A 113,735-nucleotide genomic window follows, 5' to 3' on the forward strand; every position below is an offset into this window, starting at 1 on the left:
TTCACCACGCCCGGCACGACGTCCATCTTCATCATGAAGTTGACGGGCCAGAAGTCGTGGATGACGTCACGCGAGGTGAGGCGGAACTGCACCGACTCGTTGACCGGCAGCCACAGCGTCGGAACCTCCTTGGGGGTTCCGACGTCGTACGCGGCGTCCTTGTTGGCCGGGTCGGGGGTCTCGGTGTTCTCGTAGTTGAACGCCCAGCTCCACTGGAAGCCCACCACGTTGACGTAGTGCTGCGGCTTCTCGGAGGTGGCCGTCAGCTTCGACTCGTCGCGGGCGACGAAGTAGAAGAGGACCGAGACGATGATGATGGGGACCGCGGTGTAGAGCGCCTCGATGGGCACGTTGTACCGGGTCTGCGGGGGGACCTCCACACCAGTGCGCTTGCGCCGGTGGAAGATCACGCTCCAGATGATCAGACCCCACATCAGTACGCCGACCACCAGCGCCGCGATCCAGGAGCCCTGCCACATCTGGAGGACCAAGGGTCCTTCCTTGGTGACGGGGCTCGGGAGGCCAAGCCTGGGGAGGTCGTTGGCCGAGCAGCCGGTGGCGGTCGCGATGACGAGGCCCAGTGCCAGCGCCTGAGGCAGCTTCCGCCGCATCGTGCGCCGCGGCGAGCGGTCGGAGCCGTTGGGACTCACGTAGCGCCTTCCCGAAGTCTCGCCCGCCTTCGCGTCGCCCCGGGGAGGAGTGTGAGCCTCCCCGGCGACCCGTCCACGGGCACGGTTTGAATGCTTATGCGGGCCAAACCCTACTCCAGCCTTATGCGCTCCTGACGGGCAGCCCCCGGTAACGCGCCGCCCGCTAGCCCGATCAGGCCCGGTGGGGGCTGCGCCGCAGGTCATCGTAGGCATTCGAGGTCCGTACGCCCGATCGGGGGATGACCTCGGGCGACACCCGTGACGGCCCGTCGGGCGCGGACGAAGCGGACATTCGGGATGATCGACTGACGGCGGGTGAGCCGCGCGACCGACCGGGGACGCGGCCGGGTGTGTCGTTAAATGTGACCGTGTACTTCGACGCGGCCTCGACGGCCCCTCTGCACCCCGTCGCCCGGCAGGCGCTGACCGCCGCCCTGGACGAGGGCTGGGCCGATCCGGCCCGGCTGTACCGCTCCGGCCGGCAGGCCCGGATGCTGCTGGACGCCGCCCGCGAGACGGTGGCCTCGGTGCTGGGCACCCGGGCGGACGAGATCTCCTTCACCGCCAGCGGCACCCAGGCCGTCCAGCTCGGCCTGCTGGGCGCGCTGGCCGGGAACCGGCGGCGCGGCGGCCACTTCGTGCACTCCGCGGTGGAGCACTCCAGCGTGCTGCACGTCGCCGAACGCCACGAGGCCGCCGGGGGCGAGGTGTCGGTGGCGCCGGTCGACCGGGGCGGCCGGGCCGACCCGGCGGCCTTCGCCGCGCTGCTGCGACCGGACACCGCGCTGGCCGCACTGCAGAGCGCCAACCACGAGGTCGGGACGGTGCAGCCGGTCGGCGAGGTCGCCGCGCTGTGCGCCGGGGCCGGCGTCCCGCTGCTGGTGGACGCGGCGCAGAGCGCCGGTCGGGCGGACGTCCCGGCGGGCTGGTCGCTGCTGACCGCGAGCGCCCACAAGTGGGGCGGTCCGCCCGGGGTCGGGGTGCTGGCGGTGCGCAAGGGCGTCCGGTACGCCTCGCCGCTGCCGGCCGACGAGCGCGAGGGCGGCCGGGTGCCCGGCTACGTCAACGTCCCGGCGATCGTGGCCGCGGCCGCCTCGCTGCGCGCCGTACGGGCCGAGGCCGAGCGGGAGAACGCCCGGCTGCACGCGCTGGTGGAGCGGATCCGCACCCGGGTGCCGCGGCTGGTGCCCGAGGTCGAGGTGGTCGGCGACCCGGTGCGGCGGCTGCCGCACATCGTCACCTTCTCCTGTCTGTACGTCGACGGGGAGGTGCTGCTGACCGAGCTGGACCGGGCGGGCTTCGCGGTCTCCTCCGGCTCCTCCTGCACCTCGTCCACGCTGACGCCCAGCCATGTGCTGGCGGCGATGGGGGTGCTCACAGAGGGGAACGTCCGGGTCTCGCTGCCGTACGGGACGGCCGAGGCGGACGTGGAGCGCTTCCTCGCGGTGCTGCCGGACCTGGTGGCCGGCGTCCGGGCGCCGCTCGGGCTGGACCTGCCGGCTCCCGGGCCGGCGCCGGCCGCGATCGGGGCTGCGCCCCGAGCCGAAGGGCGCGCCGGTGCCGAAAGCGAGGAGCGACAAGCGACCGACGGAGGAGGGAGTGCCGGAGCGAGGAGCGTCGGCGCCGGGTCAGAGCGCCCGGAGGCGAGCGGGCGGGTCACGGTGATCGACGCGCTGGGGAAGCGCTGCCCGCTGCCGGTGATCGAGCTGGCGAAGCGGATCGGCGAGGTGCCGCCGGGTGGCACGGTCGTCGTGCTGGCGGACGACGAGGCGGCCCGGCTGGACATCCCGGCCTGGTGCGGGATGCGCGGACAGGAGTACGCGGGCGAGGCCCCGGCCGCCGAGTACGGCGGCGACCGGGGCTCGGCCTACCTCGTCGTCCGGCGGACTACTTGACCAGGCGGGCGCTGATCTCGGTGGCCGCCTCGGCGCCGTAGGCCTCCTCGAAGCGCTTCAGGAAGGCGGCCGGGCGCAGCTCGTACTCCTGGGTGCCGACGGTCTCGATCACCAGGGTGGCGAGCATGCAGCCGATCTGGGCGGAGCGCTCCAGGTCGAGGTCCCAGGACAGGCCGGCCAGGAAGCCCGCGCGGAAGGCGTCGCCGACGCCGGTCGGGTCGACCTTGGCCTCCTCCTTGGCGCAGCCGACCACGATCGGCGCCTCGCCCTTGCGCTCGATCCGGACGCCCTTGCTGCCCAGGGTGGTGATCCGGGTGCCGACGCGGGTGAGCAGCTCCTCGGCGCCCCAGCCGGTCTTGGTCTCGATCAGCGCGGCCTCGTACTCGTTGGTGAAGAGGTACGCGGCGCCGTCCACGATCTCGCGGATGTCCTCGCCCTCCAGGCGGGCCAGCTGCTGGGAGGGGTCGGCGGCGAAGGCGTAGCCGCGGGTGCGGCACTCCTGGGTGTGGCGGACCATGCCCTGCGGGTCGTCGGCGCCGACCAGGACGAGGTCCAGGCCGCCGACGCGGTCGGCGATCGGCTTCAGCTCGATGTTGCGGGCCTCGGCCATGGCACCGGTGTAGAACGAGGCGATCTGGTTGTGGTCCTCGTCCGTGGTGCACATGAAGCGCGCGGTGTGCCGGGTCTCGGAGATGTGGACGGAGTCGCAGTCCACGTTGTTGCGCTCCAGCCAGCTGCGGTACTCGGCGAAGTCCGCACCGGCGGCGCCGACCAGGACCGGGCGCAGGCCGAGCACACCCATGCCGAAGGCGATGTTCGGCGCGACGCCGCCGCGGCGGATGTCCAGGGTGTCGACCAGGAAGGACAGCGACACGGTGTGCAGCTGCTCGGCGACGAGCTGGTCGGCGAACCGGCCGGGGAACGTCATCAGGTGGTCGGTGGCGATCGAGCCGGCGACGGCGATACGCACGGGGGGTCTCCTCAGGGTGGCTGCGGGGCCAGCGGGCAGGCGGGGACGAACCCGCCTACGGTACCCGGCCCCGGGGAGCGCCCGGCAAGAGTGCCGCAAGTTGCCGCCCCACGGCCATGGTGGCACCCGTCGCCCTCCTCCGTGTACTACCTCCCGGTAGCACTGGTGGGCGGCCGGGCCCCTGCCTAGGGTCGGCCGTGGGGGGCCCGTCGTGCGGGCCCCGTCGTCGACCGCGGCAGCGTGGCCGCGGCCCTGGATCGGAGCGATACCGGATGATGACCGACCACTGTGCCCTGCCCGTCCTGCGGACCGAGGACGGCGAGACGCTCGACGCCCTGCTGGACTCCTCCCGGCGGCTGCGCCGGTTCTGGCCGCAGCTCGCGGCCGGCCCGGAGCCCGTCGCCCCCGCCTCGACCGGCTTCCGGGTGTCCTCCGGGGCCCAGCGGGTGGTCGCCGGGATGGCCGAGTACGGCTTCTGAGCCCGCCGGACCGGATCAGCCGCGCGCGGAACCGCCGCGGAACCACTGTGGAACCGGATCCGACCGGAGCACGTCACATCCGCGCGGAGCGGCGAGGAGGCGGCACCGCTGAACCCTCGGGAGGATGTGCAGATGGATCTGGAGACGATGCCCCGGCGCGGTCGGCGAGCGGTGGCCCTGACGGGTCTGGTGCTGGCGGCGGTGGTGACGGTGGCCGGCTGCGGCAGCGGCGGCGGCAAGCCCGCCTCGGACGCGGCGACGAGCGGCTCGGCCGCCGCGTCCGCCTCGGCCAGTGCCTCGCCGCCGGCCCCGGCGGACTCCGCGAGCCCGTCCTCGGCGGCTCCGACCGGGAGTTCCTCCGGGGCCGCGCAGCCGGCCCAGCCGCCGACCGGCTTCACACCCAGCCCGGCCTCGCCCCCGCCCGGGCAGCCGGCCCCGGCCACTCCCCCGGGCAACGGGATCGCGGTGGGCGAGCCGAACCCGAACGGTTCGGACGCGCCCGTCCGTCCGCCGGTCGCCTACCGGGTGGACGGCACCACCAAGCTGACCGTCTACTTCTTCGGCGGGGTCTGCACCACGTACGCGCTGAAGGCGGACGAGTCGCAGCCGGGCCGGGTGGACGTGCTGGTCGTGCCGGGCCCGCCCACCGTCCAGCCGGGGCAGGTGTGCAACGCGCTGGCCAAGCGGCAGTCGGTCGCGGCCGACCTGCGCTCGCCGCTGGCCGGGCGGACGGTGGTCGACAGGACGAGCGGTCAGGAGCTGCCGCTGGAGGGCGACCCGCACATGGGGCCGGACCCGGTCACCCCGGACGTCGCCGGGCGGTAGGCGCCGCGGCGCCCGCGGGCGGAAACGGAAAGGCGGCCCCGGGGATCACCCCGGGGCCGCCTTCCGCAGCGGGCTTAGCTGAACGAGTCGCCGCAGGCGCAGGAGCCGGTGGCGTTCGGGTTGTCGATGGTGAAGCCCTGCTTCTCGATGGTGTCGACGAAGTCGACGGTGGCGCCGCCCAGGTACGGGGCGCTCATCCGGTCGGTGACGACCTTGACGCCGTCGAAGTCCTTGATCACGTCACCGTCGAGCGAGCGCTCGTCGAAGAACAGCTGGTAACGCAGGCCGGAGCAGCCACCGGGCTGGACGGCGACGCGCAGCGCGAGGTCCTCGCGGCCTTCCTGCTCCAGCAGGGCCTTGACCTTGGCCGCGGCGGCATCGGTGAGGAGGATGCCACTCTCGACGGTGGTCTCGTCCTGGACGGTCATCTGCTTTCTCCCGGTCTTGACGACGGTCTGCCGCCAGTGCCAACCAACGGCCGTCCGGTTTCATTTCCCGGGCGGCGATCGATTTCTGCGGCCTGTTCGCGGCTGGTTGTCCGTAGGCCGGGTGTGCCACCCGCGTCCCCTACGCTCCCCATGCTCGCACACCCCCGGAGGGCCGGTCACCGCCCGAGGCACGGATCCGGGTGAACGGGCCCCACGGCCGCCCGTCGGACGCCAGGATGGTCGGCATGATCCTTCGCCAGGTCAGGGACACCGCAGCGGACGCGGAGGTCGTCCGGGAACTGTCCTTCGCCGCGTTCGCCGCACCGTCCGACGACCCCGCGCGGCCACCGCGGCCGACGCCGCTGCAGCTGGCCCGGACCAGGCACCTGGCGCGCACCGATCCCGGGGGCTGCTGGCTGGCGGAGAGCGGCGGGCAGGCGGTCGGGGTGGTGCTGTCGATGCGCCGCGAGGGCCTGTGGACGCCCTCGCTGTTCGCCGTCCGGCCGTCCGCGCAGGGCCGGGGGGTGGGGCGGCTGCTGTTCGAACGGGCGATGGCGCACGCCCGGGGCTGCCTGCGCGGGATGGTCTGCGCCTCCGGCTCCCCGGCGGCGGCCCGCCGCTACCGGCTGGCCGGGTTCACCCTGCACCCGGCGATGCGGCTGACCGGGACGGTGGACCGGCAGGGGCTGATCGATCCGGGCGACATACCGGTGCACCGCGGCAACGCCACCCACCTGCACCTGCTGGACTCGGTGGACCGCCGGCTGCGCGGGTCCGCGCACGGGCCGGACCACGAGCTGATGCTCGGGCACTTCGAGGAGCTGCTGGTCGCGGACGCGCTGGCCGGCAGCGGCTACTGCTACCGGGACGGCGGCACGGTGCGGCTGCTGGCGGCCACCAGCAAGCGGATCGGGGCCCGGCTGCTGCGCGAGGCGCTGGCCCGGGTGCCGGACGGGGCCGAGGCGCGTGTGGAGTACCTGACCGCCGAACAGGAGTGGGCGCTGGACGTCGGGCTGGAGGTCGGGCTGACGCCGGAGACCGGCGGCTTCGTCGGGGTGCGCGGGATGCGGCCGCCGGCGCCGTACCTGCCGAACGGGGCGTTCCTGTAGGCGGGCACGCGTACGGCCCCCTCCGGAGCGCTCCGGAGGGGGCCGTACGGACGTCAGGAGGCTCAGACCATGGTGTCCAGGATCTCCTTGACCATCTCCATGGTGGTGCCCGGGTGCAGGAAGGCGAAGCGGGCGACCGTCTCGCCGTCCCAGCCGGTGGGGGTGACGAAGCCGATCTGGTCCGCGAGCAGCTGCTGCGACCAGCGGTAGTAGTCGTCGTTGGTCCAGCCCCTGCGCTTGAAGCAGACCGCCGAGAGCTGCGGGTCGAACAGCAGCTCCAGGTGCTCGCTCTCGCGGATCAGCTGGGCCGTCTCCCGGGCCAGGGTGAGGCCGGCCTCGATGGCGTCGGTGTAGGCCTGGACGCCGTGGACGGCCAGCGAGAACCAGAGCGGCAGGCCGCGGGCGCGCCGGGTCAGGTGGTAGGCGTAGTCGGTGGGGTTCCACTCGTCGCCCTCGGTGTGCAGGACGTCCAGGTAGGAGGCGTCCTGGGTGTGCACGGCGCGGGCGAGCTGCGGGTTGCGGTAGATCAGCGCGGCGCAGTCGAAGGGGGCGAACAGCCACTTGTGCGGGTCGACCACGAAGGAGTCGGCGTGCTCGATGCCGTTGTAGCGCTCGCGCACCGAGGGGGCGAACAGGCCGGCGCCGCCGTAGGCGCCGTCCACGTGGAACCAGAGGTCGCGCTCGCGGGCGACCTCGGCCAGGCCGGCCAGGTCGTCGACGATGCCCTCGTTGGTGGTGCCGGCGGTGCCGACGACGGCGATCACCGTCTCCGGGCTGGGGTCGGCGGCCAGGGCGGCGCGCAGCGCCTCGCCGGTGAAGCGCCGGTTGACGGTCGGGACCTTGAAGGCCTCGACGCCGATGATGTTGAAGGTGTTCTTGACCGAGGAGTGCACCTGGTCGGCGACGGCTATCCGCAGCCGGGCCTCCGGGCCGACACCGAGCTTGCGGCGGGCGGTGTCGCGGGCGACGACGAGGGCGGAGAGGTTGCCCGCCGAGCCGCCGGACACGAAGCAGCCGCCGGCCGACTGGGGCAGGCCCGCGCGGTCGGCGATCAGGCGCAGCACCTGGTTCTCGGCGGCGATCGCGCCGGCCGCCTCCAGCCAGGAGATGCCCTGGAGGGAGGCGCAGGAGACGACCATGTCGAACAGCAGCGCGGCCTTGGTCGGGGCGCACGGGATGAAGGACAGGTAGCGGGGGCTGTCGGCGGAGATGACCGCCCGGGACAGCTCGTGGTCGTAGAGCTTGAGCACGTCGACCGGGTTGTTGCCGTCCTGGTTCAGCAGGCCGGCCAGCTGGGTGCGCAGGTGCTCGCCGTCACCGGGGTGGTCGAGCGGGACGGGGTCGTACTGCAGCCGCTCCCGCATGTAGTCGAAAACCAGGTCGACCAGCTCGTTGTCGGGCCGGTGCATGCGGTCGGGTGCTGCGGACACGGCGGTCCCTCTCGGCGTGGGGGTGTCGGGGGGCGTCCGGTCGGCGGGACGCTTCACCGCGACGACCGGACGTGATCAGCGTAGGCAGCACCGGGCCCTCCCCGCGCGTCGGAACGCGGCTGGTCAGGCAGGTTTCGGGCGTCTTCGGGCGGGTCCGCGCAGGATTCCTGCGTACGGTCCGGGGGCGGCCGGCGGGCGGTCAGCCGATGAGCTGGGAGAGGACCACCGAGGAGCGGCTGCGCTGCACTCCGGGCTCGCGCCGGATGCGCTCGATGACGGCCTCCAGGTGGCGCATGTCGGCGGCCCGCAGGTGCACCAGGGCGTCCGGGTCGCCGGTGACCGTCCAGGCGGCGACCACCTCGGGGAACTGCCGCAGGCTGGCGAGGATCTCCTCGGGGGCGGTGCGCTCGCGGCAGTAGACCTCGACGAAGGCCTCGGTCTGCCAGCCCAGCACGGACGGGTCGAGCACCACGGTGAAGCCCCGCACCACGCCGCGCGCCCGCAGCCGGTCGATCCGCCGGCGCACGGCGGTGGCGGAGAGGTTCACCTGCAGCCCGATCTCGGCGTACGAGGCGCGGCCGTCGCTGCCGAGCCGGGCGAGCAGGAGCCGGTCGGTCTCGTCCAGGTCGGCCCCGACCACCTCGTGCGCTCGGCTGCTGGTCATGGGTGAGGGGCTCCACGGGTCGTACGGGGGTTCGGCGGGGCGCTCCGGCGGCGGGCTGCCACTGCCGAAACGGTTCGCCACCATTCTGGCGGATGACCTGGACGAGTTCACCGCCGTCGGATGACGGGCGGGCGGCCGTCACGGGACGAGCAGCACGATCTTCCCCCGGGTACGGCCCTCGGCGCTGAGCGCCTGGGCGGAGGCGGCCTGGGCCAGCGGGAAGGTGGAGGCGACGGTGACGGTCAGCCGGCCGTCGTCGGCGAGCGCGGCCAGCTCGGCGAGGTCGTCGGCGTCCGGGCGGACCCAGACGTACCGGCCGCCGAGCGCCTTGACCCCGTAGTCGGTGATCGAGGCGATCCGGCCCGGGTCCGCCACCAGGCCGGCCGAGAGCTGGACGGCGCCGTGGCCGACCAGGTCGAGGGCGGCGTCCACCCCGTCGGGGGCGAGCGCGCGGACCCGGTCGGCCAGGCCCTCGCCGTACACCACCGGCTCGGCGCCGAGGCCGCGCAGGAAGTCGTGGTTGCGCTCGGCCGCGGTGCCGATCACCCGGGCGCCGCGGGCCCGGGCCACCTGCACCGCCAGGTGGCCGACCCCGCCCGCGGCGGCGTGCACCAGGACGGTCTCCCCCTCGGCGAGGCGCAGCGCCCGCAGGCCCTGCAGGGCGGTGAGCCCGGCCAGCGGCAGGCCGCCGGCCTGCGCCCAGTCCAGCGCGGCCGGTTTGCGGGCCAGGGTGCGGACCGGGGCGGAGACCAGTTCGGCGTAGGTGCCGTGCTCGACGGCGTCCTTGCGGACGTAGCCGTACACCTCGTCGCCCGGGGCGAACTCGGTGATCCCGCCGCCGACCGCGCGGACCACGCCGGCCACGTCCCAGCCCATGACCAGCGGGAAGTGCGCGTCGAGGATGCCGTCCAGGGCGCCGTCCCGGACCTTCCAGTCCACCGGGTTCACCCCGGCCGCCCGGACCTCGACCAGTACGGAGTCGGGCCCGACCTTGGGGTCGGGCAGGTCGGTGTACTCGACCACCTCGGGGCCGCCGTAGCGGTTGATCGCGATTGCTTTCATGGGCTCAGCCATACCCGTCGGCTTCGAAGTATCGATTCGGCCACGCCCGGAAGCATCCGATTCGACGAGCGGTTCTCGTCACATCGACAGGATGGCCATCGTCACTCTGACGCTAAGCGGTTAGAATAGATAGCGTCAGTTAGACGAAAAGGCCCCACCGCTAGCTCGGCCGCACAGAAGGGCACCCGCCCGTGACCACCACCATCACCGAGACCCACGGCGTCGACCCCACTCCGACGCCGCTCGCTCTGCTGCTGCTCGGCCGCGAGGCCGACCCGAACAGCGAGCGCGGCGTCGAATGCCCCGGTGACCTCCCCCCGGCCTCCGACCCCCACCTCGTCGAGCGCGCCCGCGCGGCCAAGGCCGCGCTCGGCGACCGCGTCTTCATCCTCGGCCACCACTACCAGCGCGACGAGGTGATCGAGTTCGCCGACGTCACCGGCGACTCCTTCAAGCTCGCCCGCGACGCGGCCGCCCGCCCCGAAGCCGAGTACATCGTCTTCTGCGGCGTGCACTTCATGGCCGAGTCCGCGGACATCCTCACCAGCGACCGCCAGCAGGTCGTCCTGCCGGACCTCGCGGCCGGCTGCTCGATGGCCGACATGGCCACCGCCGAGCAGGTCGCCGAGTGCTGGGACGTGCTGACCGACGCCGGCATAGCCGACGTCACCGTCCCGGTCTCGTACATGAACTCCTCCGCCGACATCAAGGCCTTCACCGGCCGGCACGGCGGCCTCATCTGCACCTCCTCCAACGCCAAGCGCGCCCTGGAGTGGGCCTTCGAGCAGGGGCAGAAGGTGCTCTTCCTGCCCGACCAGCACCTCGGCCGCAACACCGCCGTACGGGACATGGGCTTCTCGCTGGACGACTGCGTCGTCTACAACCCGCACCGGCCGAACGGCGGCCTGACCGCCGAGCAGCTGCGGGACGCCAAGATGATCCTCTGGCGCGGCCACTGCTCGGTGCACGGCCGGTTCAGCCTGGACTCGGTGAACGACGTCCGCGAGCGGATCCCCGGCGTGAACGTCCTGGTGCACCCCGAGTGCAAGCACGAGGTCGTCGCGGCCGCCGACATGGTGGGCTCGACCGAGTACATCATCAAGGCGCTGGACGCCGCCGAGCCCGGCTCCAAGTGGGCCATCGGCACCGAGCTGAACCTGGTCCGCCGCCTGGCCAAGGCGCACCCGGACAAGGAGATCGTCTTCCTGGACCGGGCGGTCTGCTTCTGCTCGACCATGAACCGGATCGACCTGCCGCACCTGGTCTGGGCGCTGGAGTCGCTGGTCGAGGGCCGGGTGCCGAACGTGATCACCGTCGACCCGGAGACCGAGACGTACGCCAAGGCGGCGCTGGACCGGATGCTGGCCCTGCCGTAGCCGTCCGCGGACAACAGCCGAAGGGCGGGCCCCCTCCACCACGGAGGGGGCCCGCCCTTTCGTCTGGCAGCGGCCGCGGCCCTACTCCGGGAAGCCCGGGATCACGCCCTCGCCGTCGGCCATCAGCAGCTCGCGGACCTCGTCGATCGTCGCGTCGGCGCTCGGCAGGATCAGCTCGGACGGCTCCAGCGAATCCAGCGGCACCGGGGTGCCGTACTGCTTCACCGCCTCGATGAGCTTGCCGTAGGCCTCACGGAAGAGCGCCTCGTCCCCCGACTCCACTGCGGTGACGAGCTCGGCGTCGAGCTCGTTGAGCAGGTTCAGGTGGTCGTCGCCCACCTCGTACTGCCCCTCACCCATGACCCTCATGATCATGCCGTGCGTCTCCCTGGTTCGTGGGGTCGAGCTCAGATCACTTGTTGTAGTTGATGCGCGGGGTGTCCTGCTGCGGCTGCGGCTGGACGTCCTGCTTGCCCTGCTCGATCGCGGCGGGGCCGGCCGAGGAGGGACCGGAGAGCTCGGCCTTCATCCGGGCCAGCTCCAGCTCGACGTCGGAACCGCCGGCCACCCGCTCCAGCTCGGCCTCGATGTCGTCCTTGCGGCCGAGACCGCTCGCGTCGTCGAGCGCACCGGAGGCCAGCAGCTCGTCGATCGCGCCCGCCCGGGCCTGCATCTGGGCGGTCTTGTCCTCGGCACGCTGGATCGCCAGGCCGACGTCGCCCATCTCCTCCGAGATCCCGGAGAAGGACTCGGCGATGCGGGTCTGCGCCTGGGCGGCGGTGTACGTCGCCTTGATGGTCTCCTTCTTGGTGCGGAAGGCGTCCACCTTGGCCTGAAGTCGCTGGGAGGCGAGGGTGAGCTTCTCCTCCTCGGCCTGGAGCTGCTGGTACTGCGTCTCCAGGTCGTTGATCTGCGACTGCATGTTGGCCTTGCGGGTCAGCGCCTCGCGGGCGAGGTCCTCCCGGCCGAGCGACAGCGCCTTGCGGCCCTGGTCCTCGTACTTCGCCGACTGCTGCTGGAGCTGCGTCAGCTGGAGTTCGAGCCGCTTGCGCGAGGTCGCGACATCCGCGACACCACGCCGTACCTTCTGGAGCAGCTCAAGCTGCTTCTGGTAGGAGTAGTCAAGCGTCTCACGCGGATCCTCCGCCCGATCCAAGGCCTTGTTCGCCTTGGAGCGGAAGATCAGCCCCATACGCTTCATGATTCCGTCGCTCATGGGCCTCGGGTGCCCCCTTCTCCGGCCTGCGGTCTCTATCTCGTTACCAGACACGACGAGTGTATGTGCAGCGAGCCCTTCGCCGCAGTGCACCTGCCTGCAACAAGACTGCTACAGCGACCAGTGGCGTTTCCTCCTCCCCCGGGTGGATCCGCCCCTCATCCCCCCCATCGTCCATCCGACTGATCCCCTACGGGAAGGGCCCGGGAAACCCGCTTCGGACGGCGACCTGGCGGTATCGATATGTGTTCGGTTCCGAGGGCGCCCGTGGAAGCCGCGTCGCACCCCGTACGCTGGTGGTGTGTTCCGACGCCGTTCAGATGATGCCGCCGCCTCCGCCACCGTGCTGGAGAAGCAGGACGAGACGACCCAGGCCCGCGATCCGCAGGCCAAGAAGGGCCGCCCCACCCCCAAGCGCAGTGAGGCCGAGGCCAACCGGCGTACCCGGGTAACCGTGCCCAAGGACCGCAAGGAGGCCGCCCGCCAGGGGCGCGAGCGGATGCGTGCCGAGCGCGAGAAGCAGCGCCAGGCGCTGATGAACGGCGACGAGCGCCACCTGCCGGCCCGTGACAAGGGCCCGGTGCGCAAGTTCGCCCGCGACTACGTGGACTCCCGCTGGTCGCTGGCCGAGTTCTTCCTGCCGGCCGCCGTGGTCATCCTGGTGCTCAGCATCGTCAAGGTGCCGGCGCTCCAGCTGCTCTCCACGCTGCTGTTCCTGCTGTTCTTCGTGCTGGTGATCCTGGACTTCGTCCGCCTCGGCTTCGGCCTGCGCAAGCAGCTGGCCGAGCGCTTCGCCGACCAGAACACCCGCGGCGCCGTCGCGTACGGCATCATGCGCACCCTCCAGATGCGCCGGCTGCGCCTGCCCAAGCCGCAGGTGCGGCGCGGGGAGAAGCCCTGACCGCCGAACCGGTCGGCTCCGGCTGGGCCCCGCCCTCCTGGGAGGGGCCCGGCCTCTACGCACTCCCCGGGCAGGGCGGCGCGCTGCCGGGGCAGGGCGACGGCGGCCACGACCGCCTCGCCCAGGAGCGCCGGCTGCCCTCGCGCAGCGGCTCCTTCGCGGGCGGCACCGGCGCCTGGCTGGACCGGCTCGGCGGGCTGCGCAACTTCGTCCGCCAGGAGCTCGTCGCCCGCCAGCTCGCCGAACAGCTGGCCGGCCGCAGCGGGCAGCGCGTCCTCGACATCGGCTGCGGCCAGGGCACCCAGGCCCTGCGGCTGGCCCGGGCCGGCCACTACGTCACCGGGATCGACTCGGACCCGGTCGCGCTCGGCGTCGCCCAGGGGGCGCTCGCCGAGGAGCCGCCGGAGGTCCGCGGCCGGATGCAGCTGCTCAGCGGCGACGGCCACCAGTGCGGGCGCTGGTTCGGCCCGCGCAGCTTCGACGTGGTGCTCTGCCACGGCGTCCTGATGTACCTGCCCGACCCGGACCCGATGATCGCCTCGCTGGCCCGGCTGCTGGCGCCCGGGGGGCTGCTCTCGCTGCTGGTCCGCAACCGCGACGCGCTCGCCCTGCGGCCGGCCGCCGCCGGGGACTGGCGGGCCGCCCTGCACGCCTTCGAGAGCGACCGGTACTACAACCGGCTCGGACTGGCCGCACGGGCCGACCGGCTCGCCGACCTCACCGTCACCCTCTCCGAGGTGTCCGTCCCGCTGCGGCACTGGTACGGCGTGCGGGTCTTCACCGACAGCGCCCCGGACGACGCGGCCCCGCCGGTGGACGGGCGGCAGCTGGCCCAGCTGCTGGAAGCCGAGGACCGGGCCGGCCGCACCGACCCGTACCGGCAGGTCGCCGCGCTCCTGCACGTGATCGGGGCGAAGTAGCCGCGCCGCGGCCGCTCCACCCCGTCCGCGCTACTCCTCGCCCAGGCTCATCGAGTAGACGACCCGGTCGTCCTCCAGCAGCACCGCGGTGTCCACACCGTCCTCCGCGAGCTGCTTCCAGGTCTCCCCGATCCAGGTCTCGGCGTCCCCCTGGCCGGCGAACTCCTCCTGGCCGGCGCCCGGCGTCACCGCGCTGCCGTCCGCCTTCTCGTACCGCCACGTCCAGACCATGCCGGCTCCTCCCACTGACCACGCTGCCTGTGTTGCTGCGCACCATAGCCTGCCCGGCCCGATCTTCCGTATGCCTGCTCCGGCAGGATGGACGGCATGGCGACCCGATCCGAGCCCACCCGTCCCCCGCTGCCCCGCACCCTGCTGCTCGGCGGCGCCCGCTCCGGCAAGTCCACCCGCGCCGAGCAGCTGCTCGCCGACCGTCCGGACGTCCTGTACGTGGCCACCGGCGGCACCCGCGACGGCGACGCCGAGTGGGCCCAGCGGGTCGCGCTGCACCGGGAGCGCCGGCCGGCGAGCTGGCGCACCGCCGAGACCTGCGACCTGGAGGCCGTGCTGGCCGACCCGGCCGACCCGGCACCGGTGCTGGTCGACTGCCTCGCCCTGTGGCTGACCGCCGTGATGGACGAGTGCGGCGCCTGGGACGACGAGGTCTGGGCGGCCGGCGGCGAGGCCGCCGTGCAGCGCCGCTGCGAGGCGCTGGCGCGGGCCTGGGCGGCCACCGGACGGACCGCCGTCGCGGTGAGCAACGAGGTCGGCATGGGCGTCGTCCCGGCCACCGCCGCGGGCCGCCGCTTCCGCGACACCCTGGGCCGGCTCAACATGGCCGTGGCCGACGCCTCCGAGCGGGTCCTGCTGGTGGTGGCCGGTCAGGTGCTGACCGTCAAGCCAGCCGTTGGCTGAACACCCGCGCCGTGTAGCCTTCCGGACGATGGACACGACCGTGGATCTCGATACGTTCTCCTCGCTCGTCGAGCGCCCCGACGAGAGCGCCCGGCGGGCCGCCGAGGAGCGCTGGCAGGCGGCCGACCGGCCGCGCGGCGGGCTCGGCCGGCTCGAGGAGCTGGGCAGCTGGCTGGCCTCCGTACAGGGGCGCTCGCCGGTGCTGCCCGTCTCCGCCCCCAAGGTGCTGCTGTTCGCCGCCGACCACGGCGTGGCGGCGCTCGGGGTCTCCCGGATGCCCGCCCGGGGCGGCACCGCGGCCCGGGTGCGGGCCGTGCTCGACGGCAGCGCGCCGGTGTCCCGGCTGGCCGCGCGCTACGGCGCCCAGGTGCGGGTCGTCGACGTCGCCGTGGACGCCGACCCGACCGACTTCCCGGACGAGGTGGTCGCCCACCGGATCCGGCGCGGCTCCGGGCGGATCGACGTCGAGGACGCGCTCACCGCCCAGGAGACCGTCCGGGCGTTCCGGGCCGGCATGGCCGTCGCCGACGAGGAGGCCGACGCCGGCACCGACCTGGTGCTGCTCGGCGACCTCGGGGTCGGCGCCACCACGGTGGCCGGCGTGCTGGTCGGCGCGCTCTGCGGGACCGACGCGGCGGCGGTGACCGGGCGCGGCTCCGGGATCGACGACCGGGTGTGGATGGTCAAGTGCGCCACCATCCGGGACTCGCTGCGGCGGGCCCGGCCGGTGCTCGGCGACCAGCTGGCCCTGCTCGGCGCCACCGGCGGCGCCGACTTCGCCGCGATCACCGGCTTCCTGCTCCAGGCGGCCGTCCGACGGCTGCCGGTGGTGCTGGACGGCGTGGTCTCGGCGGCCTGCGCGCTGGTCGCGCAGCGGATCGCCTTCCGGGCGCCGGAGTGGTGGCGCGCCGGGCAGTCCAGCGGCGAGCCGGCCCAGGCGAAGGCGTACGACCGGCTGACCCTGACGCCGCTGCAGGACCAGGGCATCACCATGGGCGAGGGCGTCGGCGCGCTGCTGGCGCTGCCGCTGCTCCAGGCCGCGGGGGACGTGCTCGCGGACGAGGCGCCGAAGCCCTTCGTGCCGGCGGCGCCGGGCGCGCCGAAGGAGCAGCCGAGGCTGCCCTCGGCGGCGGACCTGCTGCGGAAGCTGTAGCGGCGGCCCCGGCCGTCCGGAGAACGCCCCTTCGCCGGGGCGTTCTTGCTTTCCCGCCCTCTCCTACTGTCCTGCTGTCTGACTGTCCTGCTGTCTGACTGTCCTGCTGTCTGACCTTCGAGAGGAACACGCACATGACGGACCGCGGCGACCGGGCCGGCTGGGCCGAGGGCCTGCGGTTCGGGTTCGGGACGCTGTCCGTGCTGCGGGTGCGGGTGGAGCGCTGGGACCGGGCCGCGGCGGCCCGGGCGATGGTGGCGGCCCCGGTGGTCGGGCTGGTGCTGGGCGCCCTGGCGGCCGCGGCCGGCGCCCTGGTGGCCTGGCGGGCGGGCGGGCCGCTCGGCGCGGTGGCCGCGGTGGGGGTGCTCGCCGGGCTGACCCGGGGTCTGCACCTGGACGGCCTGGCGGACGTCGCCGACGGGCTGGGCAGCGGGAAGCCGGCCGAGGACGCGCTGCGCATCATGAAGCAGTCCGACATCGGTCCGTTCGGCGTCCTGACCCTGGTCCTCGTCCTGCTCGCCCAGGTGGCCGCGCTGGCCGGACAGTTCGGCCACTCCCCGCTGCGCGGCGCGCTCGCGCTGCTCGCCTCGGCGACGGCCGCCCGCTGCGCGCTCGCCTGGGGCTGTCTGCGGTCGGTGCCGGCCGCCCGGCCGGGCGGGCTCGGGGCGATGGTCGCGGGCACCGTGCCGCCCGCCGGGGCCGCCGCCGCGACGGCCGCCGCCGCGCTCGCCCTGGCCGCGGCCGGACTGCTCGACGGATGGTCAGTTCTCCGCCTCCCGCTGGCCGTTGCGGTCGGCACGGGCTGCTCCTGGCTGCTGCTCCGGCGGTGCGTGCGCAGGTTCGGCGGGATCACCGGGGACGTGCTCGGCGCGATGGCCGAAACCGCCGCGACCGCCTCGCTGTTCGCCCTGGCGTTGCTCGGCTGACACCGGGCGGCGCGTGATCCCACCATGCGGACTACCATGCGTGGAGCACCGCAGCCCTGCACCGTGGCAGGTCCTGCCCGCCCGGCGCGTACCGAGGAGCCGGGGCCTCTGGTGTACGCGGCCACCCCGGCGGACGCGCGCAGCCAGGGGGCCCGGACCCGGAGGCCCGCCGGCGGACGGCCTGCGACGGCGCGGGCTGCGCCGGTGCGGCAGCCTCGCCGTGGCCGGCCGTGGACCGCGAAAGAACAGGACGCATTACGTGACTGCATTGTCTGTGAGCACCTCCTCCGCCGCCTCGCTGCGCGCGGACGCCCTGGTGGTCGGTGTCGCGAAGGGCCCGAAGGGCATCGTGCTGGCCCCCGGTGCCGAGGCCGTGAACGAGGCGTTCGAGGGCAAGCTGACCGAGGTCCTCAGCACCCTGGGCGCGACCGGCGCCGAGGGCGAGGCCGTCAAGGTCCCCTCCCCCGCCGGCCTGAAGGCCGCGCTCGTGCTCGCGGTCGGCCTGGGCGAGGCCGCCGAGGACGGTTACGCGCTGGAGACGCTGCGCCGCGCCGCCGGTGTCGCCGCCCGCACCCTGGCCGGTGCCAAGAAGGCCGCGCTGGCCCTGCCGGCCGAGTCCGCGGCGGACATCGAGGCGGTCGCGCTGGGCGGCCTGCTCGGCTCGTACGCCTTCGGCACCTACAAGGGCGACGGCAACGGCAAGGAGCCGGTCGGCGAGCTGGTCGTGCTGGCCGCCCGCAAGGGCAGCAAGGACGCCAAGGCCGCCGTGGAGCGCGCCACCGCGATCGGCGAGGAGATGAACCGGGCCCGCGACCTGGTCAACACCGCGCCGAACGACCTGAACCCGAAGAGCTTCGCCGCGCTCGCCCAGGCGGCCGGCAAGGAGCACGGCCTCAAGGTCGAGGTGCTGGACGAGAAGGCGCTGACCAAGGGCGGCTTCGGCGGCCTGATCGGCGTCGGCATCGGCTCGGCGAACCCGCCCCGCCTGGTGAAGGTGGCCTACACCCACCCGAAGGCCAAGGCCACCCTGGCGTTCGTCGGCAAGGGCATCACCTACGACTCGGGCGGCATCTCGCTGAAGCCGGCCGGCCACAACGAGACCATGAAGTGCGACATGGCCGGCGCCGCCGCCGTGTTCGCCGCCGTGGTGGCCGCCAAGCGCCTGGGCCTGGCCGTCAACGTGACCGGCTGGCTGGCGCTGGCCGAGAACATGCCGTCCGGCTCCGCCACCCGCCCGGGCGACGTGCTGCGGATGTACGGCGGCAAGACCGTCGAGGTGCTGAACACCGACGCCGAGGGCCGCCTGGTGCTGGCCGACGCGATCGTGCGGGCCGGCGAGGAGAACCCGGACGTCATCGTCGACGTGGCCACCCTGACCGGCGCCATGGTGCTGGCCCTGGGCAACCGCACCTTCGGTGTGATGTCGAACAACGACGAGCTGCGCGACGGCCTGCACGCCCTGGCCGGCGAGGTGGGCGAGCAGTCCTGGCCGATGCCGCTGCCGGCCGACCTGCGCAAGGGCATGACCGAGTCGACCATCGCCGACCTGGCCAACATGGGCGAGCGGATGGGCGGCGGCCTGGTGGCCGGCCTGTTCCTGAAGGAGTTCGTGGCCGAGGGCACCGACTGGGCGCACCTGGACATCGCCGGTCCGGCGTTCCACGAGAGCGCGCCGTACGGCTACACCCCGAAGGGCGGCACCGCGAGCGCGGTGCGCACCCTGGTCCGCTTCGCCGAGCAGCGGGCGAACGGCAAGGCCTGACCCGGACAACCCCTGACCCGGGGCGTCCCCCGGTCCAGGACCCGCTGCGACGGGGCCCGGCGCGTGTGCGCCGGGCCCCGTCGGCGTTCCGGCCCGGTTACCCGCGAGTAGGCCGGAGCGCCGCGACGCACGCCTGTTCGCTGCGGGCGAAACTTTGTTCCACAGTGCGGAAGAAGCCGTGGCGGGTGGCGCGGAAGACGCCCGTCCGGCGGCTGTCAACACCGCTCTGAGCTGCGATGATGCCCTTCCGTCGGGGGCGTTCCCGCCCCGGTGACCACTCCGCGGGACACCCCTGGGGCGGACCCGGACATCAGCCACCGTGAACAAGTGCGAAGATGTATTTCCGGCACGACTGGGCGCCCCACAAAGGCTTCCGACCCACCGGACCGCGACCGGCCCGGCGACCCACCCCATGCATGGAGGACGTGACGTGGCGAACGACGCCAGCACCGTTTTCGACGTAGTCATTCTCGGAGGCGGAAGCGGCGGTTACGCCGCGGCGCTCCGCGCCGCTCAGCTGGGCCTGAGTGTTGCCCTGGTCGAGAAGGGTGAGCTGGGCGGCACCTGCCTGCACCGCGGCTGCATCCCGACCAAGGCGCTGCTGCACGCCGCGGAGATCGCGGACGAGACGAAGGAGGCCGCCGAGTTCGGCGTCCTGGCCACCTTCCAGGGCATCGACATCAACGGCGTCCACAAGTACAAGGACGACGTGATCGCCGGCCTGTACAAGGGCCTCCAGGGCCTGGTGGCCTCCCGCAAGGTCACCTTCATCCAGGGCGAGGGCAAGCTCTCCTCGCAGACCTCGGTGGACGTCAACGGCCAGCGCATCGAAGGCCGCCACATCGTCCTGGCCACCGGCTCCGTGCCGCGCTCGATCCCGGGCCTGGAGATCGACGGCAACCGCGTGATCTCCTCGGACCACGCCCTCAAGCTCGACCGCATCCCGAAGTCGGTCGTCATCCTCGGCGGCGGCGTGATCGGCGTCGAGTTCGCCTCGGTCTGGAAGTCCTTCGGCGTCGAGGTCACCATCGTCGAGGCGCTGCCGCACCTCGTCCCGCTGGAGGACGAGAACTCCTCCAAGCTGCTGGAGCGCGCGTTCCGCAAGCGCGGCATCAAGTTCGAGCTGAAGGCCCGCTTCTCGGGCGTGGAGTACACCGAGACCGGTGTCCGCGTCTCCACCGAGAACGGCAAGCAGATCGACGCCGACCTGCTGCTCGTCGCCATCGGCCGCGGCCCCGTCTCGGCCGGCCTCGGCTACGAGGAGAACGGCGTCGCGATGGACCGCGGCTACGTTCTCGTCGACGAGTACATGCGCACCAACGTGCCCACCATCTCCGCCGTCGGCGACCTCGCCCCGACCCTCCAGCTGGCCCACGTCGGCTTCGCCGAGGGCATCCTGGTCGCCGAGCGCCTGGCCGGCCTCAAGCCGGTGCCGATCGACTACGACGGCGTTCCGCGGGTGACCTACTCCAACCCCGAGGTGGCCTCCGTCGGCATCTCCGAGGCCAAGGCCGTCGAGCTGTACGGCAAGGACAAGGTCGTCACCCTGAAGTACAACCTGGCCGGCAACGGCAAGAGCAAGATCCTGAAGACCGCCGGCGAGATCAAGCTCGTCCAGGTCAAGGACGGCGCCGTGGTCGGCGTCCACATGGTCGGCGCCCGCATGGGCGAGCAGGTCGGTGAAGCCCAGCTGATCTACAACTGGGAGGCGCTCCCGGCCGAGGTCGCGCAGCTCATCCACGCGCACCCGACCCAGTCCGAGGCCCTGGGCGAGGCGCACCTGGCGCTGGCCGGCAAGCCGCTGCACGCGCACGACTGATCACGCCCCACCCCCTTTCCCGGTACTTCCCGTACGCAAGTACTTCCCGTACGCAAGACTTGATAGGAGTCGCTGAAACCATGGCGGTCTCAGTAACACTGCCCGCGCTGGGCGAGAGCGTTTCCGAGGGCACCGTCACCCGCTGGCTGAAGGCCGAGGGTGAGCGTGTCGAGGTCGACGAGCCGCTGCTGGAGGTGTCGACCGACAAGGTCGACACCGAGATCCCGGCCCCGGCCTCCGGCATCCTGGCCTCGATCAAGGTCGCCGAGGACGAGACCGTCGAGGTGGGCGCCGAGCTGGCGATCATCGACGACGGCTCGGGCGCCCCGGTCGCCGCCGCGGCTCCGGCCGTCGAGGCCGCGCCGGCCCCGGTCGCCGCCCCCGCTCCGGTCGCTGCCCCGGCTCCGGTCGCCGCTCCGGCCCCCGTCGCCGCCCCGGCCCCGGCCGCCGCTCCGGCCGCCGACGCCACCCCGGTGCTGCTGCCCGCGCTGGGCGAGTCGGTCACCGAGGGCACCGTCACCCGCTGGCTGAAGGCCGAGGGCGACACCGTCGAGGTCGACGAGCCGCTGCTGGAGGTGTCGACCGACAAGGTCGACACCGAGATCCCGTCGCCGGTCGCCGGCACCGTGGTGAAGATCCTGGTCGCCGAGGACGAGACCGCCGAGGTCGGCGCCCAGCTCGCGCTGATCGGTGCCGCCGGTGCCGTCGCCGCCGCCCCGGCTCCGGTTGCCGCTCCGGCTCCGGTTGCCGCTCCGGCTCCGGTTGCCGCTCCGGCCCCGGCCCCGGTTGCCGCTCCGGCTCCCGTCGCTCCGGCCGCTCCGGTTGCCGCCCCGGCTCCGGTTGCCGCCCCCGCCCCGGTTGCCGCCCCGGCCCCCGTCGCCGCCCCGGCTCCGGTCGCCCCGGCCGCTCCGGTGGCCGACAGCGGTGACGCCTACGTCACCCCGCTGGTGCGCAAGCTCGCCGCCGAGCACGGCGTCGCGCTGTCCTCCGTCGCCGGCACCGGCGTCGGCGGCCGCATCCGCAAGCAGGACGTCATCGCCGCCGCGGAGGCCGCCAAGGCCGCTCCGGCCCCGGTCGCCGCCGCCGCGCCGAAGGCCGCCGCCGCGCCGTCCGCCCTGCGCGGTCAGACCGTCAAGATGACCCGCATGCGCAAGGTCATCGGCGACAACATGCTGAAGGCGCTGCACGAGCAGGCCCAGCTGACCAGCGTGGTCGAGGTGGACGTCACCAAGATCATGTCGCTGCGCGCCAAGGCGAAGGAGGGCTTCCTGGCCCGCGAGGGCGTCAAGCTCTCCCCGATGCCGTTCTTCGTCAAGGCCGCCGCCCAGGCGCTGAAGGTCCACGCGGTCGTCAACGCCCGGATCAACGACGCCGAGGGCACGGTCACCTACTTCGACACCGAGAACATCGGTATCGCGGTGGACTCCGAGAAGGGCCTGATGACCCCGGTCATCAAGGGCGCGGGCGACCTCAACATCGCCGGCATCTCGAAGAAGACCGCCGAGCTGGCCAGCAAGGTCCGCGACAGCAAGATCACCCCGGACGAGCTGTCCGGCGCCACCTTCACCATCAGCAACACCGGCTCGCGCGGTGCGCTGTTCGACACCGTGATCGTGCCGCCGAACCAGGTCGCCATCCTGGGCATCGGCGCCACCGTCAAGCGCCCGGTCGTCATCGAGGCCGACGGCGGCACCGCCATCGGCATCCGCGACATGACCTACCTGTCGCTCTCCTACGACCACCGCCTGGTGGACGGCGCCGACGCCGCCCGCTACCTGGTCGCGGTCAAGGAGATCCTGGAGGCCGGCGAGTTCGAGGTCGAGCTCGGCCTCTGACCCCACCGGGTCCCCGCGGCACCCCGCGTACGGAACCCCGCGTCGTCCCCGGACGGCGCGGGGTTCCGCCGTTCCCGGCCCCCGGGCGCACCGGGTTCCGGGACCCCGGGCACACCGGGCACGGGCCCGTGTCGAGTCGTGGCATGCGCGGAGGCGGCCGAACGGGGATGCTTGAGCGGTGATGGACGAGACGGACTTCTGGCAGATCATCGACGACACCCGGGACGCCGCCGACGGCGACCCCGACGAACAGGCCGACCTCCTGGTGGAACGGCTCCTCCAGCTGACCCCGGACGACGTGATCGACTTCGCCCGGCTGTTCCAGGCGCGGTTCCGGCGCGCCTACCGCAACGACCTGTGGGGCGCGGCCTACCTGCTGCTCGACGGCGCCTCGGACGACTCCTTCGACTACTTCCGCTTCTGGCTGATCGGCCAGGGCCGCGAGGTCTTCGAGGGCGGACTGGCCGAACCGGACGACCTGGCGGACCTGTTGCCGGAGTTCGACGAGGAGGAGGACGGCGACGCCGAGGACCTCGGCTACGCCGCCGACGAGGCGTACGAGCGGCTGACCGGGCTGCCGCTGCCCGAGGTGGGCGGGCGGCAGGCCGAGCAGCCGTCCGGGCCGGCGCTGGACTTCGACGACCCGGACGTGATGGCCAAGCGCTACCCCAAGCTCTGGGAGCGGTACGGGGATTAGGGCGTACCGGCCGGGCCGGCGGACCGGCCCTCGCGGTTTCGTCAGGTGCTGCTGCCGGAGGAGCTGTCCTGCTGGATGCCGTTGAGGATCTGGTCCAGCGCCGAGAAGTCCGGCGCGGCCGGGCTGTCGTCCACGCCGCCCTCCATGACCACGTAGCCGCCGCCCTTGGCCGGGAGGGCGGCCAGCAGGACGTAGCCCTGGGTGCCGTCCGTGGTGCGGATGTGCCAGCGGGTGGCGTAGCCGAGCACCCCGGCCACCCTGACGTACCCGGATCCCGCGTCGGTGTGCGAGCTGACCCCGGAGAAGATCTGCCCGGCGTAGACGGGGATCTGGGCGTCGGCGGCCGCCTTGGGGGTGGTGCCCTGGACGGTGTCCTTCTCGACCGAGAACTGGCCGCGGATGCAGGAGCTGCCGTCCGGGCAGCTGTAGCGGCCGGTGCCGAGGTAGACCGTCGAGTGCGGCGGGTTGGTGGACACGTCCCAGCCGTCGAAGACCGGCACGGTGATCGCGTGTTGCAGGTCGGGGACGGTGCTCTTGACCACCGGCAGGGGCTTGGGCTTGGGGGTGGGCGTGGGCACGGTGGGGCTGGGGCTCGACGTGGGGCTGCCGCTCTGGGTCACGGTGACCGTGGGGTCCGGGGTCGGGTCCGCCCTTCGGTCGCCGCCGCCGCTGAACGCGATCCCGGCGACGATCCCGCCCACGGCCAGCACGGCGACCGCAATGCCGATGACCAGGCCGGTCTGCGGCCTGGCCTTGGCCGCCGGGGGCGGCGGGTAGCCCGGGCCCGGGTAGCCGTAGCCGGGGCCCTGGCCGGGGTAGGCGCCCTGGGCCGGGTAGCCGCCCTGGGCCTGGCCCTGGGCCTGGTAGGCGTCCTGGCCCGGGTAGCCGTGGGGCGGGAGCTGGTGGGCGTCCTGGCCCGGGTAGCCGTAGGGCGCCGCGGGGCCGCCGGGGTAGCCGTAGCCGGGCCGCTGGTCGGACGGCGGCCGGGTCTGGGTGGGGGCGTCGGCGAGCCCGCCCGCGACGCCGTCCTGGAGCGGTCGGACCTCGCTGCTCCAGGCGTTGCCGTCCCACCAGCGCTCGTGACCGGGGGTGCCGTCCGCACCCGGGACCGGGTACCACCCGGGAGGCGTCGAGTTGCTCACGGGCGTACGGTACCCGGCGCGGCGGCGGTCCAGACAGCGCGGAACCGTCACGACTCGGCACCGGCCCGGAACGCCGAACATCCGCCCGCGGCAAGCCTGTTCGGATCTTCGGCGCGGGCCCGGGCGGGCTCGGCGGGGTGCCGTCCGGGGCTCAGTCGGCCAGGCGGCGGGCCATCCAGACGTCGTCCACGTACCGGCCGTCGATGAGGAACTCCTCGGCCAGCGAGCCCTCGACGACGAAGCCGCAGCTCTCGTAGAGCCGACGGGCCGGGGCGTTCCAGCCGAGCACCCGCAGGGTCAGCTTGCGGGCGCCCTCGGCCCGGGCCGCCGCGCAGGCCGCCTCGACCAGCCGGCGGCCGATGCCCCGGCCGCGGACGGTGCCGTCGACGGCCAGGCCCTGGATCTGCCGGACGTGCCGGTTGCTCGCCAGCGGGGTGGCCGGGACCTGACGGACGTAGCCGACGATCCGGCCGTCCAGGACGGCCAGCAGGTACTGCTCGGCCGGGTGCCGCTCGTCGAAGACCGGGTCCTCGACGGGCGGTCGCGGGGAGACGTCGGACAGGACGGACCAGGCGGCGTGGTTGAGGACGGCGAGTTCGCGCTCGTCCTCGCTCCGCGCCGTACGGATGATCAGATCGTCGTCAGGCATGCGCGTCATGCTAACGGGACGCATGCGAAGGTGACGGGCGGTCGGGAACACCGCGGGAGCGGGCGGGAGCTGCGAGGATGGGCGCATGCGCATCGCTGTCACGGGTTCCACGGGTTTGATCGGTTCGGCGCTCGTCCGCTCCCTGCTGGCGGACGGCCACGAGGTGGTCCGGCTGGTCCGGCACCGCTCCAAGACCGGCCCCCGGCCGGACGGCAGCACGGCGATCGGCTGGAACCCGCTGCTCGGCGAGGTCGAGCGGGACGGGCTGACCGGGGTCCAGGCCGTGGTGCACCTGGCCGGCGCCGGGGTCGGCGACCGCCGCTGGACGGACTCCTACAAGCGGGAGATCCGGGAGAGCCGGGCGTACGGCACCGAGACGCTGGCCGTCGCCCTGGCCGCGCTCAAGGAGCCGCCGCAGGTCCTGGTGAGCGCCTCCGCGGTCGGCTGGTACGGACAGACCGGCGACCGGGTGATCGACGAGGACTCCCCCGCCGGGGACGACTTCCTGGCCGAGGTCTGCCGGGAGTGGGAGGACGCCACCAGGCCGGCCGAACGGGCCGGGATCCGGGTCGTCCACCCCCGCACCGGGATGGTCCTGTCCGCGGCCGGCGGGGCGGGCGGACGGCTCTTCCCGCTGTTCAAGCTGGGCCTCGGCGGGCGGCTCGGCAACGGGCGGCAGTACTGGAGCTTCATCTCGCTGCACGACGAGGTGGCCGCGCTGCGGTTCCTGATCGACCACGACGGCCTCTCCGGCGCCTTCAACCTCACCGCGCCGAACCCGGCGACCAACGCCGAGCTGACCACCGCGCTCGGGCGGGCGCTGCGGCGGCCGACGCCGTTCCCGGTGCCGGAGGCGGTGCTCAAGGCGGTGCTGGGCGAGCTGGCGGTCGAGGTGGTCGGCAGCCACCGGGTGGTGCCGCGGCGGCTGCTGGACGCGGGCTTCCGCTTCACCCACCCGGACGTGTACTCGGCGGTGCTCGCGGCGATGTGACGGGCCGGCGTGCGTGCGGCGGTGCTCGCGGCGGTGTGACCGGTGGGCGTGCGCGCGGGGACGCGACGCCTGGGCGTGCGCACGGCGGTGTGACGGATGGGTGCGCGCGCGGGCATGTGACGCGTGGGTGTGCGCGCGGGGCGTGCGGAGCCGTGCGTACTCCGACCGCGGCATCCACCCTGGCCAGCGGCATATGCCGGGCCGGGCCCGAGGGGGCCCGAGGAGGGGGCGCACGGGAGCACATGGTGGGCGCGTCGCACGCCCCCGGTGACCGTACGCGCCCGCCGACCCCCGAACCCGGCCGCCACGGCGCACTGTCCGTGACCGCGCCCCCGCCCGGTGCCGCACAACCCTCCCCGGCCCTCGGATCCGGCCCGATGCGCTTGTCTGATGCTCGTACTGACTGGGCATCACCCTCCACGGACCGTGTCCCGGCACCCCGCTGCCTGCGTCGGCCGGAGCCCCGGGACCAGGGAGGGAGCACCCCAGTGCCCACGTACGACTTCACCCGCCGCGCCCGCCGGCCGTCCGACCCGGACGTCGTCGTGGTCGGCGCCGGACTCGCGGGCCTGGCCGCCGCCCGCGCGCTCACCGGCCACGGCCTCGACGTCCAGGTCCTGGAGACCACCGACCGGATCGGCGGCCGGATGGCCACCCGCGAACAGGACGGATTCCGGCTCGACGACGGCAGTCACCTGCTGAACACCGCCTTCCCCGAGCTGCGCCGCACGCTCGACCTCGACCGCCTCGACCTGCGCCCGCTCGCGCCCGGCGTGCTGGTGCACAGCGCCGGCCGCCGGTACCGCGCCGGGGACCCCCAGCTCGCCGTCGCCCGGCAGGCCGCCGCCCGGGCCCCGCTCGGCAGCCCGCTGGACAAGGCCCGGCTGGCCGGCCGGCTCGGCCGGCTCGCCACCACCCCGGTCGGCCGGCTCCAGGCCCGCCCGGAGACCACCGCCGCCCGCGCACTGGCCGGCCACGGCCTCGCCCAGCGCACCGTGGACGGCTTCCTGCGCCCGCTGCTCAGCGCACTGCTCTCCGATCCCGCCCTCGGCACCAGCAGCCGGATCGCCGACCTGGTGCTGCGCTCGTACGCGCGCGGGCGGCTCTGTCTGCCCGCCGGCGGGATCGCGGCGGTACCGGCCCAGCTGGCCGCCGCCCTGCCCGCCGGAACCGTCCGCACCCGGGTGCAGGTCACCTCGATCGCCGCGGACGGCGTCGAGACCCTCGCGCACGGGCGGATCGGCGCCCAGGCCGTCATCGTCGCCACCGACGCCCGCTCCGCCACCGGACTGCTGCCCGGGCTGCGGCTGCCGGACTTCCACCCCGTCACGACCTTCTACCACGCGGCCGACACCGCCCCGCTGGGCGAGGCCGTCCTGCTGCTCGACGGCGACCGGCCGAACGGGCACCCGCCACTGGTCTCGCACTCGCTGGTGCTCAGCGAGCTGCACCCGTCCTACGCCCCGGCCGGCCAGGCGCTGATCGCCACCACCGTGCTCGGGCGGCGCGCCTTCGACGTGGGCGGCCCGGCCGGGCTGGAGCCGGCCGTCCGGGCCCGGCTGACCGAGCTGTACGACGTCCCGACCTCGGGCTGGCAGTTCCTCGGCGTACGGCACGTCCCGGACGCGCTGCCCGCGATGCCGCCGCCGCACAACCCCCGCCGCCCGGTGCGGCTGCTGGCCGGGCTGTACGTCGCCGGGGACCACCGGGACACCAGCACCGTGCAGGGCGCGCTGGTCTCCGGGCGGCGGGCGGCGCAGGCGGTCCTGGGCGACCTCGGTGTCCCGGCGGACGCCCGGGAGGCGGAGGCGGCGGCCTGACGGCGGCACGGGTGGCCGTCGGGGCGGTCCGAGCGGCGGCGCGGCAGGGGCGGCCGTTGCCACCACCGGAGCGCATCGGGGCACCGGGACACACCAGCGGTCTGCCGGGGTGACAGACCGACAGCGTGCCAGGATGCCGGGGTGCCTGCTCTGACCGTTCATCGGATGGTTTCGACCGTTCGGCCGGTTGCGCGGTGAGCGCCGCCGCCCAGCCGCTGACCCTGATCCTGATCCCCGCCGCAGCCGTGGCCGCCCCGCTGCTCGCCGACCGGCTGCTGCGGTGGATCGCCGTCCCGACCGTCGTGTTCGAGATCGTGCTCGGCGTCCTGATCGGCCCGGACGTCCTGGGCTGGGCGCACGTCGACGGCCTGGTCGACGCGCTCTCCCAGTTCGGCCTGGCCATGCTGATGTTCCTGGCCGGCTACGAGATCGACTTCGCCAAGCTGCGCGGCGGCCCGCTGAAACGGGCGGGCACCGCGTGGCTGGTCTCGGTGGCCGTCGGGCTCGGCGTGGGCGCGCTGGTCAACCGGGACCCGCTGGACGGCGCCTTCGCCGGGCTGGTGCTCACCACCACGGCGCTCGGCACCATCCTGCCGATCCTCCGCGACTCCGGTGAACTGCCCACGCCCTTCGGCTCCCTGGTGATGGCCACCGGGGCGGTCGGCGAGTTCGGGCCGATCATCGCGATCGCCGCCCTGCTCAGCGGCAACTCCCCGGCCCGCACGGCGGTCATCCTCGGGGCCTTCGCGGTGATCACCGCGCTCGCCGTGTTCGGCGCGCGCCGGCCCCGCCCGGCCTGGACCACCCGGCTGATCGAACGGACCCTGCGCACCTCCGGACAGTTCGCGATCCGCGCGGTGATCCTGGTGCTGGCCGCCATGGTCGCCGCCGCGCTCTGGCTGGACCTCGACATGCTGCTCGGGGCCTTCGTCGCCGGGATCGTCTCCCGGCTGCTGCTGGCCGGCGTCCGGCAGGCCGAGGAGGAGGTGATCGAGGCCAAGCTGGAGGGCATCGGCTTCGGCTTCCTGGTGCCGGTGTTCTTCGTGGTCAGCGGGATGAACTTCGACCTGGACGCCCTGCTGGACGACCCGGGCACGCTGCTGCTGGTCCCGGTGTTCCTGCTGCTCTTCCTGGCCGTGCGGGGGCTGCCCGCCGCGCTGCTCGCCCCGGCCGGGCTCGGCCTGCGCGACCGCGCGGCGCTCGCGCTGTACGGGGCGACGGCGCTGCCGCTGGTCGTGGTGATCACCACCATCGAGGTGGACGCCGGGCACCTGCCGTCCTCCACCGCGGCGGCGCTGGTCGGCGCCGGGATGCTGTCGGTGCTGGTGTTCCCGCTGGCGGCGCAGCGGGTGCGCGGCGGCTCGCGGCCGCCGGTGGCGGCCGACGCGGATCAGCCGAGGGTCCGGGCCGAGAGCTGGTAGGCCCGGGCCTCCGTACGCCGGGTGCGTGAGGCCCGTCCCCACGCACTCCGCCGGTCAGTTCACGTCCGCGCTCAGATCACTCCCGCCTGCCGGGCCGTCTCCTCGAAGGCGCGGGCCACCGGGCTGCCGCGGTAGGGGGTGAGGCGGCGGTGGAAGTCCCGGACGTACTCCAGCGAGCGGGCCGAGCGCATCTCCCCCGCCGCCCGCAGCGCGTCGGTGGCCATGGTGCACGCCTCGTCGAGGTCCCCCATGCCGAGCCGGGCGGTGGCCAGCACCAGGCGGCAGAAGATCCGGCTGCGGGCGTAGGCGGGCGAGCGCAGCCGCAGCGACTTCTCGGCGTGCTGCGCGGCCGTCCGCCACTGCTGGAGGTCGCGGTAGCAGTGGGCGAACTCGTCGGAGAGCTGGGCCTCGTCGAAGTACCGCGCCCAGGAGGGCAGTTCGTCGCCCGTCCGGGCCGCCGCCAGGGCACGCTCGGCGCGCACCAGGGCGGTGGTGCAGGACCGGACGTCGCCCAGCAGGCCGTGCCCGCGCGCCTCGGCGGCGTGCATCAGCGACTGGACGACCGGCGGCACGGCGGTGCCCACGCCCTGCTGGGCGACCCTGGCGAGCTGGACCGCCTCCCGGCCGTGGCCGAGGTGGACGGCCTGCTGGCTCATCGTCACCAGCACGTAGCCGCCGAGCGCGCGGTCCCCGGCGGCCTGGGAGAGGCGCAGCGCCTGGACGAAGTAGCGCTGGGCGAGGCCGTGCGCGGCGATGTCGAAGGACGTCCAGCCGGCCAGCCTGGTGAGGTCGGCGACGGCGCCGAACAGGGCCCGGCCGATCTGCTCGCCGTAGCGGCCGCGCAGCATCGGCTCGGCCTCGCTCTCCAGGTAGCGGACCAGCGCCTGGCGGGCGTGGCCGCCGCCGTAGGCGTGGTCGAGCGCGCGGAAGAGGTCGCCGACGGCGCGGATGGCGGCGATGTCGCCGCGGCCGACCCGCAGGGTGGGGCGGGACTCGCGGGCCGGGTCGGTGTACGGCGGCTCGACGGCGACCGGCGGCCGGCGGCTCTGGATCGGCACCCGGCCGATGGTGGGGGCGGTGCCGGTCGTCCCGGCGGTGCTGCGCGCGGTGGGGGCCCCGGGGACGCCGGGGGCCGGGCCGCGCAACGGGCTCCCGGGGGACGCGCCGGGCGCACCCGGCGACGGGGCGCCGGTGATGGCCGCGGAGGTGGCGCTGCCGGAGGGTGGACCGGTGGCGGTGTCCGGCCGGGCCAGGGTGGAGCCGTCCCGGGCGACCCGCTCGTCGGTGCGGCCGATCAGCCAGTCCCGGCTGGGGACGACCAGGCCGGCCGGGGTGAAGGCGATCCGGCGCAGCTCGGACTGCGGGCCGTTGTCCTTGCGCCACATGCTCGCCACGATGTCCACCGCCTCCTGCGGCGTCTCGGCGAACTCCAGGCCCGCGTAGACCGGGGCGCAGGCGTCCAGGCCGAGGTCCTGGGCGGTGAGGCGGCGGCCGAGCCGGCGGGTGAAGACCTCGGCGATCAGCGCCGGGGTGGCCCCGCGCGGCTGCTGGCCGCGCAGCCAGCGGGTGACCGAGGTCTTGTCGTAGCGCAGGTCGAGGCCGTGCTCCAGGCCGAGCTGGTCGACCCGGCGGGCCAGGCCCGCGTGCGAGAAGCCGGCTTCCTCGATCAGCGCCGCGAGCTGGCCGTTCTGCGGGGCCGGGCCGGAGTGGCCGGCGCCGCGGGCCGGGGCGGGCGCGACGGGGTTCTCGTGCCGGTCGGGTGTGGCCTGCACCGGCAGCCGCAGGTCGTCGGCGTCCGGGGCGTCGGCGGTCAACGTGTCGGTGGTCGACGCGTCGGCGGTCATGGCGTCGGCCGTCAGCGTGTCGGCGGTCATGGCGTCGGCGGTCAGGGCGTCGGGGGCGTCCGGAAGGGTCCGGCCGACCGGACCTCGGTGCTGGCCGAGCGGGTCGAGCGGTCCGTACGCCGGGCTGTCGGTTGCAGGCCGTTGGGGCATGTCTGTCAACACCTCTCGGACGTCGCACCGGGCCTCACCAGCACTTCGGCGGCCTGGGGCGGCGCCCCCTGTCGGGAATCGGCGTGAATGTAGCGAGCATTCGGGCGCTATGGGTGGATCTGACCGAGCAATCCACCGAACGGGTGAAGCAACCGCGCCCATTGTGGGGAAGCGGAGCCGGGAGGGGTTTGGTCTTCCGTAGCCGAACCGTCGGTGGTTCCGGGGGCCTCTCCGAGGGCCTCTCCGAGGGTCGATCCGCCGTTCGGGCCGCGGGTCGCCGTCATGGCGGACGACGCCACAACCTGGCGGGATGCTGTGGCGGTCCGCCACATGGGAGCGGGGCCGCCGGATTCCTACCGTTCTGGGCCATGGACACCTCTACTGCCCGCCCGCTCGCCGGGCGCACGGCCATGGTCACCGGGGCCGCCTCGGGCATCGGCCGGGCCTGCGCCGAGGCCTTCGCCGGGGCCGGCGCCCGGGTCTACGTCGTCGACCTCGCGGCCGGCCCGGCCGAGGAGCTCGCCGAGCGGATCGGCGGCCGCGCGATCGTCACCGACCTCGCCGACCCCGGGGCCGTGGACGCCCTCCCGGACGACGCCGACATCGTCGTCAACAACGCGGGCCTCCAGCACGTCGCCCCCGTGCACGAGTTCCCGCCCGACCGCTTCACCCTCATCCAGCGCGTCATGGTCGAGGCCCCCTTCCGCATCCTGCGCCGCACCCTGCCGCACATGTACGAGCAGGGGTGGGGCCGGGTCGTCAACATCTCCTCCGTCCACGGCCTGCGCGCCAGCGCGTTCAAGTCCGCGTACGTCACCGCGAAGCACGCGCTGGAGGGCCTGAGCAAGACCGTCGCCCTGGAGGGCGCGCCGTACGGCGTCACCAGCAACTGCGTCAACCCGGGCTACGTCCGGACCCCCCTGGTGGAGAAGCAGATCGCCGCCCAGGCACTCGCCCACGGCATCCCCGAGGACGAGGTGGTCGAGCGGATCATGCTCGACCGCACCGCCGTGAAGCGCCTCATCGAACCCGACGAGGTCGCCCAGCTCGCCCTCTGGCTCTGCTCCCCCGCCTCCTCGTACATCACCGGCGCCAGCCTCCCCGTCGACGGCGGCTGGACGGCGCACTGAGCGGCGGGCGCTCCGCGGTCCGGCCATCCCTCTCATAGGGAGAGCGGGCACATTCGACCCCGGGACTGTGTGGGCCGCCCACATAGTCCCGGGGTCGGCCGCTTCCTACCTTGTGGCGACATCGTCTCCCCCCTGGTTCTGGAAGTGGTGGCCATGAGCACCTCCGCACGAGGTACGGCGGCGAGCAGTTCACTCCCGAGAGTGGTGGCTGCGAGCCTGATCGGCACGACGATCGAGTGGTACGACTACTTCCTGTACGGAACGGCGGCGGCCCTGGTGTTCGGGAAGCTGTTCTTCCCGCACAGCGATCCGCTGACCGGGACGCTGCTCTCCTTCCTGACCTACGCGATCGGCTTCGCGGCGCGGCCGCTCGGGGCGCTGGTGTTCGGGCACTTCGGGGACCGGGTGGGCCGGAAGAAGCTGCTGGTGGTGAGCCTGCTGCTGATGGGCGGTTCGACCACGGCGATCGGGCTGCTGCCGACCTACGACTCGATCGGGGTCGCGGCGCCGGTGCTGCTGACGGTGCTGCGGCTGGTGCAGGGCTTCGCGCTCGGCGGCGAGTGGGGCGGCGCGGTGCTGCTGGTGTCGGAGCACGGGGACCAGCGGCGGCGGGGCTTCTGGGCGTCCTGGCCGCAGGGCGGGGCGCCGGCCGGGAACCTGCTGGCGGCCGGGGTGCTGTCGCTGATGACGGCGGTGCAGTCGGACGCGGCGTTCCTGGCCTGGGGCTGGCGGGTGCCGTTCCTGCTGTCGGCGGTGCTGGTCGCGGTCGGGATGTGGATCCGGCTCGCGGTGGACGAGTCGCCGCTGTTCAAGCAGGCGCTGGCGGCGCAGCAGTCCCGGAAGGCTCCCGAACGGCCGCCGCTGGTCGAGGTGTTGCGGAACCACTGGCGGGAGGTGCTGGTGGCCATGGGCGCGCGGATGGCGGAGAACATCTCCTATTACGTGATGACGACGTTCGTGCTCGTGTACGCCGTCAACCACGCCCACTTCTCCAAGCAGACCGCGCTGAACGCCGTGCTGGTCGCCTCCGCGATCCAGTTCGCGCTGATCCCGCTGTTCGGCGCGCTGTCCGACCGGGTCGGGCGCAGGCCGGTCTACCTGGTGGGCGCGGTCGGGGTGGGCGCCTGGGCCTTCGTCTTCTTCGGCCTGGTCGACACGAGGTCCTTCGGCTCACTGCTCGCCGCCGTGACCGTCGGACTGGTCTTCCACAGCGCCATGTACGCGCCCCAGGCCGCCTTCTTCTCCGAGCTGTTCGCGACCCGGATGCGGTACTCGGGCGCCTCGATCGGGGCCCAGTTCTCCTCGGTGGCGGCCGGCGCCCCGGCGCCGCTGATCGCCACCGCGCTGCTCAAGGACTACGGCAGCGCCACCCCCATCGCGGTGTACGTCGCCATCGCGGCGGCGGTCACCGTCCTGGCGGTGCTCTGCGGCCGGGAGACCAGGGGCCTGGACCTCGCGGAGGTCGAGGGGCAGGCCGGCCAGGACGGCCCGGAGCCGGACGCCGCCGCGGCCGGAAGGCCCGCCGTCGTCTGAGGGCCGAGCCGGTACGATCGCGCTTTCTCGGAACCGACGGAACCGACGCCGATTGGCAGCACGCACCATGAACCACCCTCAGGAAAGCGCCGCGCCCGCGCTGCGGCGACTGCTCGACCTGCTCGCCTCCGGCGCCGCCACCGAGGACTTCGCCGACGTGCTGGCCGACGCCCGCCGCCGCGGGGCGCCGGCCGCCGTCCTCGCCGAGATCGACGACGCCACCTGGCAGGCCCTGCGGGTCCACCGCACCCTGCGTCAACACCGGCGCCGCGAAGCCGAGTTGACCGCCCTGTTCGACACCGCCGGGGACCTCGCCGCCTCCCGGGACCTGGACACCGTGCTCCAGGCGATCGTCCGCCGGGCCCGGATGCTGCTCGGCACCGACACCGCCTACCTGACCCTGCCGGACGAGGCCGCCGGGGACACCTACATGCGGGTCACCGACGGCTCGGTCTCCGTCCTGTTCCAGACCCTGCGGCTCAGCCTCGGCCACGGCCTGGGCGGGCTGGTCGCCCAGACCGCCCGCCCGTACGCCACCCCCGACTACCGCACCGACGAACGCTTCCACCACACCGGCACGATCGACGCGGGCGTGCTGGACGAGGGCCTGGTGGCGATCATCGGGGTGCCGCTGCTGCTCGGCGGGCAGGTCATCGGCGTCCTGTTCGCCGCCGACCGCTCGCCGCGCGCCTTCTCCCCCGACGAGGTCGCGCTGCTCTGCTCGCTGGCCGCGCACGCCGCGATCGCCCTGGACACCGCCAAGTCGCTGGCCGACACCCGGGCCGCGCTCGCCGAGCTGAACGCCGCCAACGAGCTGGTCCGGGCCCACTCCGCCGCCGTCCAGCGCGCCGAGCAGGCCCACGACCGGCTCACCGACCTGGTGCTGCGCGGCGCCGAGGTGCCGGACGTCGCCGCCGCCGTCGCCGCCCTGCTGGGCGGGGAGATAGCGGTCCTGGACGCCGAGGGCGAGCCGCTGGCCGGACGCTCCGCCCCCGCCGCCGAACTGGCCGAGGCGGTCGCCGCCTCCCGCGCCGAGGGCCGGTCCGTACGCCACCGCGAGCAGTGGGTCTGCGCGGTGCTGGCCGGGCACGACGCGCTCGGCACCATGGTGCTGCGCGGCCGCCCCGACCTCGACGACGCCGACCGGCGGCTGTTCGAGCGGGCCAGCGTGGTCACCGCCCTGCTCCTGCTGCTGCGCCGCTCCGTCGCCGAGACCGAGAACCGGATCCGCGGCGACCTGCTCACCGACCTGCTGACCGCCCCCGAGCGCGACCCGGCCGGGCTCACCGCCCGCGGCCGCCGGCTCGGCGTCGACCTCGCCCGGCCGCACCTGGTGCTGGTCGCGGAGCCGGCCGACGGGAAGACCGACGAGCGCGGACGGCTGGCCGGGGCGGCCCGGCGCTACCTGTTCGGCTCCCGGGGCGTCAGCGCCGAGCACGCCGAGACGGTGGTGCTGCTGACGCCCGTCGAGAGCGGCAGCGGCGGCAGCGGCGGCGCGGTCGGCGCCGGCGATCCCGAGGAGACCGCCCGGCAGGCCGCCGAACGGCTGGCCCGGCTGGCCGGGTTCCCGGTCACCGTCGGCGCGGGCCGCCCGGCCGCCGGGCCGTCCGCGCTGGCCGCCTCCTACGGCGAGGGCCTGCGCTGCCTCCGGGCCCTGCGGGTGCTCGGCCGGGCCGGGGAGGGCGCCTCCGCCCGGGCGCTCGGCTTCCTCGGCGTGCTGCTCGGCGACGGCCACGACGTGGACGGCTTCGTCGGCGCGACGCTCGGCCCGCTGCTGGCCTACGACGCCCGGCGCGGCACCGAGCTCGTCCGCACCCTACGCGCCTACTTCGACTGCGGCGGCAGCCTGACCAGGGCCAAGGACGAGCTGCACGTCCACGTGAACACCGTGGTCCAGCGACTGGACCGGGTCGAGGCGCTGCTCGGGCGGGACTGGAACCAGCCGGAGCGGTCGCTGGAGCTCCAGCTCGCGCTGCGGCTGCAGCTGCTCGCGGGGGGCTGAGCGGGGCGGGGCGGCTGGGCGAGCGGCTGGGCAGGGCGGCTGCTCACGCCGGGGCCGCTGCCCGCAGGCGGCTGAAGGGGTTCGGACGGGCTGGGCGTACAGTGGCGAGGTTGGTCTCGAACGCCTGGCAAGGAGCGGCAGCGGTGAGCGAGAACGTGCGTTTTGTTCGCATGGGCATAGGTGAGCGGACCGTGCCCTACCAGGAGGCCTGGGAGGAGCAGCAGCGGCTGCACGCGCTGCGGGTCGCGGACGAGATCCCCGACACCGTCCTGCTCCTGGAGCACCAGTCGGTGTACACCATGGGCAAGCGCACCAACCCCGCCGACCTGCCGCTGGACGGCACGCCGGTGGTCGAGGTCAACCGCGGCGGGGAGATCACCTGGCACGGCCCCGGCCAGCTGGTCGGCTACCCGATCGTCAAGCTGCCCGACCCGATCGACGTCATCGCCTACGTCCGCCGGCTGGAGGAGGCGCTGATCCGCACCGCCGGCGAGTTCGGCATCGACTCCACCCGGGTCGAGGGCCGCAGCGGGGTCTGGGTGCTGGGCGAGTCCATCCCGGACGCCGTGGTGGACCCGGCGCAGGTCGTGGACATCGGCAAGCTGACCCTGCGGATGGGCCTGCCGCTGGGCATCGACCCGCGCCTGGCCGGCCCCGAGTACGCGCCCTCCAACGCCGGCCAGCGCGGGGACGACCGCAAGCTCGCCGCGATCGGCGTGCGGGTCGCCCGCGGGGTCACCATGCACGGCTTCGCGCTCAACTGCGACCCGGACATGACCTGGTTCGACAAGATCGTGCCGTGCGGCATCCGGGACGCGGGCGTCGCCTCGCTCACCGGCGAGCTGCGGCGCGGACTGTCCGCCGCCGAGGCGGCCCCGGTGGTCGAGCGGCACCTGGCGGCCGTCCTCGCCGAGCTGCCGGAGCCGGCGCTCAGCCGCTGAGCCCCGCCGCCCGGCTCCGGCGCACCGCCGGACACCCAACCTGATGTGCCCTGACGGCCGTCCGCCCCGACGGCCGTCCGCCCCGCTGTCCTGACGGCCGTCGGAAATCCCGGCGGCCGCTGGGAATCTACCGACCGGTAGCCATGTTGCCCTGCGATTGCAGGGCAACAGGCCCGACGAAGGCCGTACAACCACAGGCGTACCCTGGGGGTACCCCGTCTAGTTCTAGGAGTCGCACGTGTCCGCTGTCGCGCCCGACGGCAGGAAGCTGCTCCGCCTGGAGGTCCGCAACAGCGAGACCCCCATCGAGCGGAAGCCCGAGTGGATCAAGACCCGCGCGAAGATGGGCCCGGAGTACAACGCCCTCCAGTCGCTGGTGAAGAAGGAGGGGCTGCACACGGTCTGCCAGGAGGCCGGATGCCCCAACATCTTCGAGTGCTGGGAGGACCGCGAGGCGACCTTCCTCATCGGCGGTGACCAGTGCACCCGCCGCTGCGACTTCTGTCAGATCGACACCGGCAAGCCCGCCGAGTTCGACCGCGACGAGCCGCGCCGGGTCGCCGAGTCCATCGTCACCATGGACCTCAACTACGCCACCATCACCGGCGTCGCCCGCGACGACCTGGAGGACGGCGGCGCCTGGCTGTACGCCGAGACCGTGCGCCAGGTGCACGCGATGACCGCTGACCGCGCGGCCGGCCGCACCGGCGTCGAGCTGCTCATCCCCGACTTCAACGCGGTGCCCGAGCAGCTGGCCGAGGTCTTCTCCTCCCGCCCCGAGGTGCTCGCGCACAACGTCGAGACGGTGCCGCGGATCTTCAAGCGGATCCGCCCGGCCTTCCGCTACGAGCGCTCGCTGGACGTCATCACCCAGGCCCGCGCGGCCGGGCTGGTGACCAAGTCCAACCTGATCCTCGGCATGGGCGAGACCCGCGAGGAGGTCAGCCAGGCACTGGCCGACCTGGTCGGCGCCGGCTGCGAGCTGATCACCATCACCCAGTACCTGCGCCCCTCGCTGCGCCACCACCCGGTGGAGCGCTGGGTGAAGCCGCAGGAGTTCGTCGAGCTCCAGCAGGAGGCCGAGGAGCTGGGCTTCGCGGGCGTCATGTCGGGCCCGCTGGTGCGGTCCTCGTACCGGGCCGGCCGGCTGTACCGGCAGGCGCTGGAGCGGCGCGAGCAGGCCGCGGTCTGACGGTCTCCTGACCGGTACGGTCCGATCGGACCGGTCGGACCGTTCGGTCCGTTCGGGCCGGCCGTGCTGTTCAAGCCAGGGAAAGGGCGGAGCTTCGGCTCCGCCCTTTCGGTTTCACCACGCTTTGACGGCCTGGTCACGGGCTGGTAACACGGGGTGGGGACGCTGGACGCCTGGTGAGCGTTCGATTCTTCTCGGCCACCACGGCCACCACGGCCACCACGGCCGGCTCGGTCACCACGGCCACCACGGCCGTCTCACCCGGCTCGGCCGGCTCGGCCCCATCAGCCCGGAGAGGAGCTGTTCGGCATGCGGATGCGGATCCGATCGGTCGGAGTGGCACTGCGGTACGCCGAGAGCGTCCTGCTGGCCCCCGGCCAGCAGCACGCGCGCCGCAACGCGTGGGCGGCGGTGTGCGAGAACCGCCGGTACGCGGCGGACCGCCGGCACGACGACGCGGAGGCCGCCCGGACCACGCCGCAGCCCCTCTCCACGCCCCCGGGCCGTCCCGCGCCACGGACCCGTTCCACGCCACGGAAGTGAGCCCCCGGCGTCGCTGTGCGCGACGGCGCACCGGCGCACGGGTCACGGTTGGGGCGAACGGGTACCCGGGCTTGGATATCCCGTACCCGCGCCACGTACCATGAGCGTTATGGCGAGGGAAACATCCGAGAACCCCGGACGGCTGAAGCAGATCCGTCTGGCGTACACCATGACCAAGAAGGTCGACACCAAGATCGGCCTGATCATCGCCGGCGTCGGCCTGCTGACCTTCGGCGTGTTCCTCGCCATCGGCTTCGCGATCGAGCATCCCGTCTACCTGGGCATCCTGGGCTTCATCGTGGCCGTGCTGGCCATGGCGATCGTCTTCGGGCGCCGGGCCGAGCGCGCCGCGTTCGGGCAGATGGAGGGGCAGCCGGGCGCCGTCGCGGCGGTGCTGAACAACATCCGGCGCGGCTGGAGCTCCAACAGCACCCCGGTCGCGGTCACCCGTAGCCAGGACGCGGTCTACCGCGCCGTGGGCCGGGCCGGCATCGCGCTGATCGGCGAGGGCAACCCGAACCGGGTCCGCCAGCTGCTGGCCTCCGAGAAGAAGAAGATGGCCCGTGTGGTCGGCGACGTGCCGGTGCACGACATCGTGGTGGGCAACGGCGAGGGCGAGATCCCGCTGAAGAAGCTCCAGATCCACCTGATGCGCCTGCCCCGCGCCATCACCGCCGCCCAGGTCACCGAGACCAACGACCGCCTGCGCGCGCTGGGCGACCTGCTCTCCAAGGCGCCGATCCCCAAGGGTCCGATGCCGAAGGGCGCCCGGATGCCCAAGGGCGGCCAGACCCGCTGACCCCTCCCCCGCCCCTCACGACACGAGAACGGCCCCGCTGAATCCTCAGCGGGGCCGTTTCGGCGTCGTCCGGCATCTGCTGCCGGGCTTGTCCGGACCGTGCTAGATGCGGACCTCGACGGTGCCGACCGCCTTGTCGTGCAGGCCGCGGGTGTCGCGGTCCCAGACCAGCGGCGGCACCACCAGGCAGAGCAGCAGGGTGCGCAGCAGGACCTGCGGGATGGTCGCGCGGCGGCCGTCCAGCCGGACCACCCGGAGGCCGAACAGCCGCTTGCCGACCGTCGTGCCGGTGGTGGACAGCATCAGGGCCGCGACGAGGAAGTACAGCGGGCTGGTCCACAGGTTGGCCTCGGCCTGGTCGCCGCGGGCGATCAGCCCGTACGAGATCAGGGCGACGAGCCAGCCGTCCACGAACAGCGCGCCGATCCGGCGGCCGGGGCCGGCGATCGAGCCGGAGCCCTCCTTGGGCAGCCCGAGGCGCTCGCCGCGGTGGCCGAAGTCGGCGCCCATCTTCTCGGCGGCCGCCCGGGGGCCGTCGATCCACGATCCCAACGCTTCTCTGGTGTCCACGAATCCACACTAACCGGGCTGACGGGTCGCACCGCCACCGGCTCCCCTCCGGCCGGGGCATCACCCCCGACCGGGTGAATCGTCATCCCGGCGCCCTTCCAAGTGGTCCAGACCACTTGCGGAAGGGTGCGCAGCTGGGCGGGGCGATTTGTACCGTCCCGTACATCTTTGCCGCCCGCGAGGCGACCGTGGTTAACATCTAGGAAACGAGCGGGTCACCGGCTGGAAACGACCCATTCCTATGGTGAGCCCAATTCGCACGCCGAGGAGGATGGATGTTCAACAACGCCGCCGAAGTGAAGCAGTACATCCAGGACAACGACGTGAAGTTCGTCGATGTCCGGTTCTGCGACCTGCCGGGCGTCTTGCAGCACTTCTCCGTACCTGCGGCGACCTTCGACCCGTCCGAGATCCTGATGTTCGACGGCTCGTCGATCCGCGGCTTCCAGGCCATCCACGAGTCCGACATGGCCCTGGTGCCGGACCTCGCCACCGCCCGCCTCGACCCCTTCCGGGCCGAGAAGCACCTCAACATCAACTTCTTCATCCAGGACCCGGTCACCGGCGAGGCCTACAGCCGCGACCCGCGCAACGTCGCCAGGAAGGCCGAGGCCTACCTGGCCTCCTCCGGCATCGCCGACACCGCGTACTTCGGGCCCGAGGCCGAGTTCTACGTCTTCGACTCGGTCCGCTTCGAGACCAGTGCCAACGCGTCCTTCTACCACATCGACTCGGAGGCCGGCGCCTGGAACAGCGGCGCCGCCGAGGGCGACGTGCGCGGCTACAAGGTCAAGTACAAGGGCGGCTACTTCCCCGTCCCGCCGGTCGACCACTTCGCCGACCTGCGCGCCGAGATGTCGCTGGAGCTCGCCAAGGCGGGACTGGAGGTCGAGCGCCAGCACCACGAGGTCGGCACCGCCGGCCAGGCCGAGATCAACTACAAGTTCAACACCCTGCTGCACGCCGCCGACGACCTGATGCTGTTCAAGTACATCATCAAGAACGTCGCCTGGCGGAACGGCAAGACCGCCACCTTCATGCCGAAGCCGATCTTCGGCGACAACGGCTCCGGCATGCACGTCCACCAGTCCCTGTGGACCGAGGGCTCGCCGCTCTTCTACGACGAGCAGGGCTACGCCGGACTCTCCGACACCGCCCGCTACTACATCGGCGGCCTGCTGCGGCACGCCCCCTCGCTGCTGGCCTTCACCAACCCCTCGGTGAACTCCTACCACCGCCTGGTGCCGGGCTTCGAGGCGCCGGTCAACCTGGTCTACTCGCAGCGCAACCGCTCCGCCGCGATCCGCATCCCGATCACCGGCTCCAACGCCAAGGCCAAGCGCATCGAGTTCCGCGCCCCGGACCCGGCCTCCAACCCCTACCTGGCCTTCGCCGCCATGCTGATGGCCGGCCTCGACGGCATCCGCAACAAGATCGAGCCGCTGGAGCCCGTCGACAAGGACCTCTACGAGCTGGCCCCCGAGGAGCACGCCAACGTCCCCCAGGTCCCCTCCTCCCTCCCCGCCGTCCTGGAGGCCCTGGAAGCCGACCACGAGTACCTCCTCGCCGGCAACGTCTTCACCCCGGACCTCATCGAGACCTGGATCGACTACAAGCGCACCAACGAGATCGCCCCGATCGCCCTCCGCCCCCACCCCCACGAGTTCGAGCTCTACTACGACCTGTAGGACCCCCTCTGACCTGCGGAAATGCAGTTTGATCTCTCATCGTTTCCGCAGGTCGGGCAGGGTCCTGACCTGCGGAAACGCGTGGAGAGGGGTCGGCTGCGGCACCTCTGGGACTCGCGATGTGAAATGAGCGTGAAATGAGCACGCATAGATCGAACTCGCGATGATCACCCCGTTGCCCTTGCCAGCGCTGGGCAGTACGCCATCTCGCTACTCTCGGTAGCCATCACTCGGAGGCTGCCGACTTAGCAGGTTCGACCTCTTGCCAGCTCTGCCGCCCACGCTCGCCAGGAGCGGAGCTGGCCGTCATTACCGCCCTCGGGCCGCGCCGGTCCGACAGGCGGCCGATCAGAACCCCGGCCAGCACGGAGGTCAGCAGCGCCGCCGAGAACGCGGCGGTGGTCGCCTGGGTGGACCACCTGGTGGGCCGGGCCCGGCCCTCGTGGTCCTGAGCTACCGACTCGAAGGCCTCTCCATGGATGTCCAGGACTGTCGACCCCGAGGGACGTGGTGCCCCAACACGCTCGCGCTGTCGTCGGACGCACCTCACCGCCTCGATCAGCGGGCGACCCTCACTTCAGGGATGCACCTGACCTCGTCGACACCCGCCCCCACTAGCACCGCTTCTTGATTTTCCACCTCAAATGAGGGAGAGTATCCGGAAGTTGGCGGTGATCCAGAGGGGCGGCGCAAAAATGACCGTGGTGTGGACAGACGTGCACGAGGTCGAGGAACGCCTCAAGAAGCTCGGACTGTCGCCCGAGGGCACGCCATCGGCTGTCGAGAACATCGACACCGTGCTGCAGCGTGCCGAGGCCGAACGAAACTTCTGCACCGGCCTGGACCCCATTTCTCTGCCCGGCAACATCTTCTGGGGTCGCACTGTACGGTTCCTCCGCGAGACCTATCTGCCGCATGGCTGGACCGCCGCGAGTCCGCGCAACGTCCCACTGCTCGTCGCCCCGTCCGAAGAGTTCGCAATCACCGTCTCCAGCGGGAGCCGCGAGACAGGTTTCGGCGCCTTGAAGCCAACGACCCGCTACTCCAAGGGCACAGCCGTGATGGGACGGGTAGCGACAAACCGCCAGCTACTGATCCCCGGTGTCGGCTTCGGCGAGGAGGACGTGGAGGTCGGCGACGGAATTCCGACGTGGTTCTTGCTGTATCAGCACGTGAGCACGAAGTCCGGTGTCCGTCTGCACGCTGAGCTGTCTCTCCCGGAAGGCGCTGGCGAGCACGGAAAGATCGATGTGTGGAACGAGCGGATTATCCTTCCCGAGATCGACTTCGACGGCTTCACCCCGTTCGAGGACGCTATCGACCCGAACAGCGGGTTCGACATTCCGGTCGAACGACTGGGCTGAGCGAAGTACCCGTCCGCCCTCTCCCCCGAAACGTGCTCCTCCCATGATCACCGCATCCCGGCTCGTCCTGGCGCGCAAGCGCCGGGGCCTGACCGTCACCCGTCTCTCCCAGCTCGCCGGGATCACCACCCGGCGGCTGGGCGACTTCGAGAGCGGCAAGGCCACACCCTCCGCGGCGTCGCTCGCCTCTCTCGCCCAGACTCTGGACTTTCCTGAGTCGTTCTTCCACGCGGACGAGGTCGCCGACCTTCCCCCGGACGCGGTGAGTTTCCGTGCGCCCAGCAAGATGACTGCCTCTCAGCGAGACATCGCTCTCAGTAACGGGCGCATGGCGTGGGAACTCCAGAATTGGATCGGCGAACGGTTTCGCCTCCTCGATCACGACCTGCCGTCGCTGACCTCCTTCAGCCGCTGCCGTACTGACGTCGCCGATATCCCGATGCCAGGACAGGCCTCCGAGGGCCTACCGCCAGCCGAGGAAGCAGCAAACCTGGTCCGGGCTCGGTGGGGCCTCGGGAACGCCCCAATCGGGAACATGCTGCATCTTCTCGAAGCGCACGGAACCCGCGTGTTCTCGCTGTCCCGCGACTGCAAGGACGTGGACGCGTTCTCGTTCTGGAACCGTGGCACGCCCTTTGTGCTGCTGAATACCACGAAGACCGCCGAGCGCAGCCGCTTCGACGCCGCTCACGAACTTGGTCACCTGGTCCTTCACGGCGAAGAACAGATCCCGCACGGCCCGGACGCGGAGGCGGAAGCGCACCGCTTCGCCGCGGCCCTGCTTATGCCGGCCCCCGACATCCTCGCCCGAGCGCCGAAGAACGCGACCACCGATTGGATCCTCACCGCCAAACAGCACTGGCGGGTCGCCGCGATGGCCCTCGCCCACCGCCTTCACGAACTTGGTCATACGACCGATTGGCAGTACCGCACCCACTGCGTCGACCTCGGCCGGCTCGGTTACCGCAAGGCCGAGCCTCGCGGGCTGCGGCACGAGACATCCCAGGTCCTTGCGAAGGTGTTCAGCGCGATGCGCCAAGAGGGCGTGAAACTCCCCGACGTCGCCCGCGAGCTTCACCTGCGCACCAGCGACTTGAACGATCTCGTATTCGGCCTCATCGTCACAGCGCAAGAAGGCGGCCGGGAGTCATCTGCTGCTCCAGTCGGCGAGCGGCCGCGTCTAAGCCTGGTTTGATCGCCCCGAGGTCCAGTGCATCCGCGACGTCGGCTTCAACACAACGAGCCGCCGTGCGGACGCAACTGACGACGGCGACTCCTCAACCAAAAGGTTGAGGACGGAGCTCACTGAGCCAGGGCCCGGCGGTACCCCGCTGACCGAGCAGGTCCTTGCGGGGCGGAGAAGCCCTCATAGTCCGTCACCGAACGAGGGGCCGGTCGCTGCGCTCCAGGGCCGGTCAGCGGTTTGGTTGTCTACATCTCATCATGATTACTTCGCTGCGCCGCGGAGCGCAGCCGCTCTAGCGTGCCGGTACGGGGAGTGGCGGCTGCCTGCGGCAGCCAGCGAACATTAGAGGGGTTCATGTATCTGGCACGCGTGCAAGCCGAGAACTTCCGTATCTTCGGCGGGCCTGCCACCGACTCGGATCTGGGGTCGGCTCTGGACCTCGCTCTTGAGCCGGGCCTCACCGTTCTGGTTGGAGAGAACGACAGTGGCAAGAGCGCGGTGGTCGACGCGATCCGGCTGTGCCTGACGTCGAGCGCCGACTTCACCCGCATCACAGCGGACGACCTCCATTGCGGTGCTGACGGCAGAGCCGACTACCTGCAGATCAGCTGTACGTTCGAAGGTCTCGATGACCAGGAAATCGGCTCCTTCAGCGAGTTCCTGACCTCGCTTCCGGGAGAGGCTTCCCGGCTGACCGTGACCCTGCGGGCAGAGCCCTTCGACCCGGATGTGCCCCACCGCATGTCCGTCAGGGTGCGTGCGGGCGAGACCCCGCTCGACGGCGAAGTCCGCGAGCGTCTGCGTGCGACGTACCTGCGGCCGCTGCGCGATGCCGAAGGGGAGATGCGGGCCAGCCGCAACTCGCGGTTGTCGCAGATCCTCACCCAGTACCCCGGCATGCACGAGCAGCGGGAGAACGACTTCGACTCCGCCGAGGACAGTGCCGGCACCTTGGTGGGCATCCTGCAGCGCGCCAACCACCACATCAACGCCAACACCCTGGTGCAGAAAGCCCGGGACGAGCTCAACAGCGGATACCTGAACAGGTTCGCCATCGGCCAGGACACCCTCTCCGGCGCGATCAGCATCGCCACGACCGCATCGCTCCAAAGCGTCCTTGAGCGCCTCGAGCTGGCCTTCGCACCCGACCCCGGCCTCACCGAGTCGACCCGTCACGGCCTCGGCTACAACAACGCCCTGTTCATGGCCGCCGAACTCCTCCTGCTGGGCCGGGAAAGCACCTCCCCCATCCTCCTCATCGAGGAGCCCGAGGCCCACATGCACCCACAGCTGCAGACCCGCGTCGTCGACCTGCTCCAGGACCGCAGTCGGGGCGAGTCCCCCGTCCAGATCATCGCCACCACGCACAGCCCACACATCGCCTCCAGTGTGCCGGTGGAGCACCTGACCCTCGTGGCGCGGGGCCGGACGTTCCCTCTTCGGCCGGAATGCACCCAACTCGACTCCTCGGACTACGCGTTCCTCAGCCGGTTCCTGGACGCCACCAAGGCGAACCTCTTCTTCGCCCGGGCCGTCGCCATGGTCGAGGGAGATGCGGAGGTCCTGCTCCTCCCCGCACTCGCCCGTGTCGCTGGCCACTCGTTCGCCGAAAACGGCGTCAGCATCGTGAATGTCGGCAGCACCGGCCTGTTCCGCTATTCCCGAATCTTCCAGCGCAAGGACTCCACTCTGCCGCCGGTACGCGTGGCCTGCATCACGGACATGGACCTGGCTCCCGATGGAGCCGACAAGGAAATGACCAAGGAGCTCACGCGGTGGAGCAGCCTCACTGCGGAGGAGCGGAGCGAACGCGTCGTCAATAAGCAGAAGCGCGATGGCGGAGCCGTCCGGACCTTCGTGTCGAACTGGTGGACCCTCGAATACGACTTGGCTCGCTCTTCATGGCCGATGGCGACGCTGATGCACCAGGCGATCAGCGCAGCCAAGCGCTCCAAGTGGCCGAAGGCAGAGGATCTCGTGGGAATCGAGGAGATCGCGGCCATGGAGGTGAAGAAGTGGCGGGAGGACGATCGCCTCTCGCTGGAGGAGTGCGCGCTCAGGATCTACCGTCCGCTGCGCGTGGGAAACACCAGTAAGCCGATCGCGGCCCAGCACGCTGCCCGCCTGCTGGAGACATCCGGCATCTCTCCCGAGGACTTGCCGGGCTACCTGGTGGAGGCGATCGGCTACCTGCGCGGGAGTGCCCGGTCGTGACGCTGCCCCTGTCCCCCACCGCCCTGGACCGTGAAAGCATCGAAGCCAAGGCCCGGAGCATGGGCCTCGCCCTGACATCTCCCGAGCAGTTCGCGTTCTTGGAAGCCCGTGGCCCACTGCACCTGCAGGCAGCCCCAGGCTCGGGCAAGACCACCCTGGTCGCCCTGAAGCTCGCACTGGTGGCGGACGGCTGGTTGTCCGACCGCCAAGGCCTCTGCGTCCTGTCCCACACCAACACCGCCACCCAGGAAATCACGAGCCGACTGACCGGACGGGCACGGCGGTTAGAGCACTACCCGCACTTCGTCGGGACGATCCAGAGCTTCGTCCACACCTTCCTCGCACTGCCGGCCCTGCGTTCGCTGAAGATCGCCACCCGCAGCGTCGACGACCAAGCCTTCGCTGCCCAGGCGCGCAGGCTTCTGGAGTTGGGCCCGTTCAGGACGCTGAAGGCCTTCACCCGGCAACGAGCCGACGGGCTGAAGATGGTCACCGAAGCCACGTACGTCTTCGACCCCGCCGAGCCGAAACTTCAGATCCAGGTCGACAACCTCAATCGGGGCACTGCCAGCTACAGGCAGTTGATGAAGCTGAAGGAGTGCCTTTCCCTGCGCGGTGTCTTCCGCTATGCCGATATGTATGCGATCGCCGCCCAACACCTGCACCAACATCCCCGCCTGGCCGCCGGCCTACGCTCCCGGTTCCCGTTCGTCCTGATAGACGAGATGCAGGACACCGGTGAGGAGCAGGGCCGCCTGTTGGAGGCGGTGTTCGGGGACAGCACTGTCGTGCAGTGCGTGGGAGACGTCAATCAGCGCATCCTCGGTACAGACGGTGCCGGACCTGCGGCAGGAAGATTCCCGAATGAGGAGGCGATGGAGCTCCCGGTGAGCCTGCGTTTCGGCGCGGGCCCGGCGAGAGTGGCGAGCAGGCTAGCGGTTCACCGCCCGCAAGAGATCCGCGGCCACGGCCCCGAGAGCGCTCTCGCCATCATCACCTTCACCGAGGGCAGCATCACCCAGGTTCTGCCCGCTTTCGGCGAACTCGTCCGGCGGGCAGTGCCGCCCGAAGCCATCACCGCGCACCCACCGAAGGTCCTCGGCGCTCGCGAGAGCCCAGGAACCTCACGGCTCTTCCCCCGCGCGGTCGGTTGCTACCTTCCCCAACCTGTCATTGGGACGGCAGTGGAGGTAAGTCGACTGCTGCACGCCTACCGGAGCGCCAAAACGGTTCTGCTGCACACCAGCCAGGCCGGCTCCGCAATCACTGTTCTGTGGGGAGCCATCCGAGCCCTGGTCTGGGAGTTGCAGGCGCCGACCACGGCCCAGGCTCTCCCTGACAGCCTGCCGCCATTCCCTCAACTCGACCGCACGCCAGGCACACCGGGCCACCGCCTGCGTGTGCTCCTGGTCAAGGCGCTACACGGCGACTGCGACACCCCGGCCACCTGGGAGGAATTCGTCAACCGCCTGGGGGAACTGGTGCAGGAGGCTGTCGGTGCCCCCGTCTGGATAGACAGGGCTACCCATGCCCGCTGGCTGGCCTACACGCCGCTGCCGCATGCCTCGGGAGGACCTCTGCCGTCGGTGCTTACGACCACCGTCGCGAGCGCGAAGGGCGAGACACACTGCGCGACCCTCATCCTTGAGTGCGCCACGAAGAACGGGAAGAGCCACGATCTGGGCAGCCTGCTCCCCGTGATTGCTGGGGAGATGCCCGCCAGCAGACTCAAGGCCACCGGCCGACACGCTGCGATGAACACCTTCGTCGCGGCCACCCGCGCCAGATACCTGCTTGCAGTCGCCGTCCACGAAGACCGTGCGAATCCCCACCTCGGAGCCCTGGGACGCGACGGTTGGTCCATAGTCAGCCTCTGAACGGCCGCACAGCGCGGGCGACGGGCCATCGACTGCCCGCCATGCCCCACCGACCAGTGGACTGGTAGGCCCGCATGTTCACGTGTCGCGTATTCCGCGGGCGGATCCCAACATCGTCACGGCAGGTGATCACATTGCTCGGTATCGTGGAGTGGTGGGCAACATCGCCGGATCAGCGGCGAAAGGAACTTGGAGGCATGGCTTGTCCAAGATGATTCTTGTCGAGCTGTCGCCACTCGGCCGCAAGCCGCACGGCTGCCCTACCGAGGTCCAACGCAGCTGGGCTCGATACGTTGCCACCCACAAGTCGGTGACGGGACTGTTCAACACCCTCAACCAGCTGCGGCAGCAGGGTGACCCTCGTGGCCCGATCTCCGAGGACCAACGCGATCTTGCTCGAGCAGCGATTGTCTTTACCGCAGCTGGGGTCGACGCCTGCCTGCGGACGCTCCTGCGCGACGCCTTGACACCTCTACTCGCCTCGGACGGACCGGCCCACGGGGCCTTCACCAAGCATTTCTACGAACAGCGCTTGAACGGTAGCGTGACCAACGCGACTAAGAAAGCCGTCGTGTCCCTGGACCCGCGGGCGGCCCTCATGGACCTCTACGTGCAAGACCTGACTGGCGCCAGCATTCAGAGCTGGAAGGAACTGCGCGCCGTACGCAATGCCCTTGGCATTTCCAGCGACCGTCTGGATGACGCCGTCCTCCAGACGCACCAGTCGTTCTTCGACGCCCGCCACGAAGTCGTCCATGAGCTCGATCTGATAGATCCCTCGGGCAAGGGGAGCCGAGGCCGCCGGCATCGCGACCTGGCTGCCGTGGGCGATCAGTGCAATGGTGCCCTGTGCCTGCTCACCGATTTCATAAACCCCACAGCCCAGGCAGTGAAGGCGGCCTGGGCTGCTTCCGGAGCGGCCGCCGGGGCGTGATGATCGGTCCTACTGTGCTTTGTGCATCCGGAAACCCGCTCCGAGGTTTTCCTCCTAAACGGCGAGACCGCGAGGTTGGCCGGCCCTCGCCTACGGTCCGTGCCGCCATTGCCTTCGCGGGCGTTTACGGGTAGTAACTCTGCGCAGCCTAGGCAGTGGGCCGCCGACTCAACCTCGTGGTCCACGCTCGGCGCTTCTCATCGTCATCACCGCCGCGTGTGCACTGGTTGTGAAATGATCTTCCATAAGGCTCCTGTTTTCGCAGGTCAGGGGCATGTTCGATCAGAACTACGACCTGTAGGGGCCCCCTCTGACGCGTAGACCGCATCAGTTCAGACGGGTTTTGGGCAGGGTTTGAACCCGGTGGCCGTCAACGGCCGCCGGGTTCTGTCGTGCTATTGGTCAGGCCAGGGTCTCGATCGGGTTGAGGGTGACGGTGCAACCGACCTGGTTGAGATGCCCCACCGTCGGCGGGTGGCACGGGCAGGCGGCGAGGCACCTGAACCTCGTCTGGAGGTAGGTGTTCGCGGCTCTGGCCGCGCCCGAAGACGGCGATGCCGAGGCACCTTTGAGACAAAGGTGCCTCGACCGGACCTTGATCTTCTTGATGTGACCCTCCGCCTCACAGCGGCCGGGGCGGACGCGCCGGCCGTCATGTGCCGCCTGGTCGAAGCACGAGGTCTCCGTCGATCGCCCTCACCCGTCCGGACAGTCGAACCCGGTCGGGCTTTCCGCGATGTTCACCTCGCCGAATCCGGCGGCGTGGACTGCACCGTTTTCCACGTCGTCCGGATGAACGATCGCATCCTGGATTCCAACGCCACGCATGAAAGCTTTCACTGAAACTTTGTAGATCCGACCCATCAGCGTCACGGGGCAGGGAAAGGTGCCATCTCTGACCATTCGACGCGCGGTGGCTTCGGACAGCCCCATGGCCACTGCCGCCTCCTGAATTCCCATGACCGCAGGCAAGAAGTCGGAAATTTTATAGTAGTTATCCGAACCCGCGATTCCCGAGCGAGCCAACGCCAAATCACCGGCGACTTGTGCGCTCATTTTCGGGCGCTGACCGGAACGGATCTGCTCGTGAAAAATCCTCATTCGATCGACGCAGCCGACCTCCTGGAACAAGGCCCCTTGTCGCTCACCGCGATTAATTTCAGCCAGGTCGGGATCCCGGGGATTCGCTGCACCGACGACCGAAGACGCCCTCAGCGCAGGGACATGGGTCATCTTGTCCAGCGAGAGGAGCGCTTCCACATCGCTCGTCAGGCTTCTGAGCGAGTCCACTTTCGCCCGTCGATAAGCCGACGAGACGGCCGCCTTCACCATGGCCCCTCGAACCTGGTGTACAGGAACCCCCTTTTCGGTGGCTTTCCATGCTTCAAGCGCGGCCTCCACCATGTCCGACTGGACATCGTGTCGATCGACGAAAAACTCCCGGGATATCTTCCAGGACCGCGCGCGAAGGACTGGAGCAAGGCAGTCCAGGATAATCATCCGCCATTTTTCGCCACTCTCGACATCGCACAACCTCGCCCTGGCCACCATGGACTCCCAGAGGCGGGATCGAGAGCCCGCGGTAGCCCGTAGCCCGGCGGCAACGGCATCTGCGCGGAATTTCTCATAGTCCGGGTGCCGCTTGATTTCGCAGTCCCGAATATCTTCCATGTGAACGCAGACAGGACCCTCGCCACAAGCCGTGCGAGCGTACTCTTGTATGCGATCGAAAACGTCACGCACAACCCACCCCAGATCTGGCCCATCGGCCTGGACAGAGCATGCTGGACCGACTCGGCGATCCGCTCCTACTGAGGGCTTCCTTAGCTCGATCGAGTGAATTCAGCTTCTGCGTTCCCAGGGGACGTCCTGACCTGTTCTGGCCGTCGGGCTACGGGGTGTCCGGGGTGAGGGCGAGGACGGCGAGGTCGTCGGCGAGGAGGCCGGCGTAGCGGTGGACGTCCTGGGCCAGGAAGGAGACCACCCGGTCGGGGGCGGTGGTGCCGAGGGCGGCGAGGCGGGGGGCCAGCGGGTAGAAGGCGCCGGTGGTGTCGCGGGCCTCGCTGACGCCGTCGGTGTAGAGCAGGACGGTGTGGCCCGGGGGCAGCGCGACGGCGATCGCCTTGCTGCGCTCGTCGGCGGGGCCGAGGTGGCCCAGGCCGAGCGGGAGCTCGTCGGCGCAGGACACCGGGGATATGCCCCCGCCGCCGAGGAGCAGCGGGGTGGTGTGGCCGCGGTTGACGATCTCCACGCAGTCCGAGCCGGGCCGGTACTGGAGCAGGACGGCGGTGGCGAACAGTTCGTCGTCGCCGCGGTCGGCGGCGTCACGCAGCACCGCGCGGTCCAGCTGGTCGGCGAGGTCGACCAGCCCGGGGGTGTCGTACGCGGCCGCCCGGAACGCGCCGAGGACGTCGGCGACGGTGCGGACCGCGGCCAGGCCCTTGCCCCGGACGTCGCCGAGCAGCACCCGCACGCCGAAGCGGGTGTCGCACACCTCGTACAGGTCGCCGCCGACCAGGACGTCGGCCTGGGCCGGGCGGTAGAGGCCGGCCACCCGCAGCCCGCCGGCCCGTTCGGGCACCGGGCGCAGCACGGTGCGCTGCAGGGTCTCGGCGACCGTACGGGCCTGGAGCAGGTTGCGGTTCTGCCGGGTGCGCTGCCAGGACAGGGCGGTGCCCATGACGCCGGAGAGCAGGGTGGCGATGTAGACCCAGACGTGGTGCTGCTCGTCGACGTGGTCCGCGCGCAGCGCCAGGACGAGCTGGAGGCCCAGGGAGCCGGCCGTGGTGACGGCGGTCAGCACCGGGCCGTAGCTGAACGCGGCCACCACGGGCAGCGCGGTCAGCAGGAAGCCGGCGGCGACGGCGTCCGGGACGACGGCCTCGGCGACCAGGTCCAGCACCAGCAGGAGCACCGGCAGCCAGGGCACCCACCGCGGCGCCTTGGGCTCCAGCGCCGCGGGACGCGGCGGGCGGGGTGCTGTGCGCACGGCGGGACCTCCTGGCAGGCGGCCGTTCCGGGCGATCCGCCCGGATTGGCCGGTTTGGTCCCTCCATGCTCTCCCACGGACGGCCCTGCCACGAATGGCCGAACGTCCCGGTCCCCGGGGCCGGAGGAGCCAAATCCCCGGCCCCCGGGAGCGGAGCGTCAGCGGACGGTCACCGGCAGCGTCTCGTAGCCGCGCAGCACCAGGCGGTCGCGCCGGGTCGGGACGCCGCCCGGGGCGAGCCGGGGGAAGCGGTCGAGCAGGGCGGGCACCGCGACCTCGGCCTCCATCCGGGCCAGCTGGGAGCCCAGGCAGAAGTGGGTGCCGCCGCCGAAGCTGAGCGGCTGGCTGTCGGTGCGGGTCGGGTCGAACACCTCGGGGTGCTCGTAGCGGTCCGGGTCGTGGTTGGCCGAGCCGATCAGCAGCGTCAGCCCGCTGCCGGGCGGGATCGGCAGGCCCTCGACGGCCAGGCCCGGCTCCAGCGCGACCCGCCCGGTGGCCTGGACCGGGGAGTCGAACCGCAGCACCTCGTCGGTGAACCCGGCCGGGGTGATCGCGCCGCTGCGCAGCCCGGCGGCCGCCTCGGGGTGGCGGAACAGCAGGGCCAGGCCGTTGCCGAGCAGGTTGGTGGTGGTCTCGAAGCCCGCCACCAGCAGCAGCACCAGGTTGGCCAGCAGCTCCCGGGCGGAGAGCCGCTCGTCGTCGGCGGCGGCGATCCGGGCCAGGTCGGTGACCAGGTCGTCCTGCGGGCGGGCCAGGCGCTCGGCGGCCAGCTCGGTGAAGTAGCCGGCCAGCTCGTCGGCGGCCTCGTCGGCGGCGGCCAGCTCGTCCAGGTCCTGGATGATCTCCAGCGCGATGGTCAGGTCGGAGGCGAGGCCGCGGAAGCGGTAGCGGTCCTGCTCGGGGACGCCGAGCAGCTCGCAGATCACCCCGACCGGCAGCCGGAAGGCGAAGGCGTCCATGAAGTCCACCGGCGAGCCGTCGGCGCCCTGCTCGGCCATCCCGTCCAGCAGCCGGTCGACCGCCGCCTCCACGGCCGGGCGCAGCGCGGCGACCCGGCGGGCGGTGAACACCGAGGCGATCAGCGAGCGGACCCGCGGCTGGTCGGGGGCGTTGCGCTGGAGGATCGAGCGGCCGAGCAGCGCGAGCGAGGAGTGCACGGCGTACTCGGGGGCCAGGCCGGCCATCATCTCGGCGGTCGCGACGCCGAAGGCGGGCGTGCGCAGCACCTTGTTGACCGCCGCGTAGCCGGTCACCACGAACATGCCGTCCCCGGCCGGGGCCACCGGGCCCAGCTCGCGGGCCCTCGCGTACAACGGGTACGGATCGGTCCTGACCTCCGTGGTCATCAGCTGTTCGATGATCGCCGCGCCGTCCATCCGCTGCTCCCCTCCCGAGCTCACGCTTCCTGACCGGTCAACCGCCGGTGGGCGGGGCGGAGTTCCCGTACGGAACGGATCGCGCGCGGCGGGACGGGAGGACAGCGCGCGGTCGACCGGGAGGACAGCGCGCGCCGGGGCAGGGGCGACATCGCGCACGGCGGCTGCCGGGGCGGGCGCGGGCGGCTCGGTAGGGTGGCCGGCATGGAGATCTGGATCAACCCCCGGTGCGGCAAGTGCCGGACCGCGCTCGGCGCGCTGGACGGCGCCGGGGTCGAGTACACCGTACGGCGCTACCTGGAGGATCCGCCGACCGCGGCCGAGCTGGTGCGGGTGCTGGAGCGCCTGGGCCTGGAGCCGTGGGACATCACCCGCACCGACGAGCAGGCCGCGAAGGACCTGGGGATGAAGGGCTGGCCCCGGGAGGAGGGTTCGCGCGACCGCTGGATCGCGGCGATGGCCGAGCACCCGATCCTGATCCAGCGCCCGATCATCACCGCGGACGACGGGCACGCCGTCGTGGCCCGCACCCCGGACGCCCTCAAGTCCGTTCTGCCGTAGGGCGGTTGCGGCCCACCCGGCCCGCCCGGCCGACCCGCCCGACTCAGCCCGGTCATCCGGGTCGGCCGGTCAGTGGACCTGGATCCGCTCCACCGGCCGGCCGGGGTGCCAGTTGAAGACGAGCAGGTGGTCGCCCTCCAGGGCGGTGTGCACCACCTGGTCGAGCTCCAGCCGGAAGGCGTGGAACGGGGTGGGCGGCGGCTCGGGCAGATCGGCGGCGAAGGCGGCGAGTTCGGTCTCGTCGGTGACCTCCACCGCCCGGCCCGAGACCTTGGAGTCCCCGCCGGCCATGGTCTCGTCCCCCGGGTGCGCGTGCAGCGCGAAACGGGCGTCGCGCTGGAGCTCACGCGCCTTGACCGCGCCGTACATCGACCCGATCCACAGGTCGGCGCCGACGAATTCGACCTCCGTCCCGCTCACCCGGGGCGATCCGTCCTTGCGCAGCGTCGCCAGGACGTGGTGCTTGTTCGCCTCGAACCGGGCCCGGACCAGGGGCGCCAGGTCGGGGGCCTCGTGCTCGAAATCCTGCCAGGTAGCCATGGCGCCAGTCTGGCACCCGGCACCGACAACCGCCGGGCACCGACAACCGCCGGGCGCGGACGACCGGACGGGCAGGGGCGGTCGGGCGGATGCAGGACAGGGACGGCGGGCCGGTCGGGGGCGGCGGGCCGGGAGCGCCGGGCCGCTGTCGGTGGCCGGTGCCAGACTGGCCGGGTGACCACCACGACCACGTACATCGCCTTCCTGCGGGCCATCAACGTCGGCGGCCGGACGGTGCGGATGGAGCGGCTGCGGGCGCTCTTCGCCGAGCTCGGGCTGGGGAACGTCCGCTCCTACATCCAGAGCGGCAACGTCTTCTTCACCACCGCCGAGCCGGACCGCGCCGCGCTGACCGGGCGGATCGAGGAGCACCTGGAGCAGGCGCTCGGGTACCCGGTGCCGGTGCTGCTGCGGACGGTGGACGAGGTGGCCGACCTGCTGGCCGCCGAGCCGTTCCGGGGCGTCGAGGTGACGCCGGACGTCCGGCTGGTCGTCGCCTTCCTCTCCGAGCCGCTGCCCGCCGAACTCGCCCTCCCCCACCGCTCGCCGAAGGGCGACGTCGAGGTGGTCGGCGCCGGTCCGGGGGCCGCCTACGTGGTGGTCCACCTCCGGGACGGCAAGTGGGTCACCACGGAGATGTTCGGCAAGGCCTACCGGGGCGCGGTCACCTCCCGGTTCCTGCACACCACGGAGAAGATCCTGGCCGCCGCCCGCAAGGCCTGACGGCCCGTACGGCAGCCGGGGACGGCCCGTACGACAGCCGGGGACGGCCCGGACGGCAGCCGGGGGCCGTCGGTACGGCGCCCCGGAACGGCCCGTACGGCACACCGCAAACGCGCGGAACCGCCCGGCCGGAAAGGGCGTCTGGACTGCCGTGACGTACGAACCCCGCGCCCGCGCCCGGCGTGATCTGGACAGCCGGAATCGGCCGCGCGGACAATGTGGCCATGACGCCTCCTGAGCTCCCCGCCGGCACGGCCGGGCCGACCGGCGCGGTCCGGCCCTCCGACGCCGAGCGGGAGGAGGCGCTCGGGGTGCTGCGGGACGGCGCGGGCAGCGGGCGGCTCTCGCACGACACCTTCCTCGGCCGGATGGACATCGTCCTCCGGGCCACCAGCCGCGGCGAGTTGGACGCGGCGGTGGCCGGACTGCCGACCGGCGGGCCGGTCGAGCGGTTCGTGCTGCGGACGGTCGGGCGGATCTCCGCCTTCGGCGACCGGCTGGGCAAGGCCTGGCGCACCGAGCGGCTGCCGGGGCTGAGCCTGCCGCAGTCCGGGGCCGGGAAGTTGACGATCGGCCGGCTCCCCGGCTCGGGGCTGCGGCTGCACGACCCCTCGGTGTCCCGGAACCACGCCGAACTGCGGCACGAGCGGGACGGCTGGATGCTGTACGACCTCGGCTCGACCAACGGCACCCATGTGAACGGGCGCCGGATAGCGGGCGGCGTCCGGGTCCGGCCCGGCGACCAGGTACGGTTCGGGAACCTGGAGTTCCGGCTCGCCCCGCTCTGACCGGCCCGCCCCCGGCCCCGCCCGCCCAGGCGCCCCGGGTCAGTGCGGGAACTGCCGGGGCGGCCGCTGACGCGGCAGCTCGTCCTGGAACTCCGCGATGACGGTGGCGATCTGGCGGGTCACCACGGTGTTCTCCAGCCGGTCCAGGTACCGGTGCTCGGCGGCCAGCGCCTCGACCGTGACGCCGAAGTAGAGCGTCATCAGCGGATTGATGAAGAGCTGCTCGCCCTTGGTCCGCTCGGTGAAGCGGACGTCGCCGAACTCGCCGCGCAGCGCCGCCGCCACCGAGCCGTTGACGATGCTGGGGTGTTCCGGGAAGGCGGCCCGGGCGTGCTCGACGGCGTCCAGGTAGAGCACCCCCTCCCGGCTGTCGCGCGGGACGGAGAAGGCGCCGAGGTAGCCGCCGGCCCGGTCGATCGCGGCGAGGTTCTCCAGCACCAGGGAGTGGTTGACGCCGTGGTGGGCGTCGATGCCGAAGCCGAGGCAGGCGACCAGCCGCTCGGGCACCTCGTCCAGGCCGGCCACCGCGCCCAGGCTCGCCATGTCCTCCTCCGGGGTGCCGAGTCCGGCCTCGTCGCCGCGCATCAGGATGTCGGTGCCGCCGTCCACCAGCAGGACCGCGTCCACGCCCAGGCGGCCGACCAGCGCGCGGTAGGCCTCGCGCAGCGGCTGCACACCCACCGACGGGAAGGCCCACACGGTGTCGGGCATGCCGTGCCGGTTCAGCCAGCGGGCCAGGGTGCGCTCCGGGAAGTAGCCCTCGGGGGCGGCGGTGTCCGGTCCGATCCGGGCCACGTCGGACTCCGCCCAGACGTCGAGCGGCAGGCCGTAGAGGTGGGAGAAGGAGAGGTTGGCCAGGTGCACCTCCTTTCCCGCGGCCCGCAGGGCGAGGGCGATCGGCAGCCCGGCGTACACGTCGAATCCGCCGCCGGCTCCGGCGATCAGGATGCGCTCGGCGGCCAGCAGCCGGGTGAGCAGCGGTGGTTGCAGCAGGGAGGTCACCGGCGGGACGGTAGCAGGACGGCGGCCCGCGGCGAAGCGCTGGTCCCCGCCCCCGCGCCCGGCCGTCGGTGTCAGTGGCGGGTGCGAGGATGCGGGCATGACCGAGGAGACGGTTCTCACCCCCGACGTGCTGCGCGAAGTACAGGAGCGGGCAAGCGAGTTGATCCGGTGCGGCTTCCAGGAGCCGGACGAGATAGCCGAGTCCCTGGTCGAGGACCTCGACGACCAGGGGCTGACGCAGGAGGAGGCGGAGCGGATCGTCGCTCCGCTGTGGGCCGCGCGGCTGGCCGAGCAGGCGGCCTGGCCGGAGACCACCGACGTGGACCGGCTGGCGGACGCCTTCGACGCGCTGGAGGACCAGGGCATCGTCGCGGCGATGGACTTCACCTGCTGCGCGGGCTGCGGCTACGCGGAGATCGGCGGCGAGGCCGGGGAGGGCTCGGTCGGCTTCGTCTTCTTCCACCAGCAGGACACCGAGGCGGCGGCCGCCGGCCGGGGGCTGATGCTGCGCTACGGCGGGTTCCGCGCCGGGGAGGAGACGACCGAGGTCTCGGAGCGCCGGACGGCGGAGGTCGGGCGGACGGTGGTCGCCGCGCTGGAGGCCGTCGGGCTGACGGCGGAGTGGGACGGCTCGCCGCACACGGCGATCCGGGTCGCACCGCTGGAGTGGCTCAACCGCCTGCCGGAGTAAGCGGCCGGGGCGGCGGGCGGGACGGCCGACACCAGCGACCGATGGGCCCAATCCCCCTGGAAGTACGGAGAGTTGGAGGATCAGCCAGCCCCCGGAGCCTTCGAGCATATGCCGGAGGCCCGTACCGGAGGCTCATGCCACGCGCGTAGATCAACGGCCCGAGAAGAGGCCTCGGGGTCAGTCGGCGACGCTCCCCAGCCCGCCGAAGCCGGGGCCGAGGCCAAAGCCGGTGCCCGTACCGGTGCCGGTGCCCGTGCCGGCACCGCCGACCGGACCGTCCACCGGCCCCCACAGCGGCGAGGTGCAGCGCTGGTAGGTCGCGTGCCAGTGCGGCCAGTTGCGGGCCACGTCGTCGTCGCACTCGGCCAGCAGCCGTTCGACCAGCGCGGGCTCCACGCCCTCCAGCAGCCAGGCCAGCGCGTCCGCGACGCCCGGGCCGTCGGCCAGCCGCAGCAGGTCCAGCAGCTCGCCCAGCCCGCCGAGCCGGGAGCCGTCGGCGACCACCCGCTCCATCCGGGGCAGCAGCTGCCGCTCCTCGATCCGCAGGTGGGTCTCCAGCCGGGCCGCCAGGTCCTCCATCGCGTACGCGACCGGCCAGGCGCTGCCGGTGTCCCGGCTCGCTATCCGCACCAGCGTGGTGACCCGGGTGAAGGAGTGGTCCAGGTTGTGGTGGTCGTCCTCCAGCCAGTTGAGCAGCAGCCGCAGCTCGGGCGCGAAGCGGCGCACGATCGGCCAGAGCCGGGTGTCCTGCTGCTCGTGGTGGCAGGTGAGCATGGCGGTGATGAAGTTCCAGTGCCGCAGCAGCGCCTCGCCCTTGTCGTCCTCGTCGGGCTGGAGCAGCCGCAGCGCGTTGGGCAGCCGGGCGAGGTCCCGGCGCAGCGCGGCGTGCACCAGGCGCAGGCCGGCGAACCGCGGGGTGGCCGGCTCGTCGTCCACGACCTGCCCGTACGCGTACGCGTCCCCGCCCAGCGAGTCGGCTCCGGACTGGCCCTGGGCGGGCACGGTGTGGACGGGCTGGGGCACCAGGTGGATCGGCATGGGACTCTCTTCACTGCTTGGGGCACGACGGGTGGTGGCGGCCGGTGAGGACCGCCCCAGCCAAGGTGCTCGCAGTCGATCAGAAGCGAATCAATGTCCGATTGACGCGCAGGTCACGGGGCTGCCGACGGGCGGCGGAACCGCACCGGAACCCCCCGACGAGCCCCACCGGGGAAGCCGCTGGAAGACCCGCGGAAGAACCGCGGGAAGGCCCGCGCACAGACCCTCCGGAAGCAGAACCGCCGGTGCCGGGAGCGCGAACGCGTCCCGGCACCGGCGGCAGCGGTGGGAGCAGGTGGGAAACAGGTCGGAACAGGGGCCTCAGTCGGCCGCCGGCCCCGCCAGGTGGGCGGTGAGCCACACCAGGGTGTCCGGGATCATCTTCTTGAAGTCCGAGGTCAGGTGCTTGCCGCCGGGCTGCTCGTGGTACTGGAGGTTCACCGGCGGCACCGCCTTCTCCACCCAGCTCTTGACCACCTTGGTCTCGTACGGGTTGGCACCGCCCGCGGTGACCAGCATGCTCACGTCCGCCTTGCCCTGGGTGACCAGCACGTCCGGGTTGTTGGCGGCCTTCTCCGCGTCGTGGCCCTTCCACAGCCCCGAGTCCGGTATGAAGTAGCCGTCGATCGGCACCGCGGCCTTGTAGACCTGCGGGTACTGGAGGGCGAGCTTGGCGCTGCAGAAGCCGCCGGTGGAGGCGCCCATCACGCCCCAGCCGTCGCGGCCCTTCACGGTGCGGAAGTTGGCGCGGACGAAGTCCGGGAGGTCCTCGGCCATCCAGGTGGCCATCTTGGCCTGGCCCGGGATGTCGGAGCAGTCCAGCGCGTTCTTCTCGTCGCCGTTGAAGTTCTGCACCGGCATGATCATGATGAACGGGTGGGACTTGCCCTCCTTGACCAGCCGCTCGTTCTCCTCCTGGATCGGCAGCTGGTTGTCGGTCCAGGTGTTGTAGCCGTTGCTCTGGCCGCCCGCGAACAGGGTGAGCACCGGGAAGCCGGTCTTGGCGAACTTGGGGTCGTTGTACTCGGGCGGCAGCCAGACCCAGACCTGGCCGGTGACGCCGGACTTCGCGCCGGTCACCTTGGTCATCATGATCGGGCCGGCGCCGGTGTCCCGGGACTTGCTGAGGGCGGCGGCGGGCCCGGTGGGCATCAGCACCTTGCCGGAGGCGGCGGCCGGGGTGGCGCTGCCGGTCGCGGGCTGGCCGGTGCCGGTGGTGCTCGGGCTGCCCGACGAGCTGCCGCCGGTCGCGCCGGCGCTCGCCGTGGCGCTGTCCCCCTTCCCACCGCCGGAACTCCCGCAGGCCGCGAGCGAGGCGGCCAGGGCGAGCACGGCGGCGCCGGACAGGACGGCGCGGGAACGGGACGACTGCCTAAGCACGGTGAGGACTCTCCGACCGATGTCGCGCCCGGTCCGTGACCGGGCGGCGGCCCCCCGGTGGGGCCGGACATGCCCGAGGGCACAGCGCTGGCGCGTCCCCCGGAGTGATGGCGCGCCGCCCCTTCGCGGGGGTGCGCCTTCCTGCGATCTTATGACGTAGGCCGGGGTGGCCCGGTTGCGCGGTGGCCACCGGAAATCCAATGTTTGTTCGCGATCAGGTAAAAGCCTTCACCCGTCCCCCCGGTCGGCGGGGGCCGGTCGGCGGGGGTGGCCGTCGGAGCCCCGTCGAATCGTCCGGATTCTGGTGATTCGACCAGCTCCTCGGCGGCTTCGACCAGTGACGGCGGCCCCCGGATCCGCGAAGATCTCCGGGGCACGCCCAGGCCTTGCCCAGGCTGTGCCCAGGCCATGCCCAGGGCACGCCCAGGCCGGGGCCGACCGGGAACAGTCATCGAGGAGGGTGCCATGAACCAGCGGATCGCCGTCGTCACCGGAGCCGGGAGCGGCGTCGGCCGGGCCGTGGCGGTGGAACTGGCCGCGGACGGCTGGCGGACGGTGCTGGCCGGCCGCCGGTCCGGGCCGCTGCGGGAGACCGCCGCGCTCTGCGCCGGCCCGGCCGACGTGGTGCCGACCGACGTCACCGACCCGGCCGCGGTGGACGCGCTGTTCGCCGCGGCCGTCGAGCGCCACGGCCGGGTGGACCTGCTGTTCAACAACGCCGGCGCCTTCGGCCCGGCCGTCCCGGTGGACGAGCTGGCGGTCGAGGACTGGCGGGCCGTGGTCGACCTCAACCTGACCGGCGCCTTCCTCTGCGCCCGGGCCGCGTTCCGGCGGATGAAGGAGCAGGACCCGCGGGGCGGCCGGATCATCAACAACGGCTCGATCTCCGCGCACGTCCCGCGCCCGCACTCGATCGCCTACACCGCGACCAAGCACGCCGTGACCGGCCTGACCAGGTCGCTGTCGCTGGACGGCCGCCCGTACCGGATCGCCTGCGGGCAGATCGACATCGGCAACGCGGCGACCGACATGACGGCGGCGATGGGCGCGGGCGTGCGGCAGGCGGACGGCCGGATCGCCCCCGAGCCGACCATGGACGTGGCCGACGTGGCGCGCACCGTACGGCACATGGCCGGGCTGCCACTGGAGGCCAACGTGCAGTTCGCCACCGTGATGGCGACGGCCATGCCCTACATCGGGCGGGGCTGAACCCCGGCCCGGAGGGCCGCGGGAGGGGCCCCGCCGGTCGATGCCGACGGGGCCCCGGTCCGCTCCGGCCTCACGGCCGCCAGGTGTCGTTCAGCGTGACCGTCCCGCCCGAGGGCACGGTCGCCGTCCGGTTGGCGCCGGACTCCCAGGTCACCGCGCCGCTCGCGTCCTTGCGGACGTACTTGTACTGGAAGGACGTGCCGGCCGGCAGCGACAGCGCCAGCGACCAGACCGGGTAGCCCGCCGAGGAGAGCGGCAGCGCCTTCGCCGGGTCCCAGCCGCCGAGCGCCGCGGCGTCGCCGACCAGGTAGATGTTCTGCCCGGGCGTGGTGGTCGCGTTGACGTTGAACGAGGCGCCGGAGACGCTCGCGCCGGGCTGGACGTACAGCGCGACCGCGTCGCCCGCGCCGACCGTGGCGGTGAACTGCCCGTCGGCGCCCACCTGGTAGGTCGGGCCGGTGCAGCCGCCGCCCGCCTGCGGGTCGCCGTGCTGGACGTCGCAGTAGGTGCCGGCCGGCAGCCCGGTCTGGAAGGTCCGGGTGATCGCGGCGCCCTCGTGGTTGATCGCGACGTAGCCCTTGCCGCCGCGGCCGAAGGCGATCGCGTTGCCGCCGTTGGACCACCAGTTGCTCACCCCGGTGCCCGCCACCGCGTTGCGGAAGCCGACCATGTTGGCGATCTGCCGCCAGGCGTGGGTGCAGTTCCAGCCGTCCTGGTAGCAGGCGTTGACGGTGCCGCCGTTCGGCGGGCCGTCGTCCTTGTTGGTGAAGGAGTAGCCGGAGTGGACGTTGGGGGCGCCGTACGGCGAGGCCAGCAGGAAGACGTTGGCGAGCGTGTAGGTGTTGCCGTAGGTGGAGTTGAGGGTGGAGCCGTTGCGCTCGGTGTCCCAGTTGTCGACGAAGGTGCGCGCCTGGCCGCTCGGCAGGTAGCCCCAGGAGGCGCCCCAGCCGCTGAGGTTGGCGAGCTTGTCGGTGGTGAACATCCGCTTGAGGTCGGTGCCGGCCCGGAACTCGTCCAGGTCGCCGGTGCCGGTGTACTCGGTGGGCTGGACCGGCTCGCCGGCGCCGTAGATGACCTCCTGGACCCAGTACGCCTTGGGGTTGGCCATCCTGGCCTTGATCGCGGCGAGGTCGGCGGCGGCGATGTGCTTGGCGGCGTCGATCCGGTACCCGTCGACGCCGAGCGAGGCCAGGTCGTCCAGGTAGTGCGCGATGGTGGTCTGGACGTACGCGCTGCCGGTGTCCAGGTCGGAGAGGTTCTCCAGTTCGTAGTTCTGGACGTTGCCGCGGTCCTGGTAGTTGGTGATCGGCTGGCGGCAGCCGTGGAAGTCCTGGTCCTGGTACGTGCCGGGGTAGTTGTACTTGGTGTACGCGGTGCCGCCGGTGCCGGTGCCGGAGCCCGCCGACATGTGGTTGACCACCGCGTCGGCTATCACCTTGACCCCGGCCGCGTGGCAGGTGGCGACCATGTTCTTGAACGACGTGCGGTCGCCGAGCCGTCCGGCGATCCTGTAGCTGACCGGCTGGTAGGAGGTCCACCACTGCGCGCCCTGGATGTGCTCCTGCGGCGGGGAGACCTCGACGAAGCCGTAGCCCTTGGGCCCGAGGGTGGAGGTGCAGGCCTGGGCGACCGAGTCGAAGCGCCACTCGAAGAGGGTGGCGGTGACGTCCTTGCCGTTGTTGGCGGGCGGGGCGGCCTGGGCGGCGGGGGCACCGAGGGAGGTGCCGAGCGAGAGGGCGAGCGCCGCCGAGGCGGCGAGCGCACCGGCCGCGCGGGCGGGCCGGCGGGCTGGGGCGGTGGTGACCACGTCGTCTCCTGGGGGTGGCTGGGGTGGGGCAGCCGGAGGGGGAGCCTGCGGAAGGGCCGCAGGGGGACTGCAGGAAGTTTCTGCAACTTGCCGGAAACTTGCAGCGCCGAACCTAGAGGCACCCGCGGGGGCCGTCAAGACCTTGGTCGAAAGCCCGGGAGAAGCCGAGGAGGAGCCGGGGCCGGGCCAGGGGGAGCGGGCACGACAAGGGCCCGGCAGCCGTAGCCACCGGGCCCCTCACCTGTCCTGGTTCACCGGCCCGTCAGGAGCCGGCCCGGGCTCAGCCGGTCTGGACGGAGGTGTCGTCGATCACGAAGCTGGTCTGGAGCGAGGCGTCCTCGGTCCCGGCGAACTTCACGGTGACCGTCTGGCCCGCATAGGCCGACAGGTCGAAGGTGCGCTGCTGGTAGCCGGCCGCGGCGTCCACGTTGGAGTAGGTCTTCAGCGCGGTGCCGTTCACCGAGACGGTCAGCTTGTCGTACGCGGTGGTGCCCGACTCGGCGGTGTCGATGTGCAGCCAGAAGCTCAGCGTCGCCTTGCAGCCGGCCGGGATGCTCACCGTCTGCGACAGCGAGTCCGAGTGGGTGGAGCCGTAGCCGTTCAGCCACGCCTTCCAGGAGCCGCTGTGGGCCGCCTGCGAGGCGCTGCTGTCCACCACGCCGCTCGACGCGGTCCACGGCGTGGCCGTGCCCGACTCGAAGCCCTCGTTGCCCAGCAGCTGGGCCGGGGTGCAGCCGCCGCCACCGGTGGAGACGGTCCAGGTGAAGCTGGTCGTACCGGTCTTGCCGGCCGAGTCCTTCGCCGTGACGGTCACGTTGTAGGTGCCCGCGGTGGAGGCGGTGCCGGTGATCGCGCCGGTGGAGGCGTTGATCGACAGGCCGGTGGGCAGGCCGGTGGCCGAGTAGGTCAGCGGGGCGGTGCCACCGGTGGCCTTGATCGCCAGGTTGACCGCGCCGCCGACGGCGGTGGACTGGTTGCCCGGGTTGGTGACGGTGACGCCGCCCGGGTTGGGCGCCGTGCCGACGTTGACGCCCGCCCAGGCGGTGCCGACCGCGGCCAGCTCGGCGCTGCCGGCCCCGTACAGGTCGGTGGCCGCCTTCTCCGTCGCGGTGCGCGCCGCGGCGTAGTTGGTGCTGGAGGTCATGTAGGTGGTCAGCGCGCGGTACCAGATGGCCGCCGCCTTGTCCCGGCCGATGCCGGTGACCGCGATGTTGCCCTGGGTCGGCGAGTCGTAGTTGACGCCGTTGATGGTCTTCGCGCCGCTGCCCTCGGACAGCAGGTAGAAGAAGTGGTTGGCGACACCTGACGAGTAGTGGACGTCCTTGTTGCCGACGGTGGAGGACCAGTAGTCGGCCGAGGCACCGTCCTTGGACGGCTTGTCCATGTAGCGCAGCGGGGTGCCGTCCCCGTTGATGTTGATCAACTCACCGATCAGGTAGTCGGGGTTGTCGGTCGGGATGTTGGCGTAGAACTCGACCATCGTGCCGAAGATGTCCGAGGTGGCCTCGTTGAGGCCGCCGGACTCGCCGGAGTAGGTCAGGTTGGCGGTGGCCGCGGTGACGCCGTGGCTCATCTCGTGGCCCGCGACGTCCAGCTCGGTCAGCGGCGCGGTGTTGTTGCTGCCGTCGCCGTACGTCATGCAGAAGCAGGAGTCGTCCCAGAACGCGTTCACGTAGTTGTTGCCGTAGTGGACGCGGCTGTAGGCGCCGACACCGTCGTTGCGGATGCCGTTGCGGCCGAAGGTGTTCTTGTAGTAGTCCCAGGTGGCCGCGACGCCGTAGTGGGCGTCGACCGCGGCGGACTCGCCGTTGTTGACGGTGCCGTCGCCCCAGGTGTCGGTGGACTTGCTGTACAGCGTGCCGGTGCCCGAGGTCCCGTGGTTCAGGTTGGTGGTGTACATCCCACCGCGGGTGCCGTCCTTCAGCTGGTACGACGAACCCGACTGGGTGGTGCCGATGGTGACGTTGCCGACGAAGACGCCCTTGCCGGAGCCGGTCTCGATGCCGTCCCACTGCTGGATGACCTGGCCGCTGGTGGCGTCGGTGACGACGTGCATCTTGCTCGGGGTGCCGTCGGACTTGGTCGAGGAGACGACGGTCTCCCAGGCCAGCCGGGGGCTGTTGTCCGCGGCCCAGACCACCAGGCGCGGCGCGGTGTCGACCGCGGTGCCCTGCTCGGCGGCGAGCGCGGCGGTCTGCGCGGCCGGGGCGGCCAGCTTCGGCGTGGTGCTGACACCGCTCAGCGGGGCGGTGCTGGCCCGGTCAACGCTCTTGGTCGCACCGGTGGGCGCCTGGTGCACCACCAGGTCCCCACCCAGGACGGGCAGTCCGTTGAGGGTGCGCTCGTACCGCAGGTGGCGGGTGCCGTCCGCGTCCTGGAAGACGTCCTTGGTGACCAGCTTCTCCTCACCGCTCAGCCCGAGGCTCTGGGCGAGGCTGGTGGTCTGCTGGTTCGCGGCGGAGATCAGCTGGGCGCGGTTCGCCTGCTGGGCCGCGACGGCGGCCGGCGCGTCCGGCGTGGCCGCCTGGGCGATCACCGGTATGCCGGTGACCAGCAGCGCGGTGGAGGCGGCCATGACAACCGCCGCCTTCCGTGCGTGAGCGTAACGGGACATGCGGACTCCTTTTCCGACCGGCGCTGGGTCACGCACGGTGGAGAGAAACCTGGGCCGCGGGGTCGCGGCGCAGTGGGGGCCCCCGCCGGGTGCGACGGGAGTGCGGATGCGGTGCTCACAACTCGTTGCAGGGTCGGACGCGCTGCACCTGAACTGGACCGGCTGCACCGGGGGGTGGGGTCCCCTCGTCTACAGCCGGGGGAATCGTGGCAGCAAACGAGCCGTTAATGACAGATGCATGCCACGGATTGGCCGATTCATTACCGAAACCGTATGGAGGGCGCTCCGTCAGTTGTGTTACCCCACGACGAACTCGTGAACACGGTTTTCATGGCCCCGGACAAAGTTCGATCACCACCGGCAGTCGGTGACCAGCACTCAGGGCCGGTTCCGGCCCCGGCGGGTGGCCGACAGCGCCCGGCAGACCCGGCACGTCACAGTTCCGGCCGTGCCATCAACGGTTTCCGGCCATCGTGCGTCCGGAACGCAACCGTGCCCCCGCCGACCGCGAACGGGCCCCGCACCACCTGAACAGTGGTACGGGGCCCGGGAGTTGTCGGGGTGTACGAATCAGTGTCGGACGGGTCGGCACCGGACGAGCCGGTGCCGACCGGTCGGCGACGGCGGGTCAGCGCTGGACGAACACCGCCACGGTGCGGCCCGGCACGGTGAAGGTGCCGGTCGCGGCGTCGAAGCCGGACCGCTGCACCACCCGGTCCGCCCCGCCCGCCTGGACGGGGTGCAGCGCCTGGCCGGTGCCCTTCAGCGCCGGCACGGTCTGCGCCTGCGCCGTGGGCGTGGCGTTGAAGACCACCGTGACGCCCTTCTCCGCCCCCGGCAGCCCGGTGCCGTCCAGGTGCAGGGTGATCACCCCGGGCGTCTCAGCGGCGGTGCCGGAGAGCGGGTAGGAGAGCCGCTGCTGGACGGCGGCCAGGCTCGGCAGCGAGAACAGCGGCGAGGACTGCTTGATCCGCAGGAACTCCTGGTACTGCGCCGAGGCCGACCGGATGTCGGCCGCGCCGACGGTCAGCTCCGGGTTCGCCAGCAGGGACCGGGCGGCCGGCCACTGCTCCTGGTTGTCCTTCGCCATCGGCAGGCCGCGGCCCCAGCCGTTGCCCTGGGCCGGGTCCCAGTGGATCGCGTTGAACCAGTCCCCCGAGTCGTAGGAGTTGGAGTCGAGCGACTTGGAGCGCAGCAGGTCGCTGCCGGCCTGGGCGAAGCCCGCGCCCTGGGTGAGCGCGGTCAGCGAGAGCCCGAGCGCCTGCATCCGGGCCCGGTCGGCGGGCGCGGTGCCGGTCGGCAGCTTGTACGCGAGCGCGTCGAAGAGGTCGGTGTTGTCGTGGGCGTCCACGTACTCCACCGCCTCGCCGGGCTTGGCCGCGTACCCGGTCGGGGCGCCGTTGTAGTCGACCTGGGCGCCGGTGACGGGCTTTCCGGAGCTGTCGGTGAAGGAGTAGCCGGCCAGGTTGCCGGTCAGCCCGACCTTCAGCTGGTCCATCTGGTGCAGCAGCCGGGCCTTCTGCTCCTCCGGGGTGCCGTTCGCGGCCGAGCCGTTCGGGTCGGTGTACAGGCCCGAGGCGAAGCCCTGCTGCGGGGCGGAGTTCAGCATGAAGTTGCCGCCGCGGGCGGCGTCCCGGATCCGGTCGTCGAAGGTGGCGATGCCGGTGCCGGCCATGTTCTGCTGGGTGGCCTGCTCGAACCGGGCGTTGTTCGCGACGGCGCCGAAGTTCCAGCCCTCGCCGTAGAGGAACACGTTCTTCCCGTCCACGCCGTCCGAGTCCGGCGTCATCTTCCGCAGCGCGGCCTGCACGTCCAGCATGGTGGACTTCGGGTCCAGGCCCATCAGGTCGAAGCGGAAGCCGTCCACCTTGTACTCGCGGGCCCACAGCGTCACCGAGTCGACCACCAGCCGGTTCATCATGGCGTGCTCGGGCGCGGTGTCGGCGCAGCAGCTGTCCGCCGTCACCTTGCCGTCGGCGTCCAGCCGCTGGTAGTAGCCGGGAACCACCTTGTCCAGCACCGAGTGCTCGGCCTGGCCGCTGGCGGCGGTGTGGTTGTAGACCACGTCGAGCACCACCCGCAGCCCGGCCGCGTGCATCGCCTGCACCATCTGCCGGAACTGCACCGTGCGGGCGGCCCCGTTCGGGTCGGTGGCGTACGAGCCCTCCGGCACGTTGTAGTGCAGCGGGTCGTAGCCCCAGTTGTACGCGTCGTCGGCGGCCACGGCCGCCACGCACTCCTGCTGCTTCGGGCCGTCCGCCGGAAGGGACTTGAGGTCGCAGGCCGGCAGCTTCTGGTCGGCCCGGTTCTCCCGGACGGTGGCGATGTCGAAGGTCGGCAGCAGGTGGACCGTGGTCACCCCGGCCTTGGCCAGGTCCCGCAGGTGCCGCATGCCGGCCGAGTCCGACTCGGTGAACGCCAGGTAGGTGCCGCGCTCGGCGGCCGGGACGGTGGGGTCCTCCACCGAGAAGTCCCGGACGTGCAGTTCCTGGATCTGCTGCTGCGCGGGCGGGACGGCCTGCGGACGGGCGTGGTCGTCCCAGCCCGCGGGCTTGAGTGCCTTGGCGTCGAGGTCGGCGACCAGGCTGCGCCGGGAGTCGGTGGACAGCGCCACCGAGTACGGGTCGGTGACGGTGTTGACCACCAGCTGCTGGGTGGACGGCGCCCAGACCTTCACCTGGTACAGGTAGTACCTGCCGTCCAACTCGCCCTTGTCGCGGACGACTTCCCAGACGCCGGTCTCGTCGTCGAGCTTCAGCGGCAGCGTCCTTGGGGTGCCCCCGGTGGCGCTGTCGAAGACCTGGACGGAGACCTCCTGCGCGGTCGGCGCCCAGAGCGACAGGGCCACCTTGCCGTTGTAGTAGGCCGGGCCGAAGTCGACCTTGCCGGTCCGCCCGGCGTACAGGTCGTCCAGCACGCCCGGGGTCTGCACCCCGGTGCCGGCCAGGACGGCGCCGCTGGGCAGGTGTTCGGTGAACAGCAGCTGGCCGCGGAGTGCGGCCGGGACGCGGGCGGCGTCCCTGGGGTCCACGGTGAAGGCCCGGTAGCCCGCCAGGTGCGGGTACTCGGCCTTCTGCGCGTCGGTCAGCCCGCCCTTGGCCGGGGTGAGCCGCAGCCACTTGCCGGGCTTGGTCAGCGCGCCCTTGTCGGCCCGGATGCCGCCCTCGGGGTCGTAGACCAGCTGGGCGCTGGTGCCGCCGGCCAGGGCGTCGTCGCCCGCGCCGTAGTTCGCCGGGACGACGACGGTCCTCGCGTCGATCCACTGGGCCTTGGCGCCGGTGAGGTCGATCTGCGAGGAGGCGGCCGGGTTCTGCGGCAGCAGGTAGCCCTCGCGGCCGCCGAGCACCCAGACCTCCCTGCCGTTGACGGCGAGGTCCAGCGACTGGTCGGCGGGCAGGTCCTTGTCGTTGCCCTTGTGCAGGATGTAGCTGAGGCTGGTCGCCCCGGGGGCGAGCGGCACCTCGAAGACGGCGCCGAAGGCGTCGCGGCGGGCCGGGGTCAGCGGCTTGCCCCAGTCGGTCGGGGTGGCGGCGCCGGTCCAGTCGTGCAGGCCCCAGCCGTCGTAGTCGCCGTCGGCCCGGTTGTAGTGGATGACGGCGGTGTTCGCCGGCTGGCCAGGACCGGTCGACCCAGCCGGCGGTCCCGGGTTCGCCGTGCGGACGGTCGCGTCCCCCTGCTTCAGCCACACCTCGCCGGTGCTGCCGACGTCGAGGTGCCGGTCGGCGTCGACGTCCTTGACGCCGTCCTTCTCCACGATGAAGCCGACGTCCGAGGCGCCGGGCTTGAGCTTCACGTACGCGAAGGCGCCGTACGCGTCCCGCCCGGTGAAGGCGTGCCCTGCCGGCCACGGGGTGGCCTCGCCGTCGGCGAGGTCGCCCCAGGCGTAGAGGTTCCAGCCGTCGTAGTCGCCGTCCGGCCGGTTGTAGTGGACGACGGCGTACGGGCGGGAGCCGGCGGTGGGCGCGGGCTTGGGCGCGGGGGTGCCGGTGGTGAAGCTCGCGGTGGCGGAGCGCAGGTGGCCGCTGGAGTCCCGGACGACGGCCTTGTAGCGGACCACCGTGCCGGGGGCGACGGCGGCCAGGTCCTGGGTGACCTTGTACCCGCCGTTGTCGGCGGTGCCCAGGGTCTGCCAGGGCCCGTTGCCGATCTGGGCGGCGAAGCTCACCCGGTTGAAGCCGCCGTCCGTGGTGGCGCCGACCGTGACGAGCCCGGTCGAGCCGTCCGCGGGCGGCCGCACCGAGAGCTGGGGCGCGGCGGCCACCGGCGCGAGCCGGCCGCCCGCCTTGAGGACGAGCGAGGACAGCGCGGGCACGGTGACCGTCACCTTGCGGTCGGCGCCGCTGGTGACGCGGGCGCCCGCCGCCGGGTAGACCGGGTCGAAGCCCATCCCCGCCGAGAAGGTGTCCAGGGTGACGGTCTTCGCCTCGGCGGCGTTGTTGACCGCGACCAGGTACTCGACCTGCTGCCCGGCGTCGATCCGGGAGAAGGCGTACACGCCGGCGCCGTCGGCGGCGTACCGCTCGATCTGGGCGCCGTCGGCCAGGGCCGGGTTGTCGCGGCGCAGCTTGGCCAGTCCGGCGATGCCCTGGTAGAGCTCGCCGCCCTGCCCGTACCGGTCGGCCGGGCCGGAGGGGCCGCCGAGCACCCGGTCGCCGTTGTAGGAGGCCGTCTTCGAGGCGAACAGGTCCTGCCGGGCGTCCTTGTCGCCGCCCGCGCCGGTGAAGCCCTGCTCGTCGCCGTAGTAGACGACGGGCTGGCCGCGGGTGAGGAACTGCAGCTCGTTGCCGAGCCGGTCCTTCCTGAGCAGGGTGGCGTCGTCGGCGCCCGGGTTGTCGGCGAGCAGGAAGGAGCCGAAGCGGCCCATGTCGTGGTTGCCGAGGAAGGTGGGCAGCTCGTACGCGTCGGTGTCGGCGCTGGTGTAGCGGTAGTCCTGGGCGTAGACGTCGGCGAGGCCGCGCGCCGAGCCGCCCTGCGAGACGTAGGAGCGGGCCGCGCCCTGGAACGGGAAGTCCAGGGTGGCCTGGAGCCTGCCCTTGGTGACGTACGGCGAGGTGACCGCCGGGTCGCCGGAGTAGACCTCGCCGAACATGAAGAACTTCTTGTTGCCCTGCTTGGCGGCGAAGTCCTTGAGCGCGGGGGCCCACTGCTGCCAGAACGCCATGTTGACGTGCTTGACGGTGTCGATCCGGAAGCCGTCCACGCCGGCGTCCTTGACCCACTGCTGGTAGACCTTCTCGAAGCCCTTCACCACCTTGGGGTTCTGGGTGTCGAGGTCGTCCAGGCCGCTGAAGTCGCCCTCGGTGGCGGACTCGCCGACGAAGGTCGAGTCGCCCCGGTTGTGGTAGAGCGCCGGGTCGTTGAGCCAGGACGGGGTCTTGGCCGCGGCGTCGGCCGGGGTGCGGAAGACCGGGGTGTAGGGGAAGGAGTCCTTGGTGGTCCGCGGCCAGGGGGCGCCCGCGTCGGCGACGGCGGTCTCGTCCACCGGGTTCCCGTCCGCGTCGAGCGTCGGGTAGGCGCCGGCGGAGCGGTAGCCGTACTGCTTCTCGGCGTAGTCGATGACGTCGGCGGTGTGGTTGGTGATGACGTCGAAGAAGACCTTGATGCCGCGGGCGTGCGCCTTGGCTATCAGCTCCTTGAGCTGCTCGTTGGTGCCGAAGTGCGGGTCGACCTGGGTGAAGTCGGTGATCCAGTAGCCGTGGTAGCCGGCCGAGGCGTCGGCCCCGCTGCCCTGCACCGGCTTGTTCTTGAAGATCGGGGCCAGCCAGATCGCGGTGGTGCCGAGGTCCTGGACGTAGTCGAGCCGCTGGATCAGCCCGGCCAGGTCGCCGCCGTGGTAGAAGCCCTTGTCCGCGGGGTCGAAGCCGTTCTCCAGCCGCCCCCCGGTGATGCCTCCGCTGTCGTTGGCGGTGTCGCCGTTGGCGAAGCGGTCGGGCAGGACGAAGTAGAACTGCTCCCGGGTGAGGTCGTGCCGCCCGGCGGTGGCCGCCAGCGCGGCGTCCGAGGGCGGGGCAGGCGGGGCGGCGGCGAGGGCCGCGGGGGCGCCGCCGAGGGTGGCGGCGGTCAGGGCCGCGGCCAGCAGGACGGCCGTGCGGCCCGGAGGTCTGCGGCGGCCAGGGGTTCGTTCGGCAGTGCTCCGTCGGGGGCGGAGCGGGGCATCGGCCACTGAGGGCTCCCTTAGGGGGAAGGGGCGATCGATTTCCCAGGAAGCTAGCGGCCTGCAATATGTTTCAGCAAGATGCAGAAATCGTTTCGTCGCCGGAAGTTCCAGCTGGAGGACCGTCTCCGACCACCCCGATTACTCCCCTGGAGCGACGCGCGTGACAATGGGACGTATGTCCGTCCCACCGGTATGCACCCAACCCCCGAGCACCCCCTACCCCGGTGGGCGCCGGCCCCTACCCCTCAAGGGGGACAGCCGGTGAAGAATCCACTTCCAGAGGATGAGCAGACGGCTACGAGCGGTCTGGCAGACTTGCCGTCCATGGGGGAACCGACCGAGATCCAGCGAGGCGACGCCCGGCGCGCCGACGCGGCCAGCGGTGGCGGTTCCGAAGCAGCGAAGGCCGTCCCCGGCCGCCTGCCCGATGGAGCCACCCGTGCCGCCCAGTCCCGTACCGCCGCCCTGCGCAGCCGCGTCAGCGCCCAGCGCCGCTCACCGGCCAGGCCGCGGATCTGGTTCGAGCTGGCGCTGATCGGGATCAGCTACTGGGTCTACTCGATCGTGCGCAACGCGGTTCCCGAACAGGAAGCGATAGCCCAGAAGCACGCGAGCTGGATCTGGGACCTGGAGAACCACCTCGGCATCGCCGTCGAGCGCTCGATCAACCACGCCGTGGACAGCGTCGGGTGGCTCATCACGGGGATGAACTACTACTACGCGACCCTGCACTTCGTGATCACGATAGGCGTGCTGGTCTGGCTCTACCGCAGCCACCCCGGGCGCTACGTCGCGGCCCGCACGGTGCTGTTCGTGACCACCGGGATCGCCCTGGTCGGCTTCTACTTCTTCCCGCTGGCCCCGCCCCGGCTGATGACCGACGGCGGCTTCATCGACACCGTGAAGGTCCACGGCACCTGGGGCTCGATGGCCTCCGGGCCCGCCGCGCACGTCTCCAACCAGTACGCGGCCATGCCCTCGATGCACATCGGCTGGTCGATGTGGTGCGGCCTGGCGATCTTCTTCCTGGCCCGCCGCACCTGGGTCAGGGTGCTCGGCCTGATGTACCCGGCCGCCACCCTGGTGGTGATCGTCTCCACCGCCAACCACTTCTGGATGGACGCCGTCGGCGGCGAGCTCTGCCTGATGGTGGGCTTCCTCACCGCCCGCTGGATGTACCACGAGTGGGTCTACCGGCTGCCGAAGGTGCCCGCCCGGGAGACGCCGGCCGACCGGCCGATCACCGTCCCGGAGCAGTGGAGCGAGCCCGCGGTCAGCAGCGCGCGCCGCTAGCGCCCGTCTTCGAAGGGGCCCCGACCGGGGCCCCTTTCGCGTACCCGGGGCGGGCCGTCCCCGGGGGCGGCCCCGGTCAGTCGGCGCCGTAGAACAGCCGGTCCACCACCGCCCGGGCCCGCCGGGTGGTCCGCCGGTAGTCGTCCAGCAGCTCGCCGCTGTGCCCGGAGCCGTACCCGAGGTAGCGGGCCACCCCCGCCAGCTCCCGGGCCTCCCCCGGGAAGCTGTCCCCGGGCCGCCCGCGCACCAGCATCACCGCCGCCCGCACCCGGGAGGCCAGCACCCAGGCCGTGTCCAGCACCTCGGCGTCCTCCGGCTCGACCAGCCCGGCCTCCGCGGCCGCGGCCAGCGCCGCCCTGGTCCGGGTGGTGCGCAGGGCCGGCAGCTCGTACCCGTGCCGGAGCTGCAGCAGCTGCACCGTCCACTCGACGTCCGCCAGCCCGCCCCGGCCGATCTTGGTGTGGGTGGTCGGGTCGGCCCCGCGCGGCAGCCGCTCGGCCTCGATCCGCGCCTTGATCCGGCGGATCTCCACCAGGTCCCGCTCCGGCACCCCGCCGCCGGGGTAGCGCAGCGGGTCGATCAGCTGTCGGAACCGCGCGCCCAGCTCCTCGTCCCCGGCCACCGGTTCGGCCCGCAGCAGCGCCTGGCTCTCCCAGGCGTGCGACCAGCGCCGGTAGTACGCCGCGTACGAGGCCAGGGTGCGCACCAGCGGGCCGCTGCGGCCCTCCGGCCGCAGGTCGGCGTCGACCAGCAGCGGCGGCTCGGTGGACGGCGCGCCCAGCTGGGCGCGCAGCTCGTGGCAGACCGCCTGGGCGGCCCGGGCGGCCTCCTCCTCCAGCGAGCCGAGCAGCGGCTCGTGGACGAAGAGCACGTCCGCGTCCGAGCCGTAGCCCAGTTCGTGGCCGCCGAAGCGGCCCATCGCGATCACCGCGATCCGGGTCGGCAGGTCCCCGTGCTCGGCCTCCCAGCCGGCCACGCAGGCGCGCAGCGCGCCGCCCAGGGTGGCGGCGTTGAGCGCGGTGAGCGCCTCCCCGGCGGTGTCCAGCGCCTCGGCCGGGTCCTCCCCGAGCCGCCCGAGCACGTCCGCGGCGGCGGTGCGGAACAGCTCTCGGCGGCGCACCGAGCGGGCGGCGGCCACCGCGGCGTGGGTGGACCCGGCCCGGCCGACGGCGGCCAGTATCTCCGACTGCAGCGCCGCCCGGCCGCGCGGTTCCAGGCCGTGCGGGTCGCCCAGCATGGCCACCGCCTCGGGGGCGCGCAGCAGCAGGTCGGGGGCGAGCCGGCCGGCCGACAGCACCCGGGCCAGCTGTTCGGCGGCGGCGCTCTCGTCGCGCAGCAGCCGCAGGTACCAGGGGGTGCGGCCGAGCGCGTCGGAGACCTGGCGGAAGTTGAGCAGCCCGGCGTCCGGGTCCGCGGACTCGGCGAACCAGCCGAGCAGCACCGGCAGCAGGGTGCGCTGGATCGCCGCCTTGCGGCTCACCCCGGAGGCGAGCGCGCTGAGGTGCCGCAGCGCGGCGGCCGGGTCCGCGTAGCCCAGCGCCTCCAGCCGGGCCCGGGCCGCCTCCGGGCTGAGCCCGGTGGCGCCCGGCGGAAGTTCGGCGACGGCGTCGAGCAGCGGCCGGTAGAACAGCTTCTCGTGCAGCCGCCGGACCTCCATCGCGTGCCGCTTCCACTCGCGCTGCAGCGCGGCCACCGGGTCGGCGCGGGTGTCGTCGTTGATCAGCGCCGCCAGTGAGCGGGCCAGCCGGCGCAGGTCCTCGGCCCCGGTGGGCATCAGGTGGGTGCGGCGCAGCCGGTACAGCTGGATGCGGTGCTCCAGCGAGCGCAGGAAGCGGTACGCGGCGTCCAGCGAGGCGGCGTCCGCCCGGCCGACGTAGCCGCCCCGGGAGAGCGCGGCCAGCGCCTCCAGGGTGTTGCCGCTGCGCAGCGCCGGGTCGGTGCGGCCGTGCACCAGTTGGAGCAGCTGGACGGAGAACTCGACGTCGCGCAGCCCGCCCGGGCCGAGCTTGAGCTGGCGGTCCAGCTCGGTGGCCGGGATGGAGTCGATCACCCGGCGGCGCATCTGCTGCACGTCGGCGACGAAGTTCTCCCGGGCGGCGGCCTGCCAGACCATCGGGGCGAGCGCCGCCACGTACGCGGCGCCGAGCTCCGCGTCCCCGGCGACCGGGCGGGCCTTGAGCAGCGCCTGGAACTCCCAGGTCTTGGCCCAGCGCTGGTAGTAGGCGAGGTGGCTGGCCAGGGTGCGCACCAGCGGGCCGTTGCGGCCCTCGGGGCGCAGGTTGGCGTCCACCGGCCAGATGGTGCCCTCGCCGGTGGTGTCCGCGCACAGCCGGGTGAGGGCGGCGGCCAGCCGGGTGGCGGCCTTGAGCGCCTCGTGCTCGTCCACGCCCTCGCGCGGCTCGGCGACGAAGACCACGTCCACGTCCGAGACGTAGTTGAGCTCGCGGCCGCCGCACTTGCCCATGCCGATCACGGCGAGCCGGCAGGCCGCGGCCGCCTCCGGGTCCTGCTCGGCGGCGAGGTCCAGGGCGGTCTGGAGGGTGGCGCCGGCCAGGTCGGCGAGTTCGGCGGCGGTCTGCGCGAGGTCGGTGGTGCCGGTGAGGTCGCGGGCGGCGATGGCGAGCAGGCAGCGGCGGTAGGCGACGCGCAGCGCGTTCGCGGGGCCGAGGGTGTCGTCCCGGACGCCCTCGGCGAGGGAGCGGCGGAAGTCCTCCGGGCCGGGGTGCATGTCGCGCAGTTCGAAGGTGACCAGCACGTGCCAGTCGTGCGGGTGCCGGGCCAGGTGGTCGCCGAGCGCGGTGGAGACGCCGAGCACGCCGAGCAGCCGGTCGCGCAGCGGCTTGGAGGTGGTGAGGGTGTCGCGCAGGGTGTGCCGGTCGGCCGCGTCGGCGGCCTCCAGCAGCCGGGACAGGCCGAGCAGCGCGAGGTCGGGGTCGGCGGTGGCGCCGAGCGCGTCCAGCAGCACGGGGTCGTCGGCCAGGCCCTCCAGCCCGGGGCCCTCCAACAGCCGCACCGCCCGCGCCGGGTCGGTGAACCCGCGCCGGACCAGCCGGTTCTCCGGCCGGCTGACCCGGCTCCCGGCCCGCTGCTCCTCCACCGCCATCGGCCCCTCCATCCGTCCGCCCAGGGGCCCGTCCGGGCCTGGCAGGTCCGTCCGGGCCCTAGCAGGTTACGCGCCCCGGCACCCCGTCGCCGGACGCGACCGCCCGCCGCCGTCGGCGTGACCTCGGCCCCGCCGTGCTCGTTCACCCGGGCGCCGCCCCCGTCCCCCGCCCTCGTCCCCCGCCCCCGGAGCGCCGATGCCCACGACCGGCCCCAGCCGCCTGCCCTCGCTCACCGGGCTGCGCTTCTGGGCCGCCCTGCTGGTGGTGCTCTACCACCTCTCCCGCAAGGTGGGCGAGCTGCCGCTGCTCAGCCCGCTCGCCTGGTACGGCCGTTCGGGCGTGACGTTCTTCTTCGTGCTCTCCGGTTTCGTGCTGGCCTGGACGTACGGGGCCTCGCCCGCCCGGCCGTGGGTCTTCGCCCGCCGCCGGTTCGCCCGGATCTGGCCGCTGCACGTGCTGACCACCGCGCTGTCCCTGGGCGCGGACGCGGCGATCGGCGCGGTGCTGCCGGTGGCGGCGGCGCTCTGGTCGCTGGCGCTGGTGCACCCGTGGGCGCTGCCCACCCTGTACGGCGGCAACCCGGCCTCCTGGTCGCTGGGCGCCGAGGCCTGGTTCTACCTGCTGTTCCCGCCGCTGCTGCGCCTGCTGGCCCCGCGCCGGCGCGCCTGGCTGCCGCTCGCGGCCCTGTGCGCCGTGCTCGGCCCGGTGCTGTGGGCGGCCGGCGCCGTGCTGCCCGCCGACCCGACGGTGCGCGGCTGGCTGCTGGACTACCTGCCGCCGGCCCGGACCCCGCAGTTCGTCCTGGGCGTGGTCACCGGCCTGGCCGTGCGGCACGGCGTGCTCCCCCGGGTGCGCCTCCTGCGGCCGGGGCTCCTCCCGGCGGCCGCCGCCGTGCTGCTCTTCCACGTCCTGCTGGTCCCCTGGCACGCCGCCGTCCCGGACTCCTCCTGGTACGGCCCGTACAGCGCCTCCCAGTTGCTGTCCGCGCCGCTGTTCGCCGCCCTGCTGGCGGCCGCCGCCCGGCGGGACGCCGCCGGGGCCCCGCCCCGGCTGCTGGCGGGCCGGACGGCCGTACGGCTCGGCGAGTGGTCGTACGCCTGGTACCTGGTGCACGAGATCGGCGTCCGCTGCTGGCTGGCCGTCCAGGGCCGCCCGGCGCCGGGGGCCGCGACGCTCGGCGTCTGGCTGCTGCTGGCGGGCGGCTCGCTGGTAGCCGCGGGGGCCCTGTACCGCTGGGTGGAGCGCCCCTGCGAGCGGCTGCTGCGCGGCGCCCCGCGGGGCCGGGACGCGGCGGCGCCGCTGCCGCCCCGCGCGGTGCGGGTGGTGCGGCAGCGGCGCCGTGGCCGGACGGTGGATCAGCCCTCGGCGGATCAGCCCTCGGTGGAGCCGTCCAGGTTGACGTAGGCGTAGAAGACGCCCAGGTCGTAGCCGTCCTTGTCGGTGTCGAACAGCACCTTGATGTCGGTGTCGCCGTTGCGCAGGAACGGCGAGATGTCCCAACGGTTGGAGTCGTAGCCGAAGTTGTTGCGGTTGTACGGGGTGCGGATGAACTGGTCGGCCGGGGTCAACTCCTCGATGGTGGAGTTGAACGCGTCGTTGGAGGCGTGGTTGAGGTCCGAGAAGAGCGCCTGCGGGCCGTTGGTGGACTTGATGGCGAGGGTGTCGCCGGTCCACTTGAGGTCGCCGTCGTAGACGACGAATCCGAGCTTGCCCGCGACCGGGCCGGCGGCGGGGGTCTGCAGCCCGGTGAGGTCGAACTCGCGCGGCGGGCTGTCCGGCAGCTCGACCCGGAAGCCGTCCCACAGGTGGATGTGCCGGTACGGCTTGCAGTCGTTCTCGTACGCGACCACGATCGTCCAGCCGCCCCAGCTGTGCGGCTTCACCACCGAGTCCATGTTGGCGACGGTGTAGGTGCCGTTGCCGGCCTGCCGGACCAGGTCGGTGATGTCGGCGGAGGCCTGGTAGCTGCTCTCCACGTCGGTGGTGATGTAGCCGATCGAGGGCTGGTCGTTGGCGATGTTGCGGTACTGGCCCTCGCCCGGGACCTTCAGGTAGACCTCGTCGATCTGGTTCTCCGGCAGCACGACGTCGTCGATGCCGCGGGTGCCGCCCCAGTACAGCCGGGCGTACTTGACCCGGGAGCCGTCGATCAGGCCCAGGTCGGCGGAGCTGGCGGAGTAGATCCCGTCGCCGAGCGGGCCGACCGAGCCCGGGTCGATGTTGATGTACTTCATCTCGTACTTGTTGTTGATCGGCCGGGAGCCGAGGCCCTTGCGGGCGTCCTCGCAGGACGGCTGCTCCGGGTCGAGCGGCGCCTTCGTCTCGTCGCAGGTCATCAGCGAGTTGCTGATCCGGGTGATGGAGCCGTGGAAGTCGCCCTCGAAGCGGGTGGTGAACGGCAGCTGGTTCTCGGCGATCGTGGTGGCCCGCTGCTGCGGGCGGTGCGGCTGCGGCGACTGCAGCGCCTGGAACGACTGGAGCGGGTTCTTCGACTGCAGCGACTGCAGCAGCTCCAGCGGGTTCTTCGGGTGCAGCGGAAGCTGCGGGAGCTGCGAGCTCTGCGGGCTCTGTGAGTTCTGCGGGCTCTGCGAGCTCTGTGAGCTCTGCGGGGCCTGCGAGTTCTGCGAGCTCTGCGGGTACTGCGCACCCGCGTTCGCACCGGTGCCCGTACCCGAACCGCGGGCGTCGGCGACGGTCGGGACGGCCAGCAGCTGGCCCGCGACGGCGGCCACGGCGGCACCCACGACGCAGGTCCGGCGGACGAGCAGTCGGGTGGCGGCGGCGCGACTGACGGAGGAGGTCATGTGATCCTCTTTCAGGATGAAACGGACATTCAGACCCCATCGGACCATGACACCCGGTCATACAAGCTTCACATTCCGCCACCGCGACCGGCGATCCGTCGCAGATCCACTCCATAGGACGGCCCGCCGTCGTCCCTTCGGACGACAGCGGGCCGGAAACGGTTTGAGCGGCCGTCAGCCGCTCACAGCACCTGGAGGTTCTTCCGCAGCTCGAACGGGGTGACCTCGGAGCGGTACTCCTCCCACTCCTTGTGCTTGTTGCGCAGGAAGAAGTCGAAGACGTGCTCGCCGAGGGTCTCGGCGACGAGCTCGCTGCGCTGCATCAGGTCGATGGCCTCGCCGAGGTTCTGCGGCATCGGCTGGATGCCGAGGGCGCGGCGCTCGGAGTCGGTCAGCGCCCACACGTCGTCGTCGGCGCCGGGCGGGAGCTCGTAGCCCTCCTCGATGCCCTTCAGGCCGGCCGCGAGGGTGACGGCGTAGGCGAGGTACGGGTTGCAGCCGGTGTCCAGGGAGCGGACCTCGATCCGGGTGGAGCCCTGCTTGCCCGGCTTGTACATCGGCACCCGGATCAGCGCCGAACGGTTGTTGTGGCCCCAGCAGATGTACGAGGGCGCCTCGCCGCCGGCCCCGGCGGTGCGCTGGGAGCCGCCCCAGATCCGCTTGTAGGAGTTCACCCACTGGTTGGTGACGGCGGCCGTCTCGGCGGCGTGCTTCAGCAGACCGGCGATGAAGGACCGGCCGACCTTGGAGAGCTGGTACTCGGCGCCGGACTCGTGGAAGGCGTTGCGGTCGCCCTCGAACAGCGAGACGTGGGTGTGCATGCCGCTGCCGGGGTGCTCGGAGAACGGCTTGGGCATGAAGCTCGCGTGCACGCCCTGCTCCAGCGCGACCTCCTTCATGACCAGCCGGAAGGTCATGATGTTGTCGGCGGTGGAGAGCGCGTCGGCGTAGCGCAGGTCGATCTCCTGCTGGCCGGGGGCGCCCTCGTGGTGCGAGAACTCGACCGAGATGCCCATCGACTCCAGCATGGTGATCGCCTGGCGGCGGAAGTCGTGGCCCACCCCGCGCGGGGTGTGGTCGAAGTAGCCGGACTGGTCGGCGGGGATCGGCGGGGTGCCGTCGCCGGGCAGGTTCTTCAGCAGGAAGAACTCGATCTCCGGGTGTGTGTAGAAGGTGAAGCCCTGCTCGGAGGCCTTCTCCAGGGTGCGCTTGAGCACGAACCGGGGGTCGGCGAAGGAGGGCGAGCCGTCCGGCATCAGGATGTCGCAGAACATCCGGGCGGTGCCCGGGGTCTCCGAGCGCCACGGCAGGATCTGGAAGGTGGTCGGATCCGGCTTGGCGATCATGTCGGACTCGTACACCCGGGCGAACCCCTCGATCGCCGAGCCGTCGAACCCGATGCCCTCCTCGAAGGCCTGCTCCAGCTCGGCCGGCGCCACCGCGACCGACTTCAGGAAGCCGAGCACGTCGGTGAACCACAGCCGGACGAACCGGATGTCACGCTCTTCGAGCGTCCGAAGCACGAACTGCTGCTGCTTGCCCATGGGGACAGTCTCACCTCTGCTCTTTACGCTCGTGTTACGCCCCGGAGGCCGTGGAAAGACCTCGTAAAGCGGTTGCCCCCATCATGGCCGATCCCCGCCCGGCCCGGCAGTGCCGACCCCCGCCGCCGGCTCCTGCCCAGGACATCGCGTCAGTTAGACGATTACACTCGGGGCATGCCCAATCTCCGTCTCGCCCTGTGCCAGACCGACCCCTGGGTCGGTGACCTCGCCCGCAACGGCGACGAGGTGGTGCGCCGGACCAAGCAGGCCGCGGAGGCCGGCGCGCAGCTGGTCGCCTTCCCCGAGATGGCCCTCACCGGGTACCCGGTGGAGGACCTCGCCCTGCGCCACTCCTTCGTCGAGGCCTCCCGCGCCGCGCTGGTCGCCCTGGCCGCCCGGCTGGCGGCGGAGGGGCTGGGCGGGGTCCCGGTGGTGGTCGGCTACCTCGGGCGCTCCGAGCACGCCTCGCCGCGCTTCAACCGCCCGGCCGACTCCCCGCAGAACTGCGCCGCCGTGCTGCACCGGGGCGAGGTGGTGACCCGCTTCGCCAAGCACCACCTGCCCAACTACGGCGTGTTCGACGAGTTCCGCTGGTTCGTCCCGGGCGACCAGCTGCCGGTGCTGCGGCTGCACGGGGTGGACGTCGCGCTGGCGATCTGCGAGGACATCTGGCAGGACGGCGGCCGGGTCACCGCCGCCCGCGAGGCCGGCGCCGGGCTGCTGCTGGTGGTCAACGGCTCCCCGTACGAGCGGAACAAGGACGACCAGCGGCTGGAGCTGGTGCGGCGCCGGGCCGCCGAGGCGGGCTGCGCCCTGGCGTACGTCAACATGGTCGGCGGCCAGGACGAGCTGGTCTTCGACGGCGACTCGATCGTGGTCGGCGCGGACGGTGAAGTCCTGGCCCGCGCCCCGCAGTTCGAGGAGCACCTGCTGGTACTGGACCTCGACCTGCCGGCCGCCGCCGGCGACGACACCGACGGCCTGCTGCTCAGCGACGGGCTGCACCTGGTCCGTACCGAGCTGGGCGGCGGGCCGCAGGCCGCGCCCGCCGAACCGCTCACCGCCGGGGTGGCGCCGCGGCTGTCCGACGAGGCCGAGATCTGGGCCGCGCTGGTCTCCGGCACCCGGGCGTACGTGGCCAAGAACGGCTTCGGCTCCGTGCTGATCGGCCTGTCCGGCGGCATCGACTCGGCGCTGGTGGCCGCGATCGCGGTGGACGCCGTCGGCGCGCCGAACGTGCACTGCGTCTCGATGCCCAGCCGCTACTCCTCCCAGCACTCCCGGGACGACGCGGCCGAGCTGGCCCGCCGGACCGGGCTGCGCTTCCGGACCGTCTCCATCGCCCCGATGTTCGACGCCTACCTGGGCGCCGTCGAGCTGACCGGCCTGGCCGAGGAGAACCTCCAGTCCCGGCTGCGCGGCACCCTGCTGATGGCGATCTCCAACCAGGAGGGGCACCTGGTGCTCGCGCCCGGCAACAAGAGCGAGCTGGCGGTCGGCTACTCGACCCTGTACGGCGACTCGGTGGGCGCCTACGGGCCCGTCAAGGACGTCTACAAGTCGCTGGTCTTCCGGCTGGCGCGCTGGCGCAACGAGGAGGCCGGGCGGCGCGGCGAGGTGCCGCCGATCCCGGAGCACACCATCACCAAGCCGCCGTCCGCCGAACTGCGGCCGGACCAGGTGGACACCGACTCGCTGCCCGACTACGACCTGCTGGACAGCCTGCTGACCCGCTACATCGAGGGCGACGAGGGCCGGGACGCGATCGTGGCGGCCGGCTTCGACCCGGCCCTGGTGGACCGGGTGGTCCGGCTGGTCGACACCGCCGAGTACAAGCGGCGCCAGTACCCGCCGGGCCCGAAGATCTCGGCCAAGAACTTCGGCCGGGACCGCCGCCTGCCGATCACCAACCGCTGGCGCCGCGGCTGACCCCCACCCGGCCAGCGCTCACCCGGCCGGCCCTCAGGAGGAGTACCGGTACGTGGCGGCCACCGGGAGGTGGTCGCTGCCGTCCCGGGGCAGGGTGCGGGAGTCCACCGGCTTCAGCCCGCCCTTGCTCATGATCTGGTCGATCCGGGCCATCGGGAAGGCGGCCGGCCAGCTGAAGCCGAAGCCGTCCCCGGCGGCGCCCTGGGCCGAGCGCATCTGCGAGGTGACCGGCGCCAGGCTGCGGTCGTTCATGGTGCCGTTGAGGTCGCCGAGCAGCAGGACCTTCTTCAGCGGCTCGGCCTGGATCGCGTCGCCGAGCGCCTGCGCGCTGACGTCCCGCTGGTTGACGGTGAAGCCGCCCTCGGCCTTCAGCCGCACCGAGGGCAGGTGCGCGACGTACACCGCGACCGGGCCCTGCGGGGTGGTGACCTCGGCCCGGAAGGCCCTGGTCCAGCCGATCTTCAGGTCCACCGGGGTGACGTCGCCGATCGGGTACTTCGACCAGAGCCCGACGGTGCCCTCCACGGTGTGGTGCGGGTAGGCGGCGGCGAGCCCGGTCTCGTACGAGCGCAGCTGCTTGCCGGCCAGCTCCTGCAGGGCGACGATCTGGGCGCCGGAGTCCACCAGGGTGCGGACGGTGCCCGGCACGTCGGTGTTGGCGGCGGCGACGTTGTGGCTGACCACCGTCCAGTCGCCCTTGCCGCCGCTCTTGTCGCTCAGCAGGCCGCCGAACAGGTTGGCCCAGAGCACGACGGGCAGCAGCAGGGCGATCAGCGCGGTGGCGGAGCGGCGCAGCAGCGCGGGCACCAGCAGCACCGGGACGGCCAGGCCCAGCCAGGGCAGGAAGGTCTCCAGCAGGCTGCCGAGGTTGCCGGCGCTGTTGGGGACCTCGGCGTGCAGGGCGATCAGCGCGGCGGTGAGCACGGCCAGCACGGCGACCACCAGGCCGCGCCGCCAGGTGGTGCTGCCGCGGGCGTCCCGGCCCCAGTGGCGCAGGCCGAGGAAGCCGCCTCGACGCGACGCGGGGGCCGGGCCGTCGGCGCCGCCCCCTGGGGCCGCGATCCGTTCGGTCCTGTCCGCCTGCGCCATGAAGTGGCTCCCGTTCGCTCGTGCCGCCGCCGTTCCGGTACCCGGACCGTCGAAGGTGCGGGCACGACCGGACCGGTGCCGGTTTGATCGGATACCCGGCTCAGCCTATGCCGGGACAGACGTCGGGCCCGCTGAGCGGGTTCCGGCGTGGCCCGGTTTGGTGAGCGAGGCCACGTCCGGTCCGGCGGGCGAGGCCGCGTCCGGGGCGCCGTCCGGCCGGGTCAGCGGGGTGCGAGGCCTTCGAGCATGGAGTCGACCAGCTTGCGGGCCAGGTCGGGGTCCTCCAGGTCGGAGTCGTCCCACAGGATGCTGCGGTAGAGGATCGGCCCCATCAGCAGGTCGTTGAGCAGTTCAAGGTCGAGGTCGTCGCGGATCACGCCCTCGGCGACGGCCCGGCGGATCAGGCCGAGCCCGACCTCCCGGCGGGGCTTGATCACCCGGTCCCGGTAGGCGGTGTACAGCTCGGGCAGGGTCTGCATCTGGCCGAGGGCGGCCTTAAGCACCCAGCGGGTGCGCTTGGCCAGGCCGCGCCGGCGGACGTGGTCCACCAGGGCGATCAGGTCGGCCCGGGCGCCGGCGCCGGTGGGCTCCGGCAGCGGCTCCTCCAGTCGGCTGACCACGTCGACCAGCAGGGCCTCCTTGTTGGGCCAGCGCCGGTAGATGGTGGCCTTGCCGACGCCGGCGGCGGCGGCGATGCCCTCGATGGTGAGCTCGGACAGCGCGGTGCCGCCGGCCATCAGGTCCTCGACGGCCCCGAAGATGGCCTGCTCGGCGGCCTCGCTGCGGGGCCGGCCACGGCGTACCTCCGCGCAGTGCTGCCCGGTGCCGGCGGTCGGCGTGTCCGTCTTCATCCCCGCTGTCTCTCCCTCGTCCTCCCCGGTCGCCCTGGCGCCGTGGGGTGTCCTCCGGTGGGCCCTCGGCAGGGGGCCTGCCGGGACCGAGGCCCCGCCACCCGGGCGTACCCGGGTGACAGGGCCATTGTCACTCAGTCGCGGTACGGCCGGCCGCCGGTCAGGCGTCCGCGGCCGCGGACTCCCGCTCCTGGCCGCGCTGCTCGGGGGCCGGCCCGGCCGGTCCCGCGGGGGCGGCCGAGCGGCCCGGCAGCAGGAACCAGGCGACGACGGCGCCGATCACCGAGACGCCCACCGAGAGCGAGGCGACCACGTGCATGGCGTGGATGAAGGAGTCGTTCGCCGGGGCGACCAGCGCCTCGCCGCCGGGGATGCGGCCGGCGATGGCCAGGGTGGCCTCCAGCGACTCGCCGGCCTTGTCGCGCAGCCCCTCGGGCAGGTGGGTCAGGGTGTCGGCCATCCCGTCGCGGTAGACGGTGGAGAGCACCGCGCCGAGCACGGCGACCCCGAGCGAGCCGCCGACCTGGCGGAAGGTGTTGTTGACGGCCGAGCCGGCGCCGGCCTTCTCGCGGGGCAGCGAGGCCATGATCGCGACGGTGACCGGCGGCATGACGTGCGCCATGCCCGCGCCCATCACCAGGCCGAGCAGGACCAGCACCCAGATCGGGGTGGTGGCGGTCAGCACGACGTAGCCGACGAAGCCGAGCGCGACCAGCAGCATGCCGCCGGCGGCGGTGGCGGCGACGCCGAGGCGGTCGACCACCAGCCGGGCCCGCGGCGCGAACACCAGCTGGGCGGCGGCCAGCGGCAGCATCAGCACACCGGCCTGGAGGGCGCTGTAGCCGCGCACGCTCTGGATGTAGAAGACGCCGAAGAAGGAGACGCCCATCAGCGCGAAGAAGATCACGCCGACGACCACCACGGAGGCGCTGAACACCCGGTTGCGGAACCAGGTGACGTCCAGCGCGGGGAACGCGGTGCGGCGCTCGTACCAGACGAAGGCGACCAGCGCGACGACGCCGACCAGGGTCGGCACCCAGGCCCCGGCCGAGGTGAAGTCGGCCAGCTCGCCACCCTTGATGATGCCGTAGATCAGCGCGACCAGGCCGATGATCGACAGCAGCACGCCGATCGGGTCCATCCGGCCCGGGTTGGGGTCCTTGGACTCGGGGACCAGGATCACCATCGCTATCACCGCGACGACCACGATCGGGACGTTGACCAGGAAGACCGAGCCCCACCAGAAGTGCTCGATCAGCAGGCCGCCGGTGATCGGGCCGATGGCGATGGCCAGGCCGACCGCGCCGGCCCAGATCCCGATCGCCTTGGGCTGCTCGGAGCGCTCGAAGACGTTCATGATGATCGCCAGCGTGGCGGGCATCGCGAGCGCGCCGCCGACGCCCATCAGGGCGCGGTAGCCGATGAGTTCACCGGGCGAGGCGGCCAGCGCGGACAGCAGCGAGGCGATCCCGAAGACCACCATGCCGGCCAGCAGCGCGCGCTTGCGGCCGAACCGGTCGCCGAGCAGGCCGGAGGTGAACAGCAGCCCGGCGAAGACCAGGGTGTAGGAGTTGATCGACCATTCCAGGTCGCTCTGGGTGGCCCCGAGGCCGACCGGCGCGGGGGTCGCGATGGTCTTCATCGCGACGTTGAGGATCGAGTTGTCGAGCACGACGACGAGCAGGGCGAGCAGCAGGGTGCCGAGGATCGCCCAGCGCCGACGGTGGATGGCTTCCGGCACGCGGGGTGGCGCGGCTGCGGTGGTCATGGGTGTTCCCGTCCGTGGTGGTGTGGCACTGGCGGGCAATTCCGAGCCGAATGCGTCTCGTAACCCCCCGCACCAGACTAGCGGCCGATACGATACGAGACGAACCCGTTTCGTAAAGAGCAGGCAAATTCGGGGGTCTCCCGCGCACCCCGGCGCGGGGCGCCCGCGCACCCGGTGCGGCGCGGATCGCGCCCGGTGTGGCGTGGATCGCACCGGGACGAACGCACCCCTCTTTGCGCCGGAGCCGGGGCGTGCAAGCATGGAGGTGATCCGGGGACGCCGTACGGCGCCACGAGACGACAACCCTTCAGGAGTCCGTTCGATGAACGCTTCTACGCCTTCGCCTGCCCAGAACCAGGCGTCGACCACCACCCTCTACGGCGGGGTCACCAACCGCCGGGTCACCGTCCGCGACCTCGCCGCCGCCAAGCAGCGCGGCGAGAAGTGGTCGATGCTGACCGCCTACGACGCCCTCACCGCGGGCGTGTTCGACGAGGCCGGCATCCCGGTGCTGCTGGTCGGCGACTCGGCGGGCAACTGCCACCTCGGCTACGAGACCACCGTCCCGGTGACCATGGATCAGATGGTGATGCTCTCCGCCGCCGTCGTCCGCGGCACCAAGCGGTCCATGATCGTCGCCGACCTGCCGTTCGGCTCGTACCAGGAGTCCCCCGCCCAGGCGATGCACAACGCGGCCCGGCTGATGAAGGAGGCCGGGGTCGGCGCGGTCAAGCTGGAGGGCGGGGAGCGCAGCGCCCGCTCGATCGAGCTGCTGGTCGAGGCCGGCGTCCCGGTGATGGCCCACATCGGCCTCACCCCGCAGTCCGTGCACGCCCTCGGCGGCTACCCGGTCCAGGGCCGCGGCGACGAGGCGGCCCACCAGCTGCTCCGCGACGCCAAGGCCGTCCAGCAGTCCGGCGCCTTCGCGGTCGTGCTGGAGGCCGTCCCGGCCGAGCTGGCCGCCCAGGTCACCGAGCAGCTGGCGATCCCGACCGTCGGCATCGGCGGCGGCCCGGACACCGACGCCCAGGTGCTGGTCTGGACCGACATGGCCGGCATGACGGCCGGCCGGGTGCCCAAGTTCGTCAAGCAGTACGCCGACCTGCGCACCGTCCTCGGCGACGCCGCCCGCGCCTACGCCCAGGACGTCCGCACCGGTGCCTTCCCCGCGGCCGAGCACAGCTTCACGTAAGGACCGCCGCCGGCGGCCCCGCTCCCCCGCCGGGAGCGGGGCCGCCGCCGTTCCCGGCCCCGCGGCGGCCGCTGACAGCGGCGTGACAGCGAACCGACAGCGCACCGCCCCGGCCGACAGGGAGCTGACAGCCGGGGCGGACAGCCTGGGGGCATGACACGAATCGCGACAGCCCCGAACGACCGGGGAACCACTTCCGGGAACGCCGTGGAGGTGCGGGGCATCGTCAAGCACTACGGCGAGACGAAGGCCCTCGACGGGGTCGACCTGACCGTCCGGGAGGGCACCGTGCTCGCCCTGCTCGGCCCCAACGGCGCGGGCAAGACCACCCTGGTGCGCGTCCTCTCCACCCTGATCAAGCCGGACGCCGGCACCGCGTACGTCGGCGGCTACGACGTGCTGCGCCAGCCCAAGCAGCTGCGCCGCACGATCGGCCTCACCGGCCAGTACGCCTCCGTGGACGAGCTGCTCTCCGGGTACGAGAACCTCTACCTCATCGGCCGGCTGCTGGACCTCCCGCGCCGGGAGGCCAGGGCCCGGGCCGCCGAGCTGCTGGAACGCTTCTCGCTCACCGAGGCCGCCAAGCGGACCGCCAAGACCTACTCCGGCGGCATGCGCCGCCGCCTCGACCTGGCCGCCAGCATGATGGGCCGCCCCCGGGTGCTCTACCTGGACGAGCCCACCACCGGCCTGGACCCGCGCACCCGCAACGAGGTCTGGGACGAGGTGCAGCGGATGGTCGCCGAGGGCAGCACCGTGCTGCTGACCACCCAGTACATGGAGGAGGCGGAGCAGCTCGCGAACGAGCTGACCGTCATCGACCGCGGCCGGGTGATCGCCAACGGCGCCGTCTCCGAGCTCAAGGCCAAGGTCGGCGGCCAGACCCTCCAGGTCCGCCCGGCCCACCCGGCCGAGCTGCCCGAGATGGCCCGCTGCCTGCACGAGAGCGGCATCCTCAACGCCACCGTCTCCACCGACACCGGGCTGCTCGCGGTGCCGATCACCGGCGAGGAGCAGCTGACCGCGGTGATCGGCGTGCTCGGCACCCGCGGCTTCGCCATCGCCGGCATCGACACCAAGGTGCCCAGCCTGGACGAGGTCTTCCTCGCCATCACCGGCAAGCCCGCGTCCGCCGCCGTGCCCGCCCCCAGCCTCGCCAAGGAGCCCGTCGCATGACCACCGCCACGCTCACCCCCTCCCGGGCCCGGGACACCCGGCCCCCGGCGGAGGACTCCCGGATCGGCCTGACCGGCACCCTGCGCCACGTCGGCGCGCTGACCCGGCGCAACCTGATGCGGATCAAGGCCGACCCGGAGTCGATGTTCGACGCCGTGCTGATGCCCGTCATCTTCACCGTGCTGTTCGTCTACGTCTTCGGCGGCGCGATGGCCGGCGACCAGGACACCTACAAGCAGTACCTGATCCCCGGCCTGCTCGGGCAGACCGGCCTCACCCTCGCGATGGCCGTCGGCACCGGCCTCAACAGCGACTTCCAGAGCGGCGTGATGGACCGCTTCCGCACGCTGCCGATCGGCCGGGCCTCCGTCCTGCTCTCCAAGATCGTCGCCGAGACCCTCCGCGGGCTGCTCTCCTTCGCGATCCTGATCGGCTTCGCGATGTGCATCGGCTTCGAGGTGAAGACCGGACCGCTGGAGGTGCTGGCCACGATCGGCCTGGCCCTGCTGTTCGGCATGTCGATCGTCTGGATCTCGATGCTGCTGGGCATGGCCCTGCGCAGCGCCCAGGCCGTCCAGGGCGTGGCCATGCTGGTCCTGATGCCGATGCAGTTCGGCAGCTCGATCTTCGCCCGGACCGACACCATGCCGGGCTGGCTGCAGTCCTTCACCAAGGTCAACCCGCTCTCGGCGCTGGCCGACGCCTCCCGCTCCCTGCTCAACGGCACGGGTCCGGTGGCCCACCCGGTGATGATCGTGCTGATCTGGTCGGCCGCCGTGACCGCCGTCTTCGCCCCGCTGGCGGTCGCCCGGTTCCGCAAGCGGACCTGACCCCCATGACCACCGTCGGCTCCCCCGGCCCTCGCCGGGGAAGGCCGCCGGGCAGGACGGCCGGCCGCCCCGGACAGGCGCCGGCCGCCGTACGGGCCCGTGCGGCCGGTGACCAGGGGACGGGCACCGGCCGTACGGGCACCGGCTGTACGGGCACCGACCGCCCGGGCCCGACCGCGCCGTGGCTAGCCGAGCAGCCCCTCCAGCAGCTCGAAGACCTGCTCCTGGGTCATCCCGACCCCGCCCGCCCGGGCCTCCTCGTACCCCGCGTCCCCCAGCGACTCCCGCAGGGCCGCCTCCGAACGCGCCCGCTCGACCCGGTCCAGGTAGCCGCCCTTCGGGCCGTTCAGCCCGCCGTGGGCGCCGGCCAGCACGGCCGCCGCCCGGGCCCGCCCGAGGTCCCCGTCGCGCTGGGCGAAGCTGCCCAGCACCGCCGTCACCGCGGGCACCACCATGACCGTCATGTGCTCGGCGAAGCCGCTCGCGGCCGTCACCGCCCGCAGCTGCCGCCAGCCGGCGCGCAGCAGGTCGAGCCCCGCCTCCGGGTCCCCGGCCCGGGCGGTGATCCAGCCGCGGGCGCTCATCAGCATCCCGGTCACCAGGCTCGGCGCGAAGCCGCCGACCCGGACTATGTCCAGCTCGTCCAGCTCGGCCAGCGCCTGCGCGAACTCGCCGCGGTGGGCGTGGATGCCGCAGAGCGTCAGGTGGCCGAACATCAGCGCCCCGGTGGTGGCCTGGTTGAGGCCCGGGGTGTCGATGGAGGCCAGCGCCTCGCGGACGACCCGCTCGCCGTGCTCCATGTCCTGCTCCAGCAGGGCGGTGCCCAGGTTCACCCGCAGGATCGGCACCTCCTGCGGCGCCCCCAGCTCCTCGATCAGCTCGATCGCCCGCGCGTACGCCTCGGCGGCGGCCGCGGCCTCGCCCCGGTTGGCCAGCGACTCGCCGTGCGCGGACAGCGCCTGGGAGATCCCCCAGAGGTCGCCCGACTGCTCGTACAGCTCCAGCGAGCGGGCGCCGTCCTCGATGCTCTGCTCGGCGCCGCTCGGCCAGTCGTTCATCATCCTGGCCCGGACCTGCAGGATGAACGCCAGGTCGCTGGGCCCGCCGTACTGCTCGCAGCCCTGGACGGCGTCGTCCATCAGGTCCTTCATCATGTCCAGGCGGCCGGCCAGGAAGGCGCCGAACACCCGCATCAGCGCCGGGAAGCGGTAGGACTGCGGCAGGTCCGGGGTGTAGGCGTCCATCAGCCGCTGGGCGACCTCGATCGCCTCCGGGTCCCCGAGGACGTCCAGGTTGCCCTCGAACAGCCCGATCAGCCGGAACATCGCGAGCAGCCGGCGGGCCTCCTCGACCACTGCCATCGGCAGCGGCAGGTCGTACGCCAGCACGCCGCGCTCCAGCGGCACCGCCCGCGGGGCGTCCGGGCCGAACGGGTCCGGGCCGAGCGCGGCGATCGCGGTGTACCAGGTGCGCGCCTCCATGCTGTAGCCGCGCAGCGACCAGTACCAGCTCATGCCGATGGCGAGGAGCAGCGCCTGCTCCTCGTCCCGCAGGTCGATCGCGCGGCGCAGCGCCGTCCGGATGTTGTCCTGCTCGCGCTCCAGCACCGTCAGCCAGTGCAGCTGCCGGGGGCCGTGGATCTCCGCGTCGGCGGCGGCGAGCAGGGTGCGGAAGTGCGCCAGGTGGCGGGCCTCGGTGGCGGCGCGCTCGGCGGCGGACCCGGCGAGGCGCTCGGTCGCGTACTCGTGGATGGTCTCCAGCATCCGGTAGCGCGGCAGGCTGGCCCCGTCCAGGTCGGCCACCAGCAGGGACTTGTCGACCAGCGACAGCAGCAGGTCGGCGACCTCGCCGGGGGCCACCTCGACGCCGTCGGCGCAGACCGCCTCGGCGTCCTCCAGCTGCCAGCCGCCCGCGAACACCGAGAGCCGGCGCAGCACCGCCCGCTCCCGCTTGCCCAGCAGGTCCCAGCTCCAGTCGACCACCGCGCGCAGCGTCTGCTGGCGCGGCAGCAGGGTGCGGCTGCCCGCGGTGAGCAGCGCGAACCGGCCGTCCAGCCGGTCGGCTATCTGGCGCGCCGTCATCACCCGCAGCCGGGCCGCGGCCAGTTCGATGGCCAGCGGCAGCCCGTCCAGCCGGCGGCAGATCTCGGCGCAGGCCTCCGGGTCGCCCTGCGGGTCGAAGCCGGGACGGGCGGCGGCGGCGCGCTCGACGAACAGCCGCAGCGCGACCGGGTCGGGCAGCGGCTCGACCGGCAGCACCGTCTCCCCGGGCACGCCCAGCGGCTCGCGGCTGGTGGCGAGCACCGTCAGCCCGGGGCACTCGGCGAGCAGGACGTCGGCGAGGTCGGCGGCGGCCTGGATCAGGTGCTCGCAGTTGTCCAGGACGAGCAACATCCGGCGGTGGCCGCAGTGCTCGACCAGCCGGCGCACCGGGTCCTCGGCCCGCTTCTCGATCACCTCGGCGACCATGCTGGTGCTGTGCAGCACGATCTCGCGCAGGCCGAGCGCGGAGACCACGGCGGCGGGCACCGCGTCCGGGCTCTCCAGCGGGGCGAGTTCGGCCACCCAGACGCCGCCCGGCCAGCCCCCGGCGGCCTGTTCGGCGCGCCCGGCCTCGGTCGAGAGGCTGGTCTTGCCGGAGCCGCCGGGGCCGGTCAGCGTCACCAGCCGACGGTCCGTCAGCATCCCGCGCAGCGCGGCGAGATCGTCCTCGCGGCCGACGAAGCTGGTCAGCCGGCCGCGCAGGTTGCCGACGGTGCGCGGGAGTTGGGGGGCGGCGGCGGGTACGGACGCGGACGCGGGCGCGGCGTGGACCGGCTCCGGCGCCTCCGGGGCGAGCAACTCGGCGTACAGGGACTGGAGTCCGCGGCCCGGGTCGGCGCCGAGCTCCTCGGCCAGGGCCCGCCTGGTCCGCTCGTAGTGGCGCAGCGCCTCGGCCGTCCGTCCGCTCTCGTGCAGCGCCCGGATCATCAGCAGCTGCAACGACTCGTCCAGCGGCTGCCGTTCGCACAGCTCGGCCAGCTCGGCGACCAGGTCGGCGGCGCGGCCGAGGCCGAGGTCGGCGGTGATCCGGTGGCGGCGGGCCTCCTCGCGCTGGGCCTCCAGCCGGACGGCCGGACCGGTGCGGTCCGGCAGGTCGGCCAGCGCGGGGCCGCGCCACAGCGCCAGGGCGGCGCCCAGCCGCTCGGCGGCGAGCGCGTGGTCCCCGGTGTCCAGGGCGCGGCGGCCCTCGCCGGTCAGCCGCTGGAAGTCGGCGAGGTCGGTGGCCGGACCGGTCAGCCAGTACCCGGCCGGGCCGGAGCCGACCTCGTCCCGGCCGATGGTGCGGCGCAGCCGGCCGACCAGGGTCTGGAGCGCGGCGGAGGAGTCCTGGGGCGGCTCTGCCTCCCACACCTCGTCCACCAGCAGGTCGGCCGGCACCGGCCGGCCCTGCCGGAGGGCCAGGGCCGCGAGCAGGGCCCGTAGCCGGGCGCCGCCGATCGGTACCGGGGTGCCGTCGTCGTGGTGGGCCGTCGTGGTTCCGAGGATGCCGTAGTGCACCGGACCATTCTGGTCGATCGGCGGGGGAAGGGCCGCACAATTGTGCAGGGCCCGGCGCCCCGGCGGAACCGACCCCGGGCCCTCGGACGTTCACCGGAGGCGGCTTGTCCGGCCACCGGCCCGCCCGGCATGATCGGTCCCTGCCGGTCCTTCCCGTTCCCTCTGCCCACGGAGCACCCACACCATGACCTTCGCCGCCACGCCGCGCTCCCGCAGCGAGGACCGCCGGATCAGCCCGGTGTTCTGGGTGCTCCTCGCCGTCCTCGGCACCTCCGGCTGGGCGGTGTACCAGGGCTACGGCAACGCCTCGTTCGGGGTGTTCCTGTTCGTGGTCGCGGGCTGGATGGTCTCGCTCTGCCTGCACGAGTACGCCCACGCGCGCACCGCGCTGCACGGCGGCGACATCTCCGTCGGCGCCAAGGGCTACCTCACGCTCAACCCGCTGAAGTACGCCAACGTGCTGCTCAGCTTCGTGCTGCCGATCGTCTTCGTGATCCTCGGCGGCATCGGCCTGCCCGGCGGCTCGGTCTGGATCGAGCGGCACCGCATCCAGGGCCGGCTCAAGCACAGCCTGATCTCGGCGGCCGGCCCGCTGGTCAACCTGCTCATCGCGGCGGCGCTGCTGGTCCCGATCGGCGCGGGCTGGCTGGACGACCCGACCGTGCACGCGTTCTGGGAGGGCCACGAGCTGATCATCTCGCCGTTCTCCGGCGCGCTGGGCTTCCTCGGCTTCCTCCAGCTGAGCGCGGCGGTGCTGAACCTGCTGCCGGTGCCCGGGCTGGACGGCTACGGCATCGTCGAGCCCTGGCTGTCGTACCAGACCCGGCGCGCGATCGAGCCGTTCGCGCCGTACGGGATGCTCGCGGTGTTCGCGCTGCTGTGGCAGCCCCAGGTGAACGAGTTCTTCTTCGGGATCGTCCACGGCCTGATGAACCTGTTCGGCGTGGACCAGGACTACGCGACGCTCGGCCGGTACCTGTTCAGCTTCTGGAAGAACTAGCCCTGCTCGGCGGCCGGCGCTACTCGGCGGCGGCCGCGGTCGCGGCGGCGATCCTGGCCCGGCGGCGGTCCATCCACAGCACGTTGCTGGCCACGCCGGCCAGCGGCAGCCAGATCAGGCCCAGCCAGAAGCCCTGGACCAGCGAGACCACCAGGGCCACGAGCGCGAGGACGACGGCGGCCAGGGCGAAGCGGGACGTGCGAGGCATGGCGGAGGGCTCCTAGAACGGGTGCGGGCGGCCGGGTCACGGCCGCCACCCATTGTCGCCGACCTCACCTCCGGACCGGGTCCAGGGGTGAGGTCGACACGCCTCTGCCCGGATCCGCTCAGACGTCGGTGATCCGCAGGCCCGCGTGGGCCTTGTAGCGGCGGTTGACCGAGATCAGGTTGGCGACCAGCGCCTCGACCTGGTGGGCGTTGCGCAGCCGGCCGGCGAAGATGCCGCGCATCCCGGGGATGCGCGCGGCCAGGCCCCGGACGACGTCGGTGGCCTCCCGGTCGTCGCCGAGCACCATGACGTCGGTGTCGATGCTCTCCACCGACTCGTCCTGCAGCAGCACCGCCGAGAGGTGGTGGAACGCGGCGGTGACCCGGGAGTCCGGCAGCAGCGCGGCGGCCTGCTCGGCGGCGCTGCCCTCCTCCGGCTTCAGCGCGTACGCGCCCTGCTTGTCGAAGCCCAGCGGGTTGACGCAGTCGACGACGATCTTGCCCGCGAGCTCCTCGCACAGCGCGGTCAGGGTGGCGGCGTGGCCGTCCCACGGGACCGCGATGATCACCACGTCGCTCTCCCGGGCGACGGTGGCGTTGTCGGCGCCGCGCACGCCGAGGCCCAGCGCGGCCGCCGAGGCCTCGGCCCGGGCGGCGTCGCGGGAGCCGATGATCACCTGCTGGCCGGCTTTGGCCAGCCGCAGGGCGAGTCCTCGCCCCTGGTCGCCGGTGCCACCGAGGACACCGACCACCAGCTGGGAGACGTCCGGGACCTCGTGGGCCGGGTTTGTCGCTGAATCGAGGGAAGTCATGGGCCGATCCTGCCAAATCCCCGGCCCGGCGGGACATCCTGGCCCGCATGGACGCGGTGAGAGTTTCGGCACTCCGGGAACGGCTGACGGGAACGGGCTGGCTGGAGGAGGTCGGCGGCTTCGCCGGCGCGCTGCGCCGCTCCGTGGAACGCCGCAGCGCGAGCGGGCTGCTGCTGGTCGGCACCGAGGCGTACGAACCCTGGCACCTGGCCGCCCACCTGGACGACGAGGCCGCCTGGTCGGACGTCCCCCGGCTGGCGCCCACCCTGCTGCGGCACAGCCCGCCGGCCGACGCCCCGGCCCACCTGACCCACGACCTGCGGCGGCTCACCGAGGCCGGGCGCGGCGACACCGTGCTGGTGGTGGTCCCCCGGGCGGCCGGCGCCGCGCTGCTGGAGCGGGTGCACGACGCCCGGCGGCGCGGCGCGACCGTGCTCGCGCTGGACGGGGGCTCCGCTGACGCCGACGGGTCGGACGGACCGGACGGGCTCGCCGCACCCGACGGGCCCGGTGGTTCCGGCGGGCCCGGTGCGTCCGGCGGCCGTGGCGAACCCCACGGCCTCGACGAACTCCGCCGGCTCGCGCACGAGCGGCTGACCGTCGGCACCGCCGCCGAGGGGCCGTTCGACCTCGCCCAGCACCTGGTCAGCCTCGCCGCCGGGCAGCGGACCGGCCGCCGCTCCGTCCGGGACCGGCTCGCCGACCTCGCCGGGCGGCTGGCCTCGGGGCCCGCGATCACCCGCTGGTGACCCTGTTCACCACCCGGCCGAAAAGTTCACGCCCCGGTCGAAAACCCTTTGCGGAAGCGGTGGCCGCCACCCGAGGATGACGGTTCGTGAACGTCGACGAACCCCCGCATCCCCCCGTGCCCGGGCGCGCCCGGAGGCTGCTGCACTCGCTGACGCCCGACCTGTCGCCCTGGCGCGCCTCACGCGACTTCCGCTACCTGTGGACCTCCGGCTGCGTCACCAGTTTCGGCGGCTTCCTGACCCTCGTCGCCGTGCCGATGCAGATCAAGGAACTCACCGGGTCCTCCTTCGCGGTCGGCCTGATCGGCGCCGTCGAACTGGTGCCGCTGATCGTCTTCGGCCTGTGGGGCGGCGCCCTCGCCGACGCCCTGGACCGCCGGAAGCTGGTGCTGCGGGCGGAGGTCGCGCTCGGCCTGCTGGCCGGGCTGCTGCTGGTCAACGCCCTGCTGCCGCACCCGCTGCTCTGGCCGATCTACCTGGTCGCCGCGCTGGTCGCGGCCGCCGACGGCATCCAGCGCCCGGCACTGGACTCGCTCCTCCCGCGGCTCGTCCCGCACCAGCACCTGACCGCCGCGTTCGCCCTCAGATCGCTGTACCACAACGCCGCTTCGGTGGCCGGCCCGGCGCTGGCCGGTGTCGTGGTGGCCTTCGCCGGGGTGCAGACCGCGTACGCGCTGGACGTCCTCTCCTTCGCCCTCTCGCTGCTGCTGCTCGTCCGGATCAAGGCGGTGCCGCCGCCCACCGGCGCCGAACGGCCGTCCGTCCGGGCGGTGCTCACCGGGGTCCGCTACGCGTGGAGCCGCAAGGACCTGCTCGGCACCTACGCGATCGACGTCTGCGCCATGCTGTTCGCCTACCCGGTGGCCGTCTTCCCGTTCCTGGCCTCGGAGTTGGGGGCGGACTGGGCGCTCGGCCCGATGTACGCGGCCTCCGCCCTCGGTGCCCTGCTGGTCGGCGCGACCAGCGGCTGGACCTCCCGCGTCCACCGGCACGGGCGGCTGCTGGTGGTCGCCGCCGTCGGCTGGGGCGCGGCGATGGCGCTCGCCGGGCTCACCGAGCACATCGGGCTGGTGCTGCTCGGCCTGGCGCTGGCCGGCGGCGCCGACGAGATCAGCGGGCTCGCCCGCTCGACCATGTGGAACCAGTCCATCCCCGACGAGCTGCGCGGCCGGATGGCCGGCGTGGAACTGCTCAGCTACTCCGTCGGCCCGCAGCTCGGCCAGGTCCGGGCCGGCACCATGGCCGGGCTGGTCGGCGTGCGCGCCGCCGTCTGGGCCGGCGGTGCCGCCTGCGTCGTCGCCGTGCTCGCGGTCGCCGCCGCCCTCCCGAAGCTGCTCGCCTACGACGACCGCACCGACCCGAACGCCGCGGCCGTGCGCGCCGAACACGAGCGCGCCGCACGGGAAGCCGCGCCGACCGCCTGACCGGGCCGGGGTCGGGGGCCCGCCGTGGTTACTCGGCGTCGTCCTTGGGCCGGTCGCTCCAGCGCGGGTCGTTCCGCCACTCGCGGTTGCGCTCGTCCGCGATCCGCAGCGCCTGGGCGGCCTCCTCCGGGCTGCCGTACGGGCCCAGGCGGTCCTTCGCCGGGCACTCCGGGCCCTCTTCGACCTTGTTGTGCTTGATGCAGTAGAACCACTCGCCGGGTTTGCCGGTCGGCTTGCGGTTGAATCCGAGGGGCATGACGCTCTCCCGTTCAGAAGGCCAGAAGGATGGGTCGGTACCGATCATTCCCCGCCCCGGGCCCGGCCGCACACCACCTGGGGCCGCGGAGCCCGACGACTAGACTCGCGGCATGGCTCTCGTACCCGGCATCCAGTCCCCCACCCGCAAGGTCCCGGCGCACATCGCGCGCCCCGAGTACGTCGGCAAGCCCGCGCCGACGCCGTACACCGGGCCCGAGGTGCAGACCGCCGAGACGATCGAGAAGATGCGGATCGCGAGCGGGATCGCCGCCCGGGCGATGGCGGAGGCGGCCAAGCTGATCGCCCCCGGCGTCACCACCGACGCGCTGGACGCCGTCGCCCACGCCTACATGTGCGACCACGGCGCCTACCCGTCCGACCTCGGCTACCGGGGCTTCCCCAAGTCCGTCTGCACCTCGATCAACGAGGTGATCTGCCACGGCATCCCGGACTCGACCGTGCTCCAGGACGGCGACATCGTCAACATCGACGCCACCGCCTACATCCACGGGGTGCACGGCGACCTCAACGCCACCTACCTGGTCGGCGACGTGGACGAGGAGTCCCGGCTGCTGGTCGAGCGCACCCGGGAATCCCTCGACCGGGCGATCAAGGCGGTCAAGCCGGGTCGTCAGATCAACGTCATCGGGCGGGTCATCGAGTCCTACGCCAAGCGCTTCGGCTACGGCGTGGTGCGGGACTTCACCGGGCACGGCATCAACACGTCGTTCCACTCCGGCCTGATCATCCCGCACTACGACAGCGAGCGGGCCACCGAGGTGATCAAGCCGGGCATGACCTTCACCATCGAGCCGATGCTGACCCTGGGCACCTACGACTACGAGATCTGGCCGGACGGCTGGACGGTCGTCACCAAGGACCGCAAGCGCACCGCCCAGTTCGAGCACACCCTGGTGGTCACGCCGACCGGCGCGGAGGTCCTCACCCTGCCGTGACCCACCCGGCCCGGTGGGCGCCCTAACCGATCAGCCACTGCTCCTCGGCGACGGCGCCCACCTCGGTACAGGCGTCGGTGAGCACGTCCAGGACGCGCAGCGGGTCCGGCAGCGGCTGCTCGGGCCCGCGCAGCCACCGCACGTGGGAGCCGTCCGGCAGCGCGGCCGGCGGCAGCAGGGTGTACGAGCCGCGGCAGTGCCAGCGCAGGCCGGGGTGCTCGGACATGGTGTCCGGGGTGGAGTCGAGCGCGCTCGGCCACCACTCGTCCTCGTCCTGCGGGGTGCCGCGGGTGGCGGTGAAGAAGAGGTAGCGGTCCTCGCCGACGGCGGCGACGGGGCCCTCGACGCCCAGCGCCGTCAGCCGCTCCAGCGCCAGCCGTCCGGCCTCCGCCGGGACGTCCAGCACGTCGTGCACCCGGCCGGTGGCGGTGATGAAGTTCGCCTCCGGATCGCGGGAGAGCCAGCGGGAGAGCTGCTCGGGGTCGGTGGTGGCCTGGGTCTGCCAGGCGAAGGAGACCGGGTGCTGCGCCGGGGCCGGACAGGCCACCCGGTCACAGGAGCACCGGTAGCCGGCCGGGTGGGCGGCGGGCGCGAGCGGGAATCCGGCGCGGACCGCGCCGAGCAGCTGATCGAGGTCGGCGGCCGGCCCGTCCGGGCCCCCCGCCCGCTGACGATCACGCTTCTGCCACCAGGTCGTCCACCTGCTGCCGGCTTCCATCGGGCCCCTTCCGCGCAACTGCCGTGCCTGGTGCGACACAGCGTTCGACGTACCACTCCGACGCAACGCACGGCGCCCCCGTCTGCTTCCCGGGGTGCTCGGCCCTGACGTCGGCGCCCTGCCGGCCGCGGCCCGGGGTCACCGGACGGCCGACGCCCGGGTCACGGTACGCAGTCGCGGCAGCACGCTGTCCGCGCCAAATCGGCCGGAGGGCGCGCGGATTCGCGCCTCGCCCGGCCCGTACGGGCCCGCTGACCCGGGTGGACCCCGAGGGCGTAACAGGAAGGATAAGGGTGCGGAGGGCCTCCGGATGACCGGGGGCGGTGCCTCTCCGGTCACACTCCCGGCGACGGCCGCAGGTGCGGCCCACGGGTGCGCCCCGGGCTCGTCCGCGGAGGTGAGACCCTGGAGGGATGAAGAGCGCGGACACCGCATTCGTCGGCGGCCCCCTGGACGGGAAGATCCTCCCCATCCCGCTGGGGCCGATGCTCGGCGTGCCCAAGAAGTACAAGGTCCCGGTCCCCGCGCACGGCGGGACTCCCGCGCGCACACTGGTGTACGTCCGGAGCAAGCAGGTTCGGGGCCTGAGCTGGTTCTGGCGCTACGAGTACGACGAGGCGGCCTCCGGCTGACGGCCGCCCCCTCCCTCCGCGGTCCCCCCGGAGGTCGGCCGCAGTCTCCCCCGGAGGTCGGCATGGCGAGGACGGTACGGCACCCGCGGGACCACTCCCGGGCGGTCCGGCACCACAACCGGGAGGTCGCCGGCGTCACCGGGGTGCTGCTCCTGGCGGTGTGCCTCTACAGCGTGGTCATCGAGCCGAACGCCTGGCTCTGGTTCGGCTGGGCGGTGCTGCTGCTGGTGTGCGTGGCCCTGTTCACGGTCCGGCCGTGAGGCCCTCCCCCCGGCCGCCCGGACCGCTCGGGCCGACCAGGCCGCCCGGACGGCTCGGGCAGCAGCACCGCCCGTCCCGCTCCCCCCGGTCGGTCAGTCATCCTCGGCGAGGATGAGGTACAGCTTCTTCCGGGCCTCGGTCAGCACCGTCAGGCCCTTGGCGCGCTGCGCCTCGGTGCCCGTGGCCATGACCTGGCGGATCGCCTGGTCGACGGCGGCGAGCGCCTGGCCGACCTCCTGGACGGCCTCCCAGTCGACCTCCCGGCCGGCCTCCGCCCACGGCTCGGCCGGCCCGGCGTCGGCCTCGGCCCGGCCCGCCTCGGTGAGCGAGACCAGCCGCTTGCCGCCGACCTCCTCCGCGGTGATCAGGCCCTCCTCCTCCAGCAGCTGGAGGTTGGGGTAGATCGACCCCGGGCTGGGCCGCCAGGCCCCGCCGGTCCGCTCGGCGATCTCGGCGATCATCTCGTAGCCGTGCATCGGCCGCTCCTTGAGCAGCGCCAGCAGCGAGGCCCGGACGTCACCGCGCCGGGCCCGCCCGCCGCGCCGCCCGTGCGGGCCACCGCGCCGACCGCCGTGCCCGCCGAAGCCGTGCCCGTACGGGCCGCCCATCGGCCGGCCGGGACCGCCGCCACCGAACGGCGGGCCGAACCCGCCGAACGCCTCCCGGCCCTCGAAGCCCTCCCCGGGCATCCCCCGGAACTCCGGCCCCGGGCCCGGCCCGCGGCGCCGACCGCCGCCGCCGAGGCCACCGGGGCCGCCACCGTCACCGCCGCGCGGGCCCTCCCAGCGGAATCGCCTTCCTTGACGTTCTGAGCGCATCGCGCCCACCTCCTCGAATCTCTGAGGTTCAACGAGGCAGTCGAGTCACTGTCTCGATAGTTCGACGATATATCGGTGACTGTCGCTCGTCAACGGATTCCGACACGCCCACGGAGCACCGCGCAGCCCCCGCCCAGCCGCTACGGTGGCGGGCATGGCCGCAGAACGAGACCTCGCGACGCTGCTGCGCGGCATGAGCCCGCAGCTCAACCCCGGGCGGTACGTCTACTGCACGCTCCCCGCCCGGGTGCCCGCCGGCATGCGGCCGGTGGTGACCGTCGCCGAACCCGAGGGGGTCACGATGGTGATCGCCCAGGAGGAGGCGGACGCGCTCGGGCTGCGCTACGAGTACGTGGCGGCCTGGATCACCCTGCGGATCCACTCGGCGCTGGAGGCCGTCGGACTGACCGCCGCCGTGTCCGGCCGGCTCGCCGAGGAGGGCATCAGCTGCAACGTGGTGGCCGGCTTCCACCACGACCACCTGTTCGTCGCCGCCGCCGACGCCGACCGCGCCGTCCGCGCCCTGGAGGACCTCGCCGCCGGCTCCGCCTGAGCCCCCGCCCGCCCCCTCCGGGTGGCCGCCGCCGACCGGGCCTTCGACACTGGGAGACGAGCCGCCCCGCCGGGGTAGGCCCCACCGGAAGGAGACGGCCGCCATGGCCATCTGCGTCACCTGCGGCAACGACTACTGGCTGGCCTTCGAGATCAGGACGGTCACCGGCGACACCTACACCTTCGACAGCTTCGAGTGCGCGATGGAGAAACTCGCCCCGCGCTGCGAGCAGTGCGACGTCCGCATCGTCGGCCACGGCGTCGAAGTCGCCGGCATGTTCTTCTGCTGCGCCAACTGCGCCCGCGTCAACGGCGGCCTCGGCGACCAGATCCGCGACGCGGTCGGCGCCCGCCCCGCCTGACCGGCGGGCGGGAAAGGGGGCGGAAGAGTCGGCCTGTACGCCGGGTTCTGTCTCCCGGGTTGCTTGCGCGGCCCGGGGAGGCGGCCATCCATCTAGGGCTGCCGTTGCCGACAGCCTCGTGCGGTCCACCCGCGGACTCGGGCGAGCAGCCTTCAATCGTCCGCGCACGGCGCCCGAGGGCGCCGATCTTGACCTTGCTCCAGGTGGGGTTTACCTAGCCGGCCGGGTCACCCCGGTCGCTGGTGGTCTCTTACACCACCGTTTCACCCTTACCCACCACGAAAAGCGGTGGGCGGTCTGTTTTCTGTGGCACTGTCCCGCGGGTCACCCCGGGTGGGCGTTACCCACCACCCTGCTCTGTGGAGCCCGGACGTTCCTCGGCGGGTCTGGGACCCGTCGCGACCGCCCGGCCGGCTCTTCCGCCGTAGTGGTCATCGTAGCCGCTCGGGCGGCGCCTCCCGTACACCGGACCGGACGGCCGGCGCCTCGGCGCCGAGGCGGGCGGCCACCCGGGCCGCCGTCGCGCTCGCCCGGGCGGTGGTGGTGGCCAGGCCGAGGGCGAGGACGGCGCCGCCGAGGCCGACCAGGATCCACCAGCCGGCGTGGCTGGCCGGGGCGAAACCGGTCGCGACCGGTCCGACCACGGCCGCCGTGACGACCGTACCGATCACCGCCACGCCCAGCGACTGGCCGACCTGACGGCTGGTCGAGGCGACCGCCGCCGCCACGCCCGCCTGGGCGCGCGGCATCCCCGCGACGGCGGCGTTGGTGATCGGCGCGTTCACCATGCCGAAGCCGAAGCCGAACAGCGCGTACGCGACCAGCAGCAGGGCCGGCGGGGAGTCGGCGGCGAGCCGGGTGAGCAGCAGCCCGCTCGCGGCGAGGCCGATCCCGGCCGCGACCAGCGGCAGGCGCGGGCCCCGGCCGGCGACGATCCGTCCGGATAGCGGCGCGCAGACCAGCATCATCCCGGCCATCGGCAGCGTCCACAGGCCGGCCTCGACCGGGCTGTAGTGCCGGACGTCCTGGAGGTAGAGGGTGCTGAGGAAGAGGAAGCCGCCGAGCGCGGCGAACGCGCAGACCGCGGTGACGGCGGCGCCGGTGAACGGCACGCTGGCGAAGAACCGGGGGTCCACCAGCGGCTCGGCCACCCGCCGCTCCCAGAGCGGGAAGGCGATCAGCGCGGCCAGCGCGGTCGCGGCCAGGGTGAGGATCAGCGGGGAGGTCCAGCCGTTGGCCGGGCCCTCGATGATCGCGGCGGTGCCGCAGCCGAGCAGCACGATCATCAGCAGCTGCCCCACCGGGTCCAGCCGGCGCGGCCGGGGGGCGCGGGACTCCGGGACGTAGCGGGCGGTCAGCGCGATGGCGGCGAGCGCCACCGGGACGTTGATCAGGAAGATCGACGGCCAGCCCGCGCCGTCCACCAGGAAGCCGCCGAGCAGCGGGCCGAGTGCCATCGAGATGCCGACCACGCCGCCCCAGACGCCGATCGCCCGGGCCCGCTCCTTCGGGTCGGTGAAGGTGTTGGTGATGATCGACATCGCCACCGGGTTGAGCATCGAGCCGCCCACCGCCTGGAGCGCCCGGAACGCCACCAGCCAGCCCAGGCTCGGCGCCTGGCTGCACAGCAGCGAGCCGAGCGCGAAGCAGACCAGGCCGGTCTGGAACACCCGGCGGCGGCCGAAGCGGTCGGCCACCGAGCCGAACAGCATCAGCAGCGAGGCCAGCACCAGGGTGTAGGCGTCGATGATCCACTGCAGCCCGGACGCCGGGGCGTCCAGGTCCCGCTGGATCACCGGCAGGGCGATGTTCACCACGGTGTTGTCGAGTCCGACGATGAACAGGCTCAGGCAGCAGATCGCCAGGACGAGCAGACGGCGGCGGCGCCCGAGCGCGGGCCCGGGGGCGGGCGCGGCTGCGGCGGCGCGGGGCTGGGGGGCGGGCACGGGACCGATCCTCCCACCGCGGGGCGGGCCGGGGCGGGTGAGCCGCGCGTCCGGGTGGCGGGTGGCGTAATCCAGGCGGCGCGAGCGACGCGGCCCGCTAGACCGCCGTGAAGCGGACGGTCCGGGTGGCCGGGTCGGCCGTCGTCAGCCGGACGTCGATCACCCGGCCGAGCGGCAGCCCGTCCGCGGCCGTGTCGCAGCGGGCCCGGACGGCCGGGTCGCGCAGCTGGACGGTGCCGGAGCCGGGCCGCCGCTCGTCCACGTCGATGACCACGGCGGCGAAGTCCTCGCCCTCCCGGCCCGCGAGCAGTTCCGCCTCCACCAGGTCCACGCAGGCCCGTTCGACCTCCGCGGCGCGGCGGTCCCCGCCCGCCATCAGCGCCGGGACGGCCGGCAGCGCCTCGCGCACCCACTCCGGCACGTCCTCGCCCGCCGCCACCGCCGCGCACACCTCCTGGGCGAAGCGGTCGCCGAGGCGGCGCAGCGGCGCGGTGCAGTGCGCGTACGGGGCGGCGAGCGCGGCGTGCTCCGGCTCGGCGGGGGCGGGCAGGCCGCGGGACTCGTCGAAGGCGTGGTAGCCGGCGCCGCGCAGCAGGCCCGTACAGGCGTTGAGGAAGGCGGCGTTGAGCGGGACGTCCGGGTCGAGGGAGCGGATCAGCTCGGGGTACGGGACGGCCTGCGGCCAGTCCACGTCGAGGGCGGCGGCGATCCGGCGCAGCCGCTCGTACCCGGTGGCGGGCGCGGCGGGCAGGGTGCGCAGCAGGCCGACGCCGGCGTCGAGCATCAGGTCGGCCGCGGCCATGCCGGTGAGCAGGGAGATCTGGGCGTTCCAGCCGTCGGCGGGGCCGGGGGCGCGGTAGCCGAGGACGTAGCCGTGCAGGGTCTCCTCGACCTCCTGTTCGGGCACCGGCAGGCTGATCCCGCCGCGGGCGCGCTCCTGCTCCTCGCGCAGCCGTCCGACGGTCGCGAACAGGGCGAGCTGCTCGTCGGCGCCGCCGAGGTCCACCGCGCGCTCGACCGCGGCGTAGTCCAGTCGGCGGTGCGAGCGGACCAGGGCGCGGCGCAGGTCGGCGAGGACGACGGCGCCGTCGGCGTCCAGGTCCAGTTGCCAGAGCAGGGCCGGGCGGGGCTCGCCGGGCAGCAGGCTGGCGGCGTCCTCGGAGATCCGGGTGGGGTGCAGCGGGACGCGGTGGTCGGGGAAGTAGAGGGTCTCGACCCGGCGGCGGGCCTCGGTGTCGATCGCGCCGCCGGGGTGGACGAACGCGGCGACGTCGGCGATCGCGTAGTGCACCCGGTAGCCGCCGCCGGGCCGGTGGGCGAGGTGCACGGCCTGGTCGAGGTCGCGGGAGCCGGGCGGGTCGACCGTGAACAGCGGCAGGTCGGTGGCGTCGTACTCGGGCAGCCGGGGGCGCTCGGCCGCCTCCTCCGCCTCGGCGAGCACGGCCCGCGGCCACTCGGTGTGGACCTCCAGGCGGGTGCGGAGCTCGGTCAGCTCGGTGTTGATCCGGGCGGAGTCGGCGGCCTTGACGCGCAGTTTTCGGCGAGGCATGCACGCCAGGGTAGAGCGGGGCCGGGCGGTTCCGGGCCAGGCTCTGCCCGGGGGCGGCGTAAGCACTCGTACGGTGGGGGCAAGTGGCCGTGCACGAAGGGGGTTTGGGCGATGGGAGCGGTGAAGGTGGCCGGGGGTGCGGTGGCTGCGGTGCTGGGGGCGACGGGGGCACTGCACGCGGTGTGGGCGGTGACGCCGTGGCCGCTGGGGTCGGCGGAGGAGTTCGCGGACGTCGTGGTGGGGCAGGGCGAGGGGGTGCCGCCGGTGGGCGCGTGCCTGGCGGTGGCGGGGGCGCTGGGGGCGGGGGCGTACCTGGTGGGGGCGGAGGCCGGGGTACTGCCGCAGGTGGGGCCGCGGCGGCTGCGGCGGGCCGGGGTGCGGGTGGTGGCGGGGGTGCTGCTGGCGCGCGGGGTGGCCGGGCCGGTGGTGTTCGGCCGGGTGAGTGAGCGTTCGGAGCGGTTCCGGCGGCTGAACGTGCGGTACTACTCGCCGCTCTGCGTGGCGCTGGGGGCCGGGGCGGCCGCAGTAGGGTTGCGGGGTTCGTCCGCCACAGATTGTTGAGGAGTCCGCTGTGCTGGTGCTGTTGCCGCCCTCGGAGGGCAAGGCCGGGTCCGGGGACGGCGGGCCGGTGGCGCTGGAGCGGCTGTCGCTGCCGGGGCTGACGGCGGCGCGCGGCGCGGTGCTGGACGCGCTGGTGGGCCTGTGCCGGGGTGACGAGGACGCCGCCTCCGAGGTACTCGGCCTCTCCCCCGGTCTGCGCGGCGAGGTCGCCAAGAACTCCGGGCTGCCGACGGCGGGTGCCCGCCCGGCGGGCGAGGTGTACACCGGGGTGCTGTTCGACAACCTCGGCCTGGCCACCCTGGACGCCGCCGCGTACGACCGGGCCGAGCGCTCGCTGCTGGTCTTCTCCGGTCTCTGGGGCGCCGTGCGGATCTCCGACCGGATTCCGTCCTACCGCTGCTCGATGGGCGTCAAGCTCCCGCAGCTGGGGGCGCTCGGGGCGTACTGGCGGAGCGCGATGGCCCCCGTGCTCCCCGAGGTCGCGGACGGGCTGGTGCTGGACCTGCGCAGTTCCGCGTACGCGGCGGCCTGGAAGCCGGCCGGCGAGGTGGCCGCCCGGACCGCGACCGTCCGGGTGCTCCAGGAGCGGAACGGCAAGCGCAGCGTGGTCAGCCACTTCAACAAGGCGACGAAGGGGCGGATCGTCCGGGACCTGCTGGCGGCCGGGGCGGAGCCGAAGACCCCCGGTGAGCTGATGGACGCGCTGCTGGGGCTGGGCCACCACGTCGAGCTGGCGGCGGAGGGCACCGCGCGCAAGCCGTGGCAGCTGGACGTGGTGGTCACCGAGGTGCACTGAGCACCCCGGTGACGACGGGCCCTAGCGCAGGTGCGAGGTGTCGTTGAGCAGCCGCACCGAGGCGTTGCCGTCCGCGTAGTACTGGACGGCGCAGATCGAGGCGGCGGACAGCTCCATCCGGTACATCGAGTCCGGCGGGGCGCCGAGCGCCAGCCGGACCAGGGTCTTGATCGGGCTGACGTGCGAGACCACCAGCACGGTCTTCCCCGCGTACCGGGCGAGGATCTTGTCCCGGGCGACGCCGGCCCGGTGGGTGAGCGTGGTGAAGCTCTCGCCACTGCCGGTCGGCCTGGCCTTGGCGGAGCCGAGCCAGGCGGTCAGGTCGTCCGGGTAGCGCTCCCGCACCTCGGCGAAGGTCAGGCCCTCCCAGGCGCCGAAGTCGACCTCGCGCAGCCCGTCCTCGTATCGGACCTCCAGGCCGAGCCGGGCGGCGACGGTCTCGGCGGTCTGCCGGGTGCGGAGCATCGGGGAGGCGACGACCGCCTGGACGCTGCCGCGCGCGGCCAGTGCCTCGGCGGCCCGCTCGGCCTGCCAGCGGCCCTTGTCGGAGAGCTCCGGGTCGCTGCCGCCGCTGCCGGAGAAACGCTTCTCCGGGGTGAGCGGGGTCTCGCCGTGGCGCAGCAGGACGAAGGTGGTGGGGGTGCCGAGGTCGGCGGGGGCGGCCCAGCCGGCCTTGGGGGCGGCGGTCTCCAGCGGCGGCTCGTCGACGGCCGCGACCGCGGCCTTGGGCTTCGGCTCCCACTGGCGGCCGTCGCGGCCCGCGTCCATCGCCTCGTTGGCCAGCCGGTCGGCGTCCTTGTTCCGCTCGCGCGGGATCCAGGTGTACGTGACCCGGGCGCGCGGGAGGACGGTGCGCGCCTCGGCGGCGAGCGGCTGCATGTCGGCGTGCTTGATCTTCCAGCGCCCGGACATCTGCTCGACGACCAGCTTGGAATCCATCCGGACGTCCACCGAGGCGTCCGGGTCCAGGTCGCGGGCCGCCCTGAGCCCGGCGATCAGGCCCTTGTACTCGGCCACGTTGTTGGTGGCGTGGCCGATGAACTCGGCGGCTTCGGCGATGATCTGCCCGGTGTCCCCGTCACGGACCACCGCGCCGTAGCCGGCCGGCCCCGGGTTGCCCCGGGACCCGCCGTCGGCCTCGACGATGAAGCGGGCCGCCACCGGATCAGACGCCCGAGTCGGAGGTGCGGACCAGGATCCGCGAGCAGTTCTCGCAGCGGACGACCTTGTCGGCCGGCTCGGCCTTGATGGCGTTCAGCTCGGTGATCGAGAACTCGGTGCGGCAGCCCTCGCAGCGGCGCTGGTAGAGGCGGGCCGCGCCGACGCCGCCCTGGGTCTCGCGCAGCTTGGTGTAGACCTTCAGCAGGTCGGCCGGGATGACGGCGGCGACGGTCTCGCGGTCGCGCTTGACCTTCTCGGCCTCCCCGTCGATCTCGGCGAAGGCGGCGTCGCGGCGGCCCTCGGCCTCGGTGAGGACGACGGTGGAGTGCTCCAGGCGGGCGGACAGCTCCTCGACCCGGCTCTTGGCGCTCTCCTGGCGCTCCATGATCTCCAGCACGACGTCCTCCAGGTCGCCCTGGCGCTTGGCGAGCGAGCCGATCTCGTGCTGGAGGTTCTCCAGGTCCTTCGGCGAGGTGATCGCGCCGGAGTCCAGGCGCTGCTGGTTGCGGGCGGCACGGGAGCGGACCTGCTCGACGTCCTGCTCGGCCTTGGTCAGCTCGCGGGCGGTGTCGCCCTTCTGGGCCTCGGCGGCGACGACGAGGTCCTTGAGCGCGGTGTGGTCGGCGGTGACCTTCTCGATCTCGGCGTGCTCGGGCAGGCTCCGGCGCCGGTGGGCCAGCTGGTCGAGCTTCGAGTCGATGGCCTGGAGGTCGAGCAGGCGGTTCTGGTCGGCGGGCGCGGCGTTCAAGCGGAGAGCTCCTGTGAATCGGGTCAGGCGGTGAAGGACATGGGGGCGTGCGCGGTCCACGGGTCGGTGACCCGGTGGGAGACCTTGGTCTCCACGGCCCAGCCGCGCTTGTCGGCGGCGGCCAGCAGGGCCCGCTCGGCCAGGGTGAGCCAGGGCCACTCGGTGGCCCAGTGGGCGGCGTCGAGCAGCGCGACGGGCGACGCCTCCGCGGCCTCGGAGGCCGGGTGGTGACGCAGGTCGGCGGTCAGGTAGGCGTCCACGCCGGCCGACCGGACGTCGGCGAGGAAGCTGTCGCCCGAGCCGCCGCACACCGCGACCCGGCTGACCAGCCGGTCCGGGTCGCCGGAGACGCGGACGCCGGCGGCGGTGGCGGGCAGGCCCGCCGCCACCTGCGCGGCGAAGGCGGAGAGGGTCAGCGGGGGCTCCAGCAGGCCGATCCGGCCGGTGCCACGGCGGCCCAGCGGGTCGGTCGGGTCCGGCACCAGCGGGCCGGTCACCCGCAGGCCCACCGCCTCGGCGAGCGCGTCCGAGACGCCGGGGTCGGCGTGGTCGGCGTTGGTGTGGGCGACGTGCAGGGCGATGCCGTTGGTGATCAGCGTGTGCACCACCCGGCCCTTGAAGGTGGTCGCGGCGACGCTGGTGGTGCCGCGCAGGTAGAGGGGGTGGTGGGTGACCACGAGGTCGGCGCCCCACTCCACGGCCTCGTCGACGACCGCCTGGACGGGGTCGACGGCGAAGAGCACGCGGTTGACCTCGGTCTGAGGGTCTCCGCAGACCAGGCCGACGGCGTCCCAGGACTCCGCCCACTGCGGGGGGTAGACCTCTTCGAGCGCGGTGATGACGTCGGACAGTTTCGGCACCTGTCGAGACTACCGTGCGCGCGGGGGCGGTCGGGCCTCGGCCGTACGGCCGGGCGCCGGGGGAACGGTCTCGGCCGGGTCGCGTCGCGCCGGGTCGCCGCCGGTCCGCCTCCGGTACGTCCTCGGTACGTCCTCGGTTCGTCGTCGGTCCGTCCTCGACGCGTCGCGGCCGCGTCGGCCGGTGCCTCGCGGCCGTTCGGACACGGGAGCTGGGGGCGTACGGGTGCACGTCAATCTGCGACGAGAGGCGCCCGACGGGCCCCGCGCGCTCCGTACGCGGCCGCGCGCCGGTCGTCCGTTACTCACAGCAGGGTTCCCGTACGGGTTCGAAACCAGGCCTTTGCACCCTTACGAGTGAAGTGACCGGCTCTGCGTTGAGGCTTCGGTTGGCTCGAAAGTAACTTCACTTCTGCGAACAGGAGTTGCCCCGGCGGCGGCCACGACCAGGAGTCGGGCGGTGCCGTGCCGGGCCGGACGGGATCCGGGTGGGCACTCCCGTACCGGGGCGGTACCGCCGCCCCTTCCGGAAGAACCGATCAGGCCGGGCCGCCGCCCGGGTGCCGCGAGCAGTGGGCACCGGGGCGGCGGCCTCGACGAAGGGATGTGGTGGCGAATGGGGGCGGGCACATCGCTGCGTACGGCCGGGGACAGGGGATCGGTGGACCGCGGACCGGGTGCGGCCGGTTCGTGGCCGGAGGCGGAGCGGGCGGCACCGGCCGGTGCCGGAGGCCGGGGAGGCGGCGGTGACCGGGAGGTCACCGTCGGCGGCTTCCGGCGCACGGCCCGGCCCGCCGGGCGAGGGCCGGTGCCGCCCGCCGTCGGTCCGATCGGGCAGGAGGACTCCGCCGTCCTCGTGCAGGAACGAATCGCCGGGCCTCCGTCGTGCCGCGGCCGGGTCGCCGCCCGGCCGGGGCAGGCCGGCGGCCCGGCCCGCCCCGGCGCCGTGGACCCGTCCGGCAACGCGGGCCCGTCCGGCACCACAGGCCCCTCCGACCCGGCGGGCCCGTCCAGCACCACCGGGGTGAGCGGAGCATGAACGTGGCCACCCGAACCATGACCCAGACGCTGCGCCGGCTGAGCTTCACCTTCGCCGCCGACGGCAGCCACGCCGCCTGCCTCGCCTCCTCCGCCGACAGCGGCTGGTACGTGGAGAGTTGGCGACTGCCGCAGGACGGCGGACCGGCCGCGCCGACCGCGCTGCCGCTGCCCGGCAACCGCGCGGAGAGCCTGCGCTCACAGCTGGTCGCACTGCCGGACGGCTCGGTGCTGACCTGCCGGCACGACGGCGAGCGGCACGACCTGGTCCGCCTCTCGTACGGCGGGAACGGCGCCCTGGAACAGCGGTTGGGCTCGCTGCGGATGACCGGCCTGCGGGTCCTGCCGCTCCCCGCCCAGGCCGGCGCCGACCCGCGGACGCCGGTGGCGGTCGCGCTCGGCAGCGACACCCGCCCGGCGACCACCGCCTGGCTGGTGCGCACGGACGGCAGCGAGCCCGAACAGGTCGCCGAGATCCCGGGGTTGCACGGCGGCGGCACCTGGCTGGACCGTACCGGCACGCTGCTCGCGCTGGACCGGGTGAACGCGGGCCTGGTCCGCAGCGTGGTGCTCGACCTGCGCGCCGGCCGCACCTCCCCCCTACTGGAGATCGGCCCGCGGAGCAACGACCGCCTGGTGCTGTTCGACCCGGACAGCCGGTTCGCGATGGTGCGCAGCGACGCGCCCGGCACCGACCGGCTCGGCTGGGGCGTCCTCGGCGCCGGGGAGCCGCTGCGCTTCCCCGAGTGCCTGCACGTCGCGGGTATGTTCCTGCGGCCGGTCGCCCTGCGGGTGGCGGCGGACGGCCCCCGGGTCGCGGTGCAGATCGACCACGGCGCGGGGTCGGCGCTCGCGCTGTGGCGGCCCTCAGCCGGGCGGCTGGACCCGCTGCCGGTCCCGCCCGGGCGGCTCGGCGCGGTCGGCCACTGCGGCGAGGCGGGGCTGCGCGTGCCGTACTCCTCGCCCGACCACCCGACGGCGCTGGCCACCCTCGACGTCGACACGCTGCTGACGCACGGACCGCTCCCGCCCGTCTCCGGCCCGACGCCGCTCCCGCTCCAACTCGCGCCGCTGGCCTCGGGGTTGCCAGGGCCGTGGCGGGACACCATCCTGCCCTGGCAGCCCGGCGGGGTGCGCCCGGTGCGGACCGAGCCGCCCGGCTGGCGGCTCGACGGCAGCACCCCGCCCGGGGACGGCGGCCGCTGGCATCCCGCGCAGAGCCTCGAACTCGCGGGCCCGGCAGGCCCGTTGGAGGCCGTGGTGTACGGCGGGGACGCCTGGCTGAGCAGCCCGCACCTGGTGCTGGCGCTGCACGGCGGCCCGGCGGACGCCTGGCGGCTGGAGTTCGACCCGACACTGCAGCGGATGGCCGCCGAGGGCCTGGCGGTGGTGGCGCCGAACCAGCGCGGCTCCACCGGCTACGGCGTGGCGCACGCGCTGGCCATCCGGGGCGCCTGGGGCGGTCCCGACCTGGACGACGTCCTGTACCTGCTGGACGGCATCGCGGGCCAGCGCGCCGCCCTCGGCCTGGAGCCGCCGGCCCTCTTCGGGGTCAGCTACGGCGCCTTCCTGGCACTGCTGGCGGCCTCGCACGCGCCGGCCGAGCAGGTCGCCCGCTGCGCGGTGGTCGCGCCGTTCCTGTCCGGCGCCCGGCTGCTGGCCGAAGCGGCGCCCCCCGTACGGGCGTTGACCACCCGGCTGGGCGGCGGCGAGCAGGTCGCCGACGCCCGCGGACCGCGCGACGTGCTGCAACTGGCGCACCGGCTGAGCGCGCCGCTGCTGGTCGTGCACGGCAACCGGGACGAGGTCGTACCGGTGAGCCAGTCCCGCTCGCTGCGGCACGAGTTGCTGCGGATCGGCCGGGTCGAGGGCGAGGACTTCCGGTACGTCGAGGCGGCCGGCTCCGGGCACGAGGTGCTCGCCGACGAGGGCGCCGCCGTCCTGCACGAGCTGCTGGCCACGTTCCTGCGGACCGGCCGCCCGGGCTGACCCGCCGCCCGGTGCCGTCCCGGACACCAAGCTCGGGCACCGAGCCCAGGCGCCAGGCCCAGACGTCAGCCCCGGGCGGCCTCGACGCCGCGCTAGGCGATCCGAGTGAACTCTCCGCAGGTGGGCGCCACTTGTCGGCCTTGGTACGGACCTGCCCGTCCCCCGCCCCGGCCGTGCTGCCGGACCGGGCGGCCCGCCGTCCGGACACCGACGCCGAGGAGCGGGTCGAACGGGCCTCCGCCGCACACGCGGGGACACTGATGATCGCCGATGATCGTTGCGCGCCGCATCAGTTCCGCACCGCGGGCGGACCCGGCTGCCGCCGCCGGACGGCGGGCGCGGGCCGCCGGCCCGGCGCGGCGGTCTCCGGGCGCCCTCCCCGCGCCACCGCGAGCCGGTCGGCCGCCGGCCCGGTTCCGGGCCCGGGACCAGCGCGGGACTCGCGTCATGATCTCGATAGGATCTCGTCCGTCCCGGCCGTTATGGTGACCGGGGCACGGGCCGCGATCACCGGCTACGGGCGCGTACCGGGCGCCCGATCGGGGACCAGACCGTGCGCCACCGGCGCCGGCCGGGCGCCGATGACCTGCACCCTCCGCACGGAAAAGACGATTCTCATGTCCGACACCCTCACCGACACCACCGGACCCGCGGTTACCGGGACCGACGCCGACGAGAAGACGGCCAAGGACACCGCGTCGCACGGCCGCCACCGCGGTGGCTCCGCCGCCGACGACAGCCCGGAGTCCGACCCGCACGGCCGCCACCGTGCGGCCGGGGCGCTGGGCTGACCGCACCACCACCAGGGCACCGCGTACGAGGGCCCGCCGGGAGGGCACGGACTCCCCCGGCGGGCCCTCGGCTTTCCCGAAGCCTCCGCCCGAAGTCTCCATGCGAAGCCTCCGCCCGAAGCCTCTGTGCGAAGCCCCGAGCAGCGCCCCGGCCGCGGCCCGCCCTCAGCCCAGCGTCACGACCGTCCGCAGCGCCTCGCCGCTCCGCATCTGCGCGATCGCCTCGTTGACGTCCGCGAGCCCCACCCGGTGGGTGACCATGCCGTCGAGGTCGATCCGCCCGGCCCGCCAGAGGTCCACGACCAGCCCGATGGTGCGCGCCACCGTCGCCCCGCCGTAGAGCGAGGGCAGCAGGCGCTTCTCGTTGAAGAACAGCTCGCCCATGGTGAACTGCGCGAGGTCGTCCTGCGCGCCCGCGCCGATGACGACCACCGCGCCGCCGCGCCGGGCGGCCTCGTAGCCGGCCCGGACGGTGGCCGCGCGGCCGACCGCCTCGAAGACGTAGTCGAAGCCGCCGCCGGGCAGCTTCTTGGC

General features: G+C 73.0%; 93 protein-coding genes, 1 other RNA gene and 2 pseudogenes (2 of these 96 running past the window's edge). 53 read left to right on the forward strand and 43 right to left on the reverse strand.

What is annotated here, in order from left to right; all coding sequences use genetic code 11:
* Positions 1–650, reverse strand: the 5' portion of a protein-coding gene (coxB, locus tag ACFY4B_RS00865) for a cytochrome c oxidase subunit II (RefSeq protein WP_387966142.1). The gene continues 205 nt to the left of window position 1, outside the view; 650 of the gene's 855 nt are visible here — the first part of the coding sequence; its start codon is at positions 648–650; the stop codon falls past the left edge of the window.
* A gap of 368 nt (positions 651–1,018) precedes the next feature.
* On the opposite strand from coxB, the gene ACFY4B_RS00870 reads away from it, so the two are divergent.
* Positions 1,019–2,545 carry a cysteine desulfurase/sulfurtransferase TusA family protein gene (locus tag ACFY4B_RS00870; protein WP_387966143.1) on the forward strand — a complete coding sequence of 509 codons (1,527 nt, stop codon included), beginning with the start codon at positions 1,019–1,021 and terminating at the stop codon, positions 2,543–2,545.
* Here ACFY4B_RS00870 and ACFY4B_RS00875 read toward each other — a convergent pair.
* Entirely contained in the window at positions 2,538–3,515 is a 978-nt protein-coding gene (locus ACFY4B_RS00875; protein ID WP_049651843.1) for a carbohydrate kinase family protein, read from the reverse strand. The genes ACFY4B_RS00870 and ACFY4B_RS00875 overlap by 8 nt on opposite strands.
* Before the next feature lie 272 nt (positions 3,516–3,787).
* Between ACFY4B_RS00875 and ACFY4B_RS00880 the strand changes: the two genes are divergently transcribed.
* Positions 3,788–3,994 carry a hypothetical protein gene (locus ACFY4B_RS00880; protein ID WP_049651844.1) on the forward strand — a complete coding sequence of 69 codons (207 nt, stop codon included), beginning with the start codon at positions 3,788–3,790 and terminating at the stop codon, positions 3,992–3,994.
* A gap of 132 nt (positions 3,995–4,126) precedes the next feature.
* Positions 4,127–4,819 (forward strand): hypothetical protein, encoded by a 693-nt coding sequence (locus ACFY4B_RS00885; RefSeq protein WP_074000887.1) that lies wholly within the window; start codon positions 4,127–4,129, stop codon positions 4,817–4,819.
* Positions 4,820–4,893: 74 nt separating this feature from the next.
* Here the strand turns inward: ACFY4B_RS00885 and erpA are convergent, their stop codons facing one another.
* On the reverse strand, positions 4,894–5,247 hold the full coding sequence (gene erpA, locus ACFY4B_RS00890) for an iron-sulfur cluster insertion protein ErpA (protein ID WP_049651846.1): 354 nt from the start codon (positions 5,245–5,247) through the stop codon (positions 4,894–4,896).
* 245 nt (positions 5,248–5,492) lie between these two features.
* Between erpA and ACFY4B_RS00895 the strand changes: the two genes are divergently transcribed.
* A complete protein-coding gene (locus tag ACFY4B_RS00895) occupies positions 5,493–6,356 on the forward strand; it encodes a GNAT family N-acetyltransferase (RefSeq protein WP_074001184.1) in 864 nt (287 codons plus the stop codon).
* A gap of 62 nt (positions 6,357–6,418) precedes the next feature.
* Here ACFY4B_RS00895 and ACFY4B_RS00900 read toward each other — a convergent pair whose 3' ends face one another.
* The 3 genes from ACFY4B_RS00900 to ACFY4B_RS00910 form a co-directional block, all read right to left on the reverse strand.
* Entirely contained in the window at positions 6,419–7,786 is a 1,368-nt protein-coding gene (locus ACFY4B_RS00900) for a pyridoxal phosphate-dependent decarboxylase family protein (protein WP_387966144.1), read from the reverse strand.
* 199 nt (positions 7,787–7,985) lie between these two features.
* Positions 7,986–8,450, reverse strand: coding sequence for an Lrp/AsnC family transcriptional regulator (locus ACFY4B_RS00905; RefSeq protein WP_049651848.1), 465 nt, complete (start codon positions 8,448–8,450; stop codon positions 7,986–7,988).
* Between the two features lie 138 nt (positions 8,451–8,588).
* Positions 8,589–9,512, reverse strand: a complete 924-nt coding sequence (locus ACFY4B_RS00910) for an NADP-dependent oxidoreductase (RefSeq protein ID WP_074000885.1) — start codon at positions 9,510–9,512, stop codon at positions 8,589–8,591.
* A gap of 191 nt (positions 9,513–9,703) precedes the next feature.
* Here ACFY4B_RS00910 and nadA point away from each other — a divergent pair, with 191 nt between their 5' ends.
* Positions 9,704–10,888 carry a quinolinate synthase NadA gene (gene nadA / locus ACFY4B_RS00915; protein WP_234348387.1) on the forward strand — a complete coding sequence of 395 codons (1,185 nt, stop codon included), beginning with the start codon at positions 9,704–9,706 and terminating at the stop codon, positions 10,886–10,888.
* 81 nt (positions 10,889–10,969) lie between these two features.
* Here nadA and ACFY4B_RS00920 read toward each other — a convergent pair whose 3' ends face one another.
* The gene (locus ACFY4B_RS00920) at positions 10,970–11,263 is read right to left on the reverse strand and encodes a hypothetical protein (RefSeq protein WP_049651850.1); all 294 of its coding nucleotides are present in this window, start codon (positions 11,261–11,263) and stop codon (positions 10,970–10,972) included.
* Positions 11,264–11,300: 37 nt separating this feature from the next.
* Complete coding sequence (locus ACFY4B_RS00925) at positions 11,301–12,089, reverse strand: PspA/IM30 family protein (protein WP_049651861.1); 789 nt, start codon at positions 12,087–12,089, stop codon at positions 11,301–11,303.
* A 316-nt stretch (positions 12,090–12,405) separates the two neighbouring features.
* Between ACFY4B_RS00925 and ACFY4B_RS00930 the strand changes: the two genes are divergently transcribed.
* Positions 12,406–13,005, forward strand: a complete 600-nt coding sequence (locus ACFY4B_RS00930; RefSeq protein WP_241852715.1) for a DUF3043 domain-containing protein — start codon at positions 12,406–12,408, stop codon at positions 13,003–13,005.
* A gap of 179 nt (positions 13,006–13,184) precedes the next feature.
* Complete coding sequence (locus ACFY4B_RS00935) at positions 13,185–13,925, forward strand: class I SAM-dependent methyltransferase (RefSeq protein ID WP_181970803.1); 741 nt, start codon at positions 13,185–13,187, stop codon at positions 13,923–13,925.
* Positions 13,926–13,955: 30 nt separating this feature from the next.
* Here the strand turns inward: ACFY4B_RS00935 and ACFY4B_RS00940 are convergent, their stop codons facing one another.
* Positions 13,956–14,156: a hypothetical protein gene (locus ACFY4B_RS00940; RefSeq protein WP_049651853.1), complete on the reverse strand. Its 201-nt coding sequence runs from the start codon at positions 14,154–14,156 to the stop codon at positions 13,956–13,958.
* Between the two features lie 123 nt (positions 14,157–14,279).
* Here ACFY4B_RS00940 and cobU point away from each other — a divergent pair.
* From cobU to ACFY4B_RS00975, 7 genes and pseudogenes are all read left to right on the forward strand, one after another.
* Positions 14,280–14,840: pseudogene (gene cobU / locus ACFY4B_RS00945) on the forward strand (bifunctional adenosylcobinamide kinase/adenosylcobinamide-phosphate guanylyltransferase); the annotation flags it as partial.
* Positions 14,841–14,868: 28 nt separating this feature from the next.
* Positions 14,869–15,993, forward strand: a complete 1,125-nt coding sequence (locus tag ACFY4B_RS00950) for a nicotinate-nucleotide--dimethylbenzimidazole phosphoribosyltransferase (protein WP_049651854.1) — start codon at positions 14,869–14,871, stop codon at positions 15,991–15,993.
* A 134-nt stretch (positions 15,994–16,127) separates the two neighbouring features.
* Positions 16,128–16,919 carry an adenosylcobinamide-GDP ribazoletransferase gene (locus ACFY4B_RS00955; protein ID WP_387966145.1) on the forward strand — a complete coding sequence of 264 codons (792 nt, stop codon included), beginning with the start codon at positions 16,128–16,130 and terminating at the stop codon, positions 16,917–16,919.
* A gap of 259 nt (positions 16,920–17,178) precedes the next feature.
* Positions 17,179–18,681, forward strand: a complete 1,503-nt coding sequence (locus ACFY4B_RS00960; RefSeq protein WP_380737814.1) for a leucyl aminopeptidase — start codon at positions 17,179–17,181, stop codon at positions 18,679–18,681.
* Between the two features lie 412 nt (positions 18,682–19,093).
* Positions 19,094–20,500 carry a dihydrolipoyl dehydrogenase gene (lpdA, locus tag ACFY4B_RS00965; protein ID WP_107086631.1) on the forward strand — a complete coding sequence of 469 codons (1,407 nt, stop codon included), beginning with the start codon at positions 19,094–19,096 and terminating at the stop codon, positions 20,498–20,500.
* 80 nt (positions 20,501–20,580) lie between these two features.
* A complete protein-coding gene (gene sucB / locus ACFY4B_RS00970) occupies positions 20,581–22,335 on the forward strand; it encodes a 2-oxoglutarate dehydrogenase, E2 component, dihydrolipoamide succinyltransferase (protein ID WP_387966146.1) in 1,755 nt (584 codons plus the stop codon).
* A 181-nt stretch (positions 22,336–22,516) separates the two neighbouring features.
* Positions 22,517–23,032 (forward strand): DUF4240 domain-containing protein, encoded by a 516-nt coding sequence (locus ACFY4B_RS00975; protein WP_049658975.1) that lies wholly within the window; start codon positions 22,517–22,519, stop codon positions 23,030–23,032.
* Between the two features lie 41 nt (positions 23,033–23,073).
* On the opposite strand, the gene ACFY4B_RS00980 is transcribed toward ACFY4B_RS00975, so the two are convergent.
* Together ACFY4B_RS00980 and ACFY4B_RS00985 are read right to left on the reverse strand one after the other, a co-directional pair.
* A complete protein-coding gene (locus tag ACFY4B_RS00980) occupies positions 23,074–24,174 on the reverse strand; it encodes a DUF2510 domain-containing protein (protein WP_387966147.1) in 1,101 nt (366 codons plus the stop codon).
* A gap of 151 nt (positions 24,175–24,325) precedes the next feature.
* A complete protein-coding gene (locus ACFY4B_RS00985; protein WP_375874026.1) occupies positions 24,326–24,823 on the reverse strand; it encodes a GNAT family N-acetyltransferase in 498 nt (165 codons plus the stop codon).
* A gap of 85 nt (positions 24,824–24,908) precedes the next feature.
* On the opposite strand from ACFY4B_RS00985, the gene ACFY4B_RS00990 reads away from it, so the two are divergent.
* The 3 genes from ACFY4B_RS00990 (at position 24,909) to ACFY4B_RS01000 (ending at position 29,055) form a co-directional block, all read left to right on the forward strand.
* Positions 24,909–25,814, forward strand: a complete 906-nt coding sequence (locus tag ACFY4B_RS00990) for a TIGR01777 family oxidoreductase (RefSeq protein ID WP_387966148.1) — start codon at positions 24,909–24,911, stop codon at positions 25,812–25,814.
* Between the two features lie 488 nt (positions 25,815–26,302).
* Positions 26,303–27,634 carry an FAD-dependent oxidoreductase gene (locus ACFY4B_RS00995; protein ID WP_074000878.1) on the forward strand — a complete coding sequence of 444 codons (1,332 nt, stop codon included), beginning with the start codon at positions 26,303–26,305 and terminating at the stop codon, positions 27,632–27,634.
* Positions 27,635–27,828: 194 nt separating this feature from the next.
* Positions 27,829–29,055, forward strand: a complete 1,227-nt coding sequence (locus ACFY4B_RS01000) for a cation:proton antiporter (protein WP_387966149.1) — start codon at positions 27,829–27,831, stop codon at positions 29,053–29,055.
* 71 nt (positions 29,056–29,126) lie between these two features.
* Here the strand turns inward: ACFY4B_RS01000 and ACFY4B_RS01005 are convergent, their stop codons facing one another.
* Positions 29,127–31,049 (reverse strand): regulator, encoded by a 1,923-nt coding sequence (locus ACFY4B_RS01005; protein WP_259316565.1) that lies wholly within the window; start codon positions 31,047–31,049, stop codon positions 29,127–29,129.
* Positions 31,050–31,417: 368 nt separating this feature from the next.
* On the opposite strand from ACFY4B_RS01005, the gene ACFY4B_RS01010 reads away from it, so the two are divergent.
* From ACFY4B_RS01010 to ACFY4B_RS01040, 7 genes are all read left to right on the forward strand, one after another.
* Complete coding sequence (locus ACFY4B_RS01010) at positions 31,418–32,179, forward strand: 3-hydroxybutyrate dehydrogenase (RefSeq protein WP_049659106.1); 762 nt, start codon at positions 31,418–31,420, stop codon at positions 32,177–32,179.
* 153 nt (positions 32,180–32,332) lie between these two features.
* Positions 32,333–33,712, forward strand: coding sequence for an MFS transporter (locus ACFY4B_RS01015; RefSeq protein ID WP_049659105.1), 1,380 nt, complete (start codon positions 32,333–32,335; stop codon positions 33,710–33,712).
* A 67-nt stretch (positions 33,713–33,779) separates the two neighbouring features.
* Positions 33,780–35,714 carry a helix-turn-helix domain-containing protein gene (locus ACFY4B_RS01020; RefSeq protein ID WP_387966150.1) on the forward strand — a complete coding sequence of 645 codons (1,935 nt, stop codon included), beginning with the start codon at positions 33,780–33,782 and terminating at the stop codon, positions 35,712–35,714.
* A gap of 170 nt (positions 35,715–35,884) precedes the next feature.
* A complete protein-coding gene (gene lipB / locus ACFY4B_RS01025; protein ID WP_049656811.1) occupies positions 35,885–36,655 on the forward strand; it encodes a lipoyl(octanoyl) transferase LipB in 771 nt (256 codons plus the stop codon).
* A gap of 238 nt (positions 36,656–36,893) precedes the next feature.
* Positions 36,894–37,847 carry a lipoyl synthase gene (gene lipA, locus ACFY4B_RS01030; RefSeq protein WP_049656812.1) on the forward strand — a complete coding sequence of 318 codons (954 nt, stop codon included), beginning with the start codon at positions 36,894–36,896 and terminating at the stop codon, positions 37,845–37,847.
* A gap of 309 nt (positions 37,848–38,156) precedes the next feature.
* On the forward strand, positions 38,157–38,390 hold the full coding sequence (locus ACFY4B_RS01035) for a hypothetical protein (RefSeq protein ID WP_074000875.1): 234 nt from the start codon (positions 38,157–38,159) through the stop codon (positions 38,388–38,390).
* Positions 38,391–38,499: 109 nt separating this feature from the next.
* Positions 38,500–39,189: a DUF4191 domain-containing protein gene (locus ACFY4B_RS01040; protein WP_387966151.1), complete on the forward strand. Its 690-nt coding sequence runs from the start codon at positions 38,500–38,502 to the stop codon at positions 39,187–39,189.
* 102 nt (positions 39,190–39,291) lie between these two features.
* On the opposite strand, the gene ACFY4B_RS01045 is transcribed toward ACFY4B_RS01040, so the two are convergent.
* The gene (locus ACFY4B_RS01045) at positions 39,292–39,759 is read right to left on the reverse strand and encodes an RDD family protein (protein WP_380737830.1); all 468 of its coding nucleotides are present in this window, start codon (positions 39,757–39,759) and stop codon (positions 39,292–39,294) included.
* 275 nt (positions 39,760–40,034) lie between these two features.
* Here ACFY4B_RS01045 and glnA (ACFY4B_RS01050) point away from each other — a divergent pair, with 275 nt between their 5' ends.
* On the forward strand, positions 40,035–41,447 hold the full coding sequence (glnA, locus tag ACFY4B_RS01050) for a type I glutamate--ammonia ligase (RefSeq protein WP_049656821.1): 1,413 nt from the start codon (positions 40,035–40,037) through the stop codon (positions 41,445–41,447).
* Between the two features lie 286 nt (positions 41,448–41,733).
* Here the strand turns inward: glnA (ACFY4B_RS01050) and ACFY4B_RS01055 are convergent.
* Positions 41,734–41,871 (reverse strand): annotated as a pseudogene (locus tag ACFY4B_RS01055) (MFS transporter); the annotation flags it as partial.
* Positions 41,872–42,112: 241 nt separating this feature from the next.
* Between ACFY4B_RS01055 and ACFY4B_RS01060 the strand changes: the two are divergent.
* From ACFY4B_RS01060 to ACFY4B_RS01080, 5 genes are all read left to right on the forward strand, one after another.
* Complete coding sequence (locus ACFY4B_RS01060) at positions 42,113–42,811, forward strand: hypothetical protein (RefSeq protein WP_375874030.1); 699 nt, start codon at positions 42,113–42,115, stop codon at positions 42,809–42,811.
* Between the two features lie 43 nt (positions 42,812–42,854).
* On the forward strand, positions 42,855–44,006 hold the full coding sequence (locus ACFY4B_RS01065) for a helix-turn-helix domain-containing protein (protein ID WP_375874031.1): 1,152 nt from the start codon (positions 42,855–42,857) through the stop codon (positions 44,004–44,006).
* A 345-nt stretch (positions 44,007–44,351) separates the two neighbouring features.
* Entirely contained in the window at positions 44,352–46,211 is a 1,860-nt protein-coding gene (locus ACFY4B_RS01070; RefSeq protein WP_375874032.1) for an ATP-dependent endonuclease, read from the forward strand.
* Positions 46,208–48,088, forward strand: coding sequence for a UvrD-helicase domain-containing protein (locus ACFY4B_RS01075; RefSeq protein WP_375874033.1), 1,881 nt, complete (start codon positions 46,208–46,210; stop codon positions 48,086–48,088). The genes ACFY4B_RS01070 and ACFY4B_RS01075 overlap by 4 nt, the downstream gene beginning before the upstream one ends.
* 154 nt (positions 48,089–48,242) lie before the next feature.
* Complete coding sequence (locus ACFY4B_RS01080) at positions 48,243–49,022, forward strand: hypothetical protein (protein WP_375874034.1); 780 nt, start codon at positions 48,243–48,245, stop codon at positions 49,020–49,022.
* Between the two features lie 696 nt (positions 49,023–49,718).
* Here the strand turns inward: ACFY4B_RS01080 and ACFY4B_RS01085 are convergent.
* From ACFY4B_RS01085 to ACFY4B_RS01095, 3 genes are all read right to left on the reverse strand, one after another.
* Entirely contained in the window at positions 49,719–50,522 is an 804-nt protein-coding gene (locus tag ACFY4B_RS01085; protein ID WP_387966152.1) for a helix-turn-helix transcriptional regulator, read from the reverse strand.
* Between the two features lie 391 nt (positions 50,523–50,913).
* The gene (locus ACFY4B_RS01090) at positions 50,914–52,011 is read right to left on the reverse strand and encodes a PP2C family protein-serine/threonine phosphatase (RefSeq protein WP_159028402.1); all 1,098 of its coding nucleotides are present in this window, start codon (positions 52,009–52,011) and stop codon (positions 50,914–50,916) included.
* A 158-nt stretch (positions 52,012–52,169) separates the two neighbouring features.
* Positions 52,170–53,411 (reverse strand): cytochrome P450, encoded by a 1,242-nt coding sequence (locus tag ACFY4B_RS01095; RefSeq protein ID WP_387966153.1) that lies wholly within the window; start codon positions 53,409–53,411, stop codon positions 52,170–52,172.
* 180 nt (positions 53,412–53,591) lie between these two features.
* Here ACFY4B_RS01095 and ACFY4B_RS01100 point away from each other — a divergent pair, with 180 nt between their 5' ends.
* Complete coding sequence (locus ACFY4B_RS01100) at positions 53,592–53,948, forward strand: arsenate reductase family protein (protein ID WP_117487475.1); 357 nt, start codon at positions 53,592–53,594, stop codon at positions 53,946–53,948.
* A 69-nt stretch (positions 53,949–54,017) separates the two neighbouring features.
* Here ACFY4B_RS01100 and ACFY4B_RS01105 read toward each other — a convergent pair whose 3' ends face one another.
* Positions 54,018–54,488 carry a pyridoxamine 5'-phosphate oxidase family protein gene (locus ACFY4B_RS01105; RefSeq protein WP_117487476.1) on the reverse strand — a complete coding sequence of 157 codons (471 nt, stop codon included), beginning with the start codon at positions 54,486–54,488 and terminating at the stop codon, positions 54,018–54,020.
* 174 nt (positions 54,489–54,662) lie between these two features.
* Between ACFY4B_RS01105 and ACFY4B_RS01110 the strand changes: the two genes are divergently transcribed.
* Entirely contained in the window at positions 54,663–55,211 is a 549-nt protein-coding gene (locus ACFY4B_RS01110) for a DUF1697 domain-containing protein (RefSeq protein ID WP_387966154.1), read from the forward strand.
* 224 nt (positions 55,212–55,435) lie between these two features.
* Entirely contained in the window at positions 55,436–55,999 is a 564-nt protein-coding gene (locus tag ACFY4B_RS01115) for a DUF1707 and FHA domain-containing protein (protein WP_049650762.1), read from the forward strand.
* Positions 56,000–56,038: 39 nt separating this feature from the next.
* Here the strand turns inward: ACFY4B_RS01115 and ACFY4B_RS01120 are convergent, their stop codons facing one another.
* A complete protein-coding gene (locus tag ACFY4B_RS01120) occupies positions 56,039–57,001 on the reverse strand; it encodes a DUF1152 domain-containing protein (protein ID WP_074000867.1) in 963 nt (320 codons plus the stop codon).
* A 97-nt stretch (positions 57,002–57,098) separates the two neighbouring features.
* Here ACFY4B_RS01120 and ACFY4B_RS01125 point away from each other — a divergent pair, with 97 nt between their 5' ends.
* Positions 57,099–57,692, forward strand: coding sequence for a DUF6891 domain-containing protein (locus tag ACFY4B_RS01125; protein WP_074000866.1), 594 nt, complete (start codon positions 57,099–57,101; stop codon positions 57,690–57,692).
* 177 nt (positions 57,693–57,869) lie between these two features.
* Here ACFY4B_RS01125 and ACFY4B_RS01130 read toward each other — a convergent pair whose 3' ends face one another.
* Positions 57,870–58,730 (reverse strand): hemerythrin domain-containing protein, encoded by an 861-nt coding sequence (locus tag ACFY4B_RS01130; RefSeq protein ID WP_387966155.1) that lies wholly within the window; start codon positions 58,728–58,730, stop codon positions 57,870–57,872.
* Between the two features lie 321 nt (positions 58,731–59,051).
* Positions 59,052–60,110, reverse strand: a complete 1,059-nt coding sequence (locus tag ACFY4B_RS01135; protein WP_079271752.1) for an alpha/beta hydrolase family protein — start codon at positions 60,108–60,110, stop codon at positions 59,052–59,054.
* Between the two features lie 465 nt (positions 60,111–60,575).
* On the opposite strand from ACFY4B_RS01135, the gene ACFY4B_RS01140 reads away from it, so the two are divergent.
* Entirely contained in the window at positions 60,576–61,319 is a 744-nt protein-coding gene (locus ACFY4B_RS01140; protein WP_387966156.1) for an SDR family oxidoreductase, read from the forward strand.
* A gap of 70 nt (positions 61,320–61,389) precedes the next feature.
* On the opposite strand, the gene ACFY4B_RS01145 is transcribed toward ACFY4B_RS01140, so the two are convergent.
* From ACFY4B_RS01145 to pulA, 3 genes are all read right to left on the reverse strand, one after another.
* Positions 61,390–63,126, reverse strand: coding sequence for a carbohydrate-binding module family 20 domain-containing protein (locus ACFY4B_RS01145; protein WP_387966157.1), 1,737 nt, complete (start codon positions 63,124–63,126; stop codon positions 61,390–61,392).
* Positions 63,127–63,406: 280 nt separating this feature from the next.
* Positions 63,407–65,740, reverse strand: a complete 2,334-nt coding sequence (locus tag ACFY4B_RS01150; RefSeq protein ID WP_387819723.1) for a M4 family metallopeptidase — start codon at positions 65,738–65,740, stop codon at positions 63,407–63,409.
* A 628-nt stretch (positions 65,741–66,368) separates the two neighbouring features.
* Positions 66,369–71,903 (reverse strand): pullulanase-type alpha-1,6-glucosidase, encoded by a 5,535-nt coding sequence (gene pulA, locus ACFY4B_RS01155; RefSeq protein ID WP_387966158.1) that lies wholly within the window; start codon positions 71,901–71,903, stop codon positions 66,369–66,371.
* Between the two features lie 318 nt (positions 71,904–72,221).
* On the opposite strand from pulA, the gene ACFY4B_RS01160 reads away from it, so the two are divergent.
* Positions 72,222–73,190 (forward strand): phosphatase PAP2 family protein, encoded by a 969-nt coding sequence (locus ACFY4B_RS01160; RefSeq protein WP_387966159.1) that lies wholly within the window; start codon positions 72,222–72,224, stop codon positions 73,188–73,190.
* Between the two features lie 76 nt (positions 73,191–73,266).
* Here the strand turns inward: ACFY4B_RS01160 and ACFY4B_RS01165 are convergent, their stop codons facing one another.
* On the reverse strand, positions 73,267–76,293 hold the full coding sequence (locus ACFY4B_RS01165; RefSeq protein ID WP_387966160.1) for a bifunctional [glutamine synthetase] adenylyltransferase/[glutamine synthetase]-adenylyl-L-tyrosine phosphorylase: 3,027 nt from the start codon (positions 76,291–76,293) through the stop codon (positions 73,267–73,269).
* A gap of 196 nt (positions 76,294–76,489) precedes the next feature.
* On the opposite strand from ACFY4B_RS01165, the gene ACFY4B_RS01170 reads away from it, so the two are divergent.
* Positions 76,490–77,698, forward strand: a complete 1,209-nt coding sequence (locus ACFY4B_RS01170) for an acyltransferase family protein (RefSeq protein ID WP_387966161.1) — start codon at positions 76,490–76,492, stop codon at positions 77,696–77,698.
* Here the strand turns inward: ACFY4B_RS01170 and ACFY4B_RS01175 are convergent.
* Both ACFY4B_RS01175 and glnA (ACFY4B_RS01180) read right to left on the reverse strand, forming a co-directional pair.
* The gene (locus ACFY4B_RS01175) at positions 77,665–79,098 is read right to left on the reverse strand and encodes a hypothetical protein (protein ID WP_387966162.1); all 1,434 of its coding nucleotides are present in this window, start codon (positions 79,096–79,098) and stop codon (positions 77,665–77,667) included. The two genes, ACFY4B_RS01170 and ACFY4B_RS01175, sit on opposite strands and share 34 nt — an antisense overlap.
* Positions 79,099–79,280: 182 nt before the next feature.
* Positions 79,281–80,642: a type I glutamate--ammonia ligase gene (glnA, locus tag ACFY4B_RS01180; RefSeq protein ID WP_049652796.1), complete on the reverse strand. Its 1,362-nt coding sequence runs from the start codon at positions 80,640–80,642 to the stop codon at positions 79,281–79,283.
* A gap of 174 nt (positions 80,643–80,816) precedes the next feature.
* On the opposite strand from glnA (ACFY4B_RS01180), the gene ACFY4B_RS01185 reads away from it, so the two are divergent.
* A complete protein-coding gene (locus ACFY4B_RS01185; RefSeq protein WP_387966163.1) occupies positions 80,817–82,571 on the forward strand; it encodes an NAD+ synthase in 1,755 nt (584 codons plus the stop codon).
* 33 nt (positions 82,572–82,604) lie between these two features.
* Here ACFY4B_RS01185 and ACFY4B_RS01190 read toward each other — a convergent pair whose 3' ends face one another.
* The 3 genes from ACFY4B_RS01190 to ACFY4B_RS01200 all read right to left on the reverse strand — a co-directional run bounded on the left by ACFY4B_RS01190 (position 82,605) and on the right by ACFY4B_RS01200 (position 86,279).
* A complete protein-coding gene (locus ACFY4B_RS01190; RefSeq protein WP_049652793.1) occupies positions 82,605–83,660 on the reverse strand; it encodes an endonuclease/exonuclease/phosphatase family protein in 1,056 nt (351 codons plus the stop codon).
* 221 nt (positions 83,661–83,881) lie between these two features.
* Positions 83,882–84,511, reverse strand: a complete 630-nt coding sequence (locus ACFY4B_RS01195) for a TetR/AcrR family transcriptional regulator (protein WP_074000856.1) — start codon at positions 84,509–84,511, stop codon at positions 83,882–83,884.
* 160 nt (positions 84,512–84,671) lie between these two features.
* Positions 84,672–86,279, reverse strand: coding sequence for an MFS transporter (locus ACFY4B_RS01200; RefSeq protein WP_387966164.1), 1,608 nt, complete (start codon positions 86,277–86,279; stop codon positions 84,672–84,674).
* A 322-nt stretch (positions 86,280–86,601) separates the two neighbouring features.
* Between ACFY4B_RS01200 and panB the strand changes: the two genes are divergently transcribed.
* The 3 genes from panB (at position 86,602) to ACFY4B_RS01215 (ending at position 89,477) form a co-directional block, all read left to right on the forward strand.
* Positions 86,602–87,471 (forward strand): 3-methyl-2-oxobutanoate hydroxymethyltransferase, encoded by an 870-nt coding sequence (panB, locus tag ACFY4B_RS01205; protein WP_049652786.1) that lies wholly within the window; start codon positions 86,602–86,604, stop codon positions 87,469–87,471.
* Positions 87,472–87,624: 153 nt separating this feature from the next.
* On the forward strand, positions 87,625–88,647 hold the full coding sequence (locus ACFY4B_RS01210) for an ATP-binding cassette domain-containing protein (RefSeq protein ID WP_387966165.1): 1,023 nt from the start codon (positions 87,625–87,627) through the stop codon (positions 88,645–88,647).
* On the forward strand, positions 88,644–89,477 hold the full coding sequence (locus ACFY4B_RS01215) for an ABC transporter permease (RefSeq protein ID WP_074000854.1): 834 nt from the start codon (positions 88,644–88,646) through the stop codon (positions 89,475–89,477). Before ACFY4B_RS01210 ends, ACFY4B_RS01215 begins: the two co-directional genes overlap by 4 nt.
* A 185-nt stretch (positions 89,478–89,662) precedes the next feature.
* Here ACFY4B_RS01215 and ACFY4B_RS01220 read toward each other — a convergent pair whose 3' ends face one another.
* Positions 89,663–93,016, reverse strand: a complete 3,354-nt coding sequence (locus ACFY4B_RS01220; RefSeq protein ID WP_387966166.1) for an ATP-binding protein — start codon at positions 93,014–93,016, stop codon at positions 89,663–89,665.
* 184 nt (positions 93,017–93,200) lie between these two features.
* On the opposite strand from ACFY4B_RS01220, the gene ACFY4B_RS01225 reads away from it, so the two are divergent.
* Complete coding sequence (locus ACFY4B_RS01225; RefSeq protein ID WP_049660242.1) at positions 93,201–94,016, forward strand: site-2 protease family protein; 816 nt, start codon at positions 93,201–93,203, stop codon at positions 94,014–94,016.
* 19 nt (positions 94,017–94,035) lie between these two features.
* On the opposite strand, the gene ACFY4B_RS01230 is transcribed toward ACFY4B_RS01225, so the two are convergent.
* The gene (locus ACFY4B_RS01230) at positions 94,036–94,224 is read right to left on the reverse strand and encodes a hypothetical protein (RefSeq protein WP_074000852.1); all 189 of its coding nucleotides are present in this window, start codon (positions 94,222–94,224) and stop codon (positions 94,036–94,038) included.
* A gap of 118 nt (positions 94,225–94,342) precedes the next feature.
* Positions 94,343–95,035, reverse strand: coding sequence for an NADPH-dependent F420 reductase (npdG, locus tag ACFY4B_RS01235; protein ID WP_387966167.1), 693 nt, complete (start codon positions 95,033–95,035; stop codon positions 94,343–94,345).
* Positions 95,036–95,082: 47 nt separating this feature from the next.
* Between npdG and ACFY4B_RS01240 the strand changes: the two genes are divergently transcribed.
* Together ACFY4B_RS01240 and ACFY4B_RS01245 are read left to right on the forward strand one after the other, a co-directional pair.
* Positions 95,083–95,784: a hypothetical protein gene (locus ACFY4B_RS01240; protein WP_387966168.1), complete on the forward strand. Its 702-nt coding sequence runs from the start codon at positions 95,083–95,085 to the stop codon at positions 95,782–95,784.
* A gap of 86 nt (positions 95,785–95,870) precedes the next feature.
* Complete coding sequence (locus tag ACFY4B_RS01245) at positions 95,871–97,208, forward strand: MFS transporter (protein ID WP_375874052.1); 1,338 nt, start codon at positions 95,871–95,873, stop codon at positions 97,206–97,208.
* 28 nt (positions 97,209–97,236) lie between these two features.
* On the opposite strand, the gene ACFY4B_RS01250 is transcribed toward ACFY4B_RS01245, so the two are convergent.
* Positions 97,237–97,464, reverse strand: a complete 228-nt coding sequence (locus ACFY4B_RS01250) for a hypothetical protein (protein WP_074000849.1) — start codon at positions 97,462–97,464, stop codon at positions 97,237–97,239.
* A 112-nt stretch (positions 97,465–97,576) separates the two neighbouring features.
* On the opposite strand from ACFY4B_RS01250, the gene map reads away from it, so the two are divergent.
* A complete protein-coding gene (gene map, locus ACFY4B_RS01255) occupies positions 97,577–98,422 on the forward strand; it encodes a type I methionyl aminopeptidase (protein ID WP_049659897.1) in 846 nt (281 codons plus the stop codon).
* A gap of 22 nt (positions 98,423–98,444) precedes the next feature.
* On the opposite strand, the gene ACFY4B_RS01260 is transcribed toward map, so the two are convergent.
* Complete coding sequence (locus ACFY4B_RS01260) at positions 98,445–99,140, reverse strand: bifunctional DNA primase/polymerase (protein WP_049659894.1); 696 nt, start codon at positions 99,138–99,140, stop codon at positions 98,445–98,447.
* A gap of 413 nt (positions 99,141–99,553) precedes the next feature.
* Between ACFY4B_RS01260 and ACFY4B_RS01265 the strand changes: the two genes are divergently transcribed.
* Positions 99,554–99,772, forward strand: coding sequence for a hypothetical protein (locus ACFY4B_RS01265; protein WP_053112518.1), 219 nt, complete (start codon positions 99,554–99,556; stop codon positions 99,770–99,772).
* 62 nt (positions 99,773–99,834) lie between these two features.
* Complete coding sequence (locus tag ACFY4B_RS01270; RefSeq protein ID WP_380776478.1) at positions 99,835–100,032, forward strand: hypothetical protein; 198 nt, start codon at positions 99,835–99,837, stop codon at positions 100,030–100,032.
* A gap of 93 nt (positions 100,033–100,125) precedes the next feature.
* On the opposite strand, the gene ACFY4B_RS01275 is transcribed toward ACFY4B_RS01270, so the two are convergent.
* A complete protein-coding gene (locus ACFY4B_RS01275) occupies positions 100,126–100,851 on the reverse strand; it encodes a PadR family transcriptional regulator (protein ID WP_117487491.1) in 726 nt (241 codons plus the stop codon).
* Between the two features lie 154 nt (positions 100,852–101,005).
* On the opposite strand from ACFY4B_RS01275, the gene ACFY4B_RS01280 reads away from it, so the two are divergent.
* Together ACFY4B_RS01280 and ACFY4B_RS01285 are read left to right on the forward strand one after the other, a co-directional pair.
* Positions 101,006–101,404 carry an ACT domain-containing protein gene (locus ACFY4B_RS01280; RefSeq protein WP_074000845.1) on the forward strand — a complete coding sequence of 133 codons (399 nt, stop codon included), beginning with the start codon at positions 101,006–101,008 and terminating at the stop codon, positions 101,402–101,404.
* A gap of 103 nt (positions 101,405–101,507) precedes the next feature.
* Positions 101,508–101,765, forward strand: a complete 258-nt coding sequence (locus tag ACFY4B_RS01285; RefSeq protein ID WP_049658025.1) for a hypothetical protein — start codon at positions 101,508–101,510, stop codon at positions 101,763–101,765.
* A 20-nt stretch (positions 101,766–101,785) separates the two neighbouring features.
* Here the strand turns inward: ACFY4B_RS01285 and rnpB are convergent.
* From rnpB to ACFY4B_RS01300, 3 genes are all read right to left on the reverse strand, one after another.
* An RNA gene (gene rnpB / locus ACFY4B_RS01290) (RNase P RNA component class A) lies at positions 101,786–102,183 on the reverse strand.
* Between the two features lie 13 nt (positions 102,184–102,196).
* A complete protein-coding gene (locus ACFY4B_RS01295) occupies positions 102,197–103,711 on the reverse strand; it encodes an MFS transporter (RefSeq protein ID WP_375874054.1) in 1,515 nt (504 codons plus the stop codon).
* Between the two features lie 97 nt (positions 103,712–103,808).
* The gene (locus ACFY4B_RS01300; protein WP_117487492.1) at positions 103,809–105,260 is read right to left on the reverse strand and encodes an RNB domain-containing ribonuclease; all 1,452 of its coding nucleotides are present in this window, start codon (positions 105,258–105,260) and stop codon (positions 103,809–103,811) included.
* Positions 105,261–105,371: 111 nt separating this feature from the next.
* Between ACFY4B_RS01300 and ACFY4B_RS01305 the strand changes: the two genes are divergently transcribed.
* Both ACFY4B_RS01305 and yaaA read left to right on the forward strand, forming a co-directional pair.
* Positions 105,372–105,821 carry a DUF3995 domain-containing protein gene (locus ACFY4B_RS01305; RefSeq protein ID WP_387966169.1) on the forward strand — a complete coding sequence of 150 codons (450 nt, stop codon included), beginning with the start codon at positions 105,372–105,374 and terminating at the stop codon, positions 105,819–105,821.
* A gap of 10 nt (positions 105,822–105,831) precedes the next feature.
* On the forward strand, positions 105,832–106,617 hold the full coding sequence (yaaA, locus tag ACFY4B_RS01310) for a peroxide stress protein YaaA (RefSeq protein WP_387966170.1): 786 nt from the start codon (positions 105,832–105,834) through the stop codon (positions 106,615–106,617).
* 21 nt (positions 106,618–106,638) lie between these two features.
* Here yaaA and ACFY4B_RS01315 read toward each other — a convergent pair whose 3' ends face one another.
* The 3 genes from ACFY4B_RS01315 to ACFY4B_RS01325 are packed head-to-tail and all read right to left on the reverse strand — an operon-like array spanning position 106,639 to position 109,386.
* Positions 106,639–107,778 carry a bifunctional RNase H/acid phosphatase gene (locus ACFY4B_RS01315; protein ID WP_387966171.1) on the reverse strand — a complete coding sequence of 380 codons (1,140 nt, stop codon included), beginning with the start codon at positions 107,776–107,778 and terminating at the stop codon, positions 106,639–106,641.
* Between the two features lie 4 nt (positions 107,779–107,782).
* On the reverse strand, positions 107,783–108,526 hold the full coding sequence (locus tag ACFY4B_RS01320) for a zinc ribbon domain-containing protein (protein ID WP_049659174.1): 744 nt from the start codon (positions 108,524–108,526) through the stop codon (positions 107,783–107,785).
* A 23-nt stretch (positions 108,527–108,549) separates the two neighbouring features.
* Positions 108,550–109,386, reverse strand: a complete 837-nt coding sequence (locus ACFY4B_RS01325) for a Nif3-like dinuclear metal center hexameric protein (protein WP_049659175.1) — start codon at positions 109,384–109,386, stop codon at positions 108,550–108,552.
* Positions 109,387–110,424: 1,038 nt separating this feature from the next.
* On the opposite strand from ACFY4B_RS01325, the gene ACFY4B_RS01330 reads away from it, so the two are divergent.
* Positions 110,425–112,410, forward strand: a complete 1,986-nt coding sequence (locus tag ACFY4B_RS01330; RefSeq protein WP_387966172.1) for an alpha/beta hydrolase family protein — start codon at positions 110,425–110,427, stop codon at positions 112,408–112,410.
* 617 nt (positions 112,411–113,027) lie between these two features.
* Positions 113,028–113,201, forward strand: a complete 174-nt coding sequence (locus tag ACFY4B_RS01335) for a hypothetical protein (RefSeq protein WP_158077660.1) — start codon at positions 113,028–113,030, stop codon at positions 113,199–113,201.
* A gap of 165 nt (positions 113,202–113,366) precedes the next feature.
* On the opposite strand, the gene ACFY4B_RS01340 is transcribed toward ACFY4B_RS01335, so the two are convergent.
* Positions 113,367–113,735 carry the end of an alcohol dehydrogenase catalytic domain-containing protein gene (locus ACFY4B_RS01340; RefSeq protein WP_387966173.1) on the reverse strand. It continues 714 nt past the right edge of the window, so only the last 369 of its 1,083 coding nucleotides appear in the window; the start codon falls outside the window, past its right edge — the gene reads right to left on this strand; its stop codon occupies positions 113,367–113,369.

It is taken from the genome of Kitasatospora sp. NPDC001261 (assembly GCF_042896795.1).
GTDB lineage: Bacteria > Actinomycetota > Actinomycetes > Streptomycetales > Streptomycetaceae > Kitasatospora.

Excerpts from the sequence above, each read along its gene's own strand:
- ACFY4B_RS00880 (WP_049651844.1), top strand. The coding sequence starts at position 3,788 with ATGATGACCGACCACTGTGCCCTGCCCGTCCTGCGGACCGAGGACGGC.
- ACFY4B_RS00885 (WP_074000887.1), top strand. The coding sequence starts at position 4,127 with ATGGATCTGGAGACGATGCCCCGGCGCGGTCGGCGAGCGGTGGCCCTG.
- erpA (WP_049651846.1), bottom strand. The coding sequence starts at position 5,247 with ATGACCGTCCAGGACGAGACCACCGTCGAGAGTGGCATCCTCCTCACC.
- ACFY4B_RS00895 (WP_074001184.1), top strand. The coding sequence starts at position 5,493 with ATGATCCTTCGCCAGGTCAGGGACACCGCAGCGGACGCGGAGGTCGTC.
- ACFY4B_RS00905 (WP_049651848.1), bottom strand. The coding sequence starts at position 8,450 with ATGACCAGCAGCCGAGCGCACGAGGTGGTCGGGGCCGACCTGGACGAG.
- ACFY4B_RS00910 (WP_074000885.1), bottom strand. The coding sequence starts at position 9,512 with ATGAAAGCAATCGCGATCAACCGCTACGGCGGCCCCGAGGTGGTCGAG.
- ACFY4B_RS00920 (WP_049651850.1), bottom strand. The coding sequence starts at position 11,263 with ATGATCATGAGGGTCATGGGTGAGGGGCAGTACGAGGTGGGCGACGAC.
- ACFY4B_RS00925 (WP_049651861.1), bottom strand. The coding sequence starts at position 12,089 with ATGAAGCGTATGGGGCTGATCTTCCGCTCCAAGGCGAACAAGGCCTTG.
- ACFY4B_RS00940 (WP_049651853.1), bottom strand. The coding sequence starts at position 14,156 with ATGGTCTGGACGTGGCGGTACGAGAAGGCGGACGGCAGCGCGGTGACG.
- ACFY4B_RS00950 (WP_049651854.1), top strand. The coding sequence starts at position 14,869 with ATGGACACGACCGTGGATCTCGATACGTTCTCCTCGCTCGTCGAGCGC.
- ACFY4B_RS00955 (WP_387966145.1), top strand. The coding sequence starts at position 16,128 with ATGACGGACCGCGGCGACCGGGCCGGCTGGGCCGAGGGCCTGCGGTTC.
- lpdA (WP_107086631.1), top strand. The coding sequence starts at position 19,094 with ATGCATGGAGGACGTGACGTGGCGAACGACGCCAGCACCGTTTTCGAC.
- sucB (WP_387966146.1), top strand. The coding sequence starts at position 20,581 with ATGGCGGTCTCAGTAACACTGCCCGCGCTGGGCGAGAGCGTTTCCGAG.
- ACFY4B_RS00975 (WP_049658975.1), top strand. The coding sequence starts at position 22,517 with ATGGACGAGACGGACTTCTGGCAGATCATCGACGACACCCGGGACGCC.
- ACFY4B_RS00985 (WP_375874026.1), bottom strand. The coding sequence starts at position 24,823 with ATGCCTGACGACGATCTGATCATCCGTACGGCGCGGAGCGAGGACGAG.
- ACFY4B_RS00990 (WP_387966148.1), top strand. The coding sequence starts at position 24,909 with ATGCGCATCGCTGTCACGGGTTCCACGGGTTTGATCGGTTCGGCGCTC.
- ACFY4B_RS01005 (WP_259316565.1), bottom strand. The coding sequence starts at position 31,049 with ATGCCCCAACGGCCTGCAACCGACAGCCCGGCGTACGGACCGCTCGAC.
- ACFY4B_RS01010 (WP_049659106.1), top strand. The coding sequence starts at position 31,418 with ATGGACACCTCTACTGCCCGCCCGCTCGCCGGGCGCACGGCCATGGTC.
- ACFY4B_RS01015 (WP_049659105.1), top strand. The coding sequence starts at position 32,333 with ATGAGCACCTCCGCACGAGGTACGGCGGCGAGCAGTTCACTCCCGAGA.
- ACFY4B_RS01020 (WP_387966150.1), top strand. The coding sequence starts at position 33,780 with ATGAACCACCCTCAGGAAAGCGCCGCGCCCGCGCTGCGGCGACTGCTC.
- lipB (WP_049656811.1), top strand. The coding sequence starts at position 35,885 with ATGGGCATAGGTGAGCGGACCGTGCCCTACCAGGAGGCCTGGGAGGAG.
- ACFY4B_RS01035 (WP_074000875.1), top strand. The coding sequence starts at position 38,157 with ATGCGGATGCGGATCCGATCGGTCGGAGTGGCACTGCGGTACGCCGAG.
- ACFY4B_RS01040 (WP_387966151.1), top strand. The coding sequence starts at position 38,500 with ATGGCGAGGGAAACATCCGAGAACCCCGGACGGCTGAAGCAGATCCGT.
- glnA (WP_049656821.1), top strand. The coding sequence starts at position 40,035 with ATGTTCAACAACGCCGCCGAAGTGAAGCAGTACATCCAGGACAACGAC.
- ACFY4B_RS01065 (WP_375874031.1), top strand. The coding sequence starts at position 42,855 with ATGATCACCGCATCCCGGCTCGTCCTGGCGCGCAAGCGCCGGGGCCTG.
- ACFY4B_RS01070 (WP_375874032.1), top strand. The coding sequence starts at position 44,352 with ATGTATCTGGCACGCGTGCAAGCCGAGAACTTCCGTATCTTCGGCGGG.
- ACFY4B_RS01085 (WP_387966152.1), bottom strand. The coding sequence starts at position 50,522 with ATGATTATCCTGGACTGCCTTGCTCCAGTCCTTCGCGCGCGGTCCTGG.
- ACFY4B_RS01100 (WP_117487475.1), top strand. The coding sequence starts at position 53,592 with ATGGAGATCTGGATCAACCCCCGGTGCGGCAAGTGCCGGACCGCGCTC.
- ACFY4B_RS01105 (WP_117487476.1), bottom strand. The coding sequence starts at position 54,488 with ATGGCTACCTGGCAGGATTTCGAGCACGAGGCCCCCGACCTGGCGCCC.
- ACFY4B_RS01115 (WP_049650762.1), top strand. The coding sequence starts at position 55,436 with ATGACGCCTCCTGAGCTCCCCGCCGGCACGGCCGGGCCGACCGGCGCG.
- ACFY4B_RS01125 (WP_074000866.1), top strand. The coding sequence starts at position 57,099 with ATGACCGAGGAGACGGTTCTCACCCCCGACGTGCTGCGCGAAGTACAG.
- ACFY4B_RS01130 (WP_387966155.1), bottom strand. The coding sequence starts at position 58,730 with ATGCCGATCCACCTGGTGCCCCAGCCCGTCCACACCGTGCCCGCCCAG.
- ACFY4B_RS01140 (WP_387966156.1), top strand. The coding sequence starts at position 60,576 with ATGAACCAGCGGATCGCCGTCGTCACCGGAGCCGGGAGCGGCGTCGGC.
- ACFY4B_RS01150 (WP_387819723.1), bottom strand. The coding sequence starts at position 65,740 with ATGTCCCGTTACGCTCACGCACGGAAGGCGGCGGTTGTCATGGCCGCC.
- ACFY4B_RS01160 (WP_387966159.1), top strand. The coding sequence starts at position 72,222 with ATGGGGGAACCGACCGAGATCCAGCGAGGCGACGCCCGGCGCGCCGAC.
- ACFY4B_RS01165 (WP_387966160.1), bottom strand. The coding sequence starts at position 76,293 with ATGGCGGTGGAGGAGCAGCGGGCCGGGAGCCGGGTCAGCCGGCCGGAG.
- ACFY4B_RS01170 (WP_387966161.1), top strand. The coding sequence starts at position 76,490 with ATGCCCACGACCGGCCCCAGCCGCCTGCCCTCGCTCACCGGGCTGCGC.
- ACFY4B_RS01175 (WP_387966162.1), bottom strand. The coding sequence starts at position 79,098 with ATGACCTCCTCCGTCAGTCGCGCCGCCGCCACCCGACTGCTCGTCCGC.
- glnA (WP_049652796.1), bottom strand. The coding sequence starts at position 80,642 with ATGGGCAAGCAGCAGCAGTTCGTGCTTCGGACGCTCGAAGAGCGTGAC.
- ACFY4B_RS01185 (WP_387966163.1), top strand. The coding sequence starts at position 80,817 with ATGCCCAATCTCCGTCTCGCCCTGTGCCAGACCGACCCCTGGGTCGGT.
- ACFY4B_RS01190 (WP_049652793.1), bottom strand. The coding sequence starts at position 83,660 with ATGGCGCAGGCGGACAGGACCGAACGGATCGCGGCCCCAGGGGGCGGC.
- ACFY4B_RS01195 (WP_074000856.1), bottom strand. The coding sequence starts at position 84,511 with ATGAAGACGGACACGCCGACCGCCGGCACCGGGCAGCACTGCGCGGAG.
- ACFY4B_RS01200 (WP_387966164.1), bottom strand. The coding sequence starts at position 86,279 with ATGACCACCGCAGCCGCGCCACCCCGCGTGCCGGAAGCCATCCACCGT.
- panB (WP_049652786.1), top strand. The coding sequence starts at position 86,602 with ATGAACGCTTCTACGCCTTCGCCTGCCCAGAACCAGGCGTCGACCACC.
- ACFY4B_RS01210 (WP_387966165.1), top strand. The coding sequence starts at position 87,625 with ATGACACGAATCGCGACAGCCCCGAACGACCGGGGAACCACTTCCGGG.
- ACFY4B_RS01215 (WP_074000854.1), top strand. The coding sequence starts at position 88,644 with ATGACCACCGCCACGCTCACCCCCTCCCGGGCCCGGGACACCCGGCCC.
- ACFY4B_RS01225 (WP_049660242.1), top strand. The coding sequence starts at position 93,201 with ATGACCTTCGCCGCCACGCCGCGCTCCCGCAGCGAGGACCGCCGGATC.
- ACFY4B_RS01230 (WP_074000852.1), bottom strand. The coding sequence starts at position 94,224 with ATGCCTCGCACGTCCCGCTTCGCCCTGGCCGCCGTCGTCCTCGCGCTC.
- npdG (WP_387966167.1), bottom strand. The coding sequence starts at position 95,035 with ATGACTTCCCTCGATTCAGCGACAAACCCGGCCCACGAGGTCCCGGAC.
- ACFY4B_RS01240 (WP_387966168.1), top strand. The coding sequence starts at position 95,083 with ATGGACGCGGTGAGAGTTTCGGCACTCCGGGAACGGCTGACGGGAACG.
- ACFY4B_RS01250 (WP_074000849.1), bottom strand. The coding sequence starts at position 97,464 with ATGCCCCTCGGATTCAACCGCAAGCCGACCGGCAAACCCGGCGAGTGG.
- map (WP_049659897.1), top strand. The coding sequence starts at position 97,577 with ATGGCTCTCGTACCCGGCATCCAGTCCCCCACCCGCAAGGTCCCGGCG.
- ACFY4B_RS01260 (WP_049659894.1), bottom strand. The coding sequence starts at position 99,140 with ATGGAAGCCGGCAGCAGGTGGACGACCTGGTGGCAGAAGCGTGATCGT.
- ACFY4B_RS01265 (WP_053112518.1), top strand. The coding sequence starts at position 99,554 with ATGAAGAGCGCGGACACCGCATTCGTCGGCGGCCCCCTGGACGGGAAG.
- ACFY4B_RS01270 (WP_380776478.1), top strand. The coding sequence starts at position 99,835 with ATGGCGAGGACGGTACGGCACCCGCGGGACCACTCCCGGGCGGTCCGG.
- ACFY4B_RS01275 (WP_117487491.1), bottom strand. The coding sequence starts at position 100,851 with ATGCGCTCAGAACGTCAAGGAAGGCGATTCCGCTGGGAGGGCCCGCGC.
- ACFY4B_RS01280 (WP_074000845.1), top strand. The coding sequence starts at position 101,006 with ATGGCCGCAGAACGAGACCTCGCGACGCTGCTGCGCGGCATGAGCCCG.
- ACFY4B_RS01285 (WP_049658025.1), top strand. The coding sequence starts at position 101,508 with ATGGCCATCTGCGTCACCTGCGGCAACGACTACTGGCTGGCCTTCGAG.
- ACFY4B_RS01300 (WP_117487492.1), bottom strand. The coding sequence starts at position 105,260 with ATGCCTCGCCGAAAACTGCGCGTCAAGGCCGCCGACTCCGCCCGGATC.
- ACFY4B_RS01305 (WP_387966169.1), top strand. The coding sequence starts at position 105,372 with ATGGGAGCGGTGAAGGTGGCCGGGGGTGCGGTGGCTGCGGTGCTGGGG.
- ACFY4B_RS01335 (WP_158077660.1), top strand. The coding sequence starts at position 113,028 with ATGTCCGACACCCTCACCGACACCACCGGACCCGCGGTTACCGGGACC.